This window comes from Paenibacillus sp. FSL K6-3182 (assembly GCF_037976325.1).
Taxonomy (GTDB): domain Bacteria; phylum Bacillota; class Bacilli; order Paenibacillales; family Paenibacillaceae; genus Pristimantibacillus.
On record NZ_CP150265.1, the window covers coordinates 6,947,501 to 7,062,843 of the forward strand.

Here is a 115,343-nt window from a genome sequence, read left to right on the forward strand (position 1 = left end):
TACTATACGGTTTCACCCAAAAGTCGCAATAACTCAGTTTCTTCTTCTATAACCGTAATACCAAGCTCACGAGCTTTCGTCAGCTTGCTTCCTGCGCTTTCGCCAGCTACAACAAAATCTGTTTTCTTAGATACACTGCCTGAGATTTTGGCTCCGCAAGCTTCGAGCAGCTTCGCAGCTTCATCCCTAGACATCGTCGGCAGTGTACCTGTAAGTACGACTGTCTTCCCGCTGAATACACTATCATTTCTCGCAACCAGCTGCTGTTCCGCTTCAGCTTTCACACCAAGCTCGCGCATTCTGGCAATACTCGCAATGATAATGGGATCTTGAAAAAATCCAACGATGCTCTCAGCAACAATACCGCCAACATCCGGAAGCGTAATAAGTTCTGCAGCTTCCGCCTGCATAATAGCATCTAAATTTCCATAATGATCAGCCAGCATTTTCGTTGTTGCTTTGCCCGTGTTCGGAATGCCAAGAGCAAATAAGAATGACGCAAGCTCTCTATCCTTGGACTTTTCAAATGCGGCAAGCAGCTTGAGCGCCTTCTTCTCACCGAATCGTTCGAGTCCAATCAAATCATCGTAAGCAAGTGCGTACAAATCAGCAGGATCACGTACTCCGCAATCTTTGTATAGCTGTTCTGCTGTCATGACGCTGAACGTATCGATATCCATAGCATCCCGAGACGCGAAATGAGTGATCCGGCCGATAATTTGCGGTTGACAGCCCAGCTTATTATTGCAGAATAGGTGAGCTCCCCGCTGCTCGAGCTCCGTTCCGCATGATGGACATACCGTTGGAAACACAATTTCTTCACCAGGCACATCATCGGCCTTGCCCAATATTTCTGGAATAACATCATTTGAGCGGCGAATCGTAACGAGTGTCCCTAGTGCGAACTTGAGGTTTTTGCGTTCAATATCGCCAATATTATTGAGCGTACAGTTTTGTACAGTAACACCAGCGAGCTCAACAGCCTCGACGCGCGCGACTGGGGTTATTTTGCCGGTACGGCCAACCTCCCATGAGACGGCTTCGAGTACTGTTGCTGCTTCCTCCGCTTCGAACTTAAAGGCAACCGCCCAGCGAGGGAATTTATCCGTATAACCGAGTGCTTCCCGCGTCCGCATATCTACAACCTTGATTACAGCACCATCAATGAGGAAATCCAGCTGCTCCCGTTTTTCTGTTACACGCAGCAGTTCTTCTTGAACCTCTTCGATCGTATTTTGATACGTTACATATGGATTCACCTTAAAGCGGTTGTCGTTAAGAAACTTCTGCATTTCATGATGATCTGCAAAAGAAACTCCGTCAGCGTAGCCTACATTATAGAAAAATGCGTTCAGCTTCCGCTCGGCTGTAACCCGCGGATTAAGATTGCGCAGTGCGCCTGCTGCGGCATTCCGTGCATTTTTGAGCGGTTCAGCTGCCGTTTCATTATATTTTGCCAGCACGGAAAGCTGCATAATGCCTTCTCCCTGCACTTCAACAATACCATCAGCCCATGGAATTGTGAGTGGAACAGAACGTATCGTTCGAACCTGCTGCAATATCCCTTCGCCAATCGCACCGTTACCGCGCGTAGCTGCTTGAACCAGCTGTCCATCCTCGTAGGTCAGATTCAGGGTTAAGCCGTCGAACTTCAGCTCAACGACATAAGTAGGCTGCGGCAAAGGCTCTTCTTCCGGATGTTTTGCATTATAATCAGCGACTGCTTTAAGCAATCTTGTATTCCACGAAAGCAGGTCTTCCGTATTTTGAGCTTTGTCCAAACTCCATAAACGAGCACGGTGTTTGTACGGCTCAAAACCTTTGAGCAAATCGCCGCCTACTCGCTGTGTCGGCGACTCAGGCAAAAGCACGCCCGTCTCCTTCTCCAAAGCGACAAGCTCATCATAGAGCTTGTCATAATCCGTATCATTTATTGTAGGCTGATCAAGCGTGTAGTAGCGATAATTATGCTCTGCAATGATCGCAACAAGCTGCTGCATTCTCTCTAATTGAGCGTTCACGGAAGGCTCCTCCTTCTAATCGTCAAAAATGGCTGATCAACCTTATACTTTTGTTATCGGGGCAAAGCCGGCAAGCAATCGCTTGATGCCAACCGGAGCTGGGAATGCGATGTTAAGCTCCATATCCTTGCCCGTCCCTTTGACGGAGACGATAACGCCAATTCCCCATTTGCCATGCGACACGCGATCGCCTGACGCAAATGTTCCAGGCGAGGCATCGCCCGCCGCGCTGCTGCCCTGAGCCGCCCGAGCGGCTTCCTGCAGCGGCGTGCTGACACGCACGCCGCCTCCTCTGCCGCCCATCGCGGCCGGGCCCGTTCCCCCCATACCTGGGGAACGGCTGCCTGCACCGGGCGCACCGCCAGCTGGCGCGCGACCGGCAAACCCGCGGCTCGAGCCTTGCGCAGCCGCACCAGTACCGCCCGTGACGCTAACGCCGCTGCGAGTGCCCACGCTTCCACGTGAATAACCGCCGCTGCCGCTAGAAGCGCCTTCTCTTACGCTCTCTGGTATTTCCTGCAGGAAACGCGAAGGCATGTTGCTGCTCGTACGGCCAAACAAAGTCCGCATCCGCGCACATGTCAGATAAAGCCGTTTCTCCGCGCGGGTAATCCCTACATATGCAAGGCGCCGCTCCTCTTCAAGCTCTTCATTATCAGCAAGAGCACGGCTATGCGGAAAAACGCTCTCCTCCATGCCGATAATGAAAACGACAGGGAACTCAAGTCCCTTAGCACTATGCATTGTCATCAGTGTAATCGCATCTTTGTTCTTCTCTGCTTCTTCTTCATCCTTGTTCAAGGAATCGATGTCGGCTATGAGTGCCAAATCAGTTAGGAACGCCACGAGCGTCCGATCCTCATTGCGCTTCTCAAAATCCATCGTCACCGACAGAAACTCATCGATATTCTCAAGACGCGCCTTCGACTCCAGCGTGTTCTCTTGGTGCAGCTCCATCCGGTACTGCGACAGCTCCAGCACCTTCTCTGTAAGCTCAGTTACCGATAGATATTCAACCATCCGTGTAAGATTGTCTATAATCTCATAAAACTCGCGCAATAGCGTCCGTGTCCGAGCATTTACCTCAACCTCGCCGAGGTTGTTCAATACACGATAAATGGAAGTGCCTCTTCTCGCAGCTTCATCCGCAAGCTTTCCAACCGTTGTATCCCCGATCCCCCGCTTCGGCACATTAATGATACGCACCAAGCTTATATCGTCATCCGGGTTGGAAACGAGCTTCAAATATCCGAGCAAATCCTTAATCTCTTTGCGATCATAGAACTTAATGCCGCCAACGATTTGATAAGGAATATCCGATTTAATCAAAATTTCCTCTATAACCCGCGACTGAGCATTGGTACGGTATAATATCGCATGATTGGCAAATTTATAGCCGTTATTCACATTTTTGCGAATTTCCCCAGTTACAAAATATCCTTCATCATGTTCAGTATCTGCTTGATAGAGTGCAATGAGATCGCCCGCGCCTTGATCCGTCCACAGCTTCTTCGGCTTGCGCCCTGTATTTAGCTTAATAACCGCGTTTGCTGCATCGAGAATATTTGCTGTTGAACGATAGTTTTGCTCCAGCATGATCGTCCGCGCCTCTGGATAATCGCCCTCAAAATTCAAGATGTTCGTAATGTCAGCTCCACGCCAGCGGTAGATGGACTGATCGCTGTCACCTACTACGCATATATTATGATGTTTATCCGCAAGCATGCGGGTCAGCATATATTGTGCTCTGTTCGTATCCTGATACTCATCCACATGAATGTATCTGAACTTGTTCTGATAAAATTCAAGCACCTCTGGAACATCTTTAAACAGCTGAATCGTCATCATAATAAGATCATCAAAATCAAGTGAGTTATTGCTTCTCAGCTTTTTCTGGTATTTCGTAAACACTTGGGCAACGATGCCCTCAAAATAGTCGCCGACCTTTTGCTCGAATTGCTCCGGCGTAATCAGCTCATTTTTCGCTCCGCTTATTGCAGCTTGAACCGCCTTCGGCTCAACCTTCTTCGTATCGATGTTCATGTCCTTCATACAGCCGCGGATAACCGACAACTGGTCCGAAGAGTCCAAAATAGAGAAGCTGGATGTAAAACCGATCCGATCGATATCTCTTCTGAGGATACGCACGCACATCGAGTGGAAGGTAGATACCCAAATGTCCCGCCCTGATGGTCCAACAAGCGCACTGACCCGGTCCTGCATCTCCCGTGATGCTTTATTCGTAAAGGTGATGGCCAAAATACTCCATGGCGCCACACGCTTCTTTTCTATTAAGTAAGCAATTCGATGTGTCAGAACGCGAGTCTTGCCGCTGCCCGCTCCCGCCATAATCAAAAGCGGCCCGTCAGTCGCTTGAACAGCATCACGCTGCGGCGGGTTCAGCTTCTGTACCGCCTGCTCGATACTCATATAATTCAACATGCTCAGACTCCTTTGTTCGCATATGTTCGCCTCTCACCAGTGTAGACAACGGCTACCGCTGTGTCAATTTGAGAATATAGGAATTAGCTTGAATTATGACAGAAAGTATGTCAACGCTATAAACAAATAAAAGCATCTGCCGTTCTGTCCCATTGTCAATTAAGTGCAACAGGATCAGATACAGCGAATGCTTTTTTTCATTGAGACCATGACTATAGGCAAAACAGGAACAAATCAAACATTCTTAACAGCTGACACTGTCGATAACGCAGCTTCAAGATCGCTGTAAATAATGTTTCCTACAACGACGGTATGAGCAGCTTCAGCCGCTTGACGAGCTTTGTCTGCATTGTCAATTCCGCCGCCATAAAATACCCGTGCTTGCGTGGCTGTCATTCTTGCCCGCTTCACCAGCTGCATATCGCCGAATCGTCCGCTATATTCCAAATAAACAACCGGCAGGCGCATCAGCCGATCAGCCATTCGCACATGTGCGGTGAGCTCTGCTTCTGTCAGCTCCGTTTGCGCACCCGTAACTTTTGCAGCAGTAGCCTCTTCATTCAAAATTATATAGCCTTGCGCCGCCGTTTCCTCCCAAGGAACGAAGGAGCCATACTCTATTAGCCCTTCGGTTTGCCGTCCGGTAATCCACTCTGCTCTGCTCGTATTAAGGACAAGCGGTACAAAATAGCCGTCGAAGCCGGGAACCGCTCCCTCTAAAGTAGAAACCTCTAATGCACAGTCCACCGCATACCTGCGAATTCGTGCCATAAGATCCACTGTATTCTCAAAAGTAACGCCGCTGGAGCCTCCGACAATAATTGCGTCTGTACCCGAGGTACAAATCGCGTCAAGCTGCTCATCGGAAATTTCTCGATCAGGGTCGAGCTTAAACACATGCCTCCAGCTTGAAAACCAAACCTCATTCATGAATGATCACGCCTCGCTTTGTCATAAATCAATTGTCGCATAATTACTTTCCTTCTATGCTATGTCAGCGAGAAATCCGTGTCAAACAGTTACTTTCCTTCAAGCTCCTCTTTCATATGCTTCATCAGGTTCTTGTCGCTAGCATTGGGGACTCTTACCCGCTCTAAATAAGTCAAGGCTTCCGCAGGATCGCCGTCTGCCTTCGTAATGCCGTAATAAATCAGTCTAGCTAGCGGACGCAATGCGTCATCGTTATCCCCTTCTAACTTGTAAGACGCGATGGCTTCCTCATATTCCCCTTTAATGACCAGCCTGTCTCCAGCAAGCATCCCTTCCTCTGGCATCGTGAAAAACGGGGGTTTCTGGATTAGAGCCGTGTAATAGCCGCTAGAGCTCGATATTTTGCGCCCGCCCGCATCATAAGCATCAACTGACCATATGAAATCTCCCCCGGGATAAACCGCGCCAAGCACTCCGATATTAGACAAAGCAACATTTCCTCCCGAGTCCATGCTTTTGCCAAATCCCAGCGTATTTCCTCTCAATTCCTTCAAGCTGTACTCCGCTGTTGTTCCTTTAAAGCGCTCATCTGAAAGCTGTACCGTATTAGCGCCAACAGTATTCCCATCTTTAATGCGGAAAATGGACGTTATCGAAAGCGTATAGTAATCCGCACCCGGATAGGCATTCCATTCGAATTGCAATTTATCCCCGGTTAGCTGTTCTTTATTAACTGGTGATATAACACTTACTTGCGGTACAAATTGAAAATCGTATGTTTCTGTTTTGCCTTCTAGAGCGCTCACATACTCTCGGTCAGACTGCGTTAAGTAATATCCATTTACCTCAGCAGGGGTGACACCGACTCCAACCTCATACTCATTAGCATCGACGTCATAAAAACGATAAACACCATGCTCATCTGTAATGGCTACCGGGTAATGAAGATAAGGCGGCGTGCTCCATCCGCTTGCATCCTTGCGGTGCAATATAACAAACACATTCGCAGCCGGTTTTTCACCAACCTTAACTTTCCCTGTTATAGTAGCCTGCTTATCAGGTATCTCCGTTCTTGTACTTAAAATCGCTAGATAGGTTCGCAGCTCCTCATCCGCATGGAATGTACCGGTATTCACATTTGCGTCAAGCTCTGCAAAAAGCCGTTCTGCTTTATCCCACTCCTTGTTCCACATATAAAGCTTGCCCAAATTAAATTTAACCCCATAAATATATGACGACGTTGAATATTGCTCCACCAAATGTTCGAGTCGGTTTATCTCGCGCATACGTTCCTCTGCCGTTCGTTCTCCTCCGCTGGAGGAGCTGCTGCTCGGGAAAATAAATATACGATCGTCGCCGCTCGAATCCGTAACCAGCTCAGACGCCTCAGACGCTAATAAAAGTGCAGATTCCGCGCTCTCGGTTCTAGGAAACCACTTCCACAAAACTTCGTATTTCTCCGTATGAAAAAGGAAAAAGGGAATTAGAAAATAGCAACTTCCCGCTACAATCATAAGAAAAGCGAGCAGCATAGCCATCGTTTTCACTTTCATTCGTATCATTTTTCCTTCGGCCACCCTTCAAGCAGCTCTGATTCATAATAAACGCCGCCTGCAATCATAATTAACCGATCGCTGCTTTCAGGCTGGGGCTTGGCATCCATCGTTTGCGGAGAATATACAGATGACGTTAAACGCTGCCAGCCGATTACGGGTACAGCGATACACATGCATAGGACTAAAACGACAGCAATCCCAGGTATACGCAGCTCCCGATTCCAAAATGAAGGAGGGCATGCTCGGTCTAAAACAGTCTTTTGAAGCTGTTCAGTGAACTGAACGCCCGCCAGCTCTATATCCAAATTTTCACGAATGCTTTTTGTATCATGCTCTTGTTTCATCCTGCCAGTCTCCTTCCTCTAATTGCTGCCTGAGCTGTCGCCGTCCTCGCAGCAGCTTACTCTTAATGGTACTTTCCGGCTCACCGAGCACCTGCGCGATTTCTTTAATGGTCAGCTCTTGATAATAATAAAGAACGATGACCTCACGATATTTGAATGGCATAACTTCAATGGATTCACGAAGCGATGAGGCCAGCAGCCATTGTTCAACTCCCGTATCACTCGGCGCTTTAAACATCATGTTATGTACGCTCATTTCTTCTCCTGTTTCCGCTCGAAACAGCAGCCTTTTCCATGAAGCGAGCCGCATCTTGCTGCGGCAGCGATTAATTGTCATTTGCAGCAGCCAGCCGCGCAGGCTTCCATCGCCGCGGTATTGTTTTATTTTTTGAAAAGCAGTTATAAATACCTCCTGGCTCACATCCTCTGCCAAGTGATGATCCTTCAGCAGCAAGGCGGCTGTCCGCAAAATATCGTTGCCGTACTGCTCCATCAGCCACTTCAGGGCGGAGCCGTCACCGCCTTTCAGTCGTTCAATCGCTTGTTGCTCCGCACTCATCCATTCACCTGCTCTCTCTATAAGTAAAGATGCGGTTTGAAACGCAAAAGGTTGCAAATCCGTCTTTTTAAAATTTCACAGCAAAAAAATACCGCCCTCCCATTCGCAGAGAAGACGGTATCGCTTGTAATTTCGTTAGATTTATTTGACCAGTTGACCACGCGTAACGCCAAGCTGGTTAATGGCTTTCAGGCTGCGCCATACTTGCGTGCCGCTAATGCGGCCATCAAGCGCATCACGGTAAAGAGACAACACTTCAAGCACTTTCTCCGGCGTTTCTTCTAGAAACTCGACACGGAAATTGGATACGCCCATTCCTACAAAATTGCGAATGTACTCAGCACCCGATTGCTCGATTGCATTGTACACGGTGTTGCGGCAGCCTTCGTCTACGCGAACAGGATGCGCCATGCCAATACGATCCTGCAGGGAAGCACGCTTCTCCTCACAAGGACGTCCGCAGTTTGTGAAGTCAGTTCCTTCACTCATAAAGGTGCAATATACGCAATGCTCCGTGTGGAACATCGGCAAATGCTGATGGATAACCATTTCCAGCATCGAAGTATCTGAGCTTTCCAGCAAATCAACCATCTGCTGAATGTTCAAATCATACGACGGTGTTATCAGATCAAGACCAACCTCGGTAAACAGCTTCACTGCCTTATGATTGGCTACGTTCAGTGAGAAATCGCCAATCAGCTTCGGAAATGGCTTGTCCGGATTAGCTGCACGAGCGCGCAAGTAGTAATAAAGCGCTCCAGTGTTCCGAACAAGTACGGCATCGGGCTGCAGCTTCAATATATTCGCATGGTAGCCATTTTCACCAGGCATGTGAATGCGCGGCGTAGCCAGAGCAATCGGTTTGCCTGCTTCACGGGCAGCGGCTACCGCTGCTGGAAATTGTTTAATAAATTCAAAATCGGCGTATACATAAGCGACGTCGGTTTTGACTGCTGCCTGCACCTGCTCCAAGGTGCGGCATAGTGCGATCAAGTTTGCATCTTTTCCGCTCTGAGGAGCCAAAATATCTTTTTTCGCCACATCAGCCAAAACAGCATCCTCGCTTGCGTAAATTGCATTCTTCACATAGACAGGCGGCTTCGGACGCTCGCCTGCAAGCAGCTCTACCGCTTCACGGCGCAGTCTGTTCAGCTCACGAATCGGTACGATCAAATCACCTTGCAGCTCTACCTCCAGCTTCTCAAGCTGATAAACCGTGCCGCCCAGACGGCCCAGTTGATCCTCAAGCAGCGCTGCATCCATCGGACGCTTCTGTGCCTGCTCCAAATCGATCTCTGACGCGACTTCAACCGTCGTCCCCTTCTGTACATCTGTCCACCAGGTACGCATCGGCTGACCAAGCGCGCCCGTCACTCGAACATGAAGCGGGAATACGCGATATGGCTTTTCTGTTTCAAAAGAAGCTCTGAGGCGTCTGTCCAGCGCCGGATCATTCGTTTTCCACACACGGTCGCCTACATGAACCTTGCGCAAATCAACATCATTGCGTCCAGCTACCAGCTCGATCAATATGCCTTCCTGCGCTTCGCCCTCGATTTTCACGCCTTGACGGCGAATATCGTAAACGCGGCCGCCCTCTTCCTTTTTCGTCGGGTCGCCTGCGTCAAACACAATGCCATCTCCGCGCTTAAGCGGCGCTTCGATCTTCAGCGTAACCGCATCGCGCATAATGCGCTCTACTCGGCCGAGGTAGACACCGCGGCTTTTCGGGAACGTACCCTCAACAAGCATCTTGTTGTTTGTTCCCGACAGGAAACCATGCGTGAAGCCGCGCGAGAAGCTTTGCTGCAGCTCACGCACATCCTCCACAGACGGCTTCGACAAGTCGCCGTCAAAATATTTATCGATCGCGCGTCGATATTTGCTCACGACATTCGCAACATACTCTGGGCTCTTAAGCCGCCCTTCGATTTTAAATGACGTTACGCCCGCTTGGATGAGCTCCGGCACAATATCAATCGCCGCCAAATCCTTCGGCGACAGCAAATACGCAATGTCTCCCATCGGCTGTACCTCGCCATCGACCATCAAATCATACGGCAGCCGGCAAGCCTGCGCGCATTCACCGCGATTGGCCGAGCGTCCTCCCCACATCTCGGACGTGAGACACTGACCCGAATACGATACACATAGCGCACCATGCACGAATACCTCCATTGGCAGCTTCGCTTGCTCGCCAATGGTACGAATTTGCTTCAAATTATTTTCGCGGCCTAGCACGACCCGCTCAAGACCAAACGGCTTCGTAAACTCGACAGCCTCTGGCGATGTGATCGTCATCTGAGTAGAGCCGTGAATTGGAAAGTCTGGCGACAGCTCGCGAATCAGCTTCACTAGTCCCAAATCCTGTACGATTACCGCGTCCACGCCTGCATCGATACACATTTCGATTAACTTCTGCGCGTCTCTCAGCTCATCCTCAAATACGAGAATATTAAATGTGAGGAAACCTTTTACCCCGTACGTATGCAAAAATGCCATAATTTCCGGCAGTTCCTCACTGCGGAAATTGTTTGCGCGTGCGCGGGCATTAAATTTCTCCACGCCAAAAAATATCGCATCCGCGCCATTTGCTACGGCCGCTCTCATGCAATCCCAATCGCCAGCCGGAGCCAGCAGCTCTATGTCCGATCTCATTATTGTATCTGTCATTTTAACTATCAATCCCTCTCATTCTTGAAACCTGCTTCCACTATCTTAACAAACCACGGACATCTATACCACTACACAATACTGGCATCGCGCAAGCTTTCACGGTTGACGCCTCATTTAAATGAAAAAAAGACCGATTCCCCAATAAGGGAACCGGCCTTCTACTAATTAAAACGAATCGATTGCACTGCGTCGTTGATGATTTTGAGGTTGCTGTCTGAAGCACGCACATCGTAATAGTTTAAGCTAAATACTATCGTTCCTTGTGCAGAGTCAAAAATATAAAACTCTTCTGTATACGGAATATCATCTTGTGGCTTGGATGTATGGATAACGACATGCTGTGCCGTTTTTCCATTAATCGTAACCGTATTGGATTGCTTCGTCGTACTTCCCTGCGCGCTGCCTTCAGTTGAGTTCACATATTGCAAAAGCGAATTTACAACGGTAGCCGCTGGTGTATCCGACTCAAAAATATTTAAGCTGCCTGCACTGAACGTATACAAAACATCATCTTCGTTAAAGTTTTTCTGAATACCATACCAGTAGGTTGGGAGTTCAATAGAATAACCATAAGTAGAGCTGCGTTTTGTTGTTTTTGTGCTGCGATCAGCCAAATCATAACTTTCCTCTACATTGCCAAATGTTTTCTCAATTAAAGCAGTATCAATATCGACCGAAGCCAAAACTTGGTTGTACGTAAGCTTGCTCTTCGCGCTATTAGCGGTAGGATACATATAAACTAATGAATAACGGTAATTTCCTGAAAATAAAGCAATCTCATTATAGGTAAACCATGCGTCCTCACCTAACGAAAGCTCATAGCTTAGCGTTACCGCCTTGCCATCAATCAAAGTTACTGGTGTTGTAACGAAGTTGCGAACGCTGGAATTAATAAAATCCTCACGAATTCTCGCTTCCCTCTTTTGTGCCCAATTGTCCATCGTAACGCCTGCTGTTAATGAAGTGAGAGAAAAGAAGAAAAGTTCCTTATCGTTTTGGAACGATGGTGTCGTGCTCTCATAATCTTTGTTCCAATCCGTTGGAAGCTTAACCGTTAGCCCATAATCCTCGTCTTTGAAGGTGATTACGCCATCTTTTACCTTCGTAACATCCTTAAGCGATTTATCTGCTGTATTAAAGGAAGGAGTAAAGCTATTTAAGAATGTATCATAGCTAGTCAAAACGGACTTATTCGCACCCTTAGCGCCTACAATAACAATGTAATACTTATCGCCTTTTTGAATACCGCGATACTCGTAGTTCATTTTTGTTTGTTTAGCGTAGCTTATCACCTTCTCGAAGGTTAAACCGCCTACTGTAATCGTGCGTTTGTCTACTGTAATCTCATCTTGATCATAATAGGAAATCATAAGCTCTCTCTGCTCTTCGACAGACAGCTTGTCATCGCCTACACGTTCCGTAATCACATTCACTTGCGCAGCAACCTTGGAATCATCGGCAGTATCTGCCCAAGTAATAAATTCGCCGTTATCGCTTTGATCCACTTGAATCAAGCCTGCTGGATAATTTAATGACCAGCCATGGTAGCTGTCACCAATTTTTGTTTTACCAAATTCGGAATCAATAGATGTGCCGCCAGTACCAGACGATTGTGCACGTACACCAATAATTATGGTTTCTTTAGTTGCATTGTCAGCTGTAATTTTTGCGCCAAAAGCTTCTACAATAACGCGCAGCGGCACCATTGTTGAGCCTTTAACTGCAACTGGAGCAACTGCTACTGCTTTGGCTGCACCGTTCACTTTTACTGTTTTGCTGCCAAAAGTTAAAACAATCTTGCGGTCATTGTAAGTAAGTGTGATCACATTGCCGTTTTCCAATTTAAGTCCTGCACCAAAAGCATTTGTAATGACTTTTAGCGGAACCATCGTTGTTCCGTTGCTTACAAAAGGAGCCTCTACCGTAGTAGCTTTCCCATTAATTTTGACCGTTTTGCTGCCCGCCTTCAAGCGTACTTCAACCTTATTGTCTGCCTCTGCTGCGAATGCAGCTACCGGCAGCATCGCTAAAACAAGCAAAACCGGCAAAAGCATGGTTAACATTCTTTTAAACATATTTAATCTCATAATCTATATCCCCTTATAATTAAATGATAACTTTGATCTTAATTTAACTCTGCCGCCTAACCTTCTACTAATGTCAGCTTGCGGGTAACAAGGTCACCGTCGATCTGCAGCATTACCTCCACTTGTTGACCCGGCAAATAACTTTTTAGCAGCTCATTAAGCTCCACCTTTGCGGATACTTGCTTGCCTGCAACTTTATAAAGCAAATCGCCAGGTTGGATACCTGCTTTTTTTGCGGCTGCCGATGTCACCGATTTGACTGTTAACGGGTCGGAGGTCGGGATTCCGATGAGCGCAGACCAGCTTTCCTCAAGTCCAAGGCCAAGCGAGGCGCGTTTCACATGTCCGTATTTGAAAAAATGACTCGTTACGTACTGCACGGTATCCGCAGGAATAGAGAATCCGAGATTATCGACTCCTACCTCTACAAATTTTAAAGAATTAATGCCGATGACCTCGCCTTTCATGTTAACAAGCGGCCCACCGCTGTTGCCTGGATTTATCGATGCATCCGTTTGGAGCAGGTTGTATGCCGAAGAAACACTCCGATTCATGCCGCTCAGGATACCGCTTGTTGCTGTATTGCGAAGGGAGAACGATACGGGTGTGCCGATGGCTACTACCGTCTCGCCTACTTGAACCTTAAGCGGTGACGGGGCAAGCTTCGCGATTGGGAGCTTCGATGCCTTAATCTTAACTAATGCAAGATCACTCGCCTCATCGTGATGCGTGCGTTCTGCATCGTATTTCTTGCCGTCTGCTGTAACGACAACCAGATTGGTCATATCCTCAACAACATGCGCATTCGTCACGATCCAGCCATCTGTACGAATAATAACGCCGGTTCCATGCGCCAATGCATACCTTGGATCGGCTGAGCCGATATCCTTCGGCTTACCGATAATCGCGACGACGGAAGGCGATACCTTCTTTACAACCGATGGGATATCGACTGGCGTATACGCATACGTGTTTGTCTTGGAATCAAACGTACCTGTTCCGCCTAGCGCGCTTGTTAATGAGCTTGCTTTGACATAAACCTCGCCATTAATTTTCGCAGCATTCAGCGTATGTGTAGCTGTGTTGCCTGCACCAGCACCCCATACCGTTCCTGCTGCAACAATCGCTCCTAATACAATGAAGCTGCAGACACGTAGCAAGCTGCTTTTCATGAAGCCACTCTCCTAGTTTTTTTTCATGCATACCAATCTCTTAATGAAGAAACTATGATGCATGAAATAGTAGTAATCCGTTGTAATATAGCATAATTTCCCATATACAACAATGAAAATCGATAGAATTGTTCTCCCAAAAAAATACTAAATATTAATCTCGTTTCCTCGTACTGCGCTTGTTTTGTTTAGTTATTATGCGATTTTGTCAAATATGATTTCGGTTATGTGTTCTGAGAATAGAAGTGTTATACTAGACGGGACTACTAAATCAATCCATATCGATGGATTCGGGAGGTAAATGAACAAATGAAATTAGGAGTATTTAGCGTACTTTTTGCACAAAAGCCGTTCGAGGAAGCACTTGACTACATCGCATCCAAAGGACTTGATGCCATTGAAATCGGAACTGGCGGATACCCTGGAAACGCACACTGCGACCTTGATGGTTTGCTTGCGGATGAAGGAAAACTGAAAGCGTTTAAACATGCGGTAGAATCACGTGGTTTGATGATCAGCGCACTTAGCTGCCACGGCAACCCATTGCACCCTCAGAAAGCCATTTCGTCAGAGCATGATGAAGTTATTCGTAAAACGATTGAACTTGCTAACCGTCTTGAAGTTTCCGTTGTAAATACTTTCTCTGGCTGCCCTGGCGATCACGAGGATGCAAAATATCCGAACTGGCCGGTTGCTCCTTGGCCAAACGATTTCCAAGAAATTTTGAACTGGCAATGGGAAGCAAAAGTTATTCCATATTGGTCTGAGATCGGCAAGCTTGCTACAGCTAGCGGTGTGAAGATGGGCCTTGAGCTGCATGGCGGCTTCTCCGTTCACAGCCCGGCTACTATGCTTCGCCTTCGCGAAGCGGCTGGCAATGCAATCGGCGCCAACCTAGATCCAAGCCACATGTGGTGGCAAGGAATTGACCCTGTTCAAGCGGTACATATCCTTGGACGCGCTGGAGCTATCCATCACTTCCATGCTAAGGATACGACAATCGATCCGATTAACGTAAATCACCACGGCGTAACGGACATGCAATCGTATGCCCTTATGCTTGACCGTGCTTGGCAGTTCCGTACAGTTGGTTATGGCCATGACCTCAAAACATGGGCAGACATCCTTAGCGCGCTTCGTCTAGTCGGCTACGACTATGTTGTGAGCATCGAGCATGAAGACGGCTTAATGTCCGTTGATGAAGGCTTCACAAAAGCAGTTCAAAATCTTCAACAAATTCTTATCCGCGAGCCGCTTGGCGAGATGTGGTGGGTTTAATTTCTAGCAACAAAGAAAAAGGTCTGCCGGACAAGTCCGGCAGACCTTTTTTCTATGTATGCTGTTACGCCATCCAAACCTTTGTGATCATAATGAAATCAATCAACAAAAACAATGCGAGTGAAACGGTTGTAAAACCGATTGCAAAAATGTTTTTCTTCGGACGAGCGGTCAGTAGTCGAACCAGTCCGATTGCGATCAATACGGTAAAGGCCAACATAAACCAATCGAAAGTTCCAATTTTACTTGCTGTTTGAGCTGCTGCTTCTGCCAAAAACATGAAGGGACCTCCTTTTTTTCGCACGTAACCTATTTTACTATATGTTAGCTTTTTGTGGCTCAAGGCGCAAGTCCGAATCTTCATTCGTAACAAGTTTGTCACGATTTCCTAAAAAAAATGAATCTTTAGCTTAGAGCCGGCATTCACTAATAAGCCCTCATCTATAAATTGTCCATCTCTACCAAGATCTATAACAGCATTTTGACGGTGCTGAATGAACCTACGCTCTTGATGAAATAATAAAATAACTAAAAAAAGAATCGGGAAGTATTTCACTCTTCCCGATCCCTCACGAGCTACTTGCTATTCAGCAATGCTAAAATTAAAGTTACCGCTTCTGCCCTTGTTGCCTGATCCGCAGGAGCGAATATGCCGCCATCCCTACCTTGAAGAAGTCCCGCTTTGAATGCTGCTGCCACATAAGGTTTTGCCCAATTTGGGATTTGATCAGCATCTTTAAATGATAGCTCGGCATTGTTCTCTAGAGGCAGCTTCTTCGCACGGACGATCATAGCTGCCACCTCTGTGCGCGTAATCGCTTGAGCCGGACGATACGTATTGTCTTCGAACCCGCTTGCTATACCTGCGTTCACGACACTTGCAATATAAGGTCTTGCCCATGCAGGAATCATGTCGATATCTGCAAAATCAGCGTCGCCTTTTTCTTCTAGATGCAGAGCTCTTGCCAGCATTGCAGCAAACTCTCCGCGCGTTACACTTGCATTTGGACGGAAGGAATTGTCCGTATAGCCATTAATAAATTTAAGCTTAATCGCTTGCTGAATGGCGTCTGATGCCCAGTGTCCTTCAATGTCCGTTAGTACAATGTCCGTTGTCGGTTTCTCAGGATCTTTTCCACCTGGATTCACCGGATCAGGATTGGTTGTTCCGCCTCCAGGTGTTCCACCGGGTGATGATGTATCCACGTTCGTTTTCACGATAACACTTGGACCATCCTCACTCCACTTGCCGCCTGCGTTGCCCGCTTCAATCTTAAACGTGTAAGACGTATCCGCAGATAGTCCGCTGGCTTGGTAGCTATACACACTGCCTGCAACGCTCGCCAGTTTGACGCCATCCTTGTAAATGGCATATTCTGTGATGCTTGGCGCATCGACAGCCGGTGTCCAGTTTAAGGTTGCTCCCGTCTGCGTCACATTCGAAGCGGTCACTACTGCGTTTTCCCATGCTGGCGCCTCTGGCTCTGGTTGTTTTACGTGAAGAGTCAGTGCTTTTGTCGGCAATGAAACTAATTCGCCAGTCGAAGAATATTTAATATTGTCGAAAGCAAATGTACGTCCATTTGCAGTATCCCATAAGTAACCGAGTACGATTCTGTCGAAGCTTGCAATCGCTGTCGTTGTTTTCACCAATTGCCCATCGATATACATCTTTAAATCTGTACCTGATGTGTAATCCCACTTCAGTTCATGCCATCCGACGCTTCGTTTCACCGGAGTGGCTTCCCATGCGGTTGAAGATCCGCTTGCCCTTACTGAATAATACTCCAGCGACCCATAGGTGCCGCCGTCATACAATAAGCCCATGCCTGCAAGCAGGCTGCTTCTTGCATTTCCGACATGTGCGACAACCCGCGTCTTCGAGCTTTCGGAGCCGTCATCATAAAGCATCATCGATACGACGCCCTGCTGCTTGCCGCCAAACACCTTTTGAATGGCGTTACTGCCATTTCCAACAACAAATAGCGCACTTTGATCGCCATGATAAGCGACCTTATCCGAAATGCTGCCCGTCGTAATACTCGTACCGGTCTCTGGCAGGAAGTCATTCCAGCCGTTCTCGAAGCTTTCCGAGTAGACCAAGTCCTTGTATTCCTGCACCTTAGCAGAAACCTCAACCTCAGTGACACCTGTTAGATCGCCGCTCACCTCAAGCTTGCCTGTCAACGAGTCTACAACGACATTCTCATTATTCGTTGCATATTCTACTTGATGATAATCCGCATATTCAATCGCATTTTGATCCTCTGTCACGCCGTCAATTCTTAGCTGCAGCGTAGTCTTCTCCTCCGATAACTCCGTTCCGTCTGAAGCAACAAGGTAGGATACAACCTTTGAAGGCGCATGAACAATGACTCGAGCTTCAGCTTTCACATTCGGATTAATAGTGCTTTTAGCTGTAATGATCGTTTCGCCCTCAAGCAGCGGGGATACAAAACCTTGCGCATTAATGGCGGCCACTGCAGGATTGCTGCTCGACCATTTGATTCCTTTAAACCATGCGTTGTCTGGACCAACCGTAGCCGTCATCTTCTCGCCTCTATGCTTTGCATGAAGCTCCAGCACAGGCTTGTCAATGACAATCGTTTGCGGCATTACCTCTGGTGCCTGCTCGCTTGGCGCATCATTCGAATATTCATGCGCTCCAATATCCACTTTAGCAGCAGATGTGATCGCATTATTAAAGAAGTCTTTTGTTGCAGGAGCCCATACCGATGGCGTCAAAGCTGACATATCCTGCCCTGCATCGATTGCCGGTGAGCCTGGCAGCAATTTGTATCCGTTCAATTTCTCTACATCAAATGTGCTTTGGCTAGCATTAATGATATCTTTTGGCTCTTCACCCGCTCTTGCGAATTGCGGACTTGCAAACAAGTTTTGATCCAATGATAATCCAGTCAGCTTCAAATCCTTGTACTCGCTGCCCGGATAAAAAATATTATTTTTCACTTCGCCGCCAGCAAAGCGGTCTTGTCCAATCGATGTATTAGCATTGGAGTAAAAGATATTATTATACATTCTTAAGTATTTTCCAGGATCGCTGATCAGCTTCGTCTGCACCTGCGCATCCGTAAAGAAAGTATTGTTATGAATTAATGGAGCATCTCCAAGTGTAGTAGGAAGATAATGGAATATATATCGACCATCTCCATCATTTACACTAATATTATAGCGAACTAGAGAGTTTGTTGAGCCGCTCATAAATAATATGAATCCACCACGGTTGCTGTGGCTGTAGTTATATTGATAGAGAGTTCCTTCGCAAAACATATCTACGTCAAAGGCCTGCCCATCATTGTAGCCATAAATACCGCCATACACTTCATTGTATTGAATGACCATATCCTTAACGCCAATGACCCATAGGCCGGCATAATTGACGTTGCCTACATTTTTCGCCGAATGCCTGACGACCGTATTGTATTCCATTCTGCCGTTGCTGCCCACGTTGCTCATAACGAAGCCGTCACCCTGCACATCGGCAACATAGTTATTATTGAACACTACATTTCGCAGAACTCTCGGGAAATTGGCTTTCGTATCGCCTTCTCGGTAAAGACCCGCATTTCGAATGCCTTCGATATCGACCCGCTCCACCGTATTTCCTTCAACGAGCACGTCCTCAATATTGCCAAGAATCAGAATGCCGCCGCTGCCTACCTTCCAGCCCGTAGGGTTGCCATCGACATCGTGGATATAGTTGTTCTTAACTACGATTCCTTGGTGCGGGTTAGCTTCCCATTCCGTTACATTGGTTGAAGCTGTTCTAATGTTAATGCCTGCCCGCTGCGAGACAACGTCAGGGTTTTTATTCGTTAATTCAAAGTTGTGAAACTGCAGGTAGCTGCCGTCCACAACGTCGATCGTAGCGGATAATGTTTTATCCTTCACGCCAGTATAATTTTGAATAATAGCTGATTTCTCAGTCGTTGTTGTTCCATTGCCGTTAATGATTGGTCTTACAGAAGGATCATCACTGCCATATTTATCGAAGATGATCGGTGCTTCTTTGGTGCCTGATATTCCTCTTAGCTTCAATGAGCCATTCCATACATCGCCAGCCTTGAATAAAATGCGATCGCCAGGCTTCCAGCCTACGCTATTAACCTTCTCTAGCGATGCCCAAGCTTTATCTTCCGATTTGCCATCATTATCGTCATTGCCCTCATTGCTGACATAATATGTCGAGCCTGTTACCGACTGCTCTGCTATAGCAAGCGGCTGCGAGTCCTCCAGCGGTACGCCCGTTTCCTGTGCTGAAACAGCGGGAATCGCTATTGTCGTTAAGAGTGCGACTAATAGAACCATGGATACAAGCTTTTGCTGCATATAATGCTTCAAAAAAATCATCCTCCTATTATTTTTGATAGACTTACGACATAAACGTTATTTTAGGAAACACCTCCTTATTAAATTCAATCTTCGTCTGTTTCAAACGCTTGCTCACTTCTTCTTCTAGCCGCTCCTGCACATACAGTTGAATGACGGCGTTCTTAACATCCTCATACTTTTCCATGCCTTTATCTCGCTTTGCTAGAAGCCTATACCTATACATTCCCTCGCCTGATTGATCGATATCGCTATACTCGCCTTCCGAGAGGCCAAGAAATAGGGTGTAAAGATTTTGCGATAGTGTATCCTCTTTGGAGGTTTCCGCCAGATTAAGTGTCAGTTCCTCCTTCATACCCGCTTTGCTATCCAAGGAAATTTTCTCGTAATCGAATTCATACCCTTTGTGAAAATACTGCTGCTTCACCCTGTCATAATAAAGTTTAAGCTCTTGGTCGGGCAGCGTACTTTGCGCTTCTTTCGCCCATTTATCGATGAGCTTCTGAACGTTCATGCTTTGATAATAGGAGTAGTACTCTGCTTTCCCATACTTCTTGGGGCCGTAAATAGGCTGATTGTTAGCTGCTTTTTTTGCTCTATCCTTATTTTCTTGATCATAGCTCTTCAAGAACGCTTCGTAAGAAATGTCACTGAGGATACCATTCTCCTTCAAAATAATTTGCTCCATTTTCACCTTCACAAGCTCATCCATAGCTTTTTGCTTTGCATACTCCAGCGGGTTTTCACCGTTGAAAGAAGCTGTCCAAAAATCTTTGTCATAATCGGCATTGTAGGTTCGCTTGAAATAACTTGTCGTTAAAGCCTTGTTGCTTTGTAAAAAAGCTTGAAATTCACTCTCTGATACATCGTAATTATCGATAGTAAACGCAGTCTTATCCGCAGGGTTTAGAGCAGGCATGTTACCAAGCGATAATGCTCCTGCAATAATTACAATAATCATGCTGCATGCGACGAATAACAGCTTTTTTCCTTTCACGTTGTCCTTGCCTCCTCCTCTATGTAAGCACTTACAATTAAACTTTGTACTATTATAGACAGAAACCAAACTTCGCTATAATGAACAGATTTGACTGATATCGTATAATTTTTACCTATTGTTAAAAATGCAGCTAAACCTCTTTGTCAATGCATCAACATAACCAATCCATTTCCGCCCCTCCATAAAAAAGGAGCTGTCCCAAAAGAGATTAACTCGCTGTAGAGATAGCTCGATACGATAATTGAAAAGATGGCGTTACCGAGATTTATTCCTATGACGCCATTTTTCTTTTTTTGGTCTGTTGATGCTCGATTAAGCAAACGGTGGGCAAGCGAATTTTGGAGTATAGTTGAGGCTGGAGATGAAGCAATAAGCACACAAAGGTTCTTACAGCGTGTGAAATGGCTAGGGGTGCTGTCAATAAGCACATATATGCGCTTATTGCGGTGCTGAGGCGTCTGATCGAGGTGGGAATTGGGGCTGTAAGCACACATAGGTTCTTACAGCGTGTGAAATGGCTAGGCTTGCTGTCTGTAAGCACATATATGTGCTTATTGCGGTGCTGAGGCGTCTGATCGAGGTAGGAATTGGAGCTGTAAACACAAATAGCTTCTTACAGCGTGTGAAATGGCTAGGGGTGCTGTCTGTAAGCACATATATGCGCTTATAGAGTTGCGGCGGCGTCTGATCGAGGCGGGAAATGAAACAATAAACACGTATATGTTCTTACAGCGAGTAAATCGACTAGATTTGTTGGAGGGTGCCCCTGAAGCTTAACGCTTTTGGGACAACCTCTTATTTATCAATATATGAATGGAACTTCTACCAATACCCTTTAATGCCTTTATTCATGCGGATTAACGCTTCTAAATAATAATAATCGCCCCAAATCATATAATCATCCGGCGCACGATCACCCCGCACATGATAAGAGCCATGCTTCAGCAGCCCCTCCGCATTCGGAAGATCTGTTGTTGCATAATGCTGGACTAATGAATTCATGCTGCTATGAATGGCCTTCTCGAATATAGCAAGGTCAGCATCCTCTTCAGCAAGCAGCTCCATCAGCTCCAACATGCCGCAAACGGCAATAGCTGATGCTGAGCTGTCACGAGGCGTATCCCATTCCATCGGTACATCAAAATCCCAATAAGCAACATGATCCTCGGGCAAATGCTCGATGAAGTAATGAGCCAGCCGTTTGGACGTCTCCAAAAAAGCGGCATCCTTTGTATAGCGATATGCGAGTGCAAATCCATAAATGCCCCAAGCTTGCCCTCTTGTCCAAGTCGAGCCATCCTCATAACCTTGATGAGTCCCGCCTCGAAGCGCATGACCTGTCTTAGGATCGAAATAAAACGTATGATACGATGATCGGTCGCCACGAACCAAAAATTTTTGACTGGCACAAGCATGTTTGTAGGCAATATCATAATATTTTTGTTCGCCGGTCTGTTCATAAGCCCAGAACAACAGTGGAAGATTCATTAAACAATCAATGATCATTCGTCCCCCGTTTTCCGGGTCATCCTCTTTGCCCCAGGCTTGAATGATCCCTATCCTCGGCCGCCAGCGTGAATAGAGCCTTTCAGCAGCTTCAAGCGCCACCATCCGGGCCTCTTCACTTCCTGTCACTCGCCACTCTGCAACGGCTGACAACGAATATAGGAAACCAATATCATGATGATCGAGCGCCACATGGCGATCAAGCCGGTCTTTAAAGTTCGGCAAAAAGGACTCCGCTGCTTCCTTATAGAAAACATCTTCACTAGATTCATAGGCAAGCCACATCATGCCAATATAAAAGCCTTCGATCCAGTCATCATTCTCTCCCCACTCATAACGCTGCCCCTCCGAAATATGCGGCAGCTTGCCTGGATGTTTACCTATATTTTGCTTCACTTTAACTATCGCATCGTCAATTGCTGTTTGCCACATCACTATTTATCACCTCAGAAGAATGTCATTATGAAGTATATTTCCGATGATTACTTTCCCCGAGCTGTCCCGCTCAACAGTAGGAGGGTTTAACCACTCCAGCTCGTTCTCTTTGCTGTTCGTCGCACCAAAGACAGCGGATATGAGTATATGCTCACCTTGTGTCAAACGAGCGGTTAGCGTCGGTATCATCGTTCGAGGCTTAAGCACATTCGTATTCGCCTCTGGATAAACCATCATCGCTTGCTCGAAGCCGGAAATGTTAATCATTCCACTCATTCCGTCTGACATTTTTGCAAGCACACCTCCGGTTACCGTTAGGACAACTGCTTGATCCTTTGCGTCACCTGCTAACGTCTGAACCGCAAATCCGCCCTCGGCGACATCAAGCTCGCGCCCCGCCTTGATTCGATGTACACGAACATGCCACAAGCCCGCCGGGATAATCCATGTCTGTACCTCCACATTTGGCCATGGCAGCCAGCGGGAGTAGACCGATTTCTCCTGAATTCGGAATTCCTCACAAAATCGCCGGACACGGTAATGCTCATCGCATTCACTTAGCGCAAGCGTCGAATCATATGCCCCCTGCGTAAGCCCGTAGTAACCTTTTGGCACGCTGAAGCCGAATAAAGTCGAGTAGGCGAATTTCGAATATTTTGCCGCGCTATGCGACATATCGAAGTTAGCCATTTGACCTGAGCCATAGGCAATGACATGCTTATGGCCTTCCGGACGGCTAATGGTCATACGTGCATGCGGCTGAGCGACAAGCGGCTTAAGCTCAGGCAATGCCTCTTCCTCTGCCTGCCAGAAGGGATGCTCATCCGGCAAAGCTAAAATAAGAAATGCTTTATACGACCAATAAGGAGATCCTGGCGCATTATAGCCTTCGCCCATCAGTAAATTCGGATAAGCATATCCGATACTTAGCAAGCCATCAGGTGTAAAGATCGGCTGTGAGAACCACCAACGCAAATGGCGCATAATAATGCCTTTCATCACTCCCATGGAGTAAGGCAGCACATCCGCAAAAACTAACGCACTCCAGAAAGAAACTTGTGCAAAACGATACGTGAGGCTGCGCCCGAATGGGATGCTGCTTCCATCCTCCGCGAACCAATGTATGAAATCCTGAGCGAATAGACTTGCACGCTCACGGTAACGCGCAGCCCGCTCCGCATCCTCTTTCTCCATCAGCTTGGCATAGAGGAGTCCATAATAATGCATGGCGAACGGAATATAATAGTCCCGCTGATCCGTCTTCCCATCCGAATACCAGCCGTCGCTTAAGTAATAGGAATCAATAGTATCCAGGTAGTTGTCCATTATGTCTTGATCGTGCGGCAAACCTACTTTTTGGAAGCCCACATTCACTAGTACCGTAAACATCAGCCAGTTATTCGGATTGGAACGATCAACGAGATTTATTTGATTAAGCCAGCGGTATACATTGTCTTTTTGCTTGTCTGTTAGCGGTTCCCATATTTTATGGGGAGCAAGCGCGAGTCCCAAGCCAAGAATAGATTGCTCTACCATTCTCTGGTCTTTCGTTTCGAAACGACCCCAATACTCCTCATGATCCGGATCGGTTCCGTGAATGATGCCCTGTACATACATCGGCCACAGCTCCGATTCTCCCCCGCCGCAGGCATGCGGAACGAGTCCCCATAATGGACGCGCAAAAGCTTCCATCAAGGCAATAGCCTCACTATGAATCGCTCCTGTCGCACCGAGATCCAAACCAGCGCATCCGGGAGTGAAGCGCTCCTTCAACGGTTCAAAGGCCTCGCTAACCGCTTGCTGCAAATCTGCTTTCGATTGTAATCTCACCTGATCTAAAACTCTCGTTGCTGCCATAAAAACTCTCTCCGTTTCACTCAAAATGACCTTTGCTCCAAACCGAATATTCGCTAGGTCTCATGCCCATCTCACGTTTGAACAACTTAATGAAATAGCTTTTGTTGGCATAACCCAAATAATCGGAAATCTCTTCAACACTTTTGCTGGATTGCTGGAGAAGCTCCTTCGCTTTCTGAAGCTTGACCATATTGACGTACTCGATGAAATTTTGATTTGTCTCTTTTTTAAACAAGCGGCTAAAATAACTGGAATTCAAGTTCAAATGGTTAGCCATATCCTCCAGCGTCATTTTCTCCGTTACATGCGACACGACAAATTGCTGTGCCTTGATTACTTCCGTACGTTTAGAGCTGATCGCATATATACTTAACCTTCTGGATAGCTCATTCAAATGCTGGATCATCCATTCTTCCAAATGATCTAATGTCTCAATCGCATTCACCGCGTCATACAGCTTCTCTTCCGATAAGAATGGGTGATACTGCAGTGTAACTTTTGTTTTCATTTGCAGGTCCATAAGCAGCTGCAGCACTAATTCCTTTACGTTGCTCGGATGAAACCTTCTTGATCGAACCTCATGCGTCCACTCCACAATCGTTTTCCGCAGCTCGTCTGGTTCATTTAAAGCGATGCTTTGATTGATGCTCGCAAACAATTGAGAATACTCCGTATACATATCATCTTTGGAGAATGACACCACTCCGAAATTGTGTACTGCCGATTCTTTGAGATAAAAGCAATGCTCCGGCTCTTTCAGCATCGGAAGCAGGACCCCTTGCATTTCTTTCGGCCCTCTCGTTTCTCTTCCTTGTATACAGGAGACGGATATTTTTAAATACTTGTAGATCACGGCAATAGCTTCCTGCATCGCATAATAAATCTCTTGCTGCTCTTTGGCTGGATCATTGCTGCCGTACAAAATAACTAACTGCTTATTGCTATAACGAAAGGTCACCCAACGTGAAGCATCCAATAAGTCGTGCAAGACGTTTTCAACGGAGAACGCAATCGTATAATCATTCAACTTCCTGTTGCTTGCAACGGTCGACATGCGATCAATAATAACGACTAGTGGAATATAGCTTTTGGCATCGAGTGAAATACCGTTCGTCCGAGCTTGCTCCAACCATGCTTCCTTTGTCCAATAGGATTGAAACAAGGTGTCTTTCAAAAACTTTTCTTTAAACGCGGATTGATTCTTTTGCTTGTACAACACCATATCCGTCGCTTTTTTGTTCTCTAATTGCAAATCGGTCACGATATTTTTCAATATGGCTTGTAGTTGCTCGACATCCAAGCTTTCTTTCAAAATATAATCTTTCACATTCAATTTCAGCGCTTGCTGTGCATATTTAAATTCATTGTGGCAGGACAGAACAACGGCTCTGCCTTTTGGATTAATTTCACAAAACTTCTCAAGCATCTCAAGCCCGCTCATTTTTGGCATGCCAATATCGGTTAGTATAATATCGGGCGGACTCTGGCATGCTGCCTCCCAAGCCTCAAGACCGTTTGAATAACAGCCGATCAAATTGATATCAAGTTCATGCCACAAAACAGTTTGAGAGAGATAACGTACTACCGGATAATCATCATCCACTAGAATTGCCGTCAACATGCTGCGCACCTGCTCTCTTACACTCGAATGGGAATATTAATGTTATCTTCGTTCCGACACCTGACTCGCTTTCAATTGTGGTTTTGACATACTCTCCATAAACGAGCCGCAACCTCTGAAACACATTTTTTACGCCGATGCCCGAAAAGCTTTTATTTTCGCTTTCCTGCGGGTCGCGTATATCCTCACTTTTCACTTGAAGCTCTTTCAGCTTATCTTTAGTCATTCCAATTCCGTTATCTCGCACCACAATTCGAAGCAGCTCACGTCCATTGTCATGCTCTTTGTTCGCATCGATAAATATTTCACCGTCAAATTGTTCGAATCCATGAATGATCGCATTCTCTATTAACGGTTGAATCATGAATCGCGGAACCAATGCTTGCTCGCAGCCAGCCTCAAATTTATAAGCGACTCTTACCTGATTGGCATGTCGGAAATTCATAAGCTTCACATAATGGAGCACGGTGTCTCCCTCTTCATCCAGAGGAATAAACTCATTATCCCGATTAATCGTCATTCGCAATAAAGAGGAAAGCGATTTGATTAATTCCGCATTCTCCTGATCCCCTTGAATCAATATATTGAGCCTTATCGAATTGAGCAGGTTAAACATAAAATGCGGATTAATTTGAGCCTGAAGCATTTCAAGCTCCGCTTTTCGTTTTTTTGCCTGTTCTAATGTAATTTGCTCAAACATCTCTTGAATGCGATCCAGCATAAAATCTATCGTCTTCGCTAAATGGCCAACTTCATTATGCCCGCGTATATTATTGCGCTCGTCGAGCTGGCCACGTCCAATTTTCGTAACAAACACGCTTAAATCACGAATAGGCTTCGTTAATGCAGATATTCGGATCGTCAACAGCACAAAAAATAACGAGAAGAACAAGGCTTGAACGATGAAGCTAACGAACAACACCTGTTTGTTCTTATCAATGGCTGCGGACATTGGAATAAGGCTAACGACTCGCCAATCGTTGCTCTCTAATTTTTGCTCGACATAAACATATTTTTTTCTTTCGATTTCGATCGTTCGGCCCATCCCCTCCGGCTTCCACCAAAGCAGCTTTTCTCCTATTTTGGATGGGTTCGCTTGCGAGATCACGACGCCGTTTGAGTCTAACAAAAACATTTCCTGATTTTCGTTTGTTGTAAGATAGGGGCGTATTAAGCGCTCATTTATATTAACGATCATATAGCCAATTGGAATACTTGCCGTCTTCTTGATCGGTCTTCCCATCGTTACGTAATTTGTCGTCATCTTTTCTGTTTGAATTTGTTCGCCAAGCCAATAGGTAGAAAATATCGGCAGCTCATTTAATTGATGAAACCATTTTCTCTCATACCACAATCTCGGGTTCAAATCACTGTGTGAATAGTTTGTATAAAAGGGTTCCTTCACCCCTAAAATCGTAACTTGAAAATCATTTTTTTGAATAAAAAGATCATCCAAAATTCGTGACAGCTTACTGAAATTAACCGCATATTCCTGCTTTTGCTTCTGCAGCGCTAATTCAGCTTTGTTGACCATTAGCATTTGACGTATTTCAGCGTTCATTAACACAAAATTCGATAAATTCAATGTCTGCTCAAACACGCTGTTAATTTCTGATTTAGCAACCTTGAGCGAGTCTTCCGCATTCATGACCACTTTGTCCAAAATAATATCTTTCGTTAAATAGTTGGTGACGAGGTAAATAACAGCAAGCGGAATGACAAAACAAATCAATGCTGACCAAACTAATTTCATCCGTAATGAATCTTGTCGAATTAACACAAGTGCAGGCCTCATATCTGAATAGAATAGGGACAGAAATTGATGCTCTTTCTGTCCCAAAACATTGTAAGCCCTTTAATACGAAAGATCAATTTCAATCAAACTCGTCATTAATTTCCGTTATTCTTAACAACCTCTGCGATATTTTTATCAATGTTCGCAATCGTTGTATCCACGTCTTGTTTGCCTAAGATATACAATTCCGCTTCTGGAATAACTGTATTTTTAGCTTCATCTGCATATTTGGCAGGTACTGGCGCATTTCCTGGAACCGTAGTGCTCATCGTATATTTCAATGACTCAACATCGATTTTTGAAGGATCTTTTGCAGCCGCCACAATGGTATCGATAAGCTTGCTGGAATCAGACTTCGCCCAGCCGGAGAATACACGGCCGCTGACAGCAAGGCCTTCAGAGGTATACCATCTTACAAAGGTATAAGCCGCTTCTTTATTTTTCGATTTCGCTGCTACTCCCATATAAGTCGGTTGTACTGGGGAATAATGTTTGCTTTCGCCATCCAATTTCGGAAGCGGTGCGAATGCAGTTACGAAATTAGCTGGAATGGCATCCGTACCTCCGGACTCAGCTACCATCCAGTCACCCATCGGCAGCATTGCAGCTAGACCGTTGAAATATTGGTTGCGGTAAGCAAGCTTTTGCGAAATAATATCCTCGTACATATTAGCGCTCTTGTCTTCGTACATCATTTTTTTCATCATTTCCAAGTTTGCTTTAAGCACAGGGTCCGTCGCATTGGATGTGCCGTCCGCTTTCAGGAATGTATTTTCCGAAGGCTTGCTCATCATTTGCAGTTGGAAGTAATCCGGCCAGTTATGCAAATAAGCTCCGTAACGTTTCGTTGTTCCTTCGCCCTTCGTTAGTTTTTGCGCATATTCCATAAACTCTTTCCAAGTCCAGTCCGTTGGAACGGGCAATCCAGCCTCGTCGAGCATTTCTTTATTTAGTAGCACGAACCAACGCTGCATGGAGGAAGGCAGAGCGTAAATTTTATCGTTTACCTTCGTGTCTACCAGGTACTCGTCTTCATATTTATAGCCATCCTTTTCGATATAGCTATCCAAAGGCTCCAGCAATCCAATATCGGCGCGCTGTGAATAGTTCGTGTAAGGCAATTCGATAATATCAAGCTGATCATTGGATGCAGCCATTAGATCCAGCTTTTGCATGGAAGCAATGGAATCACCTTTTTCATTCAAGAGGTCAAGTTCTACCTTAATATTCGGATGTTTTTCTTCAAAAGCCGAAATAACCTCCGTCCACTTTGCCTTGCCGTCCGTTTGCCACGTGCTTAGCTTCAGTGTTACTTGCTCTGCTGCTGGCTCTTTTGGAGCATTAGTCGCGTTTGTCGCGCCGCCAGCATTTGAATTTCCACCATTATTGCCCCCGGAACAAGCCGATGCGAATACTGCTAACCCCAATAACATCATCGATAATCTCTTTTTCATCGTAACCCTCCTAATATTTATAACACGACTAGTTATGAAAACGTCTACAAACAAATCCTACCACGTTCATTTCTGATTCGAAGTTCCCATATTTTACTGAAGAGAAACTATTTTGACTTTGTTACCCTTTTACACCACCAAGAGAAATGCCTTCGATAACCTGTTTTTGACCAATCGCAAAAATAATGAGCAAAGGAACGATCGCCGATACAGCGCCAGCCATCATAAGGGAGTAGATATCACCATATTGGTCTCCAAAAAGCCTAATGCCCAGCTGAATCGTAAATAGATCCTTCGACTTCAAAAAGATAAGCGGATACTGGTAATCATTCCATGTCCATATAAATCGCAGAATCGCGTAGGTCGCTAGACCCGGACGAATGAGCGGCAGCGCAATTTGAAAAAAGGAACGAAAATGGCCTGCACCATCCATACGCGCCGATTCCATATATTCATTATTTACGCCCATAAAAAATTGTCTGAGCATAAACGCTCCAATAATACTAAAGCTGTTAATAAGAATAAGACCAATATGCGTATCGATGAGGTTCAACCAGTTGAACAATAAAAATTGCGGTACCAACGACGCTTGTGGCGGCACCATATATAAGGCAAGAACAAGAAGGAACATCGTGTCTCTGCCTCGGAAACGCAGTTTAGAGAAACCGAACGCTGCCAGCGCACACACGAATACATTAATCACGGTTGTCGTTAAAGTAATGTATATGGAGTTCGTGTAATACCGGAGAAACCCTCCTGTCCACACTTGTTTGTAATTTTCGATCAGATGCCACTTCGTTGGAATCCATTCAATTGGAAAGTTGAATACATCTGCTTCCGGTTTGAATGAGGTGGTCAGCATCCACAAGAATGGGAGCAGCGACATCATGCCGAAGGCTGCCATAATAATTGTCCATACGATTTTGGACACATTCACATTTTTCATTGCCAATTCCTCCTTCCTGAATTAATAGTTCACCCATTTTTTTTGTGCGAGCATTTGCAAGCCCGTTATAGCTAGGCAAATGACAAAAAGTACGAGAGCCATACTCGATGCGTAGCCTGTTTTCAATTGATTGAATGCTGTGTCATATAATTCATATACGATAACGGTCGTTGAGTTGGCGGGACCGCCCTGTGTTAACACTTGAATCAAATCGAAAATTTTGAAAGTACCAATAATACCAGTTACGAGCAGGAAGAACGTAGTTGGCGATATGCAAGGCACCGTAATTTTACGGAATTTAGTCCAAGTATTCGCGCCGTCAATGTCAGCTGCTTCATAAAGATCTTTCGGTATGCCCTGCAAGCCAGCTATGAAAATAATAATGTTATAGCCGAGCAGAATCCAAATTTGAATCATCATCAACGATGGCATCGCATAGTCGATATCGGCCAGCCACTTTGGTGGATTCTCGAATCCGATTGAAATTAAGAAATTGTTTACCGGTCCATACGAAGGATGGAAGAGCACCTGCCATACCATAGCTACAGCAACAACACTAGAAATGTACGGTAAAAAGTAAACCACTTTAAACATATCCTTCAAGTACACATGCTTATCAATAATGATCGACAGCACCAATGCCAGTATGATCGTAATGGGCACCGTAATAATGAAGATGAGATTGTTTATTAAACTTTTCATAAAAACAGAGTCATTAAACAGCCGTTCAAAATTATCAAAACCTACAAATTTTATTGCATCAATTCCCGCAACAAAATTCCAACTCGTAAAGCTAAGCAGCAGTGATCCTAATACAGGAATCAATGTAAGTACAACGAGTCCGATCATTAAAGGAGCAACGAATAAATAGCCTGCAATTTGCTCCCTTGCTCCCATACTGAGCTGGACTAACGTTTTTTTCTGTCTCATGAAGCTCCTCCTTCAAACTTTGTTTATATGCTTCATTTTAGAAAAAAAACGGGAGGCTCATAAGAATTAGATCTTTGTATTTTGGAACATATTTTACTTTTTATCTGTTCACACGTTTTTTACAGTAGAAATACTATCCTTTATTCTTAATCGTAGTTTCATTTTATTTAGGTTGAAAATATGCAAAAAAAGAGGGAGCAAACTGAGTAAATACTCAGCTTGCTCCCTCTTTTCACTTCATTATTCGGCTGCCGCAGCAACCTTTAGATTCTCTTTATGACGCGCTGTTGTACGTTCGCGATCACGCTCAAGAATTGGTTTTAAATATTTACCCGTATACGATTGCTCAACTTTGATAACCTGTTCCGGCGTGCCTGTTGCCACAATCATACCGCCGCCATTGCCGCCTTCTGGACCTAGATCTATCAAATAATCCGCCGTCTTAATGACGTCCAAATTATGCTCAATAACGAGTACGGATTCACCTGAATCAACCAAGCGGTGAAGAACGGTCAACAATCTGTCGATGTCATGTACGTGCAAGCCCGTTGTTGGTTCATCCAAAATGTAAAGCGTCTTGCCCGTGGAACGACGATAAAGCTCAGCAGCCAGCTTAACGCGCTGCGCTTCACCACCTGATAATGTGGTAGCTGGTTGACCCAGCTTCATATAACCAAGACCAACATCAAGCAGCGTCTGTACTTTCCGATGAATACGAGGAATGTTCTCGAAGAATGAACAGCCGTCCTCAATGGTCATTTCCAGCACTTCCGCAATATTTTTACCTTTGTATTTCACTTCCAGCGTCTCTCGATTATATCGTTTACCTTTGCAAATCTCACAAGGCACATAGACATCAGGAAGGAAGTGCATCTCAATTTTAATGATTCCATCTCCGCGACAGGCTTCACAGCGTCCGCCCTTCACATTGAAGCTGAATCTTCCCTTCTTGTAGCCGCGTACTTTCGATTCCGTCGTACTCGCATACAAATCACGGATATCATCAAATACCCCGGTATACGTAGCTGGATTAGATCTTGGCGTTCGGCCGATTGGCGATTGGTCAATATCGATGACCTTCTCCAAATGCTCGATGCCTCGCATTTCCTTGTACTGTCCAGGACGCGTCTTCGCTTTGTTCAAATCACGCGCTAACGTTTTGTACAAAATTTCATTAACGAAGGTCGACTTCCCTGAACCTGAAACACCGGTTACCGCTGAGAATACACCTAGTGGAATCTTCACATTTACGTTTCTTAAATTGTTTTCCTTCGCGCCACGAACCTCTAACCATTTGTCGCTCGTCTTGCGGCGCTCGGAAGGCACTTCAATAAACTTGCGTCCACTCAAATATTGGCCCGTCAATGAGTTTTCATTCGCCATCACTTCCTCTGGCGTACCTTCTGCAATGACCATGCCTCCGTGTATACCCGCTCCAGGCCCAATGTCGATAATATAGTCGGCTGCCAGCATCGTATCCTCGTCATGCTCAACGACGATGAGCGTATTTCCAAGGTTGCGCATATGCTCAAGCGTCTCAATTAAGCGATCATTATCTCTTTGGTGCAGCCCGATGCTTGGCTCGTCCAATATATAAAGGACGCCCATAAGACTTGAGCCGATTTGCGTTGCCAATCGAATACGCTGTGCTTCTCCGCCCGACAGTGTACCCGCTGCGCGGCTTAATGACAAATACTCTAATCCTACATTTACAAGGAAACCTAGTCGGCTGTTGATCTCTTTCAAGATCAAGTTTGCGATTGCTATTTCCTTCTGAGACAGTTTTAGCGAATCAAAATACCGCTGTGCATCTCCAATAGATAAGGAGGTGACTTGGGAAATGTGCTGCGCGTTGATCGTAACCGCTAATGTTTCCTTGCGAAGACGTTGTCCCTTACAGCCTGCACATGGCTTAGCGCTCATATAGTTCTCAATATGCTCGCGCATCATATCCGATGCGGTATCTCTATAACGCCGCTCAAGGTTATGAACGATGCCTTCGAATGGAACATAAGCCTCTTTGCGATGACCAAAATCGTTCTCATATAGGAATCGAACACGCTCTCCGCCTGTTCCATATAATATCTTCTTCATCTGCTCCGGCTCAAGCTCGGATACCGGAACATCCTGCGGTATGCCATAATGCACGCAAACCGCACTTAGAAACTGCGGATAATAATTTGACGTACTGCCCGCCCAAGCTAGGAAAGCAGCATCCGCAATCGACTTGCTCATATCAGGTACGAGCAAATCTGGATCAACGATCATTTTCATGCCTAAACCATCACAATCCGGGCATGCCCCGTAAGGACTATTGAACGAGAACATGCGCGGCTCCAGCTCTTCGATACTAAAACCGCATTCTGGACAAGCCAGATTTGAGCTGAATAGAAGCTCCTCCTGATCGATGATATCAACGAGCACGCGGCCCTCAGATATTTTCAGTGCAGTTTCGATTGAATCCGCCAGCCTCGTTTGAATATCTGATTTCACGACGATACGATCGACAACCACTTCAATGCTGTGCTTTTTATTTTTTTCCAGCTCAATCTTCTCGCTGAGCTCTCGCAATTCGCCATTCACGCGTACACGAACAAAACCTTGCTTCTGAATGTCAGCGAGCAGCTTGGTATGCTCGCCTTTGCGGCCTGAAATAAGCGGAGCCAAAATTTGCAGCTTCGTCTTCTCCGGGTATTCCATAATCCGGTCAACCATTTGCTCAACGGTCTGCGACGTTATTTCGATCCCATGCTCTGGACAATGCGGCTTGCCGATACGGGCAAATAAGAGCCGCAAATAATCATAAATTTCAGTAACTGTTCCGACCGTAGAACGCGGATTGCGGCTTGTTGTCTTCTGATCAATAGATATAGCTGGTGATAGCCCATCAATAGAATCAACATCCGGCTTTTCCATTTGCCCAAGAAATTGGCGTGCATAAGCGGATAATGATTCAACGTAACGACGCTGTCCCTCTGCATAGATGGTATCGAATGCAAGGGAAGATTTACCGGAGCCACTTAACCCCGTCAGTACCACAAATTTGTCGCGCGGTATCGTGACGTCAATGTTTTTTAGATTATGGGCGCGAGCGCCCTTCACAACTATTTTATCGCTAGCCAATCGTTTCTCCTCCTACTTCTTAGCCCATCTCGGCACGCAGTTCAAGCAGTGCATCCCGCAGCTCTGCTGCACGTTCGAACTGCAAGTTTTTTGCTGCGTCTTTCATTTCCGCTTCCAGCCTTTGAACAAGCGCCAGACGGTCTTTCTTCGTCATTTTGTCCACGCCGGCACCGGTTAAGTAGTCGGCTTTCTGCTCAGCTACCTTCGTCGCTTCAATTACATCGTGAACCTTTTTCTTTATCGTTTGCGGCGTAACACCGTGTTTCTCGTTGTATGCAAGCTGAATTGTACGGCGGCGCTCTGTTTCTTTGATCGCGCGATCCATAGAATCGGTAATATTATCACCGTACATGATGACGCGCCCCTCACTGTTTCTCGCCGCACGTCCAATCGTTTGAATAAGCGCGCGATCCGAGCGAAGGAAACCTTCTTTGTCCGCATCGAGAATCGTAACGAGCGATACCTCAGGCAAATCGAGGCCCTCTCGAAGCAGGTTGATTCCAATGAGCACGTGGAAAACGCCGAGCCTAAGGTCACGCAATATGGCCAATCGCTCCAACGTCTTAATATCGGAATGGAGATATCTTACCTTAATGCCTATCTCCTTCATATAATCAGTTAAATCCTCTGACATCTTCTTCGTCAGCGTTGTAACAAGAACCCGTTCATCCTTCGCAATGCGATCCCGAATCTCGTTCAGCAAGTCATCGATTTGTCCCTTCGTTGGGCGGACATCAATAATCGGATCAATCAGCCCAGTAGGACGAATAATTTGTTCGATCATTTTGTCGGTGTGCTCTATCTCGTATGGACCTGGCGTTGCGGATACATAAACGAGCTGCTTGGCCTTCGCCTCGAACTCCTCGAAGCGCAGCGGCCTGTTATCCATCGCTGACGGAAGGCGGAAGCCATGATTAACGAGCATCTCTTTACGCGCCCGGTCACCATTGTACATCGCTCGAATCTGTGGTAGCGACACATGGGACTCATCAATAACAATAACCATATCATCAGGGAAATAATCAAGCAGCGTATAAGGCGTTGCCCCGCGCTCTCTAAAAGTGAGCGGCCCCGAATAGTTCTCAATGCCTGAGCAAAAGCCCATCTCCGCCATCATTTCCAAGTCATAGCGCGTCCGCTGCTCCAGCCGCTGTGCTTCGAGCAGCTTGCCTGCTTCGCGGAGCTCGGCGAGTCGTTCCTCCAGCTCCCTCTCAATATTGACGAGTGCTACCTTCATCGTCTCTTCTTGTGTAACGAAGTGAGAAGCAGGAAAAATGGCAATATGATCGCGTTCGCCAATGATTTCGCCGGTGAGCACATCAATCTCTGAAATGCGCTCAATCTCATCACCAAAGAGCTCTACACGAATAGCCCGCTCATTATTGGCGACTGGGAAGATCTCAACAATGTCGCCGCGAACACGGAACGTTCCGCGCGTAAAGCTGATATCGTTGCGCTGATATTGAATATCGACCAGCTTATGCAGAATCGCATCCCGCGACTTCTCCATCCCTACACGGAGCGAAAGCACGAGGCCGCCGTATTCCGTCGGAGATCCGAGACCGTAAATACAGGAAACGCTCGCTACGATGATCACATCACGGCGTTCAAACAAAGAGCTCGTCGCTGAATGTCGAAGCTTATCGATCTCATCGTTTATGCTGGAGTCCTTCTCTATAAAGGTATCGGTTGAAGGGATGTATGCTTCAGGCTGATAATAATCATAGTAGCTCACAAAATACTCTACTGCATTGTCAGGGAAAAAAGTTTTGAACTCACTGCACAGCTGTGCTGCCAGCGTCTTATTATGGGCAATTACAAGCGTTGGTCGGTTTAGCTCCTCGATCATGTTCGCGATTGTGTACGTCTTGCCTGTACCCGTTGCTCCCAGAAGCGTCTGATGTCTCTTTCCTGCATGAATACCTTCTATAAGCTGTTCGATTGCCTTTGGTTGATCGCCTTGCGGCGTATAATCCGATTTTAACTCAAACAGCCTTGTTTCTTTTGCGAGCTCACTCACGCCTATCATCCACCCCCATCATTCCGAAATATATGCTCTTATCATTATAGTCAAATATAGTCAATTCATTTCATCTGATATTTCAAAATAAGAATGTTTGTTCCCATCTATTATAACGTTATCCTTAAAGTCGCGCAACGTCGGAAAACAAAAAAAGAATACGTACAGCATAGTCAGTTATTCACCTGCGCTGAAGTATTCTCATTTATGCCGTTGTTCCTCTTTCATAAAAGCATTTCCTTGCCGTTTTTCTTCTCCTGCCATTGCTTGTACCACTCCGTCACCTGCAAAGGAACGGTAAGTCCCAGATCATTTTCTAGCGTTTGAAGAAGACGCTCATAGTGGAAAATCACCTTATCGTAAAAGCCCAGCTCATCATAAAGCCTCATCACGATCAGTCCCTCTTCCTCCTGGTAAGGATCCATCGTTTGTATTCTTTCATACAATTGCAATGCATCGCTTGTTCGATCGCCTTGCTCCAAATAATAAGCAGCTAACATCCTCGCCAAACTTAGCCATAGCTGACGCAAACGCTCTCGCTCATACTCCGCCCATAGATACCCATAGTCCTGTAAATAATCGCCCTCATATTCACCGAGCAGCCGAAATGCCTGATCCTGATCCTCAGAGATCGAACCGCTAAGCTTAACCATTCCTTGCTCCCACTGCTCCATATCTAGAACGACTTGTCCCATATCGAGAATATAACCTTCTTGAATACTGGAATTATGAATCGTTATGTCCATGTTCATTTTCTGAAGGCATTGCCTAATTTGATAGATAGCCGTGTATAGCTGTGTCATCGCACGCTTCATGTCCATCTCCGGAAAAAATAAATCGAGCAGTATCGACTTGTGTACAATTTGCCCGCGGTGATGCAGCAGATAACAAAAAAGCTCCTGGGCTTTAGCCGTACGCCATTTCGGCAGCTCTGGGAGCTGTCCATAGGAGGATTGAAAACGCAACGTTTTAAAACAATAAACGGTCTGCTCCTGCTTCTCGATTTCTTTCGACAACGGTTTTGTACTCCTGCGCTTCAATAAACGTTCGATTGTTATCTCCACGCGCGATTTCTGAAGCGGTTTTAACAGATAATCAACTGCATTCAGCTCAAATGCCTTTATTGCATACTCATCATGCGCCGTGACAAAAACAATATCTGTTTGCGGACATATTCCTTGAATAAGCTCGGCTGCTTGAATTCCAGATAATTCAGGCATATGGATATCTAGAAAAACAACATCAGGCTTCAGCTCGCTCGCCTGCTCCACTGCTTGCTTTGGATTTTGAAACACATCAATGCTCGTTATTTCCATCGATTGGCGGAGCACCCGCTCCAGTTGAACGAGAGCCAGTCTTTCATCATCGATTACAAGAACCCTCATTTTTCTACACTCCTATCACATTCACAATCATCCAATTTTGTTTACAATTAGAAATTTTCGTTAATCTATTTCATATCGGCTTTTTTCCCAAAATCATTCATGATTTTGTAAGTATATATGAGTAAAAAGACCTAACTTGTTCAGAAATTGTATAGTACTGTTCTATAGAATAAGAATTATGTTGGAATAGATCGTAATATGCCGAAATCGTGTACGGTTACCATGCATTTTTAACCAAAAATGCCATCAAGTACTCCTACCTCTCTGTCAGGTCGGCGCTTTTCTCGCAAAGCACCCTTATATACATAACTCTCCCAACTAACAGCAGGCCGATCACTACATGAAGCTCATTTTAATAGAGAAAGGAATGATGTTTTGCTGCTAGCTCCAAATAACTAGAAATAAATGAATACTCGAGCATTTTAAGATGGAGGATACCAAGAAATGAGAAAAAAGACAACTGCACTCATGATCGCTTTTTTGCTAATTTTTCAATACGTAAACTTTGCCGGTATTTTGAAGCCGGTAGAGGCAGCTGCTATTTCTACCAACCTTATTACCAAAATGCAGCTGACGGATAAAGAAAAGCCAAGTACAGTCATCGCATCAGTTTATAATTCAGTATACTATGTTAACCCTGATATTCGTGTAGAGCTTGGTCAGGTACTCACTTTAAATTACGATTGGGAGCTTCCTGCAGGTCATACTTATCAAAAAGACGATGTGTTTGAGTTCGAACTGCCCGCTCAATTTGAAATGTATAGCGGCGATCTTACAGAAAGACCGCTGCAAGGCGCTGATCCTAGCGTAGGAACATATAAGGTAACCGGAAAAACCGTTACGCTTAAGTTTAACGAAGAGATTAACGACGGCACACCTGTTTCTGGTTCCCTAAGCTTTTGGAACTATTTTACGAAACAAAGCGTCGGCAACCAAACAGAAGTACCTATTAAATTTAATATCGGAGATACCATCACCATTCCGATCGCACCTAAAGGTGTGACATCCCCAATCAGCAAAAAAGGAACACCGGACAAGAGCTTTAATGCTGAGAACATTACTTGGACAGTTGACGTGAACAAGGATCTCAAAAAAGTTAATGGAGCCGTTGTCACAGATACGATTCCTGCTGGTCTGACTTTCACGCCGGGCTCGCTCAAGGTTTACAAAATGACTTCAGACACCGATGGTGTCCTGTCTAATCCAATACTACAAAATGCGCCTACTGACTATCAAGTAACTGCACCCGTTTCACCTGATAATAAATTGCAGCTAGACTTAGGAAATATAAATTCGGTTTATCGCATTGTATTTGATACAGCAGTTACCGACATTACAAAAGCAAACTTCAAAAATACCGCTACATTAAAAGGCAGCAATATTACCGATGTTTCTGCTTCAGACACGATAACGAACAGCCGCGGCAAGCTGCTTGAGAAATCAGGTACATATAATGAAGCTGCTCAAGTCATCGATTGGACTATAAAATACAATTTTGGCGAAGATACGATAGCAAGCGCTGTTTTGACTGATTTGTTCGATAAAGGTCATGAGCTTGTACCAGGTTCCATTAAAGTATTCCCTGTGGCCGATCCGGTTGCTGGCACGTCAGGAACTGAAATACCGTCGACTGACTATACTCTGGACTATGATGTAAGCAGCCATCCCAAAAATCAAAACACCAAGAACGGTTTTAAGCTGTCCTTTAATAACCCCATCACTGGCGCTTATAAAATAACATACCAAACCAAGCCAGTTGGCAATTTGTATGACGATAAAGCAATTAAAAATACGGTTTATTCGGATAGTAAAGAATCCAATACGGTCACCGTAGATGTTAAGCAGCATTTTTTGCATAAAACAAATAGTAATGCTAACTACAAAGATAGAACGATAGACTGGAATGTTGAAATCAATAGAGACAAATATAATTTGTTTGGTCTGAAATTTGAAGATACTTTCGTCAGCGGCGGCTTAAAGCTTGTACCTGGCACCTTGGTCGTTAAGCAAAATGGTATTGTCGTGAATAGTCCGTTTTATACCATCACGTATGATCCAGCCGGTGCAACTGACACTACAAACGGTTTCAAAATTAGTTTTCCAGATGGCAATGCTACCTACACTATCACATATACAACAAAGTATGACTATACGGACGGATCCTATTTCTCTAATACAAACTTCTCTTTCAAAAATACGGGCAAACTGATCTGGAAAGAGACTGCTGTAGGATCAGAGAAAAATCAATCCGAAACGTCAACTTTTACGCCTAATAAGAACACACAGGATAATGGCTATAAGAATGGCAGCTATAATGCCACAGACAAAAAAATTACATGGAACATCGGCATTAACTACAATAGCAAAACAATTGCCAATGCCGTCGTAACAGATACGCTGGAATCGGTACAACAGCTCGTGGCTGGATCGATTGAAGTACGCAAGCTGACTGTGAACAGCAATGGCTCTACGACCCCTGGTGCACTCGTTGCTCCAACAGGCAATTACAGCGTTGTACTTCCAACGACCGCCAACAATAACCAATGGCAGATTGCATTTACTAATCCAATTAGTGAGCCTTACCTCATCACATTCAAAACGGATGTGGATGGAAAAGTGCTTGGAGCAACGGAAAAAACAATTAACAATCATGCTTATTTAAGCGGCACTGGTTATACAACGAAAGATCTTACTGCTTCCGTGACGATACCAAAAGCCGGTGAATATGTATTCAAAGAAGGTCAGCAAAACGATGACTCCGTCAATTGGACGATTTATATTAACCGCGGTCAGTCCACTGTTGACGAAGCAAAAATTTATGATGTGCCTAGCAAAAAACAAACGCTTGTCAAAGAATCATTTAAGCTCTATCTTACAAGCGTAAATAGCAACGGCAATGTAACCAAAACCGGTTCGGCTATTAGCCCTACAGATCCGGTTCATGGCTATAAACTAACTTTCAAGGAAAATACGGATTCAGCTATATCAAGTGATGAGACATTTGAGCTCAGCTTCAACAATGAAATATCCAAACCTTATATTCTTGAATACCAATCCATTATTGATGCTAAAGACAAAGAAACCATTTCAAATACGGTTACTTTCACTGGTGCTGGAGGTATTTCCAAGCCCGTTGACAATGCGACAGAGGTGAAAATAGCATTATCCGGCGGAGAAGGCACTGGCAGTATCTATAAAGGCGATTTAAAGGTAGTTAAAGTTGACAAAGATGATCCAACGCTCAAGCTGTCCGGCGCTGTTTTTGAACTAACTCGCAATTCGACCGGCGGTGTAATCGTACCATCTAAAAACGCTAATGGCGAGCTTGAATATAACGGCTTGCGTTACGGTAAATACACTTTGAAAGAGAAAAGTGCACCAGCTGGCTACGCAATTGATGGTACAGGCATCTACGAGGTAACGATCAATTCAACGACCGTTCCTGTCGTGAAGGAAATCAAAAACGCGAAGCTTTTAGGCAGCTTGGAAGTAACGAAAGTTGACTCCGCTAATGCAGCAACTGTTCTTGCTGGAGCGACGTTCGAGCTTTTCAATAGCGCTAATGTAAGCCAAGGTACACAAACAACTGCCGCAAACGGCAAAGCAACTTTCACCGGCCTTCCTTATGGCAGCTATGTACTGAAAGAAGTTTCAGCACCTGCCGGCTATAGCATCATCGGAAACGGTGAAGTGAATGTGACCATTAATGCTTCTGTTGTTACGAAACAAGTGGGAAATACAAAGCTATTTGGTACTCTGGAAGTCACTAAAGTAGACAGCGCAGATCCTGCAATCGTTCTTTCAGGAGCAACATTCGAGCTGTTCAACAGTGCCAATGTAAGCTTGGGCCAAAAGACGACAGACACTAGCGGCAAATTATCTTTTACTGGCCTTTCTTACGGCACTTATGTACTAAAAGAAGTCTCAGCTCCTGCAGACTACAAAATAATGGGCAGCGGCGAAGTGAATGTGACCATTAATGCAGCTGTAGTATCTGAAAAAGTGAAAAATGAAAAGCTAGAAGGCAGCCTTGAAGTAACCAAGGTAGACAATGATCATACGTCAACTGTTCTTGCCGGAGCTACGTTCGAGCTTTTCAATAGCGCGAATGTAAGCATGGGCAAACAAACGACGGATGCAAACGGAAAAGCAATATTCACGGCTCTTCCTTACGGCAGCTACGTGCTGAAGGAAATCTCCGCGCCTTATGGCTACAGCATCATCGGCAACGGTGAAGTAAATGTTACGATTAATGCGTCTACTGTATCAAAAGAAGTTAAAAATATTCAGCTGCTCGGAACCTTGGAATTAACGAAAGTAGACAACGATAATACTGCCGTTGTTCTTGCTGGAGCTACATTTGAGCTATTCAACAGCGCCAATGTCAGCCTAGGCAAGAAGACAACTGATTCCACCGGCAAACTATCTTTCACTGGTCTTCCTTATGGCAGCTACGTGCTGAAAGAAATCTCAGCACCTGTCAACTATGGCATCATCGGCAACGGTGAATTAAGCGTTGTGATTAATGCTCCTACGGTAACCAAAGAAGTGAAAAATGCTAAGCTGCTCGGAACCTTGGAAGTCACTAAAGTAGATAACGATAATACTACGGTCGTTCTTGCTGGAGCTACGTTTGAGCTATTCAACAGCGCTAATGTAAGCTTAGGTAAACAAACAACGTCTTCTAGCGGTAAAATATCGTTCACAGATCTTCCTTACGGCAGCTATGTGCTGAAGGAAATCTCAGCTCCATCAGGATACAGCATGATTGGTAATGGCGAAGTAAACGTAACGATCAATGCGCCTGCTGTATCAAAAGAGATCAAAAATACAAGAGATCCTCTTGGCAGACTGGAAGTAACCAAAGTAGATAGTGCGAATACAACAATCGTTCTTGCTGGCGCTACATTTGAATTGTATAGCACCTCTAATGTGAGCTATGGCAAACAAACGACGGCTGCAAATGGTAAAGTATCCTTCACTGGACTTCCTCTTGGAAGCTATGTATTGAAGGAAATCTCAGCACCTGCTGGTTACAGCATAATCGGCAGCGGCGAAGTAAGTGTCACCATTAATTCTATATCGGGTAATTCGGTCACGGTTAAAAACAACAAAGTAATTGTGCCAACACCGACGCCAACGATAGCGCCGACACCGACACCAAAACCAACAATAACGCCTAAGCCGACGACAACACCAGTTGCGACGCCTGCGCCGACTACTTCCACAGAAAAGGAAGTTACGGAAGTTGACAAGCCAGTTGAAGGTGAAGTGGAAGTCCCTGATGGCAGCGTGCCTGTTGGAGGCGTAAAGCCTGATCATGGTAAAGTTGTCATTACACCAGATGGCAAATGGGTTTACACTCCTGACCCTGGATTTAAAGGAAAAGATACATTCTCTATCATCGTTAAAGATAAAGATGGCAATGAAGAAGAAATCTTCTTTGAAATCGATGTAGAAGAACCGCCTCGCGGCGGAATCACAACACCAGACGTTCCTGTATTGCCTAAAACCGGCGAGAACAGCTACCTGCTCATGCAGCTGCTCGGACTAGCAATGATCGTTGTTGGTGTTTCGACAATTGTGGTCAAAAGAAGAACAAGACGCTAAGTGATTAAACAATGCAAAAAAGGTGAATCAGGAATATCCTGATTCACCTTTTTTTATTTCGAGCCTTTTTATTTCGAGCTATAACTAACTATCCATTCTCTCCGCCTGCGCATCGCGCCGATTAGAAGCATGATAGCTGCGCAGCAGCTGCAGCAAGGACGCTGGCCCAGCCGATGCATAATAGTTGGCTTGTTCATCGGGAGCTAGAATGACCCCGAGCTGATGGTGCTCACCAGCAAATCGCGCCCGTTGCGCAAATTTTAATTCGCCTTCAAGATTTAATACTTCCAGCTTACAAAATGCGGAGTTTTGAACAAGCGCTTCATAAAGGTCTTCTTTTGTCCGCACACGCACACCATTAACCTTGTGCAAAATCTCGCCTGTCAAAAGCCCCATTAATGCCGCTGGAGTGCCAGGCACGATTCCTAATATTCGCAGCCCGCGTGAGTCATGCACATATAATGGCGATAAAGCCGCTTCTCTCACCCGGCTTCTCCATATAATGGCCTCATGCAGCAGCAGTGAAACCAGTGCAGCAAGCGGCAGCAGCATAGGCTGCCACCAAGCCAGAATTGCTGCGCCAGCTAAGCATAGGCTGTACAGCAGCAGCCCTTTCGAGGCATGCTTCGCTTTTTCACGCGGCAATAAAGAACGTGTCATTTCCGTAAATCCGATAATCATAGGCAACGCTACGAACGACCAGCCTTGCGACCAATCTGCTCCAAATAATGGTGTCCACGGCAATGCCGTCATAGATGATCCGCTCGCCCCTGACGGTACCAGCATAAGCAGCGGAACTGGCCAAAAGCCCTGCAGCATATAGCCGCCAACGAGCTTTCCACGTTTACCCTCAAGAAATAATGGCGTCGATAATCGATCACCTTGCCAGCGAACAAGAACGGCTTCTGCAAGATGAAGCAGCGCAACGAGCACAAGCAAACCAGCAGCATCAATTCCTGCAAGGGAGACAGCCAATGACCCGAGCCAATCCGTTCGCTCCGTAAGCGTTGTCCACCCGATCAGCCACTGAAGAAGAGTAATGACTCCTGCACTGTACGCAAAACATAAGTATCTAATTCGAATCAGCATTAAGATAGCCGCAACTGCCCAAAGCCAAAGTACAGCTTCTCCTGTCAACGATACGCCAACGAATGCTCCTGCAATGGAAACCGCTACACCAATCAAAAGACCCGTTAACATCGCCTTAAGAACCAAGCTTGGCCAATGATGCAGCTTTACTGCAAACATCTGCCTCTCCACTCGTATTTGCCTTGTATACTGTAAAATGATGAATAACACCGCAATATAATAAAATGGCTGTGCAACTAATTGGACAGCCGCTTGCCCGAGCATTTCCAATAACTCGATCGCCGTTTCCAAAGCTAACACTCCTTCGCTCGTTCCCCATATCCTTATAAACATAAAAAAATAAAAGGCCGACCCTGTTAAACAGAGTCAACCTCTTATTCATTCGACATGCGCGTATTATTTCCTGCCTACAGCCTTAATTGCTTCAAGCAGCTGCTTATCATTCTTTTTATCTTGAATCCATTTAATGACTTCCTTCTCAAGCGTTTCACCCGTTTGCTTATCGACCTGTCCCGTGGCCGGCAAGCTATGCTCGGATTGGAATTTCTTAACGGCCTCTGCCGTCTCCGCTCCGAAGTAACCATCCTCACGCTTTGGTTGGTATCCAAGACCATGCAGCATAATTTGAACGCTCCGTACTTGTTCGCCCAGCATATCCTGCTTTAACGTTTCGGAAAGGGTAAGTCTTGCGACGGTATACAAATCCGGTGGCTGCACCGTAAGATCGGGTTTTATGCCATTTTCATGAATCCAATTGCCCTTAGGCGTTAACCATTTGGCTATGGTCATCTTGAGCAGGCTTCCGTCGCCAAGCGCTTTGTTGTAGCTTACTTGCACAGTGCCTTTGCCAAAGGAGGTTTCGCCAACGAGCTTCGCTCCCGCGCTTTCCTGCAAAGCTCCTGCCAATATTTCCGACGCGCTTGCGCTCCCTTTATTCATAAGAACCGCTATGGGGTACGTTTTTTCTTGTCCCTTCGACAGCGTTTTTTCCCGGTTTCCTTCACGATCCTCTACCTGTACGACTGTCGTACCTTTAGCTAGGAAGGTTTGAGCGATCTCTACAACAACGGGAAGCACGCCTCCAGGATTGTTGCGTACATCAAGAACAAGCCCCTTCATCCCTTGCTCCTCCAGCTTCGCGAGCTCCTGCTTAAACCGCTCTGCCGTATGCAGTGAGAATTGTCTGATTTCAATGACACCTGTACCATCCGGCTGCAGGCTGCCATATACCGTTTCCACATCAATATCGTCGCGAATGAGCACGAGCTGGATCGGATCAGAAAAACCGACACGCTGTACTTGAATTTTCGCTTTGGTTCCTTTTGGACCACGAATCTTCGCTACCGCATCCTGCAAATTCAGTCCATCGAGCTTCGCACCGTTAACCGAAAGCAAAATATCCTTCGCTAATAGGCCAGAACGTTCTGCCGGCGAGCCTTTAATCGGAGAAACGACGACAACCCGTCCATTTTCAAGCGTAACCTCTGCTCCGATACCAGTAAACGAGCCTTCGATCGATTCCGAAAAGTGCTTAGCTACGTCCTTCTCCATGTAAACGGAATAGGGATCATCCAGCGACGACATCATTCCGCTTACAGCACCATCAAGCAGCTCCATGCGATCGACCTTCTGATAATATTTTGTTTCAATTAATTCCAGCACCGCATTAAGCTTCGTCAGCTCTTCTTTTTTAAGCCTGAAGCGATCACCGTCATCAGCTGCCGCTGCTGAAAGAGCAGGCGCTGCTGGCTTGTCCGGTTTAATCATTTGGTCCGCGATCGTTAGCGTAACGAGTACGGATGCAATCATCGTTAGCATAACGAACGCGAATACTGTCCGTCCTTTGAAATGCACCTGTCTACACCACCTTCTCATCTTACACGGTCTTAGATTTAAGACCACACTAGTATATGACAAGCCGCTTACAATTATTTGCATTATTCGGTAAAAATGATCACTTTATCATTTATTTTATGTTTGATTTTAAACAAGGCAGCCACAGGGGCTGCCTCTTGATGTATTTTATGAAAGATTGCCTATTTTAAATATCCACCTGGATTAACAGGGGTTTGGTTTTTACGCACTTCAAAATGTAAATGTGGCCCCGTTGAATTGCCTGTACTGCCAACCTCAGCAATTTTCTGGCCTTTCTTGACGGTTTCGCCTTTTTCAACTTTGATTCCACCATTACGAATATGTCCGTAAAGCGTCCACAAGCCATTACCATGGTCAATAATGACACAATTTCCGTATGTGCTCCACTTTTGGGCAACGAGTACAACACCGTCTTCCGCTGCGAAAATATCTGTTCCCTGCGGTGCTGCAAAATCCGTTCCTGTATGGGTGTGTGTTTTACCTGTAATCGGATGAACCCGTGTGCCAAAGCTTGAGCTTACGCGATAGTTATCTCTAATCGGCATACCCAGCTTACCGCCCGTATACGGATTCGATATTTTGTTTTTCTCTGCATTCAACTTCGATACTTTCGCAGCAAGCGCCATAAGCAGCTCCTCTTGCTCCTTGCTGATGCCCTCGAGCTCCTCTAACGTGGAGTCAATTTGTACAAGCTTATTATCCAGTTGTTTGATATTTGTATTGTAGCTGGCAATCATAACTTCTTTCTCTTGCTCTTTCTTCACTAGATGAGCTTCATACTGCTCCAGCTTCTCATAAATCTTTTTCACTTCAGCAAATTGTTTCTCTACTTCTATTTTCTTCTGAGCAACAAGCTCCTTCTCTTCTCTTTGCTCCGCCAAAATATCCCGATCCTGCGACAGAATCGATTGAAGAGCATCGAATCGATCAATAAAATCTGTAAAGCTAGTCGCACTCAAGAGTACGTCCATATAAGATACAAAACCGTTCGTATACATAAGACGCATACGAGATTGCAGCAGCTCATCGCGTGTCACAACACGCTCTTCAGCCTGCTCCAGCTCAAGGCCGGTTTGCAGCAGTTCTTCTTCCTTCGCATCGCTTTGTGCTTGCATCTTTGTTTTGTTGATGACGACATTATCGATCTCTGCCATCAAATTAGCGATAGAAGCTTCCGCTTCTGTTTTTTTCCCAAGGATAGTTACCTTCTCATTCTCTGCTGTCTTAGCCTGATTATGAGCATTAGCGGCTTGGCGCTCAGCTTTAGCTGCGCGTTGCTCCGCTTCCTTCATTTCCGCCTTAGCGGCTGCTATTTGTTTCTTTATTTCGCTAAGAGAAGCAGCTTCTCCTCCTGTTGGTTGCATTACAAATACCGCAAGCATCATCGTAACTGTGAATAACAGCCATTTCCTCTTCTTCACTTTCGCATCCTCCTACACTTTCAAATACTTGCGTATCGAGATCGTGCTGCCCCAAATGCCGATTAATGTTCCGAGTACGATGAGCAGCGTGGCAGTCAGCATTCCTGACTCCTCTACCGTGACGAGCTTAATCATCATTAGTGATAATTCCATTTGCGTAAACTTCACAAGCTGTGAGTAACCTGCAAGCACAGCTACCGTTGTTATCACCGAGCTAATAATTCCAATCAGTGCACCTTCAATGAAAAACGGCCAGCGAATAAAAGAATTCGTCGCGCCAACCAGCTTCATAATGCCAATTTCTCTGCGTCTTGCGATAATGGTCATTTTGATCGTGTTCGAGATCAAGAACATTGCTGTTACGGATAGACCTACAACAACGACGATACCTATGTAACGCAAAGCATTCGTAATTTTGAAAAGAGTCTCGACCGTGCCTTGTCCATATTTGATTTTGGCAATCGGTATAAGTTCATCTGCTTTATTGATCGCATCGATCTGTTTTGCGGCATCCTCGATCGATTGCGGCTCATAAACCTCTACCGTAAATGAATCCGGCAGCGGATTTTTTTCCTTCTCATAACCATCCAGCAAATCCTTGTTCTCATCACCTAGGTTTTTACGAAGCAGCTCTAGTCCCTCTGCTTTAGACACAAATGTTACTTGCTTTACCTCTGTTAAATTGCCGATTTTGTTCTGAAGCTCTGTTATCTTCGCTTTGTCTACATTTAGCTGTAGGAACACACGAATTTGCACTTGACTCTCGATCTGTGCCGCCATGGAATTGACGTTGAGTGCGAGCAATAAAAACACGCCAAGAATGAACAAGGATATAAATATCGAGCTTACTGAAGCAAACGACATCCAGCCATTTCTAATGATGTTTTTGGCGCCTTCTCGCAGATGACGGAGTATAGTTCTAAGCTTCATAGCCGTACTCCCCTCTAGCCTCGTCACGTACGATATTGCCGTTCTCGATTGCAATGACGCGCTTGCGTATGGAGTTAACGATATCTTTATTGTGGGTAGCCATTACGATGGTTGCACCGCGGAAGTTGATTTCCTCAAGCAAGTTCATGATGCCAAGCGACGTTTCCGGGTCCAAGTTGCCTGTGGGCTCATCCGCTACGATAACAGATGGGTTATTTACAATCGCTCGTGCAATCGATACACGCTGCTGCTCACCGCCCGACAACTGTGCCGGCAGGCTTGCATGCTTATGCTTCAGTCCTACGAGCTCAAGCACTTCCATCGTTCGCCTCTTAATGACGCGGGTTGGGGCTTCTATAACCTCCATGGCAAATGCAACGTTTTCAAATACGGTTAATTTGGGTAATAGTCTAAAGTCCTGAAAAATAACGCCAATATTTCGTCGAACAAATGGGATTTTTCGCGGCTTCAACTTTCCTATATTAAATCCATTAACAGAAATCTGTCCTTTTGTCGGTACTTCCTCACGATAGATCAACTTCATAAATGTTGACTTACCTGCACCAGATGGTCCTACTAGATAAACAAACTCGTTGCGATCTATACGAACAGAGACGCCTTTTAACGCATGCGTTCCGTCGGTGTACGTTTTCCATATGTCTTGCATCTCAATCACATTATCACATCCTGTTTATAGTCAGTACTACTATTTCGACAGTTTGTGCTGAATTCCTTCATAAGGAGCTCGCTTTCCTCATTTTTCACAAATCTCATAATCGAAGCAATTGTCGAATCAACCTCTTAATACGCATTAGACAAAATTGCAGAGTAAGCAGCATATACATATAAGACTGCTTTTTTAACATATAAGCATTTATAAGTTTGTTAGCTTATAAAGGGCTTATATTTCTCCGTCAAAACCGCTTCAGCGCCCTGAGGTCGCCGAAGGCGTTTTTGCTTGACACGCAGAAAGGAGTGTTTCGTATCATAAAACGTATCCATATTGGCATTATCATCGCAGCATCGCTGCTTCTTATTGCAGCAGTAGGTTGGGGCTTTATTTGGAATTATGCACAGCAAAAAACAGTTCCTGATGGGGTTGATGCCGGCGGCATCGCTGTTGGCGGCATGCAAGTGACAGATGCACTTAAGCTGCTTGAGGAATATGAGAGCTCGCTGCAGCAGCGTACCATTACCATCCATGCCGCTGCTAATGCTGGCGACAGCAAGCAGTGGACCGTAAACGAGCTTGGGTATAAAGCGGAATTCAAAACCATTCGCGAGGCATTATTGAAGCTGGACGAAGGTGAAATATGGGATCGTGCCGTTTACCGCTATCAGTTCCCCAATCAATATGAGCTCTCGCAAGCTTGGAATTCAGACGCCTTTGATGCCGCACTCCGCAAGCAGTGGAGCTGGATTGAAAAGAGTGCTACCAAAAATGCTGTCCGAAGGATCACAGATACCGACCAAGTCATCTACGAACCGCATGTCGATGCTTTTCGCTTGGATACTGGAAAGCTTACCGATCAGGTAAATGATTGGGTTATCATAAAAAGGGAGAAGATCGGAGCACCTGTTGAGAAGACTTTTGAAGCTGAGCTGCCAATTACCGTCATTCATCCGGAAGTGACACTTGAGAAATTGAAGGATGAAGGCATTGAACGAAAAATCATATCATTTTCCACTGATTTCAGGACGAGCGCAGAAGGACGTGCCCATAACGTGACTGTAACGGCAGAAACGCTCAATGATTGGGTGCTTGCGCCAGATGAAATATTTGATTATGACAAGCTCATTACGAGAGCAGAGGAATTATATGAGTATCGCGAGGCGCCCGTTATTTTAAACGGCAAGCTTGTTCCAGGTATCGGCGGCGGTATTTGCCAAGTCTCAAGTACACTTTATAACGCTATTCTTCGAGCAGGGCTAGAAATTGTTGAACGGCGCAATCACTCTTTGCCGGTTGCTTATTTGCCTATTGGCCAAGATGCTACTTATGCAGGTGGTGCGATTAACTTTCGTTTCAAAAATACAACGGGCAAATATCTCATCATTCGCACCTCAGTAGATGATCGCAAACTGACGATCAAGCTGTTCGGTACGATGAAAGAAAACGAAAAATATGATATCGAATCGGTAACGCTCAAAACGATTGCCCCTGCCATTCAGGAGAAAACAAATTCTCGCCTATCGCCAGGCCAGAAGGTTACTGTGGAATCAGGAAAACAAGGTTATGTGGTAGAAACATACCGTACGTTTACGCGTGACGGCAAGGTTATCTCCCGTGACCGATTGTCGCGCGATACGTACAAGGCTCAGCCAACCATCATCGAGGTTGGTCCAATGAAAGGCGGCAAGGGGCCGTCGGCAACACCGACTCCGCCACAGCAAACGACAGAGCCGCTGCTTGAGGACGGCGTTTTTTAGGAGAACGGTGCAAGCAAAGTGCGGGCTGTTAACGAATATAGCAAAAAAAGCAGTTCAGATCGCTGCCTCCAAGGCAACGCTGAACTGCTTTTTATTTTATAAACCTAATTTCGCTAAAGAGCGAACTCCATTATCTGCTGCGTTCAAGATACTCAGTCACCCAAGCTGCAGTTTGCTCAAGAGCCACCTCTGCGCGACCAATCGCATCTTGCACTTGTGTTTTTGCTGTGCCGCCATAAACGTTACGAGCATTAACAACCTGTTCTGGTTGAAGCACGGCATAAATGCGATCATCGAACAATGATGAGAACTTTTTGAACTCTTCCAGCGTCAGGTCTAGCAAGTATTTGTTTTGCTCGATGCAATACAATACCGTTTTGCCGATAACCTCATGCGCTTGGCGGAAAGGCAAGCCTTTGCCAACAAGGAAGTCTGCAATATCTGTTGCGTTCGAGAAGTCCTGGTTAACGGCTTGACGCATCCGTTCCTTGTTCACCTTCATCGTTGCGATCATTGGAGCGAACAGCTGAAGCGCGCCTTGCAGCGTCTTCACCGTATCGAACATGCCTTCTTTGTCTTCCTGCATGTCTTTGTTGTAAGCAAGAGGCAGTGACTTAAGAACCGTCAACAAGCCAACAAGATCTCCGTAAACGCGTCCCGTTTTACCGCGAACAAGCTCGGGTACGTCTGGGTTTTTCTTTTGCGGCATAATGCTGCTGCCTGTGCAGAATGCATCGTCCAGCTCAACAAAGTGGAATTCCGTGCTCGACCAAAGGATGAGCTCCTCGCTAAGGCGCGAAAGATGCATCATGATGATCGATGCGTCCGCAAGAAACTCAACAATAAAGTCACGGTCGCTTACCGCATCCAAGCTGTTCTCATAAACGCGGTCAAACTTAAGCTGGCTCGCCACATAATGGCGATCGATTGGGAAGGTTGTCCCTGCCAAAGCGCCTGCTCCAAGTGGAAGTACATTGATGCGCTTGTAGCTGTCCTGCAAACGCTCAATATCGCGTCCAAACATCGATACGTAAGCCATCAAATGATGTGCAAACAGGATCGGCTGCGCACGCTGCAAATGCGTGTAACCAGGTACAATGGTATCAATGTTAGCTTTTGCTTGCTCGATAAGTGCAGATTGAAGCTTATAAAGCATATCCACGAACTCGACAACGCGCTTGCGAAGCCATAAATGCATATCCGTCGCCACTTGATCGTTCCGGCTGCGTCCTGTATGCAGCTTGCCGCCTACAGAGCCAACATCGTCGATTAGCGTCTTTTCGATATTCATATGGATATCTTCGTCTCCGATTGAGAACTCGATATCATCACGTTTGATGCGTTGAAGGACGCGGTGCAGCCCGTCCTTAATCTTCTCAACGTCGTCCAGCGGAAGAATACCTTGCTTGCCCAGCATCGTTACATGCGCCAGACTGCCTTGAATATCCTCTTCAGCGAGTTCCTTGTCGAACATGATTGATGCTGTGTATTCCTCTACCAATTGGTCCGTTTTTTTTGTAAAACGACCGCCCCATAATTTACTCACTGGTTCGTAACACTCCCTTGTAAACCTTATTTATTGCTAACTGCCGACGATACTTTTAGACGCAATGCGTTCAGACGGATGAAGCCAGTCGCATCCCCTTGATCGTATGCTTGTGAAGGATCAGCTTCCATCGTTGCAATATCAGGGTTGTACAAGCTCACTGGGCTTTGTACGCCTGCTCCGATAACATTTCCTTTGTACAGCTTCAAGCGAACAACGCCGCTCACATTTTTTTGCGATTCTGTCACAAGTGCTTGCAAAGCAAGACGCTCCGGCGCGAACCAGAAGCCGTTGTATACGAGCTGGCTATATTTTGCAATCAACGAATCACGAAGATGCATAACCTCGCGGTCCATTGTTAATGATTCCATTTTGCGGTGAGCTGTGAACAAGATTGTGCCGCCCGGTGTTTCGTACACGCCGCGGCTCTTCATGCCGACGAAACGGTTCTCAACCATATCAACGCGTCCGATGCCGTGCTTGCCGCCAAGCTCATTCAGCGTATCCATAATTTCTAGCGGGCTAAGCTCTTTGCCGTTAATAGCTGTGCAATTGCCCTCTGCAAAAGTAAGCTCAACATATTCTGCTTTATCCGGCGCGTTCTCAGGAGATACGCTTAGTACATACATGCTTTCGTTTTCTTCAGAGCTAGGATCGAACCAAGGATCTTCCAGCATGCCGCTCTCGAAGCTGATATGCAGCAGGTTGCGGTCTGTCGAATAAGGCTTCGCAGCAGACGCTGTAACTGGAATGTTGTGTTTCTCTGCATAAGCGATCATTTCCGCACGACCCGGGAATTCTTCACGGAATGCTTCAAGGCGCCATGGCGCGATAACGCCGATCTCAGGAGCTAGTGCAGCAGCAGTCAGCTCAAAACGAACCTGATCGTTGCCTTTGCCTGTAGCGCCGTGTGCGATATAAGCTGCGCCTTCTGCGCGAGCGATATCAACCATACGCTTAGCGATAAGCGGACGGGCAATAGAAGTACCGAGCAAATATTGACCTTCATAAAGCGTTCCTGCTTGGAACATCGGGTAGATGAAGTCTTTGGCAAATTCATCGCGAAGATCGTCGATGTACACTTTAGAAGCGCCCGTTGCCAGTGCTTTTGCTTCCAAGCCGTCCAGCTCATCCTTTTGACCGATATCTGCTGTAAATGCGATGATTTCTGCGTCATAAGTTTCTTTCAACCATTTGAGGATAACCGAAGTATCCAAGCCTCCGGAGTAGGCGAGTACGATTTTTTCTTTTGCCATAGTATTGTTTTACTTCCCTTCGAATAAATTCATATATTTATAGCTTTTAAGCTAGGACATAATTGCTGCCATAATCGCTTTTTGTGCATGAAGACGGTTCTCTGCCTGGTCGAAAATAATCGAACGATCGCCGTCGATTACGCCTTCGCTCACTTCTTCGCCGCGGTGTGCAGGCAAGCAGTGCATGAAGAGATAGTCTTTCTTCGCATATTTTGTAATCGCCTCATTGACCTGATACGCCGCAAAAGCAATCTCGCGTTCCTTCTGCTCTGCTTCTTGACCCATGCTCGCCCACACATCTGTGTACACGATATCAGCGTCAGCAATAGCTTCCTTCGGATCGCGGCAAATGTGAATTTGCGAGCCTGTTTCAGCAGCATGATCCTTCGTTTGTTGAATAATATCTGCATCCGGCTCGTAACCCTCAGGAGTCGCAACAGACATATGAAGGCCAAGCTTCGCAGCGCCCATCAACAGGGAATGAGTCATATTGTTGCCATCGCCGATATAGGCAATTTTCAAGCCTTCCAAACGACCCTTTTGCTCAAGAATGGTTTGGTAATCCGCAAGCGCTTGGCATGGATGTGAAAGATCCGTCAAACCGTTAATAACCGGAATCGTCGCTCCACGAGCAAGCTCAACCACTTTGCGATGCGCAAATGTACGAATCATAATACCATCTAGATAACGGGACAACGTTTGGGCTGTATCCCAAATCGTTTCGCCGCGACCGATTTGCAGGTCATTTCCACTCAGGAATAGACCTTGACCGCCAAGCTGGTACATCCCAACTTCGAACGAAACGCGCGTACGTGTAGACGATTTTTCAAAGATCATGCCAAGCGTCTTACCTTTTAGAATGTGGTGAGTTTCGCCTGCTTTTTGTTTTTGCTTCAAATCAATCGCTAGGTCGATCAAGTAACGAATTTCCTCTGGCTTAAAATCAACCAGCATGAGAAAGTCGCGCCCCTTCAAGCTTTGCGCCAAATCCTCGTTTACTATTCCCTGCATGGTAGAGCCCTCCTTCAGCTTAAAACAATGTTCTAGCATTTATGATTTAACGACTGGTCGCTTCGCTTCCAATAGTTCGACTAATAACGCAACAGAAATATCTATTTCTTCATCCGTAACGAGTAAATTAGGCAATAGGCGGATGACATTTGGTCCTGCCGAAATCGCGATCAGGCCACGTGTCTGAGCCTCGTTCAAAATATCAGCAATGGGTTCCGCGCATGCAATTCCTACTAGCAGGCCAAGTCCACGAACCTCATGAACAAATTCATTTCCCGCAAGCTTCTCGCGAAGCTGCGAAATGAGATATTCACCCTTTTGCGCTGCGCGCTCCGATAAATTGTCACCAACAATTGTCTCTAGAGTTGCCTTTACAACTGCTGTTGCAATCGGCGTTCCACCGAATGTTGAGCCATGGCTGCCTGCCGTAAAGCCTTCACGAAGCTTTTCCTTTGCTGCCATCGCGCCAACAGGAAACCCGCTTCCAAGACCTTTCGCCATCGTGAAAATATCAGGCTCAATGCCGTAATGCTCATATGCGAACAGCTTGCCTGTACGTCCCATTCCTGTTTGAATCTCATCCACAATAAGAAGGATGCCTTGCTTCTCGCATAACGCGACAAGCTCCTTCATATAGTCTGGATCAACCGGATAAATACCGCCCTCCGCTTGCACCATCTCCAGCATGACCGCTGCTGTCTGATCAGACACAGCCGCTTCAAGCGCAGCAAGGTCGTTCAGCGGGATGGTTTTGAAGCCAGCCAGCAGCGGCGCAAAACCTTCCTTCACCTTATCCTGGCCAGTTGCCGTAAGCGTAGCTAGCGTACGTCCATGAAACGATTGCTCAAAAGTAATAATTTCGAACCGACCATTGTTCAGTACCTTCTGATTGTAACGGCGTGCAAGCTTGATAGCCGCTTCGTTAGCTTCAGCACCCGAGTTGCAGAAAAATACAGCATCCGCGCAGCTATTGTCGGTAATGAGCTTGCCTGCATCCGCTTGGTTCGGAATATGGAACAGATTTGATACATGCCACAATTCATCGAGCTGTTTAACAAGCGCCGCTTTGATTTGTTTAGGAGCATGCCCTAGATTTGTAACGGCAATACCGCTCATAAAATCAAGATATTTATTTCCTTTATCATCCCATAACCAGCTGCCTTCACCTTTTACCAATGCCATTGGATATCTTGCATAGGTTGGAAAAAGAGATTGGTCAGCTGTAGCTGTTGCATTCGTTTCACTCATCGACCTTACACCCGCCCTTCATGGATTTGAACAATTCGTGTACCAACGCCGCCTTCGCGTACCGCTCTCGTCAGCACCCCTGGCTCCTCGCCGCTTACGATCACAACTTCACGCACACGTCCTTGAATGCACTGAATGGCTGCGCGAACTTTTGGAATCATGCCGCCGTAAATCTCACCGCTCGTTATCATCTCTTCGATCTCAGCAACGGAGACAACAGGAAGCACCTGCTTCTGTCCATCTACTGTTTTGAGAATGCCTGGCACATCCGTTACAACGATCATTCGCTCTACTCCGAGATGGGACGCAACAGCGCCTGCAGCCGTATCCGCATTAATGTTGTAGCGCTGCCCTTGATCATCAATACCGATAGGTGCAATAACCGGAATGTAACCCATGCCCATGACACCTTCAATAATCTCAGCATTTACATCGGTTACATCGCCAACAAAACCAATCTCGGCAGCATTCGCAACTGGCTGCGCTTGAATGAGCTTGCCGTCCACCCCGGATAGTCCCAGTGCCTTCGCGCCGTTGATTTGAATTTTACGCACAATTTCTTTATTGATACGTCCTGCTAGCACCATCTCAACGACGTCAAGCACAGCATCGTTCGTTACACGCAGACCGTTAACAAATCCCGTCTCGATTCCCAGCTTGCCAAGCGTTTCCGATATCGCTGGGCCACCGCCGTGTACGATGACCGGAAGAACGCCAGAGAGCTGAAGCTCCCGCAACTCGTCAAAAAAGCTGTTAGGAAGCGCCGCTAGCGTACTGCCTCCGCATTTCATTACAAATCGTTGCTCCGTCACTGTTCCATACCCTCCAAGCATCTACTTTGCTTATGTCCGATATGCCGCATTAATGCGAACATAGTCATAGGTCAAATCGCAGCCCCATGCGGTTGCCGTTCCTTCGCCATTATGTAAGTCAACGCGAATAACAACGGTATCGCCTTTCAAATATTCCAAGGCAACCTCTTCATCAAATACAACAGGACGGGATTGCTCCAGCGTCAAAATATCGCCAAGTCGAATGTCCACTGTCTCCGGATTAACCGGCTGGCCTGCACGGCCTACTGCCGCAATAATACGTCCCCAGTTCGCGTCCGCTCCAAACACGGCCGATTTCACAAGTGACGATCCGATAACCGTCTTTGCAATCGCTTGTGCTGAATCGTCGCTTACTGCACCGTTCACCTGCACCTCAACGAGCTTAGTTGCCCCTTCGCCATCACGGGCGATCGCTTTGGCAAGCACCTCACATACATGACGGATAGCCGCTACAAAAGCTGCCCAGCCTTCGTGAGCCTCTGTCAGCTCCGAGTTGCCAGCAAGTCCACTCGCCATAGCCACCAGCATATCGTTCGTGCTTGTATCTCCATCAACGGTAATCATATTGAAAGTCAGATCCGTCGCAAGGCGCAGCACCTTCTGAAGCGCTTCGCTTCCAATGGCTGCATCTGTCGTTACGAATCCAAGCATCGTCGCCATATTCGGATGAATCATGCCGGATCCTTTGGCTGCACCTGAGACATATACACACTTGCCGTCTAGCTCAAGCTCGACACATACCATCTTTTGAACCAAATCTGTCGTTAAAATCGCTTGGCAAAAATCATCCGCGCCTGTACGATTTCCATCCAGCTTAGCAGGCAGTCCATCGATGCCAGCGCGTACTTTGTCCATTTTCAAAAGCTCGCCAATAACGCCTGTAGATGCTACGGCTACCTGTTCAGAAGATACGCCGATTGATTCCGCAAATCTAGAGCGCATTTCGTATGCGTCCGCTTCGCCTTGCTTACCTGTGCACGCATTCGCATTGCCGCTATTTACAAGCACAGCACGCAGGACGCCGCCAGCGCCGATACTCTCACGAGTTACTTGAAGCGGAGCAGCTTGAAATACATTCGTTGTATATACGCCCGCTGCTGCTGCTGGAACCTCGCATACGATTGCGCCAAGATCGTGACGCGTCGTTTTTTTGAGACCACAGTGCAATCCACCTGCTTTGAAGCCTTGAGGCGTTGTTATCGAGCCGTCAGCGACGACCGAGAACAAGGCTGTTTTATCCTGTCCCATCGTAAAATCGTATCTCCTTCACCTGTATGAGTATGGTTATAAGATCAGTAGGAATGTCTTCGTTATTGATTAAGGATAAACGGGAACGAATTGCAAGCCGAGCGTCTCGTCCCAGCCCATCATCAGGTTCAAGTTTTGAATCGCTTGACCCGCAGCGCCTTTAACCAGGTTGTCGATAACAGAAACGATAGTTACACGATTCGTACGCTCATCGACGGCAAAGCCGATATCGCAATAGTTGGAGCCCCAAACTTCTTTAGTAGACGGCCATTGTCCCTCTGGACGAATACGTACAAACTTACGTCCTTCATAGTAGGAACGGTAGAGATCAATAAAATCGCTAGTGCTCCGCTCGCCTTGAACGACAGCATACATCGTAGACATAATGCCGCGCGTCATTGGTACGAGATGAGTTGTAAAGGTAGTCACGACCGGCTTATTAGCCGTATCAGATAAAACCATTTCAATTTCTGGAATATGTTGATGCTGATTTAGCTTATATGCTCTTAAATTTTCATTAAGTTCTGAATAATGAGTGCCTAGCGACGCACCGCGACCAGCACCGGAAACGCCTGACTTGGCGTCAATGATAATAGTAGCTGGGTCAATCCAGCCTTCTTTGACAGCTGGGAGAAGCCCTAACAGTGTCGCAGTTGGGTAACAACCTGGATTAGAAATAAATAGAGCATCCTTCACTTGGTCGCCGTATATTTCAGCAAGGCCAAACACGGCTTGCTTCAAGTAAGCCTCATCCGCTGCAGGCTTCTTATACCACTGCTCATATAAAGCTGGCGATTTCAAGCGGAAATCTCCTGATAGATCAATAATTTTCAAACCAACTTCAAGCAAAGCTGGAACCAGCTTAGCTGCTACGCCAGCAGGTGTAGCTAGAAATACAACATCTGCCTTTGCTTTAATCGCAGCAGGATCGACATCATCAAGAAGCTCTTCGCTAATGCCGATGAGGTGTGGATATCCTTCTGTTATTGACGTACCTGCGCTGGATGACGAAATGACCGATGTCACCTCTGCCAGCGGATGGGATGCGAGCAATCGAATGAGTTCTACACCGCCATAGCCAGTTGAACCGATAATCGCTATTTTCACCTTTATGCTCATGTTAATCTCTCCCCGAAACTAGATGCTGCAAGCTATCTTTTCCCCTGCTATACAGCTTCATCTATTGCTCTTTCCGCACGCGGAAAGGATGTTTTCTTCCACAACTTATAATTGTACAACATTCGGAAGTTGATGGAAATACGCACATTGTTTCGTATTATTATACATTCGAATTCATATTAATACAACGAACAAATGATGATAATTTTGCTCAATTAATGAATTGTTTGAGAGATGCCTTCAACATAACAGGAACAAATGTTCCTGTTTCATTTTAGCACATAAAACTCGTTATTGGTATCGTTTGGATATTATTTTGTTAGCTGTCCAGCTTGAAGCCCTGACCAATTACCTCTGCTGTATTGCTAATTATCACAAAGCTGCCAGGATCAATGGACTTCACAATTTGCTTTAGCTTCGGCACTTCATTTTGACCGACTACTACCATTAATACCGTACGTCCCACGCCAGTATATCCGCCATGACCATCAAGCCGCGTCAAACCACGGTCTAAATCATTAAGAATCGCTTCGGCAACATCATCCGAATGGTCGCTGATTATAAAAGCTACCTTAGATAGCTGCAATCCGCTTTGTACAAAATCAATCGTCTTGCTTGTCACGAATAAACCAATCAAAGCGTATAGCGCAACCTCAGGAGAAATGATTATTCCAGCCGCAATAATGACGCAGCCGTCGAAACAAACGATCGCTAAGCTAAGCGGAAGGCCTGTGTAGCGATGTAAAATTTGTGCAGCTAAATCCAAGCCACCTGTCGAAGCCCCTCCTCGGAAAACAAGTCCGAGCCCTAGACCAACCCCGATACCACCATAAATAGCCGCAAGCAGCGGATTGTCCGTTGGTGATGGCCAGCCATTTGACAGCAGCACAAATAGAGGCAAAATAATCGATCCTAACGCTGTTTTTGCGCCAAACCGTTTGCCAAGCAGCCACAAACCCGCGATAAACAGCGGAATATTAATCGCCCATTGCGTGACAGCAGGAGTAATGCCTGCTGCTCTTTGGACGAGAATAGATATACCCGATACGCCCCCAGAAGCGATTCCATTGGGTACCATGAACATATTGAAGCTAATCGCTACGATAGCTGAACCAATCAGAAGCTGAACAATATTCCATACGGATTGGGTTCGCGGACTATAACTGCGTCCACCTTTTCTCCGCTTCGCCGTGCTTTCTTTCATCCCTTTTTATCTCCTCGCAAGCCGATTATCGCAAAAAGAAGAGTTCCACACGTTTACCGTGTTGGAACTCTTCACTGAAGCTATCCATTTGTATATGGTCGCAAATTACTCGTGACGAATCTGATGACGCAAATACCCATCGATAAAAGGGTCGATGTCGCCATCCATAACTGCACCGACATTACCTGTCTCTACAGAAGTACGGTGATCCTTCACCATGCTATAGGGATGGAAAACATAAGAACGAATTTGGCTTCCCCACGCGATTTCCGATTGATCGCCGCGTATTTCCGCCAAATGCTTCATCTGCTCCTCGATCTTCCGATCATACAGCTTAGAACGAAGCATCTTCATCGCACGTTCCCGGTTCTGAATTTGTGAACGCTCCTGCTGGCAAGCAACCACAATGCCTGAAGGGATGTGGGTAATACGTATAGCCGACTCCGTCTTATTGACGTGCTGTCCGCCTGCTCCACTCGCGCGGTACGTATCCACCTTCAGATCTTCAGTTCGGATTTCGATCTCAATGCTGTCATCGATTTCTGGGACTACATCACAGGAAGCAAACGACGTGTGACGACGACCCGCAGAATCAAACGGAGAAATGCGAACCAAACGGTGTACGCCTTTCTCTGCCTTCAAATACCCGTAAGCATTAAAGCCCTTCACCAAAATGGTGACACTTTTAATGCCTGCCTCATCACCGGGCAAGTAATCAAGAAGCTCAACCTTGAAGCCACTCTTCTCCGCCCAGCGCGTGTACATCCTGTAAAGCATTAAACCCCAGTCCTGAGACTCCGTACCGCCAGCACCAGGATGAAGCTCAAGAATCGCATTAAGCTTATCGTAAGGCTGATTAAGCAGCAGTTGAAGCTCGAACTCGCTAATCTTGCGCATGAGCTTCTCTACGCCGCTCACGACGTCTGATGCAAGCGACTCATCGCCTTCATCTTCCGCCAGCTCCAGCATCATCTGAAGATCTTCCTGCTCGCTGTTCAACCCGTCGTAATGATCCACAACTGACTTCACCGCATTAAGCTCAGAAATAACGCTTTGCGCTTTGTCATTATCATCCCAAAAATCAGGGAAAGTCATCTTCTCCTCGAAATTAGCAATCATTTCTTGCTTAAGATCTAAGTCAAAGGGACCCCCTAAGCTCTTGGAGCCGCTTGGCCATTTCACGCAGGTCTTGTTTAACCGTTATGTCTATCATAGCTTCCGCTTCACCTCAAAATAATGGTTCATTCTTTATTTTATGCCATGCTATTTGATGCCGTTCCTTACTTGCCGTGGCACTGCTTGTATTTCTTGCCACTGCCGCATGGACATGCATCATTACGACCTACACGGTCCTCACGCTTAGCAGGGCGCTTCTCCATAGCTTCTCCGCCGCCGCTTGTTGTAGTCGTTTGGCCTTGAGCTACTTCTTGACGCTCCAGGTTGCTCTCTACGCGTGCCTTCATAATGTATCTTGCAACTTCCTCGTGGATGCTCTCGATCATTTCCTTGAACATCTCGAAGCCTTCAAATTGATATTCACGAAGCGGATCCGTACCGCCGTATGCACGTAGGTGGATACCTTGACGGAGCTGATCCATCGCATCGATGTGATCCATCCATTTGCTATCTACCGCACGAAGCACAACGACCTTCTCGAATTCGCGCATCGTTTCTTCCCCAAGCTCTGCTTCACGCTCATCATAGGAAGCAACGACTTCAGCATAAATGTAGTCGATGATTTCTTCCTTCTCTTTGCCCCAAATCTCTTCCTTGGTCAAAGATCCTTCTTGCAGGAAGTTCGCTTGCGCATAATCAACGATTGCTTGAAGATCCCACTCCTCCGGAATATCCTCCGAACAGTGAGCTTCAACAATGCGTTCGATGACAGGCTTAAGCATTTCCATAACTTCTTGGCGGATGTTCTCCGAACCAAGAATATCACGGCGCTGCTTATAGATAACCTCACGCTGCTGGTTCATGACATCATCATATTGTAGAACAACTTTCCGAATATCAAAGTTATTGCCCTCAACGCGTTTCTGCGCAGATTCAATCGCTCTAGAAATCATCCGGCTCTCAATCGGTTGATCCTCATCCAGTCCCAGCTTATCCATCATGCCCATAATATTCTCAGAACCGAAGCGGCGCATCAGCTCATCTTCAAGCGATAGATAAAACTGTGATGAACCTGGATCGCCTTGACGTCCAGCACGACCACGCAGCTGGTTATCGATCCGACGGCTTTCATGGCGCTCTGTACCAATGATATGCAAGCCGCCCAGTTCAGCAACCTCATCACCTAGCAAAATATCGGTACCACGACCAGCCATGTTCGTTGCGATCGTTACGGAGCCTGCTTGACCAGCGCGCGAAATAATTTCTGCCTCTTCCGCATGGAACTTCGCGTTGAGCACTTTGTGCGTAACGCCTCTGCGCTTCAGCATATCTGATAATTTCTCCGAGTTCTCGATAGAAATTGTACCTACGAGCACTGGTTGATTTTTACTGTGGCGTTCTACGATCTCTTCTACGACCGCTTTGAATTTACCGAGTTCGGATTTGTAGACAACATCTGCAATATCCTTACGGATCATGGAACGGTTAGTAGGTACTTGAATAACGTCGAGTCCATAAATACGCTTGAACTCTTCTTCCTCTGTCTTCGCAGTACCCGTCATACCAGCAAGCTTGCGATACATACGGAAGTAGTTTTGGAATGTAATTGTCGCAAGCGTCATGCTCTCGTTCTGAACCTTCAGATCTTCCTTCGCTTCAATTGCTTGGTGAAGACCATCGCTATAACGACGTCCAGACATTAGACGACCAGTAAATTCATCAACGATGACAACTTCTTCTTCTTCCACAACATAATCCACATCGCGCTTCATAATGAAGTTCGCTTTCAGCGCTTGCTGTATGTGGTGGTTGAGCGTTACATTCGCATGATCGAATAGGTTCTCGATTTGGAATGCCTTCTCCGTCTTCTCAACGCCTGCCTCAGTCAGCATAACGCTGCGAAGCTTAATATCGATCGTGAAATCCTCTTCAGGCTTCAAACGGCTAATAAAGCGGTCTGCGGCGAAGTAGAGCTCTGTTGATTTAGCAGCCTGTCCAGAAATAATAAGCGGAGTCCGCGCTTCATCGACAAGAATGGAATCCACTTCATCGATAATGGAGAAATAAAGAGGACGCTGAACCATTTGTTCTTTGTATAGCACCATGTTGTCACGCAGATAATCAAAACCAAATTCATTATTTGTACCATACGTAATATCACATGCATATGCTTCTTGCTTCTCGTCATGCGACAAGCCGTGAAGATTACATCCGACAGTCATGCCTAGGAAGCCATACAGCTGTCCCATAAGCTCGCTATCACGTTGCGCTAGATAATTATTGACCGTGATAACATGTACGCCTTTGCCAAGCAACGCGTTTAAATAAACAGGAAGTGTCGCAACGAGCGTTTTACCTTCACCCGTTCTCATCTCCGCAATTTTACCTTCATGAAGAACGATACCGCCGAGCAGCTGCACATCAAAGTGACGCATGCCGAGCGTACGCTTGGATGCTTCTCTAACTGTTGCAAAAGCTTCAGGCAATATTTTATCTAATGACTCGCCTTTTTCAATTCTTGCTTTGAATTCCTCAGTTTTCGCGCGAAGCGCATCGTCAGATAAAGCAGTGAATTTTGACTCAATCGCATTTATTTCATCTACCGTCCGTTGGATCCGCTTTACCTCGCGCTCGTTATGGTCACCAAATATCTTTTTCACTAATCCGAGCATGGAATTCCCCTTTCGTAGTAACGCCTCTTTGCATTAAATTGTATCAGTTTGTCGACACCGCCGCAACGAGGATGATTGTAAAAGAAAAAGCCTCTCTCCATAAAGGAGAAAAGGCTCTTCAAAGTTGTGTATAATGATTGCTAGCCTTGCTCAATTAAACCGTATTTCCCGTCACTTCGTTTGTACACAACACTGACCTCTTTGTTGTCCACATTCGAGAAGACGAAGAAATTATGTCCGACCATATTCATTTGCAAAATCGCTTCTTCCACATCCATTGGCTTAAGTGCAAAACGCTTCGTACGTACAAGCTCCAAATCATCTTCTTCCTCTAGAACGCCTACTGCTGAGCCTTCTTCCTTGAATAAGACGCGTACACCGCTACCTTGGCGGAACTTTCGATTCATTTTTGTTTTATGTTTACGTATTTGTCGTTCGAGTTTGTCCGCAACCAGATCGATCGATGCGTACATATCCTCGCTTTTCTCCTCGGCTCTTAGCATGACACCGGTGAGCGGTATGGTCACCTCAACTGCATGTTTACCTTTGGTGACGGATAGTGTTACGTTAATATCGGAGGTGATTGGTGCTTCAAAATATTTATCCAATCGGCTGAGTTTCTTTTCGACGTAGTCTCTCAATGCGTCTGTCACTTGAAAGTGTTGACCTCGAATGTTGTAGTTCATGGGGAACTCCTCCTTTACATAGTCTTATTATAGCATATGTAAGCGTTCAAATCAAAATAGTTTTTTATCAATTTAGAATATTCAGATAAATAAAACTATAGAACTACTAGACTTGTCACAACTTAGTCACGGACACCCTATTTTACTTCAGACAACAAAAAAAAGCCCCGGTTTCCCGGAGCTTGGTAAGTTACTTGTTTAATGATCCAAATTATAGGTTGGCTGGATCAGCCGGATAATTACAGTTTAACTACGTTAGCTGCTTGTGGACCACGAGCGCCTTCAACAATATCGAATTCGACGGATTGGCCTTCTTCAAGAGTTTTGAAACCTTCAGTTTGGATAGCGGAGAAATGAACAAATACGTCGCCGCCTTGCTCAGTCTCGATAAATCCATAACCTTTTTCTGCGTTAAACCATTTAACTTTACCTTGCATGTGCAAACATTCCCTTCATCTTCAAATACTGTGAGGCATCGCTTTGTATAACCCACAATTTGACTATAACACCCACTTTATTGAATTGTCAAACAATTTATTGTAAGCGGATACACGAAGATCTAATCGCACTACTCACACTTATCGGATGGTGTCGATTCCTAGCTATTATGCCCTAAAAAGGTGAGCGTCACACGAATCTTCAATCTGCGACATCTGCTCAAACAAATATTCTAAATAGCATTAAGCATGTAGACCGTTTTCCTTAGCTGTCTCCATTAAGCTGTAGGTCGCTACACTAGCTTTCGCCACTCGCGGTGTGTTAGCAAACAACTAATTTTGGCATTCGAATACGAACAACTGAATCTAGCGGTCACTCCGATTGTTGTCCATCTCCAATCGTACATCAGCTTCTCCTATTGATTTAGACTTTAGCCGATCGCTTGTCCTAGCATGCTCTTGGGCAAAGTGCGCGAACGTTGCTGAATCAGCCATGTATAATAGACATCGCTCGGAACATCTGAAGATCATAAAGACAATATTTCGGCGAATTGTTGTTTAGCACAACCACGGTTTGCCACCATTTTAACAACGCTTTAGGATTCAAGTTTTTACGTCTATAGGTTCAGACTTAACCGCTAGATATTTAAAGAGCTGATTTATTAGAATTTTGTTAATCATTTTGGTTAAAACCACTTTACTTAACATTTGTTCCTTTCTGTATGTTGATGAAACACAAAGAAGCCGGGCAATTGTAATGCCCGGCTTCTTATGTATATTTTCACTGCTAACTTAGAGGAAAACGGTGCGATTTTGTTGAAGGACCATGAATTCGAGACTGGATTGTGGGATATGTCCGAATACGTGCTAAGTTGCTCAGACCATGACCACAAAACATTTGTTATATGGGAGGGCTATATCGACGCTTAATGGGTGATATAGGGTGTGATAATATGGTGCAGTTCTTTCTTCCACGCTAAAAAGTAGGGTATAACTTGTTGTGATAACTGGTTATCCAACAAATCCCAGTCTTCATTATTGAAATGCACAACAGTCATTGAAAGAGAGTTTTTGAACTGCTCATTAACTGAGCGCAGGTTATTTTCACCTAGGAATCTGGAAAACGTATCTATTTGTAAATTTATAGCTGTGTGTGCATCTAGTATATCCTGCATAACTCCAAAAGTTTCATTATAATCTCTGGCCGCTATCTTAGTAACGATAAAGTTAAAACCTTCGTCTATTGACTCGCAAACATCCAATAATTTGCTCATTATCTGATATGAATTTATTAAATTATATTCTGTTTTTATGTTATCTGTTATAGTAACGTTCATTGTAAAATCGTTTTTGAAATTAAAAACATAATTTTTGATACCGCAATTTAATGAGTTGACTTCATTATTACTAAATTCATTTTCACTCGTTTCTTTCACCAATCCGTATTCCTTGTCTTGTTCAGCAACATGATCAAACAGTTTTCGAAGGGATGCATCCATTGCGTGTGCATATGTTTTAAAAAGCGCACCATCAAGGTCATTCATTCCGACTCGTTTATAGTAGGTAGAATTATAATTAATCAACAGCGCAGTCACTTTATCTTTGTCTTCCACGGAAGCTATTTGATCCTCTTCGCAATGAAAAATATAATATCGTGTATTCGATTTAACCCTATGCTCTCTAACCAACAGATTACGAATCTGCTTATGAGAATCGCCAAAATAATGTCGTGATGTTTCATCCATGATCGTCCAAGGATTGTTATATGCGAAAGGAACAGTATAAAATTTGTTATGGAAATTGACAGTAACAGCTAAATCAGTTTCTAATATTTCTCTACCTACAATATATTTCATTTCGGAACGTGAAAATCCTGAGTTGTCAATGATGACTGAGAATGTATGGGGTGCAAATTTGCCACAAAGCATAGCTATATATCCGCCGTATGAAGAACCGTAGGCAATTATTTTTTTCTTATTTATCGCAGGGTAATTTTTGAGAACTTCACCTAGCACAGTTAGGTTATCGAGAGCAGGTAAAAATCCAAAGGACTGATACTCTTGCCGTCCCGTGATCTTTAAAGGTTGACATCGATGATCTAACTTGGATATCCCTTTGCTTTCTAACAGTTCCCCTACCTTCGTATAAAAATCGTTATCAGACGAAATATTATGCCAGTAAGTACTTGAAACTCCATAGACCGTTTCCATATTATGAATGAAGTGGTCGTCCAATTTCGTCTCGGTTCCTCGGTATATACCAAAATAATTCAAGGAGACCACTATACAATTATATTTTTCAGCAAGGTATGGATTTAATTTTTCTATTTGATAACTTGAATTAGCAAGTCCACCAAACCCTGGGATAGTTAGTATCAATCCAGTTTCTTCAGTTACACCGCTATCCGGTAACGTGACATAATAGTCCAGTTCTTCTCTGTCAAAACCTAATTCAATATCTGCATGAGGTTTAATTTTATAAACTAGAGTCCCCAAAGTCTATTCCTCCGATTCTATGTTGTTAGCGTGTTAGTTAATTGATATGAAGAGTTGTAACATTATGATAATTATCGGAAAAGCAATGCTCATTGATTAATTTTTTACTCAGGGCTATACTCATTCTTCAACCGTAAGAGACTTGAATAAAAAAACAAAGCCGCCCTAAGGGCGGCTACTCAATCTACTAGTTCGATTAAATGACTGTCGATTGTGCTTGTTTGAACGTGTTTCCACTCGTTTGTGCCGCTAGTTGGTTATATTGTTTAGCTGCCTGAATCCAAGTTTCTTTCAAATCAATCAGATGGGAAAGCACTTCTTCAACCGGTTCTACGTCCTTCTTCATATTCGCTTCAATTAATCGCATATTAAAATACTCATATAAGTGTAGCAAGTTTTCTGATATAGGATTAGAACGATCGATTGTAATAACAAACTCACTAACTATATCCTGAACCCGTAGTAGACTTGTATTTGCATCTGAATAACGTTGTTCTCTAATAGCTTCAATTCCTTGACGGCAAAAACGAATAGCGCCATCGTAGAGCATAATAAGTAGTTGTCCTGGAGTTGCCGTTTGAACTGTGTTTTGAAGATACTTATTACGTTGTTGAAGTTGCATTGTTTATCCTCCTAGAACTAAATTAATTTTCTCATTTATGCGCTGTGTGAGTTCATCATCTTACAATAATGAATTAGCCTTTCTTATCTATAAGTATACCAGCCATTTCCCACATTTTAGCGACAAAATCCAACGTTTTCTCTGGAGGAATTTCACGAATGACTTCACCCGATGCACTGTCTAATACTTTCACTGAAATGATATTGGTCTGCTTATGTACAGAAAACTCTAGGTTTGTGCTTTTTCCCTCGATGGCCTTAATTGCTCTATCAATGGCCTTAACCAGCTGTTCTTCGCTAATTGCGACATGCTCACCGCGGGCTTCTGCTTTTTTCAATTCTGCTGAGCTAGTAAATTTAGAAAGATTCTGCGAATCGCTTACCTTACTTGAACTCTCTTTCACTGCCCCAGTATTAACTAAATCCATACTAGTAGCAACTCTAATCGGTGGATTACTCATCACTGTAGCCGGTATATTAGTGTTCATTACCTATCACTCCTTCCGCATCAATAGTCCTAGTTAATATATCGGTAACTATTCTCTTTTGCATTAGAAGAAAACTTGTATATTTTAATGGCTCATTCCCTATATGAATAAAATAAAAATAGGCCTCTCCTAAGAGAAAGCCTCAGCCCACTATTATTTCTTTTTATCGAAAAATGCACCGTATGGAGAATGTGAGTTGCCATAATCCCCATATTGCTGATTAACAGCTTGGCTTCTCTTCATATTCATTATTTCAGATCCCAAATTCTGTTTCTTACGATTCATTATTGGAAAAATCCTTTGATCAACTTCATATGCTGGTTGAAGATAGGTTTGTTTCTGAATCTCGGTAAAAGAACATCCGTGTTCCAATGCTACTGACACAAGATCAATCACCGCTTGTCTCTTATCCAAAAGTTCTACCCATTCTTCAGGCTCACTATTATCTTCTAATATTCTCTGCTCCAACGTAAATGTATATGATAAAAAATCGTTAAGCAGAGAATCTAGAGAAGTATTCATAGTCGGTAACCCACTCCCTCTAAATCTGTTAAAAAATGATTTATATTAAAATTACAGATAACTTAACCTAGTTGTTGTGTTAACCAATTCCCTTGGGCATTCGCTTTACTCATCGCACTTTCCATTGCGGTGAACTGCTTCCAATAACGACTTTCTATGCCCTCTAATCGCTTTTCCCATCTACTAATATCTGTATTAATTCTAGTTAGACCTTGACCAAGAATACTCTTGTCTGTAAATGATCCAGAACTGCCTGCTTTTTCCGTAAGTTTAATCATCGTACCGTTAAGTTGATCGTATAAACGCTCAATCAATCCACTCTCGGCAAATTTAGTAGCGGCATCTGTTGAAGTACTCTTTTTAGTAAACAGTTCCATTATACCATTCCCATTTTTAGAAATGGCTTCTTTTAGTTTCGCTTCATCAATATAAAGTTTCCCTTTTTCTGAATAATCACCTGTTGTAATCCCAATTTCGCTTAGATTATCATATTTCGAATCTAAACCAGCGCCAGAAACATTCGTTGATAAAGATAGACGCAATTCAGATAGCGCATTAGATAACAAACCATCTTGGCGCAGTAAGCCGCTCTTAGCCTTTTGTTCCCATTGTTCAACTTGCTTATCGGATAACGATTCTTTCTCTTCGTTTAATAAAGGTTTGTAATCTCTATAGGTGCGTTCACTTAACTTACCATTTATCTTTCCAATAACTTCGTTATATTTATCTACATATTCTTTAATCGATTTAAAAACTGCGTCCTCATCGGGTTTGAGACTAATTTGCGCTTTTCCCGGACCTTTGATGTTAAATTCAACACCATCAAATGTAAAAGTATTACTTTTGATTGCATATGAAATGCCGTTAATAAGTGCGCTACCTGCTGTTCCAGCTACAGCTGGTTTGTTTTGCGGGGGGACCAATGCATTACCCAGCTTAGATTGAAATTCAGAACTTATATCAATAGCTGGATATTTTCCATTTGAAGTAAAAGTTATGGATTTATCATCTTGCATAAAGCTTGCTGTAACACCGGTTTGTGATGATAGTGCATTAATTTTTGCTACAACGCTGTGTATGGTATCAGTGATTGTCACATCAATACTATGCTTATTAGGATCTGAACCAATTGTGAAGGCAAAATCCTCTGCAATTAATGTAGTCCCATTTACCAAACTATCTTTTATCGTAAACTTCGAGGTTTCAGCCTGTGCTGCTATGGGGGCCACCTGTAATTCTACATTATATACTGAAGCATTCGGACTCCCCTTTTGTTTTACAGAAACAATTGAATCATTATTTGATGTTAATTCCTTCTTCTGATAAGTTGATTGTAGCTTCATATCAAAGGTTTTATTTTTCAAATCGGATAGGAGGGCGTTCATTTCTCGATATTGGTCGCGTCTCCACTCTTCTGTTTGCTTCTTTTGAAGAAGTTTATTTAGCGGTGCGCTCTGAGCTTTCATGAGATTTTTGACGATTGACTCTGTTTCCAAACCCGAGACTAATCCACCCATACGAATTGGACTTACCATAATATCCCTCCTATATTTTCTCTGCTTGTACATTTCTATTCTTATTTAAGGCTATTCACTATTAGCTCTGTGCTGAGTAAACTTGTCCTATGCTGTCATGTATCTTCTTATATGTACTCCTAATACTATCGGCTAAATATAGAATATTGTTTATAAAATGTGATAAATAATAATTAATTCAAAAGATAATATATCCGCAATGAAGTTTTAGAGGATAAAGTTCTTATTTCCTCCCCATTTTATGCATCAATAGATCGCACAATAAGAAATCCTCTTCTGTATCAATATCATATGATCGACTCTTAGGCATAATAAATGCAGTTGTTTCGTCATTCAAAAAAGTTTTGGTGTTAACTAACCAATCTACCTTTGCCACATATATGGCTCCGTTCAAAGCATAAACCTTCTTTAAATCCTGACGGCGTGATGCTGTTGACTCTTGTGGTATAAGAGGCTTCATTCTACAATTCCCCTGAAGACTGTACATCCAATATGGTGATTTTTCTGGTTCGGTTACGCTCACACAGGATGGAGCATCTAACGCCAACATAGCGTCAATACAGCCATCGATATCCTCTACGTTTCTCAAAGGAGAAGTAGGTTGAAGTAGAATCACATAATCATAATCAGGTAATTCGTTTAGAGCATGAAAAACCATATCCATACTTGATGTGTCATCCTGCGCAAGGTGTGAAGGACGTACAAAAGGGACATCACAACCATAAGCACTTGCAATTTCAATAATTTCCGAGTCTTCGGAAGATAACACAACACGATCGATATACTTCGATTTTTTCGCAACTTCAATGGTCCAAGCAATAAGTGGCTTCCCGGCTATTTCCCGTATATTTTTACGTGGAACTCCCTTGGAACCACCGCGGGCAGGGATAATGGCTAAAATATTCTTGTTATTAATCATTAATCTCTTTCCAGATCGGATATTTCAATTCCCATTCACCATGTCTATTTTTATTGAATAAGTCCTCATTATAAAAACGGTCAACAATACTATAAAATTTCGTATGAGAATACCCAAGAAAATCAATAAATGACTGGACTGCTTTTTGGTCTACACGATGATCATGCTTTTTCACCAATGCTATACCTTCTTCTCTACTGATTAAACCATATCGAATAAATTTCGATGCATAATCTGTAGCGGATGCGTGTCCAAATTTCGGGTATTTCAACCATGGATGGACTAGGTAGGCATATGAATCAACCTGGTCAAAGTTTTCGAAAGTATGCTCACGTGTCCATTCATGCGACAAATCTTTAAATCCATTATTTTTTGAGAAGATATAGTTGCTATAGCTGCTCCAGCGTGTAAAGTAGCTCAAATAGATCGGTTCTAATTGATCAATTTCTTCAGCAGTAGGAGGGTGGCACAAAGCTAAATCCATTAATGACACATTTTCATCAATTAATTCGTTGTAGTCAATTTCCCCAGCTACACCATTATTAATCTGGTCTTTTGCTGAATAAGTTTCAACGCGCTGTTCCCCGCCATATTCGTAGCTAATATTTTCTCCGTACACTAGCAAAGGAATATTGAACTTATGTGCCACATGAAGTGGATATGTATAGATTAAACGATCTATATACCATGTCGGACGACCATATTTTTCGAACGTTTTACGCATAATATGCTTTTGCGCCCTTAAATTTGGCTTTAACGACATAATGTGACAACCAAAACGTTCAGATATATTTTTCAAATTATGTTTGCCTGCCTCAGTCATCTCAAAATTATCTTCTACTGAAACAAGCAGCGGGTTCATATTCATAACTTCTTTGAAAAAATGAACTTGAAAATGACTGTCTTTCCCACCACTTACTGCAATAATACAATCATATTCAGAATCAGTTTTACGTCTGTGCTTATCACAAAGGGCTTTTAATTCTTCAAATCTTGCATCCCAGTCTGTCATATCTTTTTGTTCTTCTGCTTGGCAGGCCTGACAAACTCCAGCTTCATTGAATAAAATTCCAGGTCGCGTATCAGGCATTACACATTTTTTACAATATTTCATTATGATTTCTCCCTCAATTATTCGTTTAGTTGTAGTTTAATATCTACATTAGCTTTTTCATAATCATCCATTCTTCCAATATCAAGCCAATATTCTCTTAAAGGGAACACAGCAACTTCTTTTTGTTGATCCATTATTTTTTCAAACAGCTCTGGCATATCGTAAAACTTCTCTTTCGGTACATAATTTAACATTTCTTGATTAAGTATATAAATGCCTGCATTTACAAAACTCTTGTGTATTGGCTTCTCAACAATGGAAAGCAAACGGTGACTCTCAGTTTTAATGACACCATATGGAATTTGATATTCGTATTCCCGAACACACATTGTTGCAACGGATTTCGTTTCATTATGGAAATCTAGCAGTTGCTCATAATTAATTTTGGTTAACAGATCACCATTCATTACAAAAAAAGGAGCATCTAGCTTCTCTGGTAATAGTGATAAAGCCCCTGCTGTTCCAAGCCTTTTATTTTCTTCAATATATTTAATACTAACGCCTAGATGTGCGCCATCTTGAAAATAGTCTTTAATAATTTCTTTTTTATAGTTTACTGACAGAATAAAATTTGTGAATCCAAACTTTTTAAAATCCTCTATAATCAATTCTAATATGGGCTTATCGCCCACTTTAAGCATAGGTTTTGGAATATCATTTGTGAGCGGCCGTAAACGGTTTCCAAGACCTCCAGCCATTAGAATAACTATATTCTCTTTTTGTAATGCTCCTTCAATGTCTTCTGAAAACAGAATATATTGAATTTGCTTTTCATGGTTTACAATTGGCAATTGCTTTAATTGTCTTTTTTTCATCAACGCTTTGTAATAGTAAGCCTTCTGTCCTGCTTTTTCGTACACCGGCATCTCATTCATTACAACTCGAATCGGTGAATCAAGGGATCTTCCCTTTAATATACCACGCCGAATATCACCATCGGTTACTGTTCCAAGCAATCTATTATTGTCGTCTACTACAACTGCAAACTGCAATGAAGAATTATCAATAACTTTCATAGTTTCAATAATTTCCATTTCAGGGGAAATTAGAATCGGCTTCCAATTTTTCATCTTCACACTTCCTTAGCAGGCACACCATACACTTTGCTATAATCTTTGACTGACTTTAGCACGAGTGATCCGGCACCAATTAATACATGACTTCCAATCATAACATTTTGAATAATGACAACTCCTGCACCAATATGAGTACCGCTTCCTACAGTTATGCTTCCTGAGAGAGTTGTACCTGGAGCTATATGACAATGTGATCCAATGTAACAGTTATGGTCAATGCTCGAAGATGTATTTACTATTGTATTATCGGCAATCGTAGTAAAAGATTGAATAATGGTACCAGCCATTAATTGAACGCCCTCACCTAGATGGGCATATGGAGATACAATTGCTTTTTCATGTATCACTGAAGCATACGTATAACCTTTTTGTTTAAAATGATTGAATATAGTAGCTCTCAATGATGAGACATTTACAGATCCTACACAAAGAACGAGCTCTATATCCGTCGTTTGAAAGGTAGTAATTATATCATCTGTTCCAAGATAAGACAGACCGAAGCGGTTCTCTTGTACTTCCTTTTCCGTAAATCCAATTATTGTACGGTTTTGTTGTAATAAAATTTCCGTTAATACCGTTGAATGACCACCATTCCCTATTAAAATGACCGGTTTATTCATTGATCAATTCATCTGCTTCATAATTTTTCAAAGCAGTTTCGCCTAACAATGACCAATATTGAAGAGGTGACATTCCAGTTCCTGGGCGTTTAACATTTATATTTTGTTCTGTAAAGATTTCGCCTTCTCTAATCCGTTTAGCAGCAACTAAGCTTTTTCTAGCAACAGTTTGGGTTATTAGCTCACTTTTCGTAGGCTTTTTATTACCATCTCCCAACGATTCCTCTACAACTCGAATTGCAGTTACCATCTGTTTTAACTCTTCAGGCTCTAAGGATGCACGGTGATCTGGCCCTGGTAATAAACGACTTAGCGTAAAATGTTTTTCAATAATCTTAGCGCCTCGTGCTACTGCAGCAATTGGGACATAGATACCTTCTGAATGATCAGAAAGACCGATATCTACTTGTAAATCGCTTCTTAGCTGATCCATCGCAGTCAAATTAATGGCTGAGAATGGTGTTGGATATTCAGTCGTACAATTTAAGACTGTTACATATTGTCTCAACCACTTTTTCGCTTCATCCGTTTTATAAAATGCTCTGACAGCGGTTAAGTCCACAATTCCTGAAGGATATGCCAGCCCATAAGCAATGAACGATAACGCGTCGTGTATGTCTTGCATTGTGGCCATACCTGTCGATAATATAATCGGTTTTTGTTTAGTAGCTATGTAATGAACAAACGGAAAATTTGTTAATTCTCCTGATGAGACTTTAACCGTATGTATGCCTATCTTATCTACCAAAAAATCAACGCTTTCCTTATCAAACGGGGTAGATAGAAATTCTATCTTCTTTTCATCACAGTATAACTTCAACTGATTAAATTGCTCGTAGGACAACTCCAGCTTTTTCAGCATTGCATATTGTGAAGTCTCCTCACCGATGTTTTCCACTTGGTAAGAAGCCTGCTTCGCTTGTTTCGTTACCAAATTCTCGGTCTTAAATGTTTGAAATTTAATCGCATCTGCCCCCGAACTCACTGCAACATCGATAAGCGCACAAGCTAAATCAAATGAACCGTTATGGTTTACACCAGCTTCTGCAATAATATACGTTTGTTGACTCATATATCGTAAAACTCCTTCTGAACTGAGTAGGAAGGTAACTCTTTAAGAATACTTATAATCTTTGTAGATACATTCCCTGTGCCAAATATTTGATCATAAGGTTCTTGAAATTGTAGAGCTGCCTCAATAGCTGCAATAATGGAACCTTTACTAAGTTCAGCATCGAACACGGATGATGGCCTCTGGCGTCCAGCTTGTCGATCACCACAATTAACAGTAGGAGTCCCTAAATACGGAGCTTCAATTAATCCGCTAGATGAGTTGCCAATGACGATATCCGCATACATTGCTGCGCTTAGATAGCGAATCTGACCAAGCGAATCAACTAAGCTTGCATTTTTATGTGTTCGAACAAATTGTTCAATCGCTTCATTGATGTATCTACCGCCATTATCAGCATTTGCTTTAGTGAATACTAAATGCAAATGGGAATATGTCTTTAACGCATCGAGAAGCGCATGAATACCATCGCTCTCACCATTTGTTTCCGGATGGTAGGTAATGAGAAAAAAAGACTTGTCTTTATCAAGTGATAAATTTGCATATAGCTCTTTTTTGTCCATAAGAGGAAGCTTTTTAATATTCTCAATTCCTGGGGCACCTACATTCCATACTCGATCAGGTGTCTCTCCAAGCTGAATAACCCGCTTTCGGTGCTCCTCTGTACTAACAAAATGCCAAGTTGCCATTTTCGTAATGGAGTGACGAATCGCATCATCATAAGCACCAAAGGTTAATTCGCCACCATGGATATGAGCAATTGGTAGGCCTTGTATTAGTGCTACTTGTGCAACCGAAAGCATTTCGAATCGATCACCTAACAGGATAATCAAATCTGGATTTAAACGTACTAGCGCATCTGCAAATCCGATTATAGCCAAGCCCATTGACTTAGAAACTCCTGTAGCCGAATCCGAAGATAACAGTATCTCTATTTTCTCCTTGATCTCAAAACCATCAGCTTCGATTTGCTTATAGGTCTGACCAAATTCTGGGGACAAATGCATCCCTGTCGCAATGACTTGTAACTCCAAATCTTGATCCGAATTAATTTCCTTCATTAGCCAGTAAAGCAACCCATATTCTGCCCGTGTACCTGTGACGACACATATTTTACGTTTGATCATTATTTCCTCCTTTTAATGGAGTGGATGGAATGTTAATGACTCGTTTATTTAATTGGTTAGTCACAAAGAGGTCCGACTTTGGACAATTGGAGTATGGAGCTAATTCGTTTAAGGGAGTCCAGATCGGTCTTGCCATCACGCCTTCGCTATTCAATTCATCAAGAACGAAATCACGAGAGTGCTTACTCTCATCCACTAACAGCGTCTGCAGCCAGTAGTTACTTTTCCCAGATGGCGGTTCTACAAATAATTGTACACCTTCAACAGGCTCGAACAATTGCTCATATTGCTTTGTTAATCGTCTCTTCGAAGCAACAAATGTATCCATCATCTCCAATTGCGCACAACCAAGAGCAGCATTGATATTTGGCATTCGGTAATTATATCCGATTTCATCATGACGGTATTCCCAACGATGTGGCATTTTAGCTGTTGTCGTAAGGAATTTAGCATAATCAGCAAGCTTCACATCATTGGTTAATATGGCTCCACCGCCACCGGTAGTCATAATTTTATTACCATTAAAACTAAGGGCTCCAACAAGCCCGAACCCTCCAGTATGCTTTCCTTTGTAATAAGAGCCTAGTGATTCTGCCGCGTCTTCGACAAGAATAAGGTTATAACGCTCACAAACATTAATTAGCAAATCCATTTCTACAGGATGTCCGAATGTATGCATAGGAACGACAGCACGAATGATTCGCCCCGTCTGCTTATTAATGAGATCGCTATCTTTCATCTCACCAATCTCTTGAATATATTGTTCAAGTTTCACGGGATCGATTCCCATTGTCCGTTCCGAAACATCAACAAAATGAGGAACTGCCTGTAGATAGGAAACTGCATTGGCGGTTGCAATAAAGGTTAGCGCTGGAATGAAAACTTCATCATTAGCTTGTACTCCAGCAATTTTAAGAGCGATATGTAGAGCGGCAGTTCCATTAACAACGGCAACAGCTCGTTCCACACCTGTGTATTCTGCTAATTTAATTTCGAAATCATCGACATATTTCCCAACAGATGAAACCCATCCCGATTGAATACAATCTGTTACGTACTCCAGTTCTTTCCCACTAAAGGTTGGTTCGTGTAATGGAGTAAATGCTGCATTTCCGTGAATGTCCTTTATACTCTGGGCGATGCTTTTCCATTGATTGTTCATATGTTGTATTCATCTGCCTTATATTGTGATAAGTTCTTTGGATTCGTGAACCATTCAATGGTTTCTTTCAAACCACGCTTAAACCCATCGATTCCCCCATAATTAGGCTCCCAACCGAGTAGTTCTTTCGCTTTTTGATTATTTGCCCAGAGTCGTTCCACTTCACTTTTCTCAGGACGATGGCGAATTTCGTCTGTTTCAATTTCGATTTCCACTCCCATAACTTCGGCAATTATAGAAGCTGTTTCACCAATTGAAATTTCATAGTTGCTTCCGATATTAATGACTTCGCCAAGCGCTTTATCACTATTCAGAATGGAAACAAACCCATTTACAGTGTCTTGTACATAGTTAAAGTCTCTCGTTGGACTCAGGGCTCCTAGCTTGATTGTCCGCGCGCCGGAAGCAAGCTGTGTAATAATAGTCGGTATTACAGCGCGTGCAGATTGACGTGGCCCATACGTATTAAAGGGGCGAATAATCGCTACAGGAGTCTCGAAGGAACGGTTGAACGCTAATGCCATTTGGTCAGCACCGATTTTAGAAGCCGAGTAGGGCGACTGCCCTTGCAGGGGGTGATCTTCATCAATCGGTACATATTGGGCAGTACCATAAACTTCACTCGTTGATGTATGAACCACTTTAGCTATATCAAGCTCACGTGCAGCCTGCAGCACATTTAGTGTACCTTTGATATTTGTATCTATATAAGTATCCGGTGAATGGTAGGAATACGGGATTGCGATTAAAGAAGCCAAATGAAGCACTTTATCACAATCTTTCATCGCTTCCTTAACTCCATAGGGGTCTCTTATATCCCCAGCGAAAACTTCAAACTGTGTTTTGTAGGAGGAATGATCGAGCCACCCCCAAGAGTTGAAGGAGTTATAATAAACAAATGCTTTTACATCATAACCTAACTCTACCAATTTTTCCGTTACATGAGAGCCTATAAAACCGTCTGCCCCTGTAACAAGAACTTTCCCAGATGTACTCAAATGTCTTCCCCCCGATTACACTATTTAAATCTGTTCAAGCTTTCTTCGAGTATAGAAATAATTTTTGAAATAACAAATACACTAACTGTCAGAAACTCAACTTGTATTTCTTTGTTTCTTCTAAAATTTTCAGAGGTTAGAACGTTTTCAATATCGAAAAGGTTCCAAAACGTAGTTAATAAAGCTGGTTGTAACGTATGTCTTAATAACCAATTCTCAGTTATTATTCCGTATAATGGATCTGTTTTTTTTAACTTTTTTAACATCTTTTGCATTTCTTTATCCGATGGCGACACTACAATTTTCATTTTTGAAACTTCAATCTTTTGGTTTTCAAACTTAAACTTAACCTCTGTGAAATACTTAATTTGTTCGTGAATTACTGTTATCATTTGTTCCTCAGAAAGTGGGTACGATGGCTTGTTCTTTAATACATCCTTGACCGGTTGTATTTGTTCAGAACAATAGTTTTTCAGCACCTCTTCAAGGCTCATTTGGATCGTATTCGCAATTTTCGCTCCGCCCTCGGTCGCATTAATGACGAATAACTTGTTATCAAATATTTGCTTCTCAAACCATAGTCTAAAGTTGATCCAGATGTCTGTTGTAGTAACCTTGTCACCGTAGTAACCTTCAACGATCGATTTCTCAACTTCAGAGAACACTTGATTAGTGAATACTTTGTTATCATATATCGTACCACCGGCATGCGACTGTTCCGTTGTACTACCGAATGCTAAATCTTGGCCGACTAGAACAATAGGTGAAGCACCAATATGCTTAGCAAATCCAAATGCGACATGTGCACATGAATTGCCTGTTTCAATGTAATTTTCCCCATGAATATCAAAAACTTTACGGATCCAGTTAAACTCTCCAACATGTTCTCTCATCGGGAGAATGATATCACCTTTAAACTCCTCGAATATTGGAGGATATAGTACCATTGGTCCTACTAATGTAGTTTCACTTGGATATTGTTTATTCTCATAAAAATAAGTGTACGTTTCTACTTCTCTCTCTACTGAGCAAATAAAATCAGGAATAATTCCTTCATTACACAGTCTGCTAGCGATAGTATCAACTGCAATAACTATTGCCTTGTTTTTCATATCCTTTAACTTTGCAATATTTTTATTTAAAGATGGACCTGCGGATACAATAATCGCTGGCTTATTAGCAAAAGTATTTTTCAAATGTGAAACGTCTTTCGATCTTAGCAGACAACTTATATTACTCATCGTCTGATTAAAACCAAGCAAGCTATCTTCAATAGAATTTCCTAATAATAGCGCTTTGTATTTCACTGTTTCCTTTGCTTTTTTCACTAATTCCAAACTAACATTCAATCCATGTTCCCTATAGTAGGTTGTGAAATAAAATTTAATACTCTTCATATAATAAACAAAAACGGAGGATAATAAATTACCTAAGAAAAAAGCGAATTTATTCAACTCATCAGCAAAAAGTACTACGCGTGAATCATTAAATAGTTGTAAATCTTGATTATTTAATGCAAGATGAAAAAAAGAAAAATTAGGCTCAACAATGATGAGGTACGACTCTTTGCTCATGGTTCGAATTACAGTTTCAATTTCTTCAATAGAATTGATACCAACACAAATAATTAGTTCCCGTTTGTTAGGATTAGGTTTATTAGATTCATCAAATTCACTGCCTAATACTAACACTTGGTCATTCATAGACGTATGTTGAATATCTTTTTCTTTAGGCTCGCCTATCCAATGGCCAGTATTTATAGATAATAATTCAATGTTCTTATCCAATAGCGTCTTAACCATGCTGCATACTCCTTTATCTTACAAAATCCAAACCTATTATTTATTACTAAATCGAAGCCACATAACACATATTATACCAAAAAATCTCCCGAAAAATTCGAGAGATTTTTTGGATTTGTCGATTATTAATACTCAATCGTATTGATTATCTCAACAATTGAAGTACGCCTTGTGGCTGTTGGTTAGCTTGTGCAAGCATCGCCTGAGCAGCTTGTGCAAGGATACTATTTTTCGTTTGTGCCATCATTTCCTTAGCCATATCTGTATCACGGATACGAGATTCAGCAGCCGTCAAGTTCTCGGATGCAGCGCCTAAGTTGTTAATTGTGTGCTCAAGTCTGTTTTGAATAGCACCTAAGCTTGAACGTTGTGAAGAAACTTTTTGCATAGCGTTTTGTACTGTTTCTATTGCTGTAGCAGCACCGAATTTAGAAGAGATATCAATATCTTTAACTCCCAAAGCAGATGCACGCATGTCACCAACCGAGATAAATGCTGTTTGACCAGCATTTGCACCGATTTGTGTCATGATCGAACCACCAAGATCGTTAGCAGCAACTTCAGCTTTACCGAATACAAACGTCATACTTTCTCCGACTTTCATATTAGCAGTAGCGTCAGAAATTGAAATAACAAGTCCTGCAGTTAACGGGCTAGACGCATCATTAGTAAATGTGATAGTAGTTGATGCAACTGTAATAGCCAGTGAAGCACCTTTACCATCCGGACCAATAACTGAGAACGTACTACCAGTAGACGTCCCGCCTGTCTTAACGATCATATAAGCGCCATCTTTGCCTGAACCTGTATTTGCAGCAGCAGTAAGAGCGTCTAATGCCGCACTAGCAATAGTAACACCAGAGTTATTATTAATTTTAGCTGTACCCGTCACTGCCTCAGCTACACCTTTAGCAGAACCGTCAAGCAATTTCTTTGTATTGAACTCTGTTGTGTTACCGATACGGTCAAGTTCAGTTACCAATTGCTTAACTTCAGCTTGAAGCTCTTTACGGTCAGAATCTGTGTTTGTATCATTCGCAGATTGAACAGAAAGTTCACGCATACGTTGCAAGATGGAGTGAGTTTCGTTCAATGCGCCCTCAGCTGTTTGGATCAAGGAAATGCTGTCTTGAGCATTTTTTGAACCCATGTCTAGACCGCGGATTTGACCACGCATTTTTTCGGAAATTGCAAGACCTGCTGCATCGTCGCCAGCACGGTTAATTTTCAAACCTGAAGACAATTTTTCGATGTTTTTGCTTGTTGCTGCTTGGTTAGCACCCAATTGACGGTGCGTGTTCAAAGCTGTAATGTTGTGGTTAATAATCATTAGTATTTCCTCCTTGAAATTTTCGTATTTCCGCATCCTTGCGGAAGCTTACGATAATAGTTCGGCCGCTCTATTATCGCGCTATTATATTTATCGGAATCCTACTTCAATTGTTTATAGCTTATGATTAAATATACGATTATTTTTTAAAAAACTTTGTAACGTCCTCTATGGATACAGAATTAATAGCTGCTGCACGATTTTCAGCTTGAATAGCCATATATATTTCTTTCCGATGAATATCTACTTCCTTAGGCGCTCTTATCCCTAATTTCACATTGTCCCCTTCTACGCCTAGAACAATAATTTCAACGTTTGTTCCAATCATAATGGACTCATTGCTTTTACGTGATAAAACAAGCATAGCTTTTCTACCTCCCTAGGTTTGATTGAGCGGAGCACGCGAGCTGTATGTATTATCATGGAGAATGAGCTGTTTCCCGAGCAGCGTTCTACGATTCAAAATAATCGGAGCAAGTAAATTGATTGTTGCATTCGCAAAGTCTGTGTTTATGGTCAGTACAGACCAAATCTCGACCTCTTCTTCACTGTTGATTCCCAGTTCTTCTTTAACATGATCGGGGAGCTGCCATTCATACTCTGGATAAAATAAGAACGGGTCTGCAACCAATAAAGATATGGATGGTTCATCACCAGCCTTCATTAGCTTCATCGGCAGATTATCTCCAACCTCTTCGAATATGAATTGAGTCAAGTGCTCAAAGCCTGGAATGCCCTGCTCAAACTTATAGCTAGTTTGTTCTGTACTCACATTATAACCCCCTAATAGGATAACTATTTTATTAAAAATAAAAACTATAGACCCTATGCGTTTTACGCAATTGATCCATAGTTTTAACATTAACGATCTCTAAATAAGTTGGTCAATTTGTGGTGGTATAATCTCCACTTTAGGATATTGACTCATATAAATATCTAACTTGCCGCGCTCATATTCAATAATGGGCTTGTTCACCTGCACGTTATAATTCACTCTGCCAGGAGTCGTATCAATAGTCAGTTCACCAGGTATATATTCAATATCAATATTATCATAGGAAGCTTCCCCGACAAAATCAAACTCAGGAAATGTTCTTTGCCACTCCCTCGCCATCTCTGCTATCGGATTCCCTCCCAAATGAATCGATGCCATCTGATCGCCCTTCTGCACAATACGTGCAATGCCCTTTAAAGCGATATCGGAAGCCATTGAATATATTCTACTCATCGTCTCTAAATTGTTTCCAAGCGCTAAAGCGTCATATACGCGATCCTGATTAATTTCGAGCCTTCCTTTTGTCGTCTGAAAATGCTGTTCCGGGCGAATTTGTTCCATCTCAATTGTAGGAGCTGGCTGCTCAATTCGTTGTTTTCCCAAATCAGCATCGATAAAAAGAGCTGCATCCTGCGTACGTATCTGAATCTGAGGAATTTGCATGTTAAACTCCACCTATCTCAAGAAATCAACCAAGCTTGGACGTATAAGCTGTGCTCCTACAGATAGGGAAGCTTGGTACACGTTTTCCTCTGTCTTCATATTCGTAATCACTTCTGACATATCTGCATCTTCCGTTTTTGCTTGTATCGTTTTTAAATTGATTTCGATATCCGCAAGTCTATTTTGAATGATATCAACTCGATTGACCTTTGCTCCGACTTCAGCTCTCTTCGAAAGCATCGTATTCATACGAGTCTCTACCTGACTAATTAGTGCGGAAATTCCTTTTTGATCACTTGAACCCAACATATCATGTGCACGTTGAAGCAATAAGAACACGTTGTCGCTGCTTTCAATCTCTGCTTGAGTTGCATTTGGAGATATCGCGTTACCAAAAACTTCATTACCCGTTATATTTATTCCCAATTTCATACCCGCGGATAGTTCATATTTAATGGAACCAGTATCTGAGCTAACTTGATATGCCTTTAACAAAGGCGGATCAGCTACTAAATCCACTTTTCCGTCTGCACCCAGCGTCGGATAAGGTTTTTCACCCGTCAATTCCCCATTAAATACTTGTTTACCGTTAAATTGACTATTACCAATTTCCACCATTTGATTGTACATCTGTGATATTTCGACTTTTATCGCGTCAAGGCTTGTTTGTTCGAGCGTGCCGTTTGCGCCCTTAACTAACAATTCCCTAAAACGCTGCATAATATCTCCCGCTTGACCTATAGACGTGTCCGTATATTCCATCATCGATAACGCAGAGCTTACATTTTCGGAGTATTGAGTGTTAGAATCTATCTCACTCCTGTATCTAAGAGCAAAAGTAATACCAACCGGATCGTCGGAGGGCTTATTGATCTTCATACCCGTGGAAAGCTGGTTTTGTAGGTTGTTCATACGCCCCATATTGTTCGATATATTACGAAGCAACTGTGTATTCATCATCGATTGTGTTACGCGAAATGACATCCCTTACACCTCCATGTTTTACAGACCTACACGGCCCATCCCATTAATAACTTTATCTAAAATTTCATCAATCATCGTCATATTTCGAGCAGCTGCATTGTATGCATGCTGGAACTTAATCATGTTGGACATTTCTTCATCTAGCGAAACTCCGCTAACCGATTGTCTGCGGGATTCAACTTGGTCGACGATAATTTGTTGATTCGATTGCATACGAGTGGCTTCCGCAGCTTGTACACCTAACTGGCCCACAACAGAACGGAAATAAGCATCCACCGTGTTTTTATTTTCACCTGTCCCCGCGTCGAAGTCGAAACGAGTATCTCTCATTTGTGAGAAAAGGACGGCCAAGGAGTTGTTGCCGCTAATGACAGACTCTGAACCATCTGCATTCGTAGCTACTCGCATAGATGTCGCAATCAAGTTAGAATTTGCAACAATTGCAGGATTAAGCGTGATGTTGCCGGCATTCAATCCAGCAGTACTGCCGTTTGCATCTGTAAAGAAAGGCAAGCCCGCTTCTTGTCCAGCCAACGAGTATCCAAGCTGATGCAAACCATTCAAACCTTTTACCGTTACTTTTGTATCTTCGTTCAGTGTACGATTTGTGCCTGTATAGGTTACGTTATTCAGTACTGTTCCTTCTGGCAAAACAGATCCTTTAGGCAGCGTAACCTCAAACTCGCCATTCGCCATCGTTTGAACGAGATTATTAAGTTCTCCGATGTACCCATCGACGTAATGATCTCTTGCATATATCGTTCCATAAATAGCACCGCTATTTAAATCACCATTAGCAACCGCTGTAGTAATTGCTGCTGAATCCAGAGAAGCAGTAGCTGTTCCTTGCACCAGCTCCGTACCGCCCATCGTAATGCGGTATCCGCTCTCTTGGTCTTCTACGCGAATATTGATTAATCCCGAAAGCTGATCTGTAATCAGGTCACGCTGATCCCTCAAATCATTTGCGTTATCACCCAAGCTCTCAACCCGTCTAATCTCGCCATTTAACTGGGCGATGCTTGTTGTAATCGAGTTAACCGTATTTAAGTTAATCTCTACATTTTCCGTCAAATCAGCTTTTAAATCGCTGAGCTGCTTAGCAGTGTAATTAAAAGAATCCACAAGTGCCATCGTTTGTTCCATAACGACTTTGCGGCCATCCGCATTCTCAGGGTTTTTGCTGAGGTCTGACCACGAATTCCAAAAATTCGAGATCACCGTTCTAAGGCCCGTGTCGCTTGGTTCATTAACGATACCCTCTAATTTAGATAGCGTGTCGAGCTGAACTGAGAAATTACCAAGTGATTTATATTCATTGCGATACTGATTATCCAGAAACTTCTCTCTAATCCGAGTGATGGAAGACGCCTCAACACCTGTACCAAGCTGACCAGCTGCTGTTGATTTGGAGAAACCAACCGCGTCTATCGGTCTTGATGCAGTCATGTTCACCACTTGGCGTGAGTAGCCTGCCGTATTCGCGTTTGAAATGTTGTGTCCAGTTGTATTCAGAGCAGACTGAGTGGTAAATAAGCTGCGCCTTGCCGTTTCTAAGCCATGAAAAGTGGATGCCATCGTATATTGTCCTCTCTTGTTACGTTTTCATATTAAAGCGGCCATTACGATTTAAGGCCATGCCTTGAACAGCACGATGATAGGTCGCTTCTTCCTCAGTCGGACCAAGCAGCAAATCTTGCGTAAAATGCAAATGCTCCAGAGTCATCCTTACGAGCTGTTGATTGAATTCGTTAATATCTTGAAGTTTCTTAAGTGCTGCCGACAGCTCATTCCATATCGCCTGAAGCTGCTGCTTCTCATTCGCTTGGTATACAGCTTGTATGAGCTTCTCCATTTTGAACGAACGATGGGCAGTCAGCTTCTGATCAAGCATATATTTCCCTATCAAAAAGATACGCTGCTGCTCCAGATCCATGATCCGCTGAAGACTCTTCTTCTCTTTGCTGGAAATATACGAGAGCGTCTCTACTTGGTTCACAGTAATAGCCGACGTCTTCGCGTTGCCGTATTCAATAAGCTGCAGGTGCTCGTCTAAAAGCTCTTGCAAAATCACGATGATTTGCTGGATGTACTCATTCATTTAGAGGATTACTCCTTCAGGAAGGGAAGCAGCTTCTCGGCTATCTTGCCAGCTTCCACATGATAGTTGCCTGTTGCTACCGAACGCTTCAGCTGCTCAATATGTTCTGTTCTGTCCGCTCCGCTTGCTTTGCTTGTCGATAGCAATTCCTTAGCTGCAGCAGAGATTTGGACTTCGTCCTTCTGCTTAGCCTTGTCTGTCCCGCCTACTCTGGACTCCGAATGCTTCTGGTATGGATTAAGTGCTCCGATACGATTCGTCTCATTTATTTTCATTGTTTACCCACCTCATTATTTACAGGAACTAAAAAAGCCGATTACCTTTACAAGTATTATCGGCTTCAGTCAAGTGAAATTTTATAGTCTTCAAAATATTAACTTAAATCATTTATCATTGTATCTCTCTAAGCCTTTATAAACACCCGTTTGCTTGTAAGCACTTTTTAAATCTTCTTTTCGCGATATGTCTTGGAACATCTGCTTCTTGTCCTTCTCAATTCGATTGCGACAATTGTCGCAAAGTTGATTATCACGAATTAGAGTTCCGCAAGATTCACAGGGGTATGACATATTAGGTGCATTCATAATGGAGATGCGTCCCTCGCGTATGAACTTCGTAATTTGTTTAATCGAAACACCCGTAGCATCAGATACCTCAGTAATAATTGAGCCTCTAAATTCACGCAAATAGTTTGCACAAAGCTCATATTCTTTATCAATTTCTCGCATGCATGCCGGGCACACGTCTCTAAAGTTTTTTGCAAAAAGCTTACCGCAGCGAGGACAATTATCTAGGTTCATCGCTCTGAGCCCTCCTTTTTTTGTAAAACCATACTAGCTATTAGTTACATTCTAATCGATAGCACTAACTTTTTCACTATGAATCTAATTATTAGATCTATCAGCCTAGCTGGATTATGAACGAGCCCATGTCAAAATATAGATATCGAGCGGAAGCTCCACATAACGGTGCAGAGCCTTAGAGCAGGCTTCTGCCGTGCTTCCAGTTGTGTAGATATCATCGATTAAAAGTATACGAATAGCTCTATCGTTTAGATGCTTTTTGCTATGGGATTCAGAGGCTAATAAGCTCAAATTGTTCGTATTCACTTCAAAAAGAGATTGTGTATCGCGCATTCTTTCGGAGCGCGTTTTGAAGCTCTGCTTCTCTGAATGTCGCGAACGAATGAGCAATTCCATAAGCGGCAGCTGAAAACGCCTCGCGATATGGCTGGCGAGCTGCTCCGCTTGGTTGAACCCCCGATCAGCTGCTCGTTCTTCACTTACAGGAACGTAGGTAACAGCGTCCCAGCAGTCTGCTATTGATATTTTTGGTTTACGACTGCTGCTGCTTGCCACGATAAACTGTTGAATGATTTCCATGGTCATCGCCTCGAATGGAGGCAGAAGCATATCCCCGAGCAAAGGAGCAAGCTGCTCATTGCCCCTATATTTGTACAAGGCGAGCATGGCTCGCATGGCTTGATTATAATGAACCGCGCTGCGGTTGCATATGAATGCGCCATGCGGACGACGTATGCAGTCTTCGCATGGGATGCCGCGCCCGCATCTACGACAGGCGATGTGGGTCAGCCATGGTATTGCGGAGAGGCACGCTCCGCAAAGGGATTTACGAAGCTGGGTCGTCAGCTTCGCGTGGTTGTAGCTGCTCGCGCTGCGAGCCTCGCTTTGTGGTTTGCCGCATAGGAGACATGCGGCAGACGTTGGAGCGAGCAGCTGCGCGGATGTGGTGAAAGCGGATTGCAGACGCTGCAGCCATGCTCTTGGCGAGACGTTCATTTTGGCGAGCCTCCTTTGGGAGTGGGGAGCAAGTAACCTTGCTTGCGAGCCATGCGGTTCATCGTTTGAATATGGCGTACCGCCTGCAGCTGTGGTCGATTGCGATCATGGCTGCAAAAGTACACACGACCGAATGGATCATCCGCAGAGCGGCCTGCTCTTCCAGCCATTTGAACCAGTGAAGCCTCGTCAAATAACCTTCCATCTGCGTCGAGAATATAGACATCGCTTTTAGGAATCGTTACGCCTCTCTCTAAAATGGTAGTTGTGACTAGTACTCTTATATCCCGCGAGCGAAAATGCTGAACCTTCTCTGTTCGTTCTTCATCCTGTGAAGAGGTTGCCCCAACAGCAGCATGTGAAAGAGCAGCACGCAATAAAGCCGCCATAGGCTCGGTTTGAGCAATTTGCTGCACGAATACAAACAGCTGAGCGTCTCGATCAAGGGATGACCGCATGGCTGCTAAGAGCTTTGACGGCAGCTTGCGGTGCTGGAGCATCTGCTTTACTGTAGGCGTTTGTAGAAGCTTGGGCACTGGAAGAGGATGACGATGATAACGAACAGGTACTCTTGCATGAGGCAGCTTCCCTCGTTTTGCTGCTCTTTGCAGCTCACTAGGCGGCGTAGCGGACAGCAGCAAGCGAGCAGCACCTGGCGCACAACTTTTGTCTGCTGCAAAATGCAGCAGTGGATCGCCCGCAAAAGGAAACGCATCTAGTTCATCAACTACAACGAGATCAAAGCCTTGATAAAACCGCATCAGCTGATGCGTTGTCGCAAGTGTAATATCTCCACTTTCCCAGCGCTGCTCACTACCGCCGTATAATGTTACGACTGAAGCTTTAGGAAAAGCTTTCCGAATACGCGGGTCAAGCTCGATCACCACGTCACGGCGCGGTGTGGCAATAAGTGCCTTTCCGCCGCGCAGCAGGACAGACTCCACAAGCGGAAAAATCATCTCCGTTTTGCCCGCTCCTGTTACAGCCCAAAGAAGAAACTCTCTCATCTGGCGCTGCTTGTCCCGCTTTGACAATGCCGCATCTATCGGCGGCTCTTCCACAAACTGCAGCGCCTTGGCTGCTGCAGCTGTCTGCGCAGGGCTAAGCCCCCATTTATCAAGCCGCTGTTCATACGTCAGCGGCCTCAACCCCTTACCAGAGCCGCGAACCGTCGTCTCTGCCCAGTTCAACCCCGCGCGCTGCCCCGTAATAAGCAGCTCACATTCCCGGCTTCGCCCCATCCCAATGCACGCCATGCAGTAGGCGCAGTGCCTCCCGCACGCTGCACATGCCGTGCGGTGCATTTGCGCCTCGCCGCTCCCGCAGCGCAAACAGCTGCGCTCCCGCCTTCGGCGCCCCAAAGCGTCCAATCGCCCGCCACCCACGGCGGCGATTGATCCGCTCAGGCGCACCTGCCCGAGCAGCGAAGCAAGCTGGAGCAATTCTCTCCAGCTTGACGCGGCACCGGGACAGCTTGCGCTAGACAACAGGGCGTGCGCCTCGCTTCGCAAAAGCGCACGTCCCTGCAGCATACCCGCGGCAAGCTTCGCTCCTGCCGCGATCGCTCCCAGCTCTCCAGCGCTATAAACTCGCGCTTCCTCGCCACCCACACGCTTAGCGCTGCTACGCTTTTCACCATTATTCGCAAGCGCTGCTCCTCCGATTTCCCCAACCACAGCGCCCCTTACCTTCTCCCACCTCTCCACTAAACCAAAAAGCCTCTCTATCGCCAACGCTCCTTTCCGCTTCCCTCGACTACCCAAAAAGCGCCAACGCCCCCCCAAACTAATCTTGCCATTATGAACTGCTTGCTCTACTCCACCACTGTATTTCCGATAATTTCTCTCCAGCTCGCTAGATTTCTGATTACTACTATTCAACCCGCCAGTTGCTTCATCTTCACCTGCCTCATCAGCTCTTGCTTCCTCCGCACATGCGGCCAACAGCTCAATCGCCTCATGATCAGCATTTCGTCCTCCTTCATTCAAGCTTTTACTCGCACCGTTTCTGCCGCCACTGCCATGTTTTATAGCCGCATTCCAAAGCTCCACTGCAACGCACGCATCCCCGAGCGGCACTTCTTCTTTTAGCAGCCATCCCTCCTCTGCGATCTCGTTGTTCAAGAATCCTGCTTCACCAAACGCTCCATGCATCCAGAAGTATTTATCCACCATTGCCTTGATAGTCAGTCGAGCCTGCCAGCAGCCTTTCACTTTCACAACATACAATTGTGCCTTCATCTCTATTCGCTCCCTCGACACTTTATAGAACTGACTTCATTATTCATCTGTTAAGTTAACTACGGCCTCTCCCTTCCCTGACAAAAGGAGAATGGTGTTGGCAAGCACGGTAAACAAAAAAAAAGCACACCCAACAACGCATTTGCGTTATTGAGTGTGCTTCACTCCGACTATTTCATTACCGTAGAGTATATACTAAAATGGCATTTTCGACAAATCTGTCGGATTTTGCAAATCAATTAGCACCGCATGATCGGAAAGCGACACAACTCCTTCTGCCTGGAGCAGCCATAGCAGCTGAGTTCCATCCACACCCTCTGTTTGAGAGCGCTTACCGTCTTCGCTTCCAGACAACGGATTAGATCCATTAGAGTGAATCCTGACCTCATCGCCCCTTCTAGCTAATCGTTCAACAATAGCCAGTGTCTCCTCTGTAACTCCTTGATCTACGATGGTCAAACGAACGTTTTTCCCCATTCGCCGAGAGAAAGAAAACAGTGAACGTACATACCATTCCATATTGTTTTGCTGGACATCAGCAACGAGCACATAATGCTTGCTGGATTGCTGGCGCCCTCGCCAAATTCGATACGCCAGATGCACCGACAATGCAGCCAAAGCATAACAGCCAATAACAAGAAGTAGAAGTTCAAACATGGCGGCCACCTCCTCTTTGTGACACTATATGCCATGAAGAGCCCACTGGTTCCGCAATCAAGGGACAAGGTGACAAAATGTGTGTTATGCCAAAAATATATCCTGCTTTATGCTGATTATTAGTCATTTTCTGACAAAGAAACACCCTTGAGCAATTTCCAATACATGTTATCATTTTAATATGAAAGCATGCATATCTAACTGGTGCACGCATATAGAAAGGGAGAGTGGATTTTCACAATCAAAATAACTAGGGAAGCGATGAAGTATAATCTACAATTGGACACTTGGATTATATGGAGCTAGTAGTGTAACCGGCCCTCTTGGAACCCCACTACGTATCTAAGAGGAGAGTGAAAGATGCGTTATTTTAGGAAAAAAATCAGTTTAGCCCTGGCTCTGTTATTAATTTTTTCGTTGTCGCTTAGTTCCCTTGCCATGGCGGAAGGTGATAGCAATCAAAGTACGAATGCTGCGGCACTCGGAGATGAGAATAGCTGTCCACAGTATTCATCGGATCGCAAGGATGTCATTGCCACGCATTCCAATATCGTAGTCAATAATAACGGAACAGCTACCGCTACGTTCCAGACGCTAAAAGATTGTGTTAGAGTCAGCTTCTCCGGCTATGAAGGCCCTGCTGACTGGGCACCTGGACCCGGCGATACAACCATTCCATACAACAAGCAAACATTTTTTGAGGGACAGTCTATTATATATCCAAAAGCAGGTACTTACTCCGTTACGATTAACATTCCAAGATGCTTGCCTTATCAATTAGATATCTATAGCGGAGATTTAATTAAGACATTGGGTCCCGGCGCTCACGGTGACAAAATTTTAGCATGGAATCTAAAGCTTTCGAACAGCTGTACGGGCAATATCATCATCAACAAATTTTTAAATAATGTCGAAGGGGCTCCTCATGTCGGCATTACCTTCGAGCTTTGGAAAGACGGTAAATTATTCAAAAGCGGCGTTACCAATAGTGACGGTATTTTGCAATTCAACGAATTGCCTATCGGCACCTACACATTAAAAGAATTAACCTTAGATGGCTTTACCACCGATTTAGTGGCTACCCAGCAGATCGTAGTAACCACAGATAACTCTGTGCGAAAAGCAGTTATCAATACGGCTAAGCTCAAACTTGAAACGGCCTGCTCCGCCGACCCGAATAAAACAAGAGCTTGGAAAGTAACCAATGAGAGTAACATTGAGGTTTCTTATTCATGGGAAATTCCAAATTCCACTCAAACAGGAAACGGTGTAATTCCTGGAAAAGGTTCCGTAAGCTTTTCAACAAATACGGAGCTCGTCAACCCAACTGATCCACAAGCTGTACCTAATACGCTGAAGATCCATTGGGGCAAGGAGAAAGAGCTTTCACTTGTGAACGCAGGCGAAACCTGCTTTACGCCTACTCCAACACCATCATCGACACCTACTGCTACTCCAACTTCTACACCGGAGACTACGCCTACAGTTACACCAACTTCTACACCTGAGAGCACGCCTACAGCTACACCAACTCCTACACCTGAGAGCACGCCTACAGCTACACCAACTCCTACACCTGAGAATACACCTACCACTACACCAATTTCCACACCTGTGATCACACCTAACTCGACACCTGCTATCACGCCTAGCAGCACACCTACTGCTACAACTACGGTAACGACAACACCTACATCGTCACCTGAAGCAACACCAATCGTCGAAATTGATGATGAAGATCCACCTGTTGGAGGAGTTAATGAAGGTGGGGAAGGCGAGCCGCCAATCGATCCTGTTGTTGCTGTAGATGAAGATCAAGTCCCGCTTGCTACTTTGCCAAAAACAGGCGAAAGCAGTCCGGTTCCTTATTATCTCATCGGGGCATTTGCCCTTTCAGCGGGATTCATTTCTCTTCGCAGACAAAAACAAAGAAAATAGTTAAGATTGTATGTTTCACCACGCACTCTTAGGCTGGTTTTATACAGCTTAGGAGTGTTTTTCTTTTACACAACTATTGCAAGGCAACTTTATATGCAAACAAAAAACCCCGCATCAAACGATACGGGGTTTTGTTCGATATGTAAGTAATGATCAAAAAGGCTACTACAGGGTAACCCATCCATATTTGATCGATTGGATAACAGCTTGCGTACGGTCATCAACTTCCATCTTTTGCAAAATACTGCTCACATGGTTTTTAACCGTCTTTTCGCTAATGAATAAAAACTCTCCAATGAGCTTATTGCTCTTGCCCTCTGCCATAAGCCTTAAAACCTCTGCCTCACGGCGTGTTAATGGGCTCTCATCGCCAGCAACGAACTTAACTCCCGGTTCCTGAGCAGCTGCAGCACCTGAGACAATTCCCATCTCATCCAAATACGTCATACGGCGAAGCTGGTTAATGAGCTTGCCTGTCACTTTAGGATGAATATAGGCATGACCTTGGACAACGGAACGAATGGCGTTAATTAGCGATTCTGCCTCCATATCCTTCAGAAGGTAACCTGTAGCCCCTTTACGAAGGGTTTCGAATACATAGCTCTCATCGTCGTGGATAGATAAAATGATAACCTTAACATCAGGAAACATACTTTTTAATCGTTCAGTCGTCACGACACCGTTCTCTATAGGCATATTAATATCCATCAGGACAATCTCAGGAATGGTATGATTGCAAAACTCCAAAACTTGAATGCCGTCACCACACTCGCCGATAACTTCAAGATCGTCTTCCATATTTAGAATCCGCTTAAGTCCTTCACGAAACAGCTGGTGGTCATCCGCAAGTAAAATTTTGATTGTATTCATATTGCTTGCAGCTCTTTGGATCATCATCATCTTACTCCTTTCTAGATTCGGCAGTAGTAGGTATATCTATTATAATTTTCGTCCCTCTACCGGGATTTGAGTCTATATCCATCCTTCCCTCTATTAGCTCAATGCGTTCTCTCATCCCTACCAATCCAAAATGTGCGTTTCGAGTAGCATCCTGCTCGATTAAATCGCTGTTAAATCCAACGCCGTTGTCTTGAATTACGAGTGAAATATGCTGTGGCTGATAGTTAATCTCGAGCATTACATGTGAAGCGCTCGCATGTTTTAGCGCATTGGTAAAAGCTTCCTGAACTAAGCGGTATATCGCCGCTTCCATTGCAGAGGGCATCCGAGCTTCTTTACCTATAAGCTCGAATATGGTATGTATTTTTGTTTTCTCTTCAAAATCCTGAGTGAATTTTCGAAGAGTCGGCACAAGCCCCAAATCATCCAACGCCATCGGGCGCAAATTAAATATAATTTTGCGAATTTCCTCAAGGCCGGAGCGCACTTGTCCTTTTAAATCTACTAATTCTTCCTGCACCATCACAAATTCCTGCTTGATTAGCATACGTTCTGCAATTTCTGTTCGAAGAACGATATTTGCGAGTGATTGCGCTGGACCATCATGGATTTCTCGAGCGATCCGTTTACGCTCTTCCTCTTGCGCCAAAATAATTTTCAATCCCAGCAGCTGCCTGGTTTTGGCAGACTCAAGAATACGAGTAACCTGATTAAGATCACCCGATAAATATTCAAGTACGACATTTATTTGCGAAGCAATCGTTTCAGCACGCTCGATTGAATTTTCTACATTTCGAACACGTTTTTGCAGATCGTCTCGACGTGCTTTTAAGTAGGATTCCTTCTCGCGGTACACCATCAAATCCAGCTGGATTTGTGTAGCCTTTTCATAAGCAGACTTAATGTCATCTTCCTTGTAGCGTACGAAATCTCGGCTCACTTCTGTCAGCCTTATACGCGCACGGCGATAGTCTTGCTCCAGCTGATCAACCTTGTCAATTGTCTTCACCGTTTCTTGAAGGACAATTTCAAGCTCCTGCTCGAGTGATTCTAGCTCCGTACGCGCGGATTCACATATTTCATAAATCTGGTATTTGCTGTCTTCCATCACTTCGATTGCGTTTTTAATGACTCGATTTATATCGACTGTAAGGTGGTCCACTGTAGATCGGCAACCTTTCTATATTAAAGGTTAATCTACTCTATCATACCACAGATTGGATATATTTCGTCCATCGTTAATCGATGGTAATCTTTTTCGCTTTCCCGTCATACCCGACCTTTAGGCCTAGTTTCTCTGAAAATAAACGGACCGGAATGAGCGTCCGATTATTACGAACGATAGGCGTAATATCTGACGATTGCAGTGCGCCATTTAAAATTAGATCCTTTTTGCCAAGTGTCATTTCCATCAGCTTATTGCCGCGAAGAACGGTGACTTGTCCCGTTTTTCCGTCAAATAACAGCTTCGCTCCCATAGCATCGGATACGAACCGGACAGGTACAAATGTCGTTCCATTCAAAACGATGGGTGCTGAATCAAGTGTAATTGCTTTTCCATTAACCGTCGCAGCTGATTTGCCTACAGTCATTACGACCTTAGTTTGTGAATCAACCGTTACGGAAGGCGGATATTGAAGCTTCATATTATCTAGTCCAATAGAACCTGTTGCAGAACGCTCATCCTGCCCTTCGGCGATCGTCACAACGTAAATTCTTTTTAGTTTAACAGGGAATTTCATCCCGACAGAGGATAAATTCATCTTCACATTCTTCCAGCCGCTCCAATCAAGCTGTTTTGCAAGATCGACAAGATGTGCTTTGCCATCCGCATCAAGGAACTCTGCGCGCACCCAGTTCAGGCTGTTATCGCCATAAAGATCAACCGTCATGGAAGTAGGTGAACCCTCAATCGCACGACCGTTTGTATTAAATACTACATACGATGCCTTAGTTCCGGTACCGTTTGTGAAATCATAATCCAGCTTTAATGCTTTCGAAGAAGCTTGTCCTTGGAAATCGGATACTAAGCTTACGCTTCCTGTGGTTGTCGCAGGCGTGACTTGTGATGTAATGGGGTAGGTCGATTTTTCAAAATCCTCAAAGGTGCTCACTGCTTCCCCTTGTGTGAATGGAATCATTGTCGGAAAACCATCATAACGAGCAATGGCATACCCGGTGCTTGTACCTGCGTTAACCGACTGAACAGTTAGGTTGTCGCCACTTCTAGACGCGGTAAATCCAACAAACTCCCACTTCACGGAGTCGGCGCTAAGCTTATATGAATTTCCGTTTTTCAGCTTTACAGTAAGCGGAACAGAAATCGTTGCTCCCTTTGCCAGCACACCGGCACTCGTATCAATGGAGAGCGATGCAATTTGGTCCTGTCCAATCACTTCAATTTCTTGTTTGGTAGAGATCGCTCCTGATTTCACAGTGAGATTCGTTTTACCCGCCTTTGTGGCAGTGAATTCATTGCCTTTGAACGTGCCAATGGCTTTCTCGGTACTCCATACGGCAGATGAATTGTCTACTTCAAACGGGTTATAGTACGTGTCATAGCCTTTTAATGAATACGACGATTTTTGACCGATAAACATAACATTAGCGCCGCTCACAGAAATGCCTTTCAGCGAACCTGCTGGAGCAGTTGTGAATACGCCTATGCCGTTTGCAACACTTCTTTGGGTGGTGCCGTATTGCGTAGGATGCGACAGCTTCAAATCATTTGTTCCCAGTGGACGCTCGATCATCGTTGTAGAACCGCCGCCATCCAGATTGACGCCTTTATATACGCCCAGCTGCAGCATAATTTGCTGAAGCTCCTTCAAGTTTACACCCGTATTCCCGCCGCTGCGCTCACTCGTGATCAGATATACTTTAGTGCCATCCTGTGAATAGCCAACCGCTGAACGAGATGTATAGGAAGAGCCGCTTACTCCTGTAATATCACGTGAGAATGGAGCTACTGCGCCCGCATTGACTAATAGCGTATGACCGCCTGCCATCATTTCAAATGAGTTCGGATCAACCTTCGCTCCTGTCGTTTGCGAAACGAGCGCATAATCCGCATTGATCGTTTGCCCAACCTGTAAATGCTCCTTCACATAATTAGCAGCAAGGCCATGCGACCGGAGTATGTATCCATCAGCAGGTGCTTGACCTGCGATTGCTTTATCGATTGAAATCTCCTCAATTACGCCATTGCGAACTAATACTTCGGTAGGCGTGGAGCCTGAGTTTTTCGGGCGTTCTGTGCCGCCCCAAGCACTTGTATAGATATACATCATATTGACATGGCTATAATTTGAGCCCGTTGTCTCCGGAATATAAGCAGATTGGTTAAGCCCTTCCAGCGGGAAGGTAGAGCCATCTGCTGCCGTTACTTGGCCATTGAAGCTATAGTTGTCAATCATCGGTTTGCGGTCTTTAGAAACCGAGAATGCGTACATCCCCTTCAGCTTTGCAGGACTAGACATAAACATGCCGCTTGCGATTTGCCCTCCAAGCGGGGCACCCTCATTACCCATTACGAATACGTCTGCATTAATGCCAGCTACGGCTCCGTTTTCTTTTGTCATATTAAGTATTGTATTTAATTGACCTATGCTATTATTTTTTCCACTCATCGCATTTATGGATACGTAGGGATTTGTAAGATCGATTTCAATGACATGCACATCGGTTTGCACCTTTGAGCTGCCGCGCGTCGTTTGGAATACGTAGTCAAGGCGCTTAGCACCTGCTGTGATAAATGATTGTTGTGATAGCTTAAGCGTAGGGTCAGCAGCAGCCTCTGCTGATTGAATGACTGCCGTCTGCCAGCTGCTAGGCAAGATTGAAGCTAAAGGCTGTACTAGCAGTGCTCCACCTAATACGACGATTATAACCCGTTTTCCTAAGCCTTCTGACTGCCGATCTATGATTTTTTGAAACTTACTCATTAGATTTACAACTCTCCCATCCATTAATCTATTAGTTATAGACTACAAGAGTAGTAGAAAAGTTACGCATGATAGAAGACTGCTATCGCTTTCTATAGGGTGATAGATATCAGCTATGTACATCGTGGAAATGAATGACATAAAAAAAGCAGCTCGCCGTTTGGGCGAGCTGCTCTGCTTTGGTTCATTTATTATGACGAAAGAAATTTCACCTTCTGCAGCAAACGAAGAAGCATAACCGTTCCTTCTGCGCGAGTTGCATTGGTTTGCGGGCTTAATGTTGTTGCTGTTTTACCGCTAATCACACCAATGTACACTGATTTCGCCATATCTGTCTGCGCCCAAGCGCCAACCTTGCCTCGATCCGTATACTTCTTGAGATAAGTTGCGGCCGATTCTGGCAGCTGCACCGTTAGACCAGCCACCTTCGCCGCTCTAATCATCATAACGGCCATTTCCTGACGTGTAATCGGATTGTTTGGCTTGAAGGTGCCATCCGTATTGCCAGCGACGACACCAGCCGCTGAGGCGGCTCCAATATACGCCCCCATCGCTGTGTTCGCATTTACATCCTTGAACTTAGCCGCTGCACTCCTGTCGCTGCTGAGGCCAAGCCCTTTGGCGATATAGGTCGCAAACTCACCTCGTGTAATAGCCTTCTCTGGTTCAAACTTCGTTGCCGAGCGCCCTTCCACGATGAATTTGCGCGACATGATATGGATAGCAGAAGCTGCCCAATGCTTCGATAGATCGGAGAAGCTGGATGAATTGCTAACAAGCGCATAAGCGCTGTTTCCTTTTCTTTTAAAAGTTGCTGTCGTCTTCCCGCCGCTTGTCGTAAGCTCGGTCGGAACATAGGAGAGCCCTCCTGTTGTTGGATCGAACCATACTACGGCAGTTTTACTAGCGTCAACAGACTGAGGGGTTTGAATCGTACGAGAAACATAACTATTCAATTCATTGTACGGCTTCTGCAGGGAGCCACTCACTGTTGTGACATCGAAATGATATGGTCCGGATAACAAACTCGTATTAGTACTGTTAATTTTAGAACTGAGTGCATTCGTTAATGAAGATAAACCTTGATCAATTCGAATAAGCAATTGGCCTTCCGCGATACTGCCGCCTAACAATGTATTGATTTTTAGAAAATCAGATGCATCTAATTTCAGCTCATAAGTAGCATCACCATATTGAACAGCAAATATCGAATTTGCATTTAAACGATAAGCTGCATCAAGAGAGCTTATTGGAACAGCTACAATACCTGCACGTTCAGTTGATGGCACCTTAAATGCTACACGAGGAACAGATAAACCTGCTGTTCGAGCTGCTTGGTATGCTGCAAGTACTCTGTCGTATGAAACCGTATATCGGTTAGCTTGTACGCCTGCAGGAGATGTATCATACAACGTTGTGGCTGCCGAGAGTTTTAATCCGATACCACCGCCATCTGCAGCTTCAAAATCACCTGACAACCCGTCGAGAATAGTCGTCTGATTGGCTGCATTTATATTTGTAAAGCTATTTATTGTAGATCCGTTATTGGTACGAAGTCCAGTAGTAGTAGAGTAATAGGTTACAGTAACCGCTTCGCCCATTAATATAGGTGAAGCTAGCGTTAAGATAACCGAACCTCCGCTAATGTCTACTCTTGAAACCATCCTTAAAGAATTATTCGCTTTTACGAGAAACGAAGCAGTAGAAGGCAGATAACTGCTGTTTAACGTTTCTCCGAAATTAATAGTTAACGTTGAGCCTTTTGCAATCACTCCGTTAATATTGACGTTTTGTCCTCCACCACTGCTTCCTCCTGAAGTGATATTGTTAAAAGAAGATGCAGCATTGCCCGCTAAATCAGTTATTAGTGAAACAGAAGGCACATAAGAAACAGATACGACTTGCCCAGATGTTACTGATGTCGATAGCGTTAGTATAACGGAGTCTCCTGAAATGTAGACCTGAATTACAGGTCGTGCGACTCCATCCACTAGGACACTAAACTGCCCTGCGGAAGGTACACTTTGTGGATTCAAGCTTTTATTATATTTTAAGGTCACATAATTAGTGCTGTAGCTTACATATTGCAATGTAGGTGTTGCTGTATCAGGCGTGCTATACAAACTATAATTATTAAATCCAGCCAAATAGTTACCAGCTGTATCCCTTACTGGATAAGTGCCCTGAGCGTAAGACACTACAACGTTTTGATAATTCTGAATCGAGCCATTTATCGTAAGCAAAATAGTGTTAGCCTTGCTTGAGATTGATGTCGTACTGTAGTTAACGCCACCCACACTAACAGTAAATTGTAAATAAGCGTAGCTGTTTACTGACATTAAGTCTTTGTCAAAGGACAAGGTGATCGCGCTGCCAGATGCGTTTCCGCTAACGATAGTTGGTGCTTTGATATCCTTCGCACCGGATACATCCTGATTGGATATGCTTATCGCTTCATTCCCCGAAGTATCTTGAATGAGTCCTATTGCCGCTTTCGTGTACGATAGTTTTACTAACTGGCCAGCAACAATCGGGCTCGATAGAGTAAGATAAACAGCTTCCCCTCGAACTTGTACGCTTATCACAGACCGAGGAGCGCCACTTACAGTCACATAAAAGCTCCCCGCCGAAGGTACCGCATACACATTCAATTCTTCGTTATAGGTCATCGTAATCGTTGATCCGCTCCACTCAAGCTTGTTTAATACTGGAGCAGTCGTATCCGATCCGAAAGTGCGAAACGTCCATTGATATTCATTCAATATTCCAGCAAAACTGTTGCCTGCTAAATCGGTTACTGCACTTGCATCAATCGTTACATAATAAACTGTATTCGCAGTTAATGCTTCCGAAGGCGTAATGACTAATAGGCTATTATTATTACCATGAACATAATAGTTTGCAGGAATAGCTTTAAGTGCACTATTTCCTACAGGATTAAACGTAATCGTACCTGTAGCACCTTTCATAATTGGTTCACTAAAAGTTGCAGTAATATCTTGCTTTAAACCAACTGAAACGGCATTGTTAACAGGATTCAATAAGGTTAGTGTTGGTCTTACCGTATCTTGAGAAACCGTAAAAGACCAATACGTCGACGAGGATATTCCTGCAAAATGATTTCCTGCTGCATCACGAATAGCGCGATTGCCAATCGTTATATAGTATTTCGTATTGTTTACGAAAGCTTTCTCAGACTCTCCGTTTATCGCTTTATTAGGGTCTATCGTTATCTGATAGGTACCGCCGCCAGTCACGCGTTCCGAAGTAATAGGAATGGAACGAAACAACGATCCTGTTGCAGCTTCTCTAATCTCAATAACTCCGCTGCTTGGAAAGACCGGTTCATTAAAATTAATTTTGAGTACAGAATTTAAGCTGGTGATAGATCCATTCGCAACCGGCAGCAATTCTGTTGCAAGAGGCGGAGTGGTTTCATAGCCCGGGTCTGTACTAAAATTCCAAACGGATGCTCCAGCAATACCATGATACCATTGAGACCCATTTGGGTCTGTCTGGGTGAAGGCTCCAGCATCAATTAAAACATAATAAGCTGTATTCGGCTCAAAGTTAGAGCTTGGAGTTATCTTTACTTGATTTTTGGTTACTGTAATTCTCGATGAAAGAGCACTAAAACGCTCAAAAGTAGTATTATTGCTAACTCTGCGTATTTCAATATATTTGTCCGCACGTGCCTGTATAGCTTTATCGAAAGTAATGAACAGCTCTGAGTTTACTGGTACGGAGGTAGCATTATCAGCCGGAACAAATGGTGCAGCTACGTTTACCGGTGCTGCGTCCGTTGTAAAAACCCATGATGTTCCGTAATATAGATTCCCCGCCGCATCTTGAAATGCAGTATCTGGAATTGTAACGGTGTATGCTGTATTAGGCTGTAGCGCTGCAGGAGGTTGAATGACGATTAGGTTCGTCCCGCTGCCTCTTACCGCGTTGGATGTAACAGCAATAGTACGGCTGTCCTCAACCGAGCTAATTTGTATGTTGCCACTTGCAACATAAACAGGCTCATTAAATGAAATGGTAATCGGTGTAGTCACAGCAATCGGAGCGACAGTTGGCGACAAGCCCGTATGAGAAGGCCTGGTTACATCAACTTCAGCAACGGTACGAAAATTCCAGCTGCTAGCACTTTTTATACCGGCATAACCAACACCATTGGATTGATTAACAAAAGCACCGGCATCTACCAATATGTAATAATTCGTGTTTAAAGCAAAATTATTAGACGGATCTATTGTCACGACACGCTGCGATGAATCAATAGTAATTCGATTAGACGATAGAGGTATACTCTCTACCAAGTTGCTTGTTGCATAATCATAAATATAAATAGACGTTGAACTTGAGCCTTTGCTTACATTTTCATCAAAGGTCATCTTTAAATCAGCGGAGATCGATACATTAATTAGATCGTCGGCTGGGCTCAGACTAAGTACGACAGGACCAGAAGCCGCCGCTGCCACTTGCTGCGGAGCCGATGACCATCCTGCTAAGCTTAATTGGAGCAACAGCATAACAGCGATAAACGAAGATAGCTTGCTCGTTCGATTCATTTCAATTCACTCCTCAAAAAATTACACTCGTACTTTATTTGTCGGTTTCTAAGCATGAAAAATTTAGGTTAAACTACTTTTTTGTACCGATTGAATAACAAAAAAGCCGTCCATGAAGTAGTCATACTACTTTGTGGACAGCTTTTTTAGCCTATAAAGGCTCTTATATTGTATATCGAATCTTAAACTCCGCTTTGAACGCCAGCGTCTGCTTTAAGCTTCTCCGCTTTGTCAACGCGTTCCCAAGGAAGATCAACGTCTGTACGGCCGAAGTGACCATAAGCAGCTGTTTGTCTGTAAATTGGGCGACGTAGATCAAGCATTTTGATAATGCCTGCAGGACGAAGGTCAAAGTTGCTAGTGATGATATCAACAAGTTTATCTTCACCAATTTTGCCTGTTCCATACGTATCTACGTTAATTGATACCGGTTGAGCAACACCAATTGCGTAAGCCAGTTGGATTTCGCATTTGTCTGCAAGTCCTGCAGCTACGATGTTCTTAGCTACATAACGGGCAGCATAAGCTGCTGAACGGTCAACTTTTGTAGGATCCTTACCTGAGAATGCGCCGCCGCCATGACGAGCGTAGCCGCCATACGTGTCAACGATAATTTTACGGCCAGTTAGACCAGCATCACCTTGAGGTCCGCCAATTACGAAGCGGCCAGTTGGGTTAATGAAGTATTTTGTATCAGCATCAAGCCATTCCACTGGAACAACCGGCTTAATAACATGCTCAAGAATATCTTGTTGGATTTGCTCAAGCGTGATTTCTTCCGCATGTTGTGTAGAAACGACAATGGTATCTACGCGAACAGGTTTACCATCTGCATATTCAATTGTAACTTGCGTTTTACCATCTGGACGAAGGTAAGCAAGCGTCTCGTTTTTACGTACTTCAGATAAGCGGCGAGCGATACGGTGAGATAGCGCAATTGGAAGTGGCATAAGCTCAGGTGTTTCGTTTGTAGCAAAACCAAACATTAGACCTTGGTCGCCTGCACCGATATCTTCGTTTTCTTGCTTCATATCTTTGCCATCACGAGTTTCAAGCGCAGCGTTAACGCCTTGTGCAATGTCAGCGGACTGCTCATTGAGCGAAGTCAAAACTGCACATGTACTGGAGTCAAAGCCGTATTTGGCACGTGTATAACCGATTTCTTTAATCGTACGGCGTGCAATTGAAGAAATATCAATAAAATCAGCACGGCTGCTAATTTCACCAATAACAAGTACAAGACCTGTTGCTACAGAAACCTCACAAGCTACACGCGCGTATGGATCTGCTTCTAGAAATGCATCTAAGACAGCATCGGATATTTGATCACAAATCTTATCCGGATGGCCTTCAGTAACTGATTCTGATGTAAACAAATGGCGTCCTTTAACCGACATCCGTATCAACCTCCTACAACCTTAATATTAATAAGTGCGGACATTCTACACAAAAAATGAACCTTTTCCCGTAGGAAAAGGTTGTTTTACAACTCTTCTAAAACAGTATGATACCGAAAATGTCGCTTTGTGTCAATGGACGCCGGAATTTCCAATAATTATTGATAACCGCCAAGCACTGATTCTGCTTGAGCTATCAGCCTTTTGGTGATCTCTCCGCCCACTGAACCAGCTTGCCTCGTTGATAATGCTGACCAGTGTACGCTGTGGCCTCCGGCTCCAGAGGATGCCCCTAGTTCGTCAGCAAACTCAGTGTCCGCTCCTTCGCTTGCATAGCCGCCTGAGGTTAAACCAAATTCTGCAGCTATTTCATATTTCAGTTGATTTAGTGCTGCTTTACTTGTTGGTACTACTACTTTATTCGAACGACTCATAAATGACACCTCCAAAGAATGTAGGAACACAATTGTATTGTGCATCCTTTCATCTTCTTTAAAGCGTATAATCTATTGTCATTTCGGGTAAAATGTTGAACATCCATCCATATTATTGCAAGCTGTATTTCCCTTTAACCAATACCGTCAAGCCATTCTTTTGATTAGGATCTGGCAATATGCCGCGGCCCTCACGTGGGAAAAGCAATAAATGGTTGGTTGGTACAGCTTTCCCTTTAGTTAAATCCGTACCGCCAGTTAGATCAGCTATACCGCTTGCGTCAGAGCTGTAAGCAATTGCCTTGCCTACACGTACAATGACCTCTGTGCCTTGACCAGCCATTAGCGTCTTGCCAGCTGGCACTGTGACAACTTCTAGCGCGGTGTCCGCGACAGGAGTCGTCGTACCGCCTCCAGGAGTGCCTCCGCTTAGCTTGGCGAGTTGTTCATCCACATAGCTTTTGGTGACAACAGGGTCTTCGACAGAGCCCGGAGTCAGCGCATTTGATTCCGCTTCAAGCGGTGATGCAAAGTTTACGCCGACCCACACACCTGCTCCTACTAAAACAACTGCAACTAAACCGCGTATTACCTTTTTCTTCACTTTTGGAAGTCTCCTCTCTATCTCTCATCTCCTATAAAGATACTAGATTTAAGTAGGAGAAACCAGTTTTTTTATAAGTTTAATGATTACCGTCTAGCCAGTTTGTTGTTGATGAGAATTGTACGTCCTTGGCAAATAGCTTTTTCTTATTACCGTTGAAAGTTTCGTATACATTTAAAGTATAGGTGCTCCAATATTGATTACGAGTCATAGCTTTACTGATAGAATTGTAATTTTCTCCGGTTTTCCATTGAATACTTCCTTCTGATTTACCACCGATATCTACAACTTGCGACCAAATTACATCTTTTGTAGGCTCATACTCCAATTCAAATAGTAGTTTAGACTGGCTGAATCCATCGTAGCTATAATCCCTACTTACAATTCCCCCTAAATCTACTTCTAACGAATCTTCAAAAGCAAACACATTAAAATAGTTCAAACCAATTTGGTAAGGGCCAACCTTCAATTTATCGTAGCTTGTAATTGTTTTATTTTCTTCTGGCAATGCAAATGTTACTGCGCGAATATAGCCTTTTGGCGTTGCTGTCGACACTTTTAACAATCCCGTGTCATCAAAAGCTTCTCCAAGTAATAATTGAAGACCTTCACCATTCACATTTGGCGGAAGTTCCGTATAGACAATAATTTGATCCTTATTCGTTGGGTTAATAGCTGAAGATGATTTCACAACTTTCGCTTCATAATAATTACCACTTGTAGACTTAAAATATCCTGTGAAGTATGGTAAAAGATTGCTTCTTGTTTGATTATTAGTCACATCCATATATACGGCGTATATATCATTCGCAGCACCCGAATAAGTTTTCACATCAGTAACTTTCACACTCATTTGTGAACCAGTTGAAGTTTGTGTATAAACATTACCAACTTGAACTGAATAAATTGGTGTGATAACGGATTTTGTTACTTCTGCTACAAGAACCTTATCCTCTTTAACACTTTTGTTGAGTTCTAGTTCGAATTTCTTCCATTCATATTCGTATGGTAGCTTTCCTACAAAGGTCATTGTAGTCGAGGCTCCAGGAGCAAGCCCGATATCACCAGTATTCTTTATATTCTGACTAGCTATATTGATTTTATCATCAATGACCATTGTGCCGCTTAAATCAGGCAATGGCAAATATACAGATTCCTTATTTTTTACAATTAGCTTTGCAATCACGTTATCATCATTGTTCCATGGGAATCGTTGAACGGATTGAAGCTCTACCTCATAATTTCCATTTTCATCTGTAAATGATTTTTTAGAAGATGTTGTCGTACTGAATTTTACGGGTACTTCAAAAGATGCGACAGGTAACTCAATTTGTTCAGTCTCAGCTGCGCCAATTTTTTGTGAAATAATCAATTGCCAACCTGTTGTAGGCACTGTGATTGGAACAGTACCATACAACTGAATAGAATTTAACACAGTAGGCTCTAATGGTTTATTCTGATCCGTTGTATTTTTAAGCTTTAATTGAAACAAGCCTTTTGAAGTCTTTAAGTAATATACATAATCCGGTAGAGCAACTCCAAGCTTACTTGTATTACGTGCTAGATATGTAAGGTTAACCGCATAATTTTCTGCAGTTTTGTTCACAATTGTTTGTTCTACTCGTGTATTAATAATTGTATTTTTAATTTGAATCCCTTTAAAACCTCCAGCTTTAACTACATTGGAATAATTAGCAGGAAAAGTGAATTGCCCAATTAATTTCTCATACCCTGAAACAGAAAAATCGAATTTAATAAAATTAAGAATAAGCTTATCTAGTGTAACACTAGCAGGTACTTCACTATAATAAGTTAAACTTATTGTTGATTTAGGACTTACCTTCTTCTTGCTGTCTTTATCAAGCAACGTCAATATATAATTAGTACCACTTTTTGTTTTTAAGCGAGCCCAATAATCAATTAAATTAATTGAAGTGCTATCCCCGTTATACACAGTAAGAGTAAAGCTTGCTGTTGCTCCTTTTGAGGATGGAATAAGATTCGCATCTGTAAGTTGAACATATGAAGCACTTGATAAATTAATTTTTTTATTTACCGCCGCTGCAGCAGTAGCACGCGAGATAGGAACCGTACTTAGCAATAATGATAGCACTACTAATAGAGAGATAATGAAAGAAGGTTTTCTAACGTTCATTAGCATGTTTGATGTTTCACTCCATATCTTAGAATTTAACATATTAGACGTATCCACCAGCGATTAAGTTTCGCATAGTTAAAAGTTTATTTTGTGGACCAAGTCTATATAAATAACTATAACTCTTTTGTATGAACAGTATATGAACAATAAATCTTATGTACAAAAAAAAGAAAGCTGAGAGTTTACTCTCAGCTTTCTAATTTGGTGTTAGTCGTTAAATTTACTTAACTTTAACAACGACAACGCCAGCTTCGTCGTAGCCATTGTACTTAAGACCACTACCTTGAACAACTACTGTATACTTGGTGTTGTAGTTGTTGCCATCAACAGCTTCACGAAGATCAGCGAACGAACCAACGGAAACTGTATCACCTTTTTTGTAGAAGATTTGTGTTTCAGGAGATACTACAAAAGTAGCATTTCCAGCAACAATTACTCTTGTGCTGTTGTCAACTGTCAAAGAAGAAGCATCAGTTGCTACAGCAATAGCATCAGCATATTCATAAAGAGCGTTACCGGAATCTGGTTTGTCTGTCAATTTAACGAGATCAGATTTTTTCAAATCTTTAACCTTGTTATAAGCATCAACGCCAGTTTCATTGGTTAGTGCAAAAGTTTTCTCTTCACCCTTAACATTTAGTGTTACGGAGTAAGTAGAACCAGTTGCAGAAATATTTTCACTTGCTTTAACGAATAGACCTTGTACGGTTGGAAGATTAGCAGATGAGCCAGCTGTAGTAACTACTACGTACTTAGCTGCGCCGCTAGCATCTGTTTTAACTGCAACTTTAGCGCCTTTAGTTACATCAGCAGCAGTTCCAACAGTGATTGTTGTTTTAGTGCTATCTGATTTATTAACTGAAGCTTTCAAGTAAATTGTGTTGCTGTTAAGACCGTAGCTATTATTGTCAATTGTCAATTTAGAAGCTGTTACTTCAGAAACTACTAGGTCAGCAGCCAAGGAAACAGCACCATGAGCTGCAGGCAAGTTGATAAGACCATCAGTATACTTCAGTTCAACCAAAGTATTTTTCAATGCTACTGTAACATCATCATCTTTCGTGTACTCAGTTACAGACTTAGCATCTTTCAACGAATAGTAAACTACTTTTTTGTAGCCATTCAAAACTTCGCCATCTTTAATGAAGGATTTATCCAATTCAACATTTAGAATTACAGCGAATTGACTGTTATCTACACCAGAAACAGAAGATCTGTAAGCAATTTTACCATCTTTGTTCAAGTGGTAAGTGTACTCAGTTCCAATTGTTCCACCTAGGCCATTAGCAACAACAGCATAAGTTTTGCCACCTACAGTGTAAGTAACGTCATTACCAGACTTACCAATGGAATCAAGTTTGCCAGAAACAGTGTTGCGAGTCGCAACTACGTTTAGAGCATCACCATCAGCATTTTTGATTACGTTAACTACGTCATTTGCTTTCAAATCAGCAAGTGCAGCAGTTTTGCCGTCAAGGGAAATTGCAGTGTTGCTGTTCACTTTGTAAGAAGCGCCACTTTCCTTGCTTGTTACACGGCTGTAATCTTTGTAAGCTGTAACTTCTTCAAATACCAAGTTCGAATCCCAGTTGTTAACCAATAGAGCTTGAACTTTGTCATCGCTGTTCAAAAGAATTACTACTTCTTTATCATTAGCAAGACTGTAGTTGGAAACTTGCTTATCAGTGTTTACATAAGTAACAACACCTGGAGCTGAATTTTTTACTGAACCATCGTTGTAATAAACAGCGTTAGCTACAGTAGTACCAGCAGGGTTTGCATCAGATGTAGTCGTGATAATGTTACCAGCTGCTTGTGCATCTGTTATAGCAAGAATTTTGTTGCTTCCGTTCTTTTTAAGAACGCTAACTGAGTGACCAAGAAGTTCACCTAGTTTTTTGCCGCCAGTTACAAAGAAGTTGTCAGCAGTAACTTCGTTAGCACCGTTAAGGCTAACTTCTTTTTTGCTAGTCAAAGAAGTACCAGTAAGAACTTTATCTTCAGTAGTTCCAAGTTTGTTGATCAATGGAACAAGGTTTGCGTTTGCTGCAAGTTTTTTACCTTTTGTATCAACATCAAGTTGGTTGCCGTCTGCATCGTAGCCAACAAGTGTTGCACCCAAAGTGTTGGATGTCAATTCAGCAACGATACCGCGGTTAGCTTTAGTGCCAGTCGCGATTTCAAGACCATCAAAGATGTTAAGGTTATCAGCTTGAAGTATTACGTTATAAGGCCATGAACCTGAAAGGTGCTTATCTTGGTAACCAAGTGCACGTACCAAAATAGCTACTACCTCTTCAAACTTAACGCTGTCAGAAGGACGGTAGTTACCGTTGAAGCCTTGGATAAAGCCTTTAGCAGAAGCTACGTTGATGTAACCAGTGTACCAAGCATTAGCTTTAACGTCTTTGAACGATGGTTTAACATCATTCATCAATTTCGCTGCGCTTTCGTTACCAGTAGCGATAACAACTACTTTCGCAAGTTCTGCACGAGTAATTGAGTTCTCTGGTTTAAATGTACCATCTTCATAACCTGAAATGATTCCTAGTGCAGTTAGTTCTTCAACTGCTGATTGTACCGGTTTGCCAACAACATCAGATGGTGTTGCTGCAAAAGCTGGAACGGATAATGGTAGTACTAGCGCAGTAGCTAGCACAAATGCTGCTATTTTTTTCTTCATAACCTTTATTTCTCCTCCTCTAAATACGTGCGGTTGTTGAGAGTTTTGTTTAAATAGTGAATTGCTCTTTTCCCTCATAGCCGATTCACCCCCTTTCCAGAGTTGAGCACAGATTTGATATAAATGATGTCTACAATCATGATAAACCCATTTGTAAAATCATGTCGTAGAAACTTGTAAAAAATGCGAGAACATTGCTAGAGTCACGGCACCACTTTAACATTATACAATGGGCAGGTCGTACCGTAAAGAGGAAGTTGAGAATTCATTCCAATTTGTTTCCAGCATGAGTAGGTCTCGCGCATCAAATCATGTGTTTGTTACAACGTCATGTATTTAAACGCACGTGACAATGAAAAGTTGCGATGTTCTAAAAAAAACTTTAAAAGTTTTTTTCTTTTTCCGTTTTTTCTTAATTATGTACATCTAACTGTAATCTACTCCCTGCTTTGTTTAGTATAGCTTGTTTTCATAGAGCTCGTCGATGCTAAACATTTTCCATGGATAAAGTTTCTCCTCTTGCTAAGAAATAAAAAGGGTCGACACTGCGGTCGACCCTTTCGCTTCTTGTTATTTGCTATAAATTTTAGGAAGCTTACCTAAATCCGCCATTACTCTAGCCATGATTATTGCAGCATCACTCCGCAATAGCTTAGCTTTTGGTTCGAATACTGATCCAGACTTTGGATTTTTGACATCAATTAACGAACCTTGAATGAATCCTTTTTTCTGGATAGCCATAACAGCCGGTATTGAGTAATAGTCAAAGTTCCCAGAATCTTTGAAAGCCTTATCCAGGGCCGACTTTGCTTTTTGAGCGTTCGTCTCCAGCTTCAGGTTTAATGCCCTTGCCAGCACAACTGAAGCATCTTGACGAGATAAATCTACATCCTCATCGAAAAACCCTGGTCTAGTGCCACGAACAAATCCTGCACGCGCTGCCGTTTCGATATAACGGTAGTCATAAATTGCATTAGCGTTATTAGCATTGGTAATCGTCTCTGGATAATAAGAGAAATGCAGATCTCCACCATAGTTCAATGGAATATCGAGCGCACGAATAATCATCCGCGTGAATTCTCCCCTTGTTACGTAACGATCGGCGCCAAAAATACCAATTGGATCTACAGCATTCATAACTCCTTTAGCATAGATGGCTTCCATAGCCTCTCTCGCATAAGGGTGATCGTTAATGTCGTTATATCCACGAGTAAGCTTAACCGCTACATAATATCCGAATTTGGTAAACGGAACGGTTATTGTATGTTTTTTCTCGTCAACAACTCCACCAATGTTTTCCCATGTACTATTGTAAGGGTCAAATCGGAATACGGTAATCGTCGTACCTGCACTTTGCGACACGTTAGAATCATAAGACAATGTAAGCTTGCCGGGTGCTGTAGGTGCAAGTTCAAGACCGAACTTATTCCATCGTTTCGCAAAGCTATCCGTTGCTTTGCCTACTATGTTCGGGAACGGGAATGGATCCGTTCCTGTTGTTACAGGATCAAACAATGGCGATGATGGATCTGGATTATCTGCTTGACCACCATCAATCCAAAATAATGGGCTTGCTTTAATGAACTGTCTAGCTTGGTCTTGGAACCGATATCCAATATGCAAGTTGCCTTCTGCCAAACTGTTAGCAGAATAGTTCGGTGGCTGACCTTCAAATTCATGACGATCTACAATTCCATCATTTGGACTTGCAATCGCAAATAAAATATCATTATCGCTGTATACTTGTCCTGAATAATTTGTTGATGCATTGTAAGTTGGTCGGACAAGCTTACTCTTACTTGCGAATGAGAGAACTAGACTATTATTGAAAACCTTATGTGAGCTTTGCATCTTTTGCAAAAATTGAGCCCCGGGAATGTTTGCAGGCTGATACATAACTTCAAAGGAGTCTTTAATTTTGTCCTTCCCACGTGTAATCGTAAATTCTATTTTGCTTGCTTTATTCGCTTTTACATCTTTGACCGTCAGACTAAAGGCATCAACAAGTTGTGGCGTACTTTGGCTGTAATCAATAAACTTTACTTTTTTAGCTGTTTCTTTTCCAATTACGATTGATTCCGCACCTGGTGAGGCAATGATGACTTCAACATAGTTTTGGTTTATAGTCCGCTTTTCTTTAAGTGGTGCCAAAATTGAGTATGGAATAGAAGTAGCATCGATTTCCATACGGTAAGTTGCTCGTGGACCTGCTTCTCCACTGTTAAACACGGTCATACCATAGACCTGTGAGCTGCCATCTTCAGGCATTTTTTGGTTAACGATTTTGAAGTAGAAGTATTGTCCCTCCACATCATAGAAGAAATCAATTTTTGCATCTGCATTAGAGACGTTTTTGTCTACTCCGGAATTATAAGGAACCTTTTCATATGCCGGCAACGGTACTCCATTTTTGGTCGGCGTAAATTCCTTCGTTAAATCCCATTTTATATCTGATTTCCAATTGGGCGATGAAATCCGTATTATATATTGTCCTTGAGTTGAACCTAAATTTTTATGGCCTGTTTCAAAGTAACCCTCACCGCCAAGATCAATGAAGTCAAATGTGCCGTACACGTTCAAACGAGCTTCCTTCGTCGTATATATACTGCCTTGCTTAGGGAAATTGGCATCATTCGGAAGCGGTTTTGAAAGACTTGCACTATACGGGTACACTCCATCGGTATTAGGAGCAGGTATCACAGGCAAGTTAGTTGGTACGACACTAAATTTAAACGCATTTTCATAATTATTTTTATCGGTGCGGAATACGAACTTTACATTATTTTCTCCAGCTTTATTTAGGATGTTGAATATAAAAGCTGCTGTTTTGGCTTTATCAGCTGCAGTCCCAAGAGGCTGGAACTTTGTTGTTGTTCCATTACTCTCTAATGGAATCTCCACATTGTTAATATATAAGAACACAGTCTGCTTTTTGGTGCCACTGCTGGCATAGATAACTTCTGCTTCATTGGCTACATTAAATAATTGTCCGCTAAACATACCCAGCTTGTTCAACAAAATTGTTGGGTCGGTTTCTCTTACTGAATCGTAATCAACCTTCATTCCTTCAACTAATGTGTTGAACTTCACATAGGGTCCATACAAGAGTTTGGCAACGATTATTTTCTCTTCGCTAGTGCCGCTGTTTAACTTAAATGATATTGAATTCGTTCCGAAAGTGGGCAATTTATTGATCTCAATAAACAACCGTAAAAAAGGCAACGATTGGTTGTTGACGGTACGGTAAACAACCTCTGAATGATTAATTTGTTTGAAGATAGAGTCTGTATCTGCTTGTTTTTTTCCATTTATCGTAAAAAGATCGACATTTGGTGTCGTGATGCTGCTATAATTGCCCACCAACACCTCTACGCCCATAGGCATGGAGTAAACATTAACACCTTCACTTGGGATGTCTGTTCCTTGGAGCCCTTGAAGGCGACCAGCATTTACTGGTGTAGTATTCATAGATTGATCATAGCCTGATAAATAATTGATATCGTAAATATAGGCTAGGCTGTTGTTACGTACAGTAAAAGGAATCCAATTTGAGCCTTGAAGGATGTTGCCATTAGGCGCTATAAAGCGAAGCTGATTGGATTCATCGAAATTAATTGTTGGCAAATTATATTTATATGTTACTGTTATAAATTTAGTCGTAGTGTCAATGGTTGCTGGTGTGAATGTAATTGAATTCGCAATCGGTTTTATTGAGTTTGCTGCTGCTCCACCTTGTTTCAGTTCTAAGCTTAACATTTCTGCAAGATTAGCTGCAGTTACATCAACTGTTTCTGCTCTATTTCCATCTTTATCGATATCTGTGACATCATATAATGGAAGCGGTACAATGACATTTCCAGATACTTGAATAACTTTTGCACCATTAGAGTCCGTCGAAAAGTTTAAATTAGGTTCTAACACAGAAGACTGTGTTCCCGATGTCATTTTCAGATCATAAAACGTTACTTCGCCGTTATAGAAAGCAACCTCGCGAGTCGTTTCCACAACTTGTCCATTATTATGCACCTTTAAAACAATTGTATTGATACCCTTCTGAATGCTAAGCAGAGATGTACTGAAACGGCTGTCGCTGGTCGAATTCGAAACGTTGAAATCGTAGCTTCTGCCATTAATGACTACCGTTATTTTTTGAGCATTTGGTGCTTTACCAGAAATGACGATTTCACCGTTTTGCTGTACGATAGGCGCTGTTGAATAGAGCATTGTCGGTTGGTCTTCCGGCATTGCATAATCTTTATTCTCAAATGTAGCTTTTAAATCGTAAAGCATAGGACTATTACGATATTCAATATATATGGATTCGCTGACAGTTGATGTCCCAGCTATTCCTTTAAACGTAATTTTATTTAGTCCAGGAAAAAGAGTAACGTTGGAAATGACAATGCTATTATCTCCGCTTGATGTAGATATGCCTGTTGTGATTTCTTCGGTCGTGTTTACTTCCTTTTCTATAGATCCATCCCAAGTTATTTGCTTTACATTATAGCTGATCGAATTACCAACTACCCCATTAATTGTACCTTCGAGCTTTACAGACTGACTAGATACAATGCGTGCACTTCCAGGTGATGCATTTTCATTTGAAAACAAGAAATAGGAGCCTGCAGCTGTTACCGTTTGTGAAGCTCCGAACGGCGGCAACAATGTAATCAACAGTGCCAGCGTTAGCGCTAATGATAGTAATCTTTTCAAAACAATGTTCCTCCTTTATGTATATGACGAGCATGGGTATTTGAATGATAAATGGCCTGACGACTATGCGGCTTACCTTTGAATAAATCTTCCTCCCTTTTCCTCTTTAGTCAGCTTTGATGCAATTGCAGTTAGGCGCACTGACCGCAGAAAAGTTCTGTACAGTTGTTATCGGCTTTTGGCTCCCAATTTTTTAGCTATTTGGTCGATTTTCAACAAAAAAAGAGCCCTGATTCCGTTAAAGGATTCAGAGCTCTTGTTTATTTGGAACGGGATTCAGCATCCAGCTTGAGTCGAAGTCTCATTCGAGCTAGGAAATTAATAAGCGGCCTGCGTGTTTTGTCCACGATACCGGTTACTTCTGCCCCGATCTGCAAGAAAAACATTAGCATACATATGACGGCAAAAGTGATCCAGTTCGCCGCACTCGATTGTACGACAGCCGATTGCACGATTGCGAGTCCGCCGAATATAGCAGCTACTCCCCAAATGATAAGTACGGTACGACGGTGGCTGAAGCCAAGGTCGCGCAGACGATGGTGCAAATGCCCTTTGTCTGGAGCAAATATCGGTTTCTTGTTTACCCAGCGGCGAACGATTGCGAAGAAGGTATCCGAAAGCGGAACGCCGATAATGAGCAGCGGTGTTACAAACGATACCATCGTTACCTGCTTGAAGCC

General features: G+C 43.8%; 80 protein-coding genes and 1 riboswitch (1 of these 81 cut by a window edge). Of the genes, 4 read left to right on the forward strand and 76 right to left on the reverse strand.

Annotated elements, in window-relative coordinates; all coding sequences use genetic code 11:
- Positions 1-2 precede the first annotated feature (2 nt).
- From ligA to MHH56_RS30510, 9 genes are all read right to left on the reverse strand, one after another.
- Positions 3-2,000: an NAD-dependent DNA ligase LigA gene (gene ligA, locus MHH56_RS30470; protein ID WP_339209775.1), complete on the reverse strand. Its 1,998-nt coding sequence runs from the start codon at positions 1,998-2,000 to the stop codon at positions 3-5.
- 63 nt (positions 2,001-2,063) lie between these two features.
- Positions 2,064-4,463: a DNA helicase PcrA gene (gene pcrA / locus MHH56_RS30475; RefSeq protein ID WP_339205307.1), complete on the reverse strand. Its 2,400-nt coding sequence runs from the start codon at positions 4,461-4,463 to the stop codon at positions 2,064-2,066.
- Between the two features lie 234 nt (positions 4,464-4,697).
- Entirely contained in the window at positions 4,698-5,393 is a 696-nt protein-coding gene (locus MHH56_RS30480) for a heptaprenylglyceryl phosphate synthase (protein WP_339205308.1), read from the reverse strand.
- Between the two features lie 89 nt (positions 5,394-5,482).
- Complete coding sequence (locus MHH56_RS30485) at positions 5,483-6,955, reverse strand: hypothetical protein (RefSeq protein WP_339205310.1); 1,473 nt, start codon at positions 6,953-6,955, stop codon at positions 5,483-5,485.
- Positions 6,952-7,293 carry a hypothetical protein gene (locus MHH56_RS30490; RefSeq protein ID WP_339205311.1) on the reverse strand — a complete coding sequence of 114 codons (342 nt, stop codon included), beginning with the start codon at positions 7,291-7,293 and terminating at the stop codon, positions 6,952-6,954. Before MHH56_RS30490 ends, MHH56_RS30485 begins: the two co-directional genes overlap by 4 nt.
- The gene (locus MHH56_RS30495; RefSeq protein WP_339205312.1) at positions 7,277-7,852 is read right to left on the reverse strand and encodes a sigma-70 family RNA polymerase sigma factor; all 576 of its coding nucleotides are present in this window, start codon (positions 7,850-7,852) and stop codon (positions 7,277-7,279) included. Before MHH56_RS30495 ends, MHH56_RS30490 begins: the two co-directional genes overlap by 17 nt.
- 141 nt (positions 7,853-7,993) lie before the next feature.
- A complete protein-coding gene (locus MHH56_RS30500; protein WP_339205313.1) occupies positions 7,994-10,525 on the reverse strand; it encodes a DUF3656 domain-containing protein in 2,532 nt (843 codons plus the stop codon).
- Positions 10,526-10,689: 164 nt separating this feature from the next.
- Complete coding sequence (locus tag MHH56_RS30505) at positions 10,690-12,591, reverse strand: stalk domain-containing protein (RefSeq protein WP_339205314.1); 1,902 nt, start codon at positions 12,589-12,591, stop codon at positions 10,690-10,692.
- Between the two features lie 80 nt (positions 12,592-12,671).
- On the reverse strand, positions 12,672-13,787 hold the full coding sequence (locus tag MHH56_RS30510; RefSeq protein WP_339205316.1) for a trypsin-like peptidase domain-containing protein: 1,116 nt from the start codon (positions 13,785-13,787) through the stop codon (positions 12,672-12,674).
- A 309-nt stretch (positions 13,788-14,096) separates the two neighbouring features.
- On the opposite strand from MHH56_RS30510, the gene MHH56_RS30515 reads away from it, so the two are divergent.
- A complete protein-coding gene (locus tag MHH56_RS30515) occupies positions 14,097-15,065 on the forward strand; it encodes a sugar phosphate isomerase/epimerase (RefSeq protein ID WP_076266150.1) in 969 nt (322 codons plus the stop codon).
- 64 nt (positions 15,066-15,129) lie between these two features.
- Here MHH56_RS30515 and MHH56_RS30520 read toward each other — a convergent pair whose 3' ends face one another.
- The 13 genes from MHH56_RS30520 to MHH56_RS30580 all read right to left on the reverse strand — a co-directional run bounded on the left by MHH56_RS30520 (position 15,130) and on the right by MHH56_RS30580 (position 37,487).
- Positions 15,130-15,345: a hypothetical protein gene (locus MHH56_RS30520; protein WP_076266151.1), complete on the reverse strand. Its 216-nt coding sequence runs from the start codon at positions 15,343-15,345 to the stop codon at positions 15,130-15,132.
- A gap of 296 nt (positions 15,346-15,641) precedes the next feature.
- Complete coding sequence (locus MHH56_RS30525; RefSeq protein ID WP_339205317.1) at positions 15,642-19,427, reverse strand: S-layer homology domain-containing protein; 3,786 nt, start codon at positions 19,425-19,427, stop codon at positions 15,642-15,644.
- A gap of 31 nt (positions 19,428-19,458) precedes the next feature.
- A complete protein-coding gene (locus MHH56_RS30530; protein WP_339205318.1) occupies positions 19,459-20,412 on the reverse strand; it encodes a hypothetical protein in 954 nt (317 codons plus the stop codon).
- A gap of 825 nt (positions 20,413-21,237) precedes the next feature.
- Positions 21,238-22,353: a glycoside hydrolase family 88 protein gene (locus MHH56_RS30535; RefSeq protein ID WP_339205319.1), complete on the reverse strand. Its 1,116-nt coding sequence runs from the start codon at positions 22,351-22,353 to the stop codon at positions 21,238-21,240.
- 9 nt (positions 22,354-22,362) lie between these two features.
- A complete protein-coding gene (locus MHH56_RS30540) occupies positions 22,363-24,213 on the reverse strand; it encodes a DUF2264 domain-containing protein (RefSeq protein WP_339205320.1) in 1,851 nt (616 codons plus the stop codon).
- Between the two features lie 16 nt (positions 24,214-24,229).
- The gene (locus MHH56_RS30545; RefSeq protein WP_339205321.1) at positions 24,230-25,834 is read right to left on the reverse strand and encodes a helix-turn-helix domain-containing protein; all 1,605 of its coding nucleotides are present in this window, start codon (positions 25,832-25,834) and stop codon (positions 24,230-24,232) included.
- On the reverse strand, positions 25,809-27,587 hold the full coding sequence (locus MHH56_RS30550) for a histidine kinase (protein WP_339205322.1): 1,779 nt from the start codon (positions 27,585-27,587) through the stop codon (positions 25,809-25,811). Before MHH56_RS30550 ends, MHH56_RS30545 begins: the two co-directional genes overlap by 26 nt.
- A 137-nt stretch (positions 27,588-27,724) precedes the next feature.
- Entirely contained in the window at positions 27,725-29,083 is a 1,359-nt protein-coding gene (locus MHH56_RS30555; protein ID WP_076266158.1) for an extracellular solute-binding protein, read from the reverse strand.
- 121 nt (positions 29,084-29,204) lie between these two features.
- Entirely contained in the window at positions 29,205-30,029 is an 825-nt protein-coding gene (locus MHH56_RS30560) for a carbohydrate ABC transporter permease (RefSeq protein WP_339205323.1), read from the reverse strand.
- 21 nt (positions 30,030-30,050) lie between these two features.
- Positions 30,051-30,959 carry a sugar ABC transporter permease gene (locus MHH56_RS30565; RefSeq protein ID WP_339205324.1) on the reverse strand — a complete coding sequence of 303 codons (909 nt, stop codon included), beginning with the start codon at positions 30,957-30,959 and terminating at the stop codon, positions 30,051-30,053.
- Between the two features lie 240 nt (positions 30,960-31,199).
- Positions 31,200-34,082: an excinuclease ABC subunit UvrA gene (uvrA, locus tag MHH56_RS30570; protein WP_339205325.1), complete on the reverse strand. Its 2,883-nt coding sequence runs from the start codon at positions 34,080-34,082 to the stop codon at positions 31,200-31,202.
- A gap of 19 nt (positions 34,083-34,101) precedes the next feature.
- Complete coding sequence (uvrB, locus tag MHH56_RS30575) at positions 34,102-36,102, reverse strand: excinuclease ABC subunit UvrB (protein ID WP_339205326.1); 2,001 nt, start codon at positions 36,100-36,102, stop codon at positions 34,102-34,104.
- A gap of 224 nt (positions 36,103-36,326) precedes the next feature.
- On the reverse strand, positions 36,327-37,487 hold the full coding sequence (locus MHH56_RS30580; RefSeq protein ID WP_339205327.1) for a response regulator: 1,161 nt from the start codon (positions 37,485-37,487) through the stop codon (positions 36,327-36,329).
- Between the two features lie 444 nt (positions 37,488-37,931).
- Between MHH56_RS30580 and MHH56_RS30585 the strand changes: the two genes are divergently transcribed.
- Complete coding sequence (locus MHH56_RS30585; protein ID WP_339205328.1) at positions 37,932-43,097, forward strand: SpaA isopeptide-forming pilin-related protein; 5,166 nt, start codon at positions 37,932-37,934, stop codon at positions 43,095-43,097.
- Between the two features lie 84 nt (positions 43,098-43,181).
- Here the strand turns inward: MHH56_RS30585 and MHH56_RS30590 are convergent, their stop codons facing one another.
- The 5 genes from MHH56_RS30590 to ftsE all read right to left on the reverse strand — a co-directional run bounded on the left by MHH56_RS30590 (position 43,182) and on the right by ftsE (position 49,088).
- Positions 43,182-44,477, reverse strand: a complete 1,296-nt coding sequence (locus MHH56_RS30590) for a PDZ domain-containing protein (RefSeq protein WP_339205329.1) — start codon at positions 44,475-44,477, stop codon at positions 43,182-43,184.
- A gap of 105 nt (positions 44,478-44,582) precedes the next feature.
- Entirely contained in the window at positions 44,583-46,040 is a 1,458-nt protein-coding gene (locus MHH56_RS30595; protein WP_256710787.1) for a S41 family peptidase, read from the reverse strand.
- A 182-nt stretch (positions 46,041-46,222) separates the two neighbouring features.
- Positions 46,223-47,482 (reverse strand): M23 family metallopeptidase, encoded by a 1,260-nt coding sequence (locus MHH56_RS30600; RefSeq protein ID WP_256710788.1) that lies wholly within the window; start codon positions 47,480-47,482, stop codon positions 46,223-46,225.
- 12 nt (positions 47,483-47,494) lie between these two features.
- On the reverse strand, positions 47,495-48,412 hold the full coding sequence (gene ftsX / locus MHH56_RS30605) for a permease-like cell division protein FtsX (RefSeq protein WP_076266166.1): 918 nt from the start codon (positions 48,410-48,412) through the stop codon (positions 47,495-47,497).
- Positions 48,402-49,088, reverse strand: a complete 687-nt coding sequence (ftsE, locus tag MHH56_RS30610; protein WP_076266167.1) for a cell division ATP-binding protein FtsE — start codon at positions 49,086-49,088, stop codon at positions 48,402-48,404. Before ftsE ends, ftsX begins: the two co-directional genes overlap by 11 nt.
- A gap of 299 nt (positions 49,089-49,387) precedes the next feature.
- On the opposite strand from ftsE, the gene MHH56_RS30615 reads away from it, so the two are divergent.
- Entirely contained in the window at positions 49,388-50,842 is a 1,455-nt protein-coding gene (locus tag MHH56_RS30615; RefSeq protein WP_339205330.1) for a VanW family protein, read from the forward strand.
- Between the two features lie 130 nt (positions 50,843-50,972).
- On the opposite strand, the gene argH is transcribed toward MHH56_RS30615, so the two are convergent.
- The 38 genes from argH to MHH56_RS30805 form a co-directional block, all read right to left on the reverse strand.
- Positions 50,973-52,388 carry an argininosuccinate lyase gene (argH, locus tag MHH56_RS30620; RefSeq protein ID WP_339205331.1) on the reverse strand — a complete coding sequence of 472 codons (1,416 nt, stop codon included), beginning with the start codon at positions 52,386-52,388 and terminating at the stop codon, positions 50,973-50,975.
- A 26-nt stretch (positions 52,389-52,414) separates the two neighbouring features.
- Positions 52,415-53,644, reverse strand: coding sequence for an argininosuccinate synthase (locus MHH56_RS30625; protein WP_339205332.1), 1,230 nt, complete (start codon positions 53,642-53,644; stop codon positions 52,415-52,417).
- A gap of 51 nt (positions 53,645-53,695) precedes the next feature.
- On the reverse strand, positions 53,696-54,655 hold the full coding sequence (gene argF, locus MHH56_RS30630; RefSeq protein ID WP_339205333.1) for an ornithine carbamoyltransferase: 960 nt from the start codon (positions 54,653-54,655) through the stop codon (positions 53,696-53,698).
- A 39-nt stretch (positions 54,656-54,694) separates the two neighbouring features.
- A complete protein-coding gene (locus MHH56_RS30635; protein ID WP_339205334.1) occupies positions 54,695-55,903 on the reverse strand; it encodes an acetylornithine transaminase in 1,209 nt (402 codons plus the stop codon).
- 5 nt (positions 55,904-55,908) lie between these two features.
- Positions 55,909-56,694: an acetylglutamate kinase gene (gene argB / locus MHH56_RS30640; protein WP_256710813.1), complete on the reverse strand. Its 786-nt coding sequence runs from the start codon at positions 56,692-56,694 to the stop codon at positions 55,909-55,911.
- Positions 56,695-56,745: 51 nt separating this feature from the next.
- Positions 56,746-57,984 (reverse strand): bifunctional ornithine acetyltransferase/N-acetylglutamate synthase, encoded by a 1,239-nt coding sequence (gene argJ / locus MHH56_RS30645; RefSeq protein WP_339205335.1) that lies wholly within the window; start codon positions 57,982-57,984, stop codon positions 56,746-56,748.
- Between the two features lie 69 nt (positions 57,985-58,053).
- On the reverse strand, positions 58,054-59,103 hold the full coding sequence (gene argC, locus MHH56_RS30650; RefSeq protein WP_339205336.1) for an N-acetyl-gamma-glutamyl-phosphate reductase: 1,050 nt from the start codon (positions 59,101-59,103) through the stop codon (positions 58,054-58,056).
- Between the two features lie 319 nt (positions 59,104-59,422).
- Entirely contained in the window at positions 59,423-60,307 is an 885-nt protein-coding gene (locus MHH56_RS30655) for a YitT family protein (protein WP_076266175.1), read from the reverse strand.
- A 105-nt stretch (positions 60,308-60,412) separates the two neighbouring features.
- Positions 60,413-61,520, reverse strand: a protein-coding gene (gene prfB / locus MHH56_RS30660) for a peptide chain release factor 2 (protein WP_339205338.1) whose coding sequence is annotated in 2 segments (ribosomal slippage) — positions 60,413-61,447 and positions 61,449-61,520 — 1,107 coding nt in all. Because the reading frame shifts where the segments join, the coding sequence is not laid out codon by codon here.
- 67 nt (positions 61,521-61,587) lie between these two features.
- Positions 61,588-64,095, reverse strand: coding sequence for a preprotein translocase subunit SecA (gene secA / locus MHH56_RS30665; RefSeq protein WP_339205339.1), 2,508 nt, complete (start codon positions 64,093-64,095; stop codon positions 61,588-61,590).
- 140 nt (positions 64,096-64,235) lie between these two features.
- The gene (gene raiA / locus MHH56_RS30670) at positions 64,236-64,781 is read right to left on the reverse strand and encodes a ribosome-associated translation inhibitor RaiA (RefSeq protein WP_339205340.1); all 546 of its coding nucleotides are present in this window, start codon (positions 64,779-64,781) and stop codon (positions 64,236-64,238) included.
- A gap of 239 nt (positions 64,782-65,020) precedes the next feature.
- A complete protein-coding gene (locus MHH56_RS30675) occupies positions 65,021-65,218 on the reverse strand; it encodes a cold shock domain-containing protein (protein ID WP_028608231.1) in 198 nt (65 codons plus the stop codon).
- 926 nt (positions 65,219-66,144) lie between these two features.
- Complete coding sequence (locus tag MHH56_RS30680) at positions 66,145-67,713, reverse strand: DUF2920 family protein (protein ID WP_339205341.1); 1,569 nt, start codon at positions 67,711-67,713, stop codon at positions 66,145-66,147.
- A gap of 196 nt (positions 67,714-67,909) precedes the next feature.
- Positions 67,910-68,335: a flagellar export chaperone FliS gene (gene fliS / locus MHH56_RS30685; protein ID WP_339205342.1), complete on the reverse strand. Its 426-nt coding sequence runs from the start codon at positions 68,333-68,335 to the stop codon at positions 67,910-67,912.
- Between the two features lie 73 nt (positions 68,336-68,408).
- A complete protein-coding gene (locus tag MHH56_RS30690) occupies positions 68,409-68,822 on the reverse strand; it encodes a flagellar protein FlaG (protein ID WP_339205343.1) in 414 nt (137 codons plus the stop codon).
- Positions 68,823-68,975: 153 nt separating this feature from the next.
- The gene (locus MHH56_RS30695) at positions 68,976-69,344 is read right to left on the reverse strand and encodes a hypothetical protein (RefSeq protein WP_339205345.1); all 369 of its coding nucleotides are present in this window, start codon (positions 69,342-69,344) and stop codon (positions 68,976-68,978) included.
- Between the two features lie 62 nt (positions 69,345-69,406).
- Positions 69,407-70,879, reverse strand: a complete 1,473-nt coding sequence (gene fliD / locus MHH56_RS30700) for a flagellar filament capping protein FliD (RefSeq protein ID WP_339205346.1) — start codon at positions 70,877-70,879, stop codon at positions 69,407-69,409.
- 223 nt (positions 70,880-71,102) lie between these two features.
- Entirely contained in the window at positions 71,103-71,798 is a 696-nt protein-coding gene (locus tag MHH56_RS30705; protein WP_339205347.1) for an acylneuraminate cytidylyltransferase family protein, read from the reverse strand.
- Positions 71,791-72,912 carry an N-acetyl sugar amidotransferase gene (locus tag MHH56_RS30710; protein ID WP_339205349.1) on the reverse strand — a complete coding sequence of 374 codons (1,122 nt, stop codon included), beginning with the start codon at positions 72,910-72,912 and terminating at the stop codon, positions 71,791-71,793. The genes MHH56_RS30705 and MHH56_RS30710 overlap by 8 nt, the downstream gene beginning before the upstream one ends.
- 17 nt (positions 72,913-72,929) lie before the next feature.
- Positions 72,930-73,982 (reverse strand): nucleotidyltransferase family protein, encoded by a 1,053-nt coding sequence (locus MHH56_RS30715; RefSeq protein WP_339205350.1) that lies wholly within the window; start codon positions 73,980-73,982, stop codon positions 72,930-72,932.
- A 2-nt stretch (positions 73,983-73,984) separates the two neighbouring features.
- Positions 73,985-74,608 carry an acetyltransferase gene (locus MHH56_RS30720; RefSeq protein WP_339205351.1) on the reverse strand — a complete coding sequence of 208 codons (624 nt, stop codon included), beginning with the start codon at positions 74,606-74,608 and terminating at the stop codon, positions 73,985-73,987.
- A complete protein-coding gene (neuB, locus tag MHH56_RS30725) occupies positions 74,601-75,680 on the reverse strand; it encodes an N-acetylneuraminate synthase (protein ID WP_339205352.1) in 1,080 nt (359 codons plus the stop codon). The genes MHH56_RS30720 and neuB overlap by 8 nt, the downstream gene beginning before the upstream one ends.
- Positions 75,677-76,807 (reverse strand): UDP-N-acetylglucosamine 2-epimerase, encoded by a 1,131-nt coding sequence (gene neuC, locus MHH56_RS30730; protein WP_339205353.1) that lies wholly within the window; start codon positions 76,805-76,807, stop codon positions 75,677-75,679. The genes neuB and neuC overlap by 4 nt, the downstream gene beginning before the upstream one ends.
- Positions 76,794-77,969, reverse strand: coding sequence for a LegC family aminotransferase (locus tag MHH56_RS30735; protein ID WP_339205354.1), 1,176 nt, complete (start codon positions 77,967-77,969; stop codon positions 76,794-76,796). Before MHH56_RS30735 ends, neuC begins: the two co-directional genes overlap by 14 nt.
- Positions 77,966-78,967 (reverse strand): NAD-dependent 4,6-dehydratase LegB, encoded by a 1,002-nt coding sequence (locus MHH56_RS30740; RefSeq protein ID WP_339205355.1) that lies wholly within the window; start codon positions 78,965-78,967, stop codon positions 77,966-77,968. Before MHH56_RS30740 ends, MHH56_RS30735 begins: the two co-directional genes overlap by 4 nt.
- Before the next feature lie 20 nt (positions 78,968-78,987).
- The gene (locus MHH56_RS30745; protein ID WP_339205356.1) at positions 78,988-80,769 is read right to left on the reverse strand and encodes a 6-hydroxymethylpterin diphosphokinase MptE-like protein; all 1,782 of its coding nucleotides are present in this window, start codon (positions 80,767-80,769) and stop codon (positions 78,988-78,990) included.
- A 145-nt stretch (positions 80,770-80,914) separates the two neighbouring features.
- Positions 80,915-82,099 (reverse strand): flagellin, encoded by a 1,185-nt coding sequence (locus MHH56_RS30750; RefSeq protein WP_339205357.1) that lies wholly within the window; start codon positions 82,097-82,099, stop codon positions 80,915-80,917.
- A 139-nt stretch (positions 82,100-82,238) separates the two neighbouring features.
- Positions 82,239-82,463 carry a carbon storage regulator CsrA gene (csrA, locus tag MHH56_RS30755; protein WP_339205358.1) on the reverse strand — a complete coding sequence of 75 codons (225 nt, stop codon included), beginning with the start codon at positions 82,461-82,463 and terminating at the stop codon, positions 82,239-82,241.
- Between the two features lie 15 nt (positions 82,464-82,478).
- A complete protein-coding gene (locus MHH56_RS30760) occupies positions 82,479-82,871 on the reverse strand; it encodes a flagellar assembly protein FliW (RefSeq protein WP_339205359.1) in 393 nt (130 codons plus the stop codon).
- Between the two features lie 99 nt (positions 82,872-82,970).
- Entirely contained in the window at positions 82,971-83,537 is a 567-nt protein-coding gene (locus MHH56_RS30765) for a DUF6470 family protein (RefSeq protein WP_339205360.1), read from the reverse strand.
- A 12-nt stretch (positions 83,538-83,549) separates the two neighbouring features.
- On the reverse strand, positions 83,550-84,521 hold the full coding sequence (flgL, locus tag MHH56_RS30770) for a flagellar hook-associated protein FlgL (RefSeq protein ID WP_339205361.1): 972 nt from the start codon (positions 84,519-84,521) through the stop codon (positions 83,550-83,552).
- Positions 84,522-84,539: 18 nt separating this feature from the next.
- Positions 84,540-86,099: a flagellar hook-associated protein FlgK gene (flgK, locus tag MHH56_RS30775; protein ID WP_339205362.1), complete on the reverse strand. Its 1,560-nt coding sequence runs from the start codon at positions 86,097-86,099 to the stop codon at positions 84,540-84,542.
- Positions 86,100-86,118: 19 nt separating this feature from the next.
- On the reverse strand, positions 86,119-86,622 hold the full coding sequence (locus tag MHH56_RS30780; RefSeq protein ID WP_076266198.1) for a flagellar protein FlgN: 504 nt from the start codon (positions 86,620-86,622) through the stop codon (positions 86,119-86,121).
- Between the two features lie 8 nt (positions 86,623-86,630).
- Entirely contained in the window at positions 86,631-86,897 is a 267-nt protein-coding gene (flgM, locus tag MHH56_RS30785) for a flagellar biosynthesis anti-sigma factor FlgM (protein ID WP_339205363.1), read from the reverse strand.
- Positions 86,898-87,005: 108 nt separating this feature from the next.
- A complete protein-coding gene (locus MHH56_RS30790) occupies positions 87,006-87,422 on the reverse strand; it encodes a TIGR03826 family flagellar region protein (protein WP_339205364.1) in 417 nt (138 codons plus the stop codon).
- Positions 87,423-87,536: 114 nt separating this feature from the next.
- Positions 87,537-88,421, reverse strand: a complete 885-nt coding sequence (locus MHH56_RS30795; RefSeq protein ID WP_339205365.1) for a ComF family protein — start codon at positions 88,419-88,421, stop codon at positions 87,537-87,539.
- Positions 88,418-90,661 (reverse strand): helicase-related protein, encoded by a 2,244-nt coding sequence (locus MHH56_RS30800; RefSeq protein WP_339205366.1) that lies wholly within the window; start codon positions 90,659-90,661, stop codon positions 88,418-88,420. The genes MHH56_RS30795 and MHH56_RS30800 overlap by 4 nt, the downstream gene beginning before the upstream one ends.
- A gap of 195 nt (positions 90,662-90,856) precedes the next feature.
- Positions 90,857-91,318, reverse strand: a complete 462-nt coding sequence (locus tag MHH56_RS30805) for a hypothetical protein (protein WP_339205367.1) — start codon at positions 91,316-91,318, stop codon at positions 90,857-90,859.
- 245 nt (positions 91,319-91,563) lie between these two features.
- Positions 91,564-91,645, forward strand: a riboswitch (cyclic di-GMP riboswitch).
- 90 nt (positions 91,646-91,735) lie between these two features.
- Between MHH56_RS30805 and MHH56_RS30810 the strand changes: the two genes are divergently transcribed.
- Positions 91,736-93,256 carry a SpaA isopeptide-forming pilin-related protein gene (locus MHH56_RS30810; RefSeq protein ID WP_339205368.1) on the forward strand — a complete coding sequence of 507 codons (1,521 nt, stop codon included), beginning with the start codon at positions 91,736-91,738 and terminating at the stop codon, positions 93,254-93,256.
- 165 nt (positions 93,257-93,421) lie between these two features.
- On the opposite strand, the gene MHH56_RS30815 is transcribed toward MHH56_RS30810, so the two are convergent.
- From MHH56_RS30815 to MHH56_RS30865, 11 genes are all read right to left on the reverse strand, one after another.
- A complete protein-coding gene (locus tag MHH56_RS30815; protein ID WP_339205369.1) occupies positions 93,422-94,126 on the reverse strand; it encodes a response regulator transcription factor in 705 nt (234 codons plus the stop codon).
- 31 nt (positions 94,127-94,157) lie between these two features.
- Entirely contained in the window at positions 94,158-95,318 is a 1,161-nt protein-coding gene (locus MHH56_RS30820; protein WP_339205370.1) for a sensor histidine kinase, read from the reverse strand.
- Positions 95,319-95,394: 76 nt separating this feature from the next.
- Complete coding sequence (locus tag MHH56_RS30825) at positions 95,395-98,100, reverse strand: stalk domain-containing protein (RefSeq protein WP_339205371.1); 2,706 nt, start codon at positions 98,098-98,100, stop codon at positions 95,395-95,397.
- A 191-nt stretch (positions 98,101-98,291) separates the two neighbouring features.
- On the reverse strand, positions 98,292-102,674 hold the full coding sequence (locus MHH56_RS30830; RefSeq protein WP_339205372.1) for an Ig-like domain-containing protein: 4,383 nt from the start codon (positions 102,672-102,674) through the stop codon (positions 98,292-98,294).
- Positions 102,675-102,856: 182 nt separating this feature from the next.
- The gene (metK, locus tag MHH56_RS30835; RefSeq protein WP_076266208.1) at positions 102,857-104,071 is read right to left on the reverse strand and encodes a methionine adenosyltransferase; all 1,215 of its coding nucleotides are present in this window, start codon (positions 104,069-104,071) and stop codon (positions 102,857-102,859) included.
- Positions 104,072-104,229: 158 nt separating this feature from the next.
- A complete protein-coding gene (locus MHH56_RS30840) occupies positions 104,230-104,505 on the reverse strand; it encodes an alpha/beta-type small acid-soluble spore protein (protein ID WP_339205373.1) in 276 nt (91 codons plus the stop codon).
- Positions 104,506-104,617: 112 nt separating this feature from the next.
- Positions 104,618-105,109 (reverse strand): hypothetical protein, encoded by a 492-nt coding sequence (locus MHH56_RS30845; protein WP_339205374.1) that lies wholly within the window; start codon positions 105,107-105,109, stop codon positions 104,618-104,620.
- A gap of 79 nt (positions 105,110-105,188) precedes the next feature.
- Positions 105,189-107,264, reverse strand: a complete 2,076-nt coding sequence (locus MHH56_RS30850; protein WP_339205375.1) for a hypothetical protein — start codon at positions 107,262-107,264, stop codon at positions 105,189-105,191.
- Positions 107,265-107,487: 223 nt separating this feature from the next.
- Positions 107,488-110,028 carry an S-layer homology domain-containing protein gene (locus MHH56_RS30855; protein ID WP_339205376.1) on the reverse strand — a complete coding sequence of 847 codons (2,541 nt, stop codon included), beginning with the start codon at positions 110,026-110,028 and terminating at the stop codon, positions 107,488-107,490.
- A 492-nt stretch (positions 110,029-110,520) separates the two neighbouring features.
- The gene (locus tag MHH56_RS30860) at positions 110,521-114,663 is read right to left on the reverse strand and encodes an S-layer homology domain-containing protein (RefSeq protein WP_339205377.1); all 4,143 of its coding nucleotides are present in this window, start codon (positions 114,661-114,663) and stop codon (positions 110,521-110,523) included.
- A gap of 260 nt (positions 114,664-114,923) precedes the next feature.
- Positions 114,924-115,343 carry the final stretch of an MraY family glycosyltransferase gene (locus tag MHH56_RS30865; RefSeq protein ID WP_339205378.1) on the reverse strand. 723 nt of this gene lie beyond the right edge of the window, so only the last 420 of its 1,143 coding nucleotides appear in the window; its start codon lies beyond the right edge, outside the window; the stop codon is at positions 114,924-114,926.

Bases quoted from the DNA above. Each gene is read 5' to 3' on its own strand.
- ligA (WP_339209775.1), bottom strand. From the start codon at position 2,000: ATGCAGCAGCTTGTTGCGATCATTGCAGAGCATAATTATCGCTACTAC.
- pcrA (WP_339205307.1), bottom strand. From the start codon at position 4,463: ATGTTGAATTATATGAGTATCGAGCAGGCGGTACAGAAGCTGAACCCG.
- MHH56_RS30480 (WP_339205308.1), bottom strand. From the start codon at position 5,393: ATGAATGAGGTTTGGTTTTCAAGCTGGAGGCATGTGTTTAAGCTCGAC.
- MHH56_RS30485 (WP_339205310.1), bottom strand. From the start codon at position 6,955: ATGATACGAATGAAAGTGAAAACGATGGCTATGCTGCTCGCTTTTCTT.
- MHH56_RS30490 (WP_339205311.1), bottom strand. From the start codon at position 7,293: ATGAAACAAGAGCATGATACAAAAAGCATTCGTGAAAATTTGGATATA.
- MHH56_RS30495 (WP_339205312.1), bottom strand. From the start codon at position 7,852: ATGAGTGCGGAGCAACAAGCGATTGAACGACTGAAAGGCGGTGACGGC.
- MHH56_RS30500 (WP_339205313.1), bottom strand. From the start codon at position 10,525: ATGACAGATACAATAATGAGATCGGACATAGAGCTGCTGGCTCCGGCT.
- MHH56_RS30505 (WP_339205314.1), bottom strand. From the start codon at position 12,591: ATGTTAACCATGCTTTTGCCGGTTTTGCTTGTTTTAGCGATGCTGCCG.
- MHH56_RS30510 (WP_339205316.1), bottom strand. From the start codon at position 13,787: ATGAAAAGCAGCTTGCTACGTGTCTGCAGCTTCATTGTATTAGGAGCG.
- MHH56_RS30515 (WP_076266150.1), top strand. From the start codon at position 14,097: ATGAAATTAGGAGTATTTAGCGTACTTTTTGCACAAAAGCCGTTCGAG.
- MHH56_RS30520 (WP_076266151.1), bottom strand. From the start codon at position 15,345: ATGTTTTTGGCAGAAGCAGCAGCTCAAACAGCAAGTAAAATTGGAACT.
- MHH56_RS30535 (WP_339205319.1), bottom strand. From the start codon at position 22,353: ATGTGGCAAACAGCAATTGACGATGCGATAGTTAAAGTGAAGCAAAAT.
- MHH56_RS30540 (WP_339205320.1), bottom strand. From the start codon at position 24,213: ATGGCAGCAACGAGAGTTTTAGATCAGGTGAGATTACAATCGAAAGCA.
- MHH56_RS30545 (WP_339205321.1), bottom strand. From the start codon at position 25,834: ATGTTGACGGCAATTCTAGTGGATGATGATTATCCGGTAGTACGTTAT.
- MHH56_RS30550 (WP_339205322.1), bottom strand. From the start codon at position 27,587: ATGAAATTAGTTTGGTCAGCATTGATTTGTTTTGTCATTCCGCTTGCT.
- MHH56_RS30555 (WP_076266158.1), bottom strand. From the start codon at position 29,083: ATGAAAAAGAGATTATCGATGATGTTATTGGGGTTAGCAGTATTCGCA.
- MHH56_RS30560 (WP_339205323.1), bottom strand. From the start codon at position 30,029: ATGAAAAATGTGAATGTGTCCAAAATCGTATGGACAATTATTATGGCA.
- MHH56_RS30565 (WP_339205324.1), bottom strand. From the start codon at position 30,959: ATGAGACAGAAAAAAACGTTAGTCCAGCTCAGTATGGGAGCAAGGGAG.
- MHH56_RS30580 (WP_339205327.1), bottom strand. From the start codon at position 37,487: ATGAGGGTTCTTGTAATCGATGATGAAAGACTGGCTCTCGTTCAACTG.
- MHH56_RS30585 (WP_339205328.1), top strand. From the start codon at position 37,932: ATGAGAAAAAAGACAACTGCACTCATGATCGCTTTTTTGCTAATTTTT.
- ftsX (WP_076266166.1), bottom strand. From the start codon at position 48,412: ATGAAGCTTAGAACTATACTCCGTCATCTGCGAGAAGGCGCCAAAAAC.
- MHH56_RS30625 (WP_339205332.1), bottom strand. From the start codon at position 53,644: ATGGCAAAAGAAAAAATCGTACTCGCCTACTCCGGAGGCTTGGATACT.
- argF (WP_339205333.1), bottom strand. From the start codon at position 54,655: ATGCAGGGAATAGTAAACGAGGATTTGGCGCAAAGCTTGAAGGGGCGC.
- MHH56_RS30635 (WP_339205334.1), bottom strand. From the start codon at position 55,903: ATGAGTGAAACGAATGCAACAGCTACAGCTGACCAATCTCTTTTTCCA.
- argB (WP_256710813.1), bottom strand. From the start codon at position 56,694: ATGAAATGCGGAGGCAGTACGCTAGCGGCGCTTCCTAACAGCTTTTTT.
- argJ (WP_339205335.1), bottom strand. From the start codon at position 57,984: ATGGGACAGGATAAAACAGCCTTGTTCTCGGTCGTCGCTGACGGCTCG.
- argC (WP_339205336.1), bottom strand. From the start codon at position 59,103: ATGAGCATAAAGGTGAAAATAGCGATTATCGGTTCAACTGGCTATGGC.
- MHH56_RS30655 (WP_076266175.1), bottom strand. From the start codon at position 60,307: ATGAAAGAAAGCACGGCGAAGCGGAGAAAAGGTGGACGCAGTTATAGT.
- secA (WP_339205339.1), bottom strand. From the start codon at position 64,095: ATGCTCGGATTAGTGAAAAAGATATTTGGTGACCATAACGAGCGCGAG.
- raiA (WP_339205340.1), bottom strand. From the start codon at position 64,781: ATGAACTACAACATTCGAGGTCAACACTTTCAAGTGACAGACGCATTG.
- MHH56_RS30675 (WP_028608231.1), bottom strand. From the start codon at position 65,218: ATGCAAGGTAAAGTTAAATGGTTTAACGCAGAAAAAGGTTATGGATTT.
- fliS (WP_339205342.1), bottom strand. From the start codon at position 68,335: ATGCAACTTCAACAACGTAATAAGTATCTTCAAAACACAGTTCAAACG.
- MHH56_RS30690 (WP_339205343.1), bottom strand. From the start codon at position 68,822: ATGAACACTAATATACCGGCTACAGTGATGAGTAATCCACCGATTAGA.
- MHH56_RS30695 (WP_339205345.1), bottom strand. From the start codon at position 69,344: ATGAATACTTCTCTAGATTCTCTGCTTAACGATTTTTTATCATATACA.
- fliD (WP_339205346.1), bottom strand. From the start codon at position 70,879: ATGGTAAGTCCAATTCGTATGGGTGGATTAGTCTCGGGTTTGGAAACA.
- MHH56_RS30705 (WP_339205347.1), bottom strand. From the start codon at position 71,798: ATGATTAATAACAAGAATATTTTAGCCATTATCCCTGCCCGCGGTGGT.
- MHH56_RS30710 (WP_339205349.1), bottom strand. From the start codon at position 72,912: ATGAAATATTGTAAAAAATGTGTAATGCCTGATACGCGACCTGGAATT.
- MHH56_RS30715 (WP_339205350.1), bottom strand. From the start codon at position 73,982: ATGAAAAATTGGAAGCCGATTCTAATTTCCCCTGAAATGGAAATTATT.
- MHH56_RS30720 (WP_339205351.1), bottom strand. From the start codon at position 74,608: ATGAATAAACCGGTCATTTTAATAGGGAATGGTGGTCATTCAACGGTA.
- neuB (WP_339205352.1), bottom strand. From the start codon at position 75,680: ATGAGTCAACAAACGTATATTATTGCAGAAGCTGGTGTAAACCATAAC.
- neuC (WP_339205353.1), bottom strand. From the start codon at position 76,807: ATGATCAAACGTAAAATATGTGTCGTCACAGGTACACGGGCAGAATAT.
- MHH56_RS30735 (WP_339205354.1), bottom strand. From the start codon at position 77,969: ATGAACAATCAATGGAAAAGCATCGCCCAGAGTATAAAGGACATTCAC.
- MHH56_RS30745 (WP_339205356.1), bottom strand. From the start codon at position 80,769: ATGGTTAAGACGCTATTGGATAAGAACATTGAATTATTATCTATAAAT.
- MHH56_RS30750 (WP_339205357.1), bottom strand. From the start codon at position 82,099: ATGATTATTAACCACAACATTACAGCTTTGAACACGCACCGTCAATTG.
- csrA (WP_339205358.1), bottom strand. From the start codon at position 82,463: ATGCTTGTTTTATCACGTAAAAGCAATGAGTCCATTATGATTGGAACA.
- MHH56_RS30765 (WP_339205360.1), bottom strand. From the start codon at position 83,537: ATGCAAATTCCTCAGATTCAGATACGTACGCAGGATGCAGCTCTTTTT.
- flgL (WP_339205361.1), bottom strand. From the start codon at position 84,521: ATGTCATTTCGCGTAACACAATCGATGATGAATACACAGTTGCTTCGT.
- flgK (WP_339205362.1), bottom strand. From the start codon at position 86,099: ATGGCATCCACTTTTCATGGCTTAGAAACGGCAAGGCGCAGCTTATTT.
- MHH56_RS30780 (WP_076266198.1), bottom strand. From the start codon at position 86,622: ATGAATGAGTACATCCAGCAAATCATCGTGATTTTGCAAGAGCTTTTA.
- flgM (WP_339205363.1), bottom strand. From the start codon at position 86,897: ATGAAAATAAATGAGACGAATCGTATCGGAGCACTTAATCCATACCAG.
- MHH56_RS30790 (WP_339205364.1), bottom strand. From the start codon at position 87,422: ATGAACCTAGATAATTGTCCTCGCTGCGGTAAGCTTTTTGCAAAAAAC.
- MHH56_RS30795 (WP_339205365.1), bottom strand. From the start codon at position 88,421: ATGAACGTCTCGCCAAGAGCATGGCTGCAGCGTCTGCAATCCGCTTTC.
- MHH56_RS30800 (WP_339205366.1), bottom strand. From the start codon at position 90,661: ATGAAGGCACAATTGTATGTTGTGAAAGTGAAAGGCTGCTGGCAGGCT.
- MHH56_RS30805 (WP_339205367.1), bottom strand. From the start codon at position 91,318: ATGTTTGAACTTCTACTTCTTGTTATTGGCTGTTATGCTTTGGCTGCA.
- MHH56_RS30815 (WP_339205369.1), bottom strand. From the start codon at position 94,126: ATGAATACAATCAAAATTTTACTTGCGGATGACCACCAGCTGTTTCGT.
- MHH56_RS30825 (WP_339205371.1), bottom strand. From the start codon at position 98,100: ATGAGTAAGTTTCAAAAAATCATAGATCGGCAGTCAGAAGGCTTAGGA.
- MHH56_RS30830 (WP_339205372.1), bottom strand. From the start codon at position 102,674: ATGAATCGAACGAGCAAGCTATCTTCGTTTATCGCTGTTATGCTGTTG.
- metK (WP_076266208.1), bottom strand. From the start codon at position 104,071: ATGTCGGTTAAAGGACGCCATTTGTTTACATCAGAATCAGTTACTGAA.
- MHH56_RS30840 (WP_339205373.1), bottom strand. From the start codon at position 104,505: ATGAGTCGTTCGAATAAAGTAGTAGTACCAACAAGTAAAGCAGCACTA.
- MHH56_RS30850 (WP_339205375.1), bottom strand. From the start codon at position 107,264: ATGAACGTTAGAAAACCTTCTTTCATTATCTCTCTATTAGTAGTGCTA.
- MHH56_RS30855 (WP_339205376.1), bottom strand. From the start codon at position 110,028: ATGAGGGAAAAGAGCAATTCACTATTTAAACAAAACTCTCAACAACCG.